The 81,460-nt window shown below is 61.4% G+C and carries 69 protein-coding genes and 1 tRNA gene; 34 read left to right on the forward strand and 36 right to left on the reverse strand.

Annotated elements, in window-relative coordinates:
• Positions 1 to 240: 240 nt before the first annotated feature.
• Positions 241 to 3,648, forward strand: a complete 3,408-nt coding sequence (locus tag DEH80_RS05430) for a PAS domain-containing hybrid sensor histidine kinase/response regulator (RefSeq protein WP_109719458.1) — start codon at positions 241 to 243, stop codon at positions 3,646 to 3,648.
• Between the two features lie 40 nt (positions 3,649 to 3,688).
• Here DEH80_RS05430 and DEH80_RS05435 read toward each other — a convergent pair whose 3' ends face one another.
• The 5 genes from DEH80_RS05435 to gtfA all read right to left on the reverse strand — a co-directional run bounded on the left by DEH80_RS05435 (position 3,689) and on the right by gtfA (position 10,934).
• Positions 3,689 to 4,393 carry a response regulator gene (locus tag DEH80_RS05435; protein ID WP_243412755.1) on the reverse strand — a complete coding sequence of 235 codons (705 nt, stop codon included), beginning with the start codon at positions 4,391 to 4,393 and terminating at the stop codon, positions 3,689 to 3,691.
• A 5-nt stretch (positions 4,394 to 4,398) separates the two neighbouring features.
• Entirely contained in the window at positions 4,399 to 6,348 is a 1,950-nt protein-coding gene (gene acs / locus DEH80_RS05440) for an acetate--CoA ligase (RefSeq protein WP_109719459.1), read from the reverse strand.
• Between the two features lie 120 nt (positions 6,349 to 6,468).
• Positions 6,469 to 7,668 carry a DcaP family trimeric outer membrane transporter gene (locus tag DEH80_RS05445; protein WP_109719460.1) on the reverse strand — a complete coding sequence of 400 codons (1,200 nt, stop codon included), beginning with the start codon at positions 7,666 to 7,668 and terminating at the stop codon, positions 6,469 to 6,471.
• 165 nt (positions 7,669 to 7,833) lie between these two features.
• The gene (locus tag DEH80_RS05450) at positions 7,834 to 9,354 is read right to left on the reverse strand and encodes a fumarate hydratase (RefSeq protein ID WP_109719461.1); all 1,521 of its coding nucleotides are present in this window, start codon (positions 9,352 to 9,354) and stop codon (positions 7,834 to 7,836) included.
• Between the two features lie 140 nt (positions 9,355 to 9,494).
• Positions 9,495 to 10,934, reverse strand: coding sequence for a sucrose phosphorylase (gene gtfA, locus DEH80_RS05455; RefSeq protein WP_109719462.1), 1,440 nt, complete (start codon positions 10,932 to 10,934; stop codon positions 9,495 to 9,497).
• A 173-nt stretch (positions 10,935 to 11,107) separates the two neighbouring features.
• On the opposite strand from gtfA, the gene DEH80_RS05460 reads away from it, so the two are divergent.
• On the forward strand, positions 11,108 to 11,401 hold the full coding sequence (locus DEH80_RS05460) for a hypothetical protein (RefSeq protein ID WP_109719463.1): 294 nt from the start codon (positions 11,108 to 11,110) through the stop codon (positions 11,399 to 11,401).
• Positions 11,402 to 11,680: 279 nt separating this feature from the next.
• On the opposite strand, the gene DEH80_RS05465 is transcribed toward DEH80_RS05460, so the two are convergent.
• Positions 11,681 to 12,799, reverse strand: a complete 1,119-nt coding sequence (locus DEH80_RS05465; RefSeq protein WP_133249127.1) for a hypothetical protein — start codon at positions 12,797 to 12,799, stop codon at positions 11,681 to 11,683.
• A 40-nt stretch (positions 12,800 to 12,839) separates the two neighbouring features.
• Positions 12,840 to 13,139, reverse strand: a complete 300-nt coding sequence (locus DEH80_RS05470) for a hypothetical protein (RefSeq protein WP_109719465.1) — start codon at positions 13,137 to 13,139, stop codon at positions 12,840 to 12,842.
• Positions 13,140 to 13,316: 177 nt separating this feature from the next.
• Between DEH80_RS05470 and DEH80_RS05475 the strand changes: the two genes are divergently transcribed.
• Entirely contained in the window at positions 13,317 to 14,342 is a 1,026-nt protein-coding gene (locus DEH80_RS05475; RefSeq protein WP_109719466.1) for a quinone-dependent dihydroorotate dehydrogenase, read from the forward strand.
• A 117-nt stretch (positions 14,343 to 14,459) separates the two neighbouring features.
• Positions 14,460 to 15,641: an OmpA family protein gene (locus DEH80_RS05480; protein ID WP_109719467.1), complete on the forward strand. Its 1,182-nt coding sequence runs from the start codon at positions 14,460 to 14,462 to the stop codon at positions 15,639 to 15,641.
• A gap of 73 nt (positions 15,642 to 15,714) precedes the next feature.
• On the opposite strand, the gene sthA is transcribed toward DEH80_RS05480, so the two are convergent.
• Positions 15,715 to 17,115 (reverse strand): Si-specific NAD(P)(+) transhydrogenase, encoded by a 1,401-nt coding sequence (gene sthA / locus DEH80_RS05485; protein WP_109719468.1) that lies wholly within the window; start codon positions 17,113 to 17,115, stop codon positions 15,715 to 15,717.
• A 140-nt stretch (positions 17,116 to 17,255) separates the two neighbouring features.
• Here sthA and bcsD point away from each other — a divergent pair, with 140 nt between their 5' ends.
• The 7 genes from bcsD to DEH80_RS05520 are packed head-to-tail and all read left to right on the forward strand — an operon-like array spanning position 17,256 to position 30,097.
• Positions 17,256 to 17,738 carry a cellulose biosynthesis protein BcsD gene (bcsD, locus tag DEH80_RS05490; protein WP_109719469.1) on the forward strand — a complete coding sequence of 161 codons (483 nt, stop codon included), beginning with the start codon at positions 17,256 to 17,258 and terminating at the stop codon, positions 17,736 to 17,738.
• A gap of 24 nt (positions 17,739 to 17,762) precedes the next feature.
• Positions 17,763 to 18,779, forward strand: coding sequence for a hypothetical protein (locus DEH80_RS05495; protein WP_109719470.1), 1,017 nt, complete (start codon positions 17,763 to 17,765; stop codon positions 18,777 to 18,779).
• A gap of 49 nt (positions 18,780 to 18,828) precedes the next feature.
• Complete coding sequence (gene bcsQ, locus DEH80_RS05500; RefSeq protein ID WP_165831308.1) at positions 18,829 to 19,614, forward strand: cellulose biosynthesis protein BcsQ; 786 nt, start codon at positions 18,829 to 18,831, stop codon at positions 19,612 to 19,614.
• Positions 19,615 to 19,646: 32 nt separating this feature from the next.
• A complete protein-coding gene (gene bcsA, locus DEH80_RS05505) occupies positions 19,647 to 24,095 on the forward strand; it encodes a UDP-forming cellulose synthase catalytic subunit (RefSeq protein ID WP_207774484.1) in 4,449 nt (1,482 codons plus the stop codon).
• Positions 24,079 to 25,254, forward strand: coding sequence for a cellulose synthase complex periplasmic endoglucanase BcsZ (gene bcsZ / locus DEH80_RS05510; RefSeq protein WP_109719538.1), 1,176 nt, complete (start codon positions 24,079 to 24,081; stop codon positions 25,252 to 25,254). The genes bcsA and bcsZ overlap by 17 nt, the downstream gene beginning before the upstream one ends.
• Complete coding sequence (locus DEH80_RS05515) at positions 25,227 to 29,516, forward strand: cellulose biosynthesis protein BcsC (RefSeq protein ID WP_109719473.1); 4,290 nt, start codon at positions 25,227 to 25,229, stop codon at positions 29,514 to 29,516. The genes bcsZ and DEH80_RS05515 overlap by 28 nt, the downstream gene beginning before the upstream one ends.
• Positions 29,513 to 30,097 carry a tetratricopeptide repeat protein gene (locus DEH80_RS05520; protein WP_165831309.1) on the forward strand — a complete coding sequence of 195 codons (585 nt, stop codon included), beginning with the start codon at positions 29,513 to 29,515 and terminating at the stop codon, positions 30,095 to 30,097. Before DEH80_RS05515 ends, DEH80_RS05520 begins: the two co-directional genes overlap by 4 nt.
• 54 nt (positions 30,098 to 30,151) lie before the next feature.
• Here the strand turns inward: DEH80_RS05520 and DEH80_RS05525 are convergent, their stop codons facing one another.
• The 12 genes from DEH80_RS05525 to gspG form a co-directional block, all read right to left on the reverse strand.
• Positions 30,152 to 30,919 carry a ParA family protein gene (locus DEH80_RS05525; RefSeq protein ID WP_109719475.1) on the reverse strand — a complete coding sequence of 256 codons (768 nt, stop codon included), beginning with the start codon at positions 30,917 to 30,919 and terminating at the stop codon, positions 30,152 to 30,154.
• A gap of 137 nt (positions 30,920 to 31,056) precedes the next feature.
• Entirely contained in the window at positions 31,057 to 33,783 is a 2,727-nt protein-coding gene (gene acnA, locus DEH80_RS05530; RefSeq protein ID WP_109719476.1) for an aconitate hydratase AcnA, read from the reverse strand.
• A gap of 52 nt (positions 33,784 to 33,835) precedes the next feature.
• Positions 33,836 to 34,909 carry a tRNA 2-thiouridine(34) synthase MnmA gene (gene mnmA / locus DEH80_RS05535; protein ID WP_109719477.1) on the reverse strand — a complete coding sequence of 358 codons (1,074 nt, stop codon included), beginning with the start codon at positions 34,907 to 34,909 and terminating at the stop codon, positions 33,836 to 33,838.
• On the reverse strand, positions 34,906 to 35,370 hold the full coding sequence (locus DEH80_RS05540; protein ID WP_109719478.1) for an NUDIX hydrolase: 465 nt from the start codon (positions 35,368 to 35,370) through the stop codon (positions 34,906 to 34,908). The genes mnmA and DEH80_RS05540 overlap by 4 nt, the downstream gene beginning before the upstream one ends.
• A complete protein-coding gene (locus DEH80_RS05545; protein WP_109719479.1) occupies positions 35,367 to 36,119 on the reverse strand; it encodes a type II secretion system protein N in 753 nt (250 codons plus the stop codon). The genes DEH80_RS05540 and DEH80_RS05545 overlap by 4 nt, the downstream gene beginning before the upstream one ends.
• A complete protein-coding gene (locus tag DEH80_RS05550) occupies positions 36,116 to 36,619 on the reverse strand; it encodes a type II secretion system protein M (protein WP_109719480.1) in 504 nt (167 codons plus the stop codon). Before DEH80_RS05550 ends, DEH80_RS05545 begins: the two co-directional genes overlap by 4 nt.
• Positions 36,616 to 37,818 carry a type II secretion system protein GspL gene (gspL, locus tag DEH80_RS05555; protein ID WP_109719481.1) on the reverse strand — a complete coding sequence of 401 codons (1,203 nt, stop codon included), beginning with the start codon at positions 37,816 to 37,818 and terminating at the stop codon, positions 36,616 to 36,618. The genes DEH80_RS05550 and gspL overlap by 4 nt, the downstream gene beginning before the upstream one ends.
• A gap of 75 nt (positions 37,819 to 37,893) precedes the next feature.
• Positions 37,894 to 38,829 carry a type II secretion system minor pseudopilin GspK gene (gspK, locus tag DEH80_RS05560; protein WP_109719482.1) on the reverse strand — a complete coding sequence of 312 codons (936 nt, stop codon included), beginning with the start codon at positions 38,827 to 38,829 and terminating at the stop codon, positions 37,894 to 37,896.
• Positions 38,826 to 39,458, reverse strand: a complete 633-nt coding sequence (gene gspJ, locus DEH80_RS05565; protein WP_109719483.1) for a type II secretion system minor pseudopilin GspJ — start codon at positions 39,456 to 39,458, stop codon at positions 38,826 to 38,828. The genes gspK and gspJ overlap by 4 nt, the downstream gene beginning before the upstream one ends.
• Positions 39,455 to 39,811 (reverse strand): type II secretion system minor pseudopilin GspI, encoded by a 357-nt coding sequence (gene gspI / locus DEH80_RS05570; protein WP_109719484.1) that lies wholly within the window; start codon positions 39,809 to 39,811, stop codon positions 39,455 to 39,457. Before gspI ends, gspJ begins: the two co-directional genes overlap by 4 nt.
• Positions 39,801 to 40,370, reverse strand: coding sequence for a type II secretion system minor pseudopilin GspH (gene gspH, locus DEH80_RS05575; RefSeq protein ID WP_109719485.1), 570 nt, complete (start codon positions 40,368 to 40,370; stop codon positions 39,801 to 39,803). Before gspH ends, gspI begins: the two co-directional genes overlap by 11 nt.
• Before the next feature lie 8 nt (positions 40,371 to 40,378).
• Positions 40,379 to 40,825, reverse strand: coding sequence for a type II secretion system major pseudopilin GspG (gene gspG / locus DEH80_RS05580; protein ID WP_109719486.1), 447 nt, complete (start codon positions 40,823 to 40,825; stop codon positions 40,379 to 40,381).
• A 27-nt stretch (positions 40,826 to 40,852) separates the two neighbouring features.
• Here gspG and rrtA point away from each other — a divergent pair, with 27 nt between their 5' ends.
• From rrtA to DEH80_RS05635, 11 genes are all read left to right on the forward strand, one after another.
• Complete coding sequence (rrtA, locus tag DEH80_RS05585) at positions 40,853 to 41,488, forward strand: rhombosortase (protein ID WP_165831310.1); 636 nt, start codon at positions 40,853 to 40,855, stop codon at positions 41,486 to 41,488.
• A 63-nt stretch (positions 41,489 to 41,551) separates the two neighbouring features.
• Entirely contained in the window at positions 41,552 to 42,466 is a 915-nt protein-coding gene (fabD, locus tag DEH80_RS05590; RefSeq protein ID WP_438938287.1) for an ACP S-malonyltransferase, read from the forward strand.
• A gap of 14 nt (positions 42,467 to 42,480) precedes the next feature.
• The gene (fabG, locus tag DEH80_RS05595; RefSeq protein ID WP_109719489.1) at positions 42,481 to 43,239 is read left to right on the forward strand and encodes a 3-oxoacyl-ACP reductase FabG; all 759 of its coding nucleotides are present in this window, start codon (positions 42,481 to 42,483) and stop codon (positions 43,237 to 43,239) included.
• A gap of 114 nt (positions 43,240 to 43,353) precedes the next feature.
• Complete coding sequence (gene acpP, locus DEH80_RS05600) at positions 43,354 to 43,599, forward strand: acyl carrier protein (RefSeq protein WP_109719490.1); 246 nt, start codon at positions 43,354 to 43,356, stop codon at positions 43,597 to 43,599.
• Positions 43,600 to 43,660: 61 nt separating this feature from the next.
• Positions 43,661 to 44,899: a beta-ketoacyl-ACP synthase II gene (gene fabF / locus DEH80_RS05605; RefSeq protein WP_109719491.1), complete on the forward strand. Its 1,239-nt coding sequence runs from the start codon at positions 43,661 to 43,663 to the stop codon at positions 44,897 to 44,899.
• Between the two features lie 24 nt (positions 44,900 to 44,923).
• Positions 44,924 to 46,264 (forward strand): aminodeoxychorismate synthase component I, encoded by a 1,341-nt coding sequence (locus tag DEH80_RS05610; protein ID WP_109719539.1) that lies wholly within the window; start codon positions 44,924 to 44,926, stop codon positions 46,262 to 46,264.
• Complete coding sequence (locus DEH80_RS05615; RefSeq protein WP_109719492.1) at positions 46,261 to 47,154, forward strand: aminotransferase class IV; 894 nt, start codon at positions 46,261 to 46,263, stop codon at positions 47,152 to 47,154. The genes DEH80_RS05610 and DEH80_RS05615 overlap by 4 nt, the downstream gene beginning before the upstream one ends.
• Positions 47,151 to 48,158, forward strand: a complete 1,008-nt coding sequence (gene mltG / locus DEH80_RS05620) for an endolytic transglycosylase MltG (protein WP_109719493.1) — start codon at positions 47,151 to 47,153, stop codon at positions 48,156 to 48,158. Before DEH80_RS05615 ends, mltG begins: the two co-directional genes overlap by 4 nt.
• Positions 48,158 to 48,784, forward strand: a complete 627-nt coding sequence (gene tmk, locus DEH80_RS05625) for a dTMP kinase (protein ID WP_109719494.1) — start codon at positions 48,158 to 48,160, stop codon at positions 48,782 to 48,784. Before mltG ends, tmk begins: the two co-directional genes overlap by 1 nt.
• On the forward strand, positions 48,774 to 49,739 hold the full coding sequence (locus DEH80_RS05630; RefSeq protein ID WP_109719495.1) for a DNA polymerase III subunit delta': 966 nt from the start codon (positions 48,774 to 48,776) through the stop codon (positions 49,737 to 49,739). The genes tmk and DEH80_RS05630 overlap by 11 nt, the downstream gene beginning before the upstream one ends.
• Positions 49,740 to 49,758: 19 nt before the next feature.
• Positions 49,759 to 50,112 carry a PilZ domain-containing protein gene (locus DEH80_RS05635; protein ID WP_109719496.1) on the forward strand — a complete coding sequence of 118 codons (354 nt, stop codon included), beginning with the start codon at positions 49,759 to 49,761 and terminating at the stop codon, positions 50,110 to 50,112.
• Positions 50,113 to 50,156: 44 nt separating this feature from the next.
• Here the strand turns inward: DEH80_RS05635 and DEH80_RS05640 are convergent, their stop codons facing one another.
• Positions 50,157 to 51,212, reverse strand: coding sequence for a cyclic nucleotide-binding domain-containing protein (locus DEH80_RS05640; RefSeq protein WP_109719497.1), 1,056 nt, complete (start codon positions 51,210 to 51,212; stop codon positions 50,157 to 50,159).
• A 280-nt stretch (positions 51,213 to 51,492) separates the two neighbouring features.
• On the opposite strand from DEH80_RS05640, the gene DEH80_RS05645 reads away from it, so the two are divergent.
• Both DEH80_RS05645 and DEH80_RS05650 read left to right on the forward strand, forming a co-directional pair.
• Entirely contained in the window at positions 51,493 to 52,626 is a 1,134-nt protein-coding gene (locus tag DEH80_RS05645) for a GGDEF domain-containing protein (protein ID WP_165831311.1), read from the forward strand.
• Positions 52,627 to 52,935: 309 nt separating this feature from the next.
• On the forward strand, positions 52,936 to 53,247 hold the full coding sequence (locus tag DEH80_RS05650; protein ID WP_109719499.1) for an H-NS histone family protein: 312 nt from the start codon (positions 52,936 to 52,938) through the stop codon (positions 53,245 to 53,247).
• A 208-nt stretch (positions 53,248 to 53,455) separates the two neighbouring features.
• Here the strand turns inward: DEH80_RS05650 and DEH80_RS05655 are convergent.
• From DEH80_RS05655 to DEH80_RS05705, 11 genes are all read right to left on the reverse strand, one after another.
• Positions 53,456 to 53,540, reverse strand: a tRNA-Leu gene (locus tag DEH80_RS05655).
• Positions 53,541 to 53,588: 48 nt separating this feature from the next.
• Complete coding sequence (gene secG, locus DEH80_RS17735) at positions 53,589 to 53,933, reverse strand: preprotein translocase subunit SecG (protein ID WP_109719500.1); 345 nt, start codon at positions 53,931 to 53,933, stop codon at positions 53,589 to 53,591.
• Between the two features lie 15 nt (positions 53,934 to 53,948).
• A complete protein-coding gene (gene tpiA / locus DEH80_RS05665) occupies positions 53,949 to 54,704 on the reverse strand; it encodes a triose-phosphate isomerase (protein ID WP_109719501.1) in 756 nt (251 codons plus the stop codon).
• A gap of 54 nt (positions 54,705 to 54,758) precedes the next feature.
• Entirely contained in the window at positions 54,759 to 56,111 is a 1,353-nt protein-coding gene (gene glmM, locus DEH80_RS05670; protein ID WP_109719502.1) for a phosphoglucosamine mutase, read from the reverse strand.
• Positions 56,108 to 56,917, reverse strand: a complete 810-nt coding sequence (gene folP / locus DEH80_RS05675; protein WP_243412757.1) for a dihydropteroate synthase — start codon at positions 56,915 to 56,917, stop codon at positions 56,108 to 56,110. Before folP ends, glmM begins: the two co-directional genes overlap by 4 nt.
• A 61-nt stretch (positions 56,918 to 56,978) precedes the next feature.
• Positions 56,979 to 58,919 carry an ATP-dependent zinc metalloprotease FtsH gene (gene ftsH, locus DEH80_RS05680; RefSeq protein WP_109719503.1) on the reverse strand — a complete coding sequence of 647 codons (1,941 nt, stop codon included), beginning with the start codon at positions 58,917 to 58,919 and terminating at the stop codon, positions 56,979 to 56,981.
• Positions 58,920 to 58,975: 56 nt separating this feature from the next.
• Positions 58,976 to 59,608, reverse strand: coding sequence for a 23S rRNA (uridine(2552)-2'-O)-methyltransferase RlmE (rlmE, locus tag DEH80_RS05685; protein WP_109719504.1), 633 nt, complete (start codon positions 59,606 to 59,608; stop codon positions 58,976 to 58,978).
• Between the two features lie 29 nt (positions 59,609 to 59,637).
• Positions 59,638 to 59,946, reverse strand: coding sequence for a YhbY family RNA-binding protein (locus tag DEH80_RS05690; protein ID WP_109719505.1), 309 nt, complete (start codon positions 59,944 to 59,946; stop codon positions 59,638 to 59,640).
• Complete coding sequence (gene greA / locus DEH80_RS05695) at positions 59,943 to 60,419, reverse strand: transcription elongation factor GreA (protein WP_109719541.1); 477 nt, start codon at positions 60,417 to 60,419, stop codon at positions 59,943 to 59,945. Before greA ends, DEH80_RS05690 begins: the two co-directional genes overlap by 4 nt.
• Before the next feature lie 139 nt (positions 60,420 to 60,558).
• Positions 60,559 to 62,124, reverse strand: coding sequence for a protein adenylyltransferase SelO (locus tag DEH80_RS05700; RefSeq protein ID WP_109719506.1), 1,566 nt, complete (start codon positions 62,122 to 62,124; stop codon positions 60,559 to 60,561).
• A gap of 118 nt (positions 62,125 to 62,242) precedes the next feature.
• Positions 62,243 to 63,100, reverse strand: coding sequence for a metal-dependent hydrolase (locus tag DEH80_RS05705; protein WP_165831312.1), 858 nt, complete (start codon positions 63,098 to 63,100; stop codon positions 62,243 to 62,245).
• Positions 63,101 to 63,309: 209 nt separating this feature from the next.
• On the opposite strand from DEH80_RS05705, the gene DEH80_RS05710 reads away from it, so the two are divergent.
• Positions 63,310 to 64,533, forward strand: a complete 1,224-nt coding sequence (locus DEH80_RS05710; protein WP_109719508.1) for a GGDEF domain-containing protein — start codon at positions 63,310 to 63,312, stop codon at positions 64,531 to 64,533.
• Here DEH80_RS05710 and DEH80_RS05715 read toward each other — a convergent pair.
• A complete protein-coding gene (locus DEH80_RS05715) occupies positions 64,509 to 65,423 on the reverse strand; it encodes a bile acid:sodium symporter family protein (protein WP_109719509.1) in 915 nt (304 codons plus the stop codon). The genes DEH80_RS05710 and DEH80_RS05715 overlap by 25 nt on opposite strands.
• Before the next feature lie 143 nt (positions 65,424 to 65,566).
• Between DEH80_RS05715 and DEH80_RS05720 the strand changes: the two genes are divergently transcribed.
• The gene (locus DEH80_RS05720) at positions 65,567 to 65,863 is read left to right on the forward strand and encodes a YcgL domain-containing protein (protein ID WP_243412758.1); all 297 of its coding nucleotides are present in this window, start codon (positions 65,567 to 65,569) and stop codon (positions 65,861 to 65,863) included.
• Here DEH80_RS05720 and DEH80_RS05725 read toward each other — a convergent pair.
• Positions 65,848 to 68,880 carry a hypothetical protein gene (locus DEH80_RS05725; protein ID WP_109719511.1) on the reverse strand — a complete coding sequence of 1,011 codons (3,033 nt, stop codon included), beginning with the start codon at positions 68,878 to 68,880 and terminating at the stop codon, positions 65,848 to 65,850. The genes DEH80_RS05720 and DEH80_RS05725 overlap by 16 nt on opposite strands.
• A 330-nt stretch (positions 68,881 to 69,210) precedes the next feature.
• Here DEH80_RS05725 and DEH80_RS05730 point away from each other — a divergent pair, with 330 nt between their 5' ends.
• On the forward strand, positions 69,211 to 71,805 hold the full coding sequence (locus tag DEH80_RS05730) for a M4 family metallopeptidase (RefSeq protein ID WP_165831313.1): 2,595 nt from the start codon (positions 69,211 to 69,213) through the stop codon (positions 71,803 to 71,805).
• A gap of 47 nt (positions 71,806 to 71,852) precedes the next feature.
• Here DEH80_RS05730 and DEH80_RS05735 read toward each other — a convergent pair whose 3' ends face one another.
• Entirely contained in the window at positions 71,853 to 72,419 is a 567-nt protein-coding gene (locus tag DEH80_RS05735) for a DUF2946 family protein (RefSeq protein ID WP_165831314.1), read from the reverse strand.
• Between the two features lie 191 nt (positions 72,420 to 72,610).
• Between DEH80_RS05735 and DEH80_RS17420 the strand changes: the two genes are divergently transcribed.
• The 7 genes from DEH80_RS17420 (at position 72,611) to DEH80_RS05765 (ending at position 80,366) form a co-directional block, all read left to right on the forward strand.
• Entirely contained in the window at positions 72,611 to 72,913 is a 303-nt protein-coding gene (locus DEH80_RS17420; RefSeq protein ID WP_207774487.1) for a hypothetical protein, read from the forward strand.
• Positions 72,914 to 72,964: 51 nt separating this feature from the next.
• Positions 72,965 to 73,687: a hypothetical protein gene (locus DEH80_RS05740; protein ID WP_207774488.1), complete on the forward strand. Its 723-nt coding sequence runs from the start codon at positions 72,965 to 72,967 to the stop codon at positions 73,685 to 73,687.
• 225 nt (positions 73,688 to 73,912) lie between these two features.
• Positions 73,913 to 75,487, forward strand: a complete 1,575-nt coding sequence (locus DEH80_RS05745) for a BCCT family transporter (protein WP_109719514.1) — start codon at positions 73,913 to 73,915, stop codon at positions 75,485 to 75,487.
• A gap of 176 nt (positions 75,488 to 75,663) precedes the next feature.
• Positions 75,664 to 76,524 (forward strand): hypothetical protein, encoded by an 861-nt coding sequence (locus tag DEH80_RS05750; RefSeq protein WP_109719515.1) that lies wholly within the window; start codon positions 75,664 to 75,666, stop codon positions 76,522 to 76,524.
• Positions 76,521 to 77,369, forward strand: a complete 849-nt coding sequence (locus DEH80_RS05755) for an HAD-IIB family hydrolase (RefSeq protein ID WP_165831315.1) — start codon at positions 76,521 to 76,523, stop codon at positions 77,367 to 77,369. The genes DEH80_RS05750 and DEH80_RS05755 overlap by 4 nt, the downstream gene beginning before the upstream one ends.
• Positions 77,366 to 78,592, forward strand: a complete 1,227-nt coding sequence (locus DEH80_RS05760; RefSeq protein WP_109719517.1) for a glycosyltransferase family protein — start codon at positions 77,366 to 77,368, stop codon at positions 78,590 to 78,592. The genes DEH80_RS05755 and DEH80_RS05760 overlap by 4 nt, the downstream gene beginning before the upstream one ends.
• A complete protein-coding gene (locus tag DEH80_RS05765; protein WP_109719518.1) occupies positions 78,576 to 80,366 on the forward strand; it encodes a sugar phosphorylase in 1,791 nt (596 codons plus the stop codon). The genes DEH80_RS05760 and DEH80_RS05765 overlap by 17 nt, the downstream gene beginning before the upstream one ends.
• Here DEH80_RS05765 and DEH80_RS05770 read toward each other — a convergent pair.
• Positions 80,343 to 81,248, reverse strand: coding sequence for a cation diffusion facilitator family transporter (locus DEH80_RS05770; protein WP_109719519.1), 906 nt, complete (start codon positions 81,246 to 81,248; stop codon positions 80,343 to 80,345). The genes DEH80_RS05765 and DEH80_RS05770 overlap by 24 nt on opposite strands.
• Positions 81,249 to 81,460 lie beyond the last annotated feature (212 nt).

An 81,460-nucleotide genomic window follows, 5' to 3' on the forward strand; every position in this document is an offset into this window, starting at 1 on the left:
CGCTCCCCACGCGGGTGACGGAACCTGTTCGACTCTAGGGAGACTGGCCGGGGTGTCCTAGCTCGACTTTAGTCGTAAATCGATGGCCGATGGCCCGTGTGCGGACGGGATAATTCAAGTAAATACAAAGGGCTAAGGCGATCATTGGCCGGCCCGCGACTTTGGTCGAATGTGATCGGCGCATCCCGTGGTGTCAGTCCGTGACCAGCGGGACCGCACAGGGCGGGGAGACCCTCAAGAATGAACGGACCACTAATCGGCCTGAGTCTGGCAGCGTACATGACGCTGTTGTTCGTGGTGGCCTGGCAGGGCGACCGACGGCCGGGCGGGGAGGGGCGCGCACAGGCGGTCACCCAGGCCTTGTCACTGGCCGTTTACTGCACCACCTGGACGTTCTTCGGCGCGGTCGGCACGGCCAGTCTCAGTGGCTGGCTTTATCTGCCCATTTATCTCGGTCCGGCGCTGGTTTATGTACTGGGCTGGAAACTCATCCGTCGCATTGCCGAAATCAGCCGCAGCAACAATCTCACGTCCATCGCGGACTTTCTGGCGGCGCGGTTTGGACACAATGCCGCGCTTGGGGCCCTGGCCACCGGGCTTTGCCTTTGCGCCACACTGCCGTATATCGCCCTCCAACTCCGGGCCGTTGAGTCGACATTCCAAGTTCTGGCGCCGACCACCACCGCCGGTGGCCTGGAGACGGCGTTCGGCATTGCCGCCGTCATGCTCGTGTTCTCGCTCATGTTCGGCGCAAGGCATCTGACACGCGGAGAGAAGCACCCGGGCGTGGTCCGTGTCATCGCCCTTGAGTCGCTGCTCAAACTGGCGGCGTTAATTGCCGTGGCGTGGTTTGCGCTCACTCAGGTCCTCGACGGACCCTTCGGTCTGTGGACTGAACTGGCCGATGCGTCGCAGGGCCACGCCTTAAGCCAGATCGAGCTGGGCGCAGAGTTCTGGACCTACACGCTGCTCTCGGCCTGCGCCATCGTTCTGCTCCCGCGGCAGTTCCACATCGCCATGGTCGAACATTCGACCGAGCGTGGTGTTCGCACCGCACGTTGGCTGTTTCCGTTGTACTTAGTGTTGCTCAGCCTGGCGGTGCTCCCGATCTCCGTTGCCGGCGACAACGAGCTCGCGGCGCAGGGCCATGATCCGGATCGCTATGTCCTGCTGCTGCCACTGGCTGCGGGTGAAGATGGTCTGGCGTTGCTGGCCTACCTGGGCGGGGTCGCGGCGGCCACCGGTATGGTCATCGTCTCTGCGCTGGCGATGAGCATCATGATCAGCAACGAGTGGGTGCTGCCTTGGTTACTACGCTCGGGTCAGAACGTTCGCACCCGGCGCCTGGATGCGCTGATTCTCAACATTCGCCGCAGTGTGATTGGCTTGGTGATCCTCGGCGCCTATGGCTTTCATTTGCTGGCGACCGATACGCGAAGCCTGGCCGGGCTGGGCTTGCTGGCGTTTGTGGCCGTCGCCCAGCTCGCTCCTGCCTTTGTTTTAGGGCTGCTCTGGCGGGGGACATCGGCGCGTGGTGCCATCGTCGGGATTAGCGTGGGCTTCTTGATTTGGGGTGTCTGGCTGGCTCTGCCCACCATGGCGCCTGGCGTGTTGCTGGCGGCCCCCAACGCGGCGACGCTGGGGTGGGGGTCGGTGACCGTGACCACCTGGCTGTCGCTCATCGCCAATAGCGGATTGCTGGTCTCGGTGTCGGTACTCAGCCGGCGCTCGATTGTTGAACAGGCGCAAGCCAACCGCTTCTGTCGTCGCGAGTTCATGGTGCCGGCCAGCCAGCCGGTCCAGCGCCAGGCCCGTGTGCAGGACATTTTGTTCCTGCTCGATCGTTTTGTTGGCGAGGTGCGGACCTCGCTGGTCGTTCGTCAGGTCGAAAAAGCCACCGGGCAGCAGCTTTCGCCGATGGGGCGGGCCTCAGCAGAACTCATGCAGGCCGCCGAGCGCCAATTGGCAGGCGCGGTGGGCACAACATCTGCGCGCATGGTGCTGGATAGCGCGCTGCAGGATGTGGAGCTGTCCATCGAGGAGGTTGCGACCATACTCGACGGGACACGGGAGGATCTTCGTCTCAGCCGGCGTTTGCTGCGCGCCACACTCGATAACGTCAACCACGGGGTGAGCGTCATCGACAGCGACTTGCGCATCGCCGCATGGAACCAACGCTACCTGGACCTGTTCCAGTATCCGCCAGGCCTGATTACAGTGGGCCGGCCGCTGGCCGACATCATCCGTTACAACGCCGAGCGTGGTCTCTGTGGCCCGGGTGACCCTGAGGCCCATGTGCATAAGCGATTGGAGCATATTCGTGCCGGTACGCCCCACCGTTACGAGCGGACACGGCCCGACGGTACGGTGATTGAAATGCAGGGTAAGCAACTGCCGGGTGGTGGCTACGTCACCAGTTTTGCCGACATCACCGATCACAAGCGGGTCCAGCAGGAGCTGCAGGCGGCCAATGAAAATCTGGAGGCCATCGTCCAGGAGCGTACGCGCGCCTTGCAGCTGGCCAAGCAGGCGGCCGAGCGGGCCAATCGCAGCAAGACGCAGTTTCTTGCAGCAGCAAGCCATGATTTGATGCAGCCGATTAGCGCGGCGCGCTTGTTCGCCGCCTCCTTGTTGGAGCAGGCCGATGGCCAGCAGGTCCAGGTGGCTGCCCAGCGGATTGCCTCGGCGCTGGATGGGGCTGAGGCGGTGCTCAGTGACCTTTCCGAGATCAATCGACTGGATGCGCGGCGGGTACCGGTGCGTCATGAAACCGTCGATTTGCAGGTCGAGTTGGGGGCGCTCGTCGAGGAATGTCGGCCGATAGCCCGGGCGCGCGGCATCGAACTACGCGATCACATCGCGCCCGTCCACGTGCGTACCGATCGCCTGCATCTGCGCCGGATTGTCCAGAACTACCTGTCCAATGCGCTGCGATACACCAGCCGGGGTGGTGTGCTGATCGGAACCCGTCGGGTGGGAGGTGGATTGCGTGTGGCGGTTTACGACACGGGCCCGGGCATTCCCGTGGAGCGGCAGGAAGAGATTTATCAGGAGTTCCAGCGACTGCCGATCGAGGATGCCCAGGCCGGCCAGGGCTTGGGTCTGGGTTTGGCCATCGTCCAGCGCATGGCCCGATTGCTGGGGCATGCGATTGGCTTACGCTCCGAGCCGGGGCGTGGCTCGTGCTTCTGGATAGATCTACCGCCGGCCACCTCCCGGCCGAAGGCGTCCGCCCCGACCGCCCCAGAGGCGACGTCACAAACCGAACTCACCGGCACCCAGGTGCTTTGCCTGGATAACGACCCCCGGGTGCTCGAAGGCCTGTCAGTCTTGCTCCGCGGCTGGGGCGCGACCACTCGCTGTGCCGGCGACCCGGATCAGGCCCGTACGGTGATGACGGGGCCGCCGGACCTCGCCATTGTGGATTATCGCCTCGATGACGGAGTGCTCGGGCACGAGGTGTTACAGGCGCTACGTCGTGACTGGGCTCGGGACGTGCCAGCCATACTCATCACCGCAGATCGCAACCATGAGGTCCGTCAGGCCGCCGTCCAGGCGGGCATGGTTCTACTCCACAAGCCGGTCAAACCCGCCACGCTGCGGGGGGCCATTCGCCAGGCCCGGGCTTTGGGTCGGCGCGCGCCCTGAGTGCGTGGCTGCAACCGGATTGGCGTGCCGGCGGCGCCGGTTACCTCGGTGCGGCCGATGACGGGGTTTGATCCATCGTCGTTTCCGGGTCTGCCACATCCAGCTGCCGTGCCGCGATGACAGCTGCGGTCCGGTTACTCACCTTGAGCTTGCGCAGAATGGCGGTGACGTGCGCCTTGACGGTCGCCTCTGTCACATCCATCTCAAATGCAATCTGCTTGTTCAGCAAGCCATCGGCCAGCCGTGTCAATACGCGAAACTGCTGCGGAGTCAGGCTGGCGATGCGGTCCGCCAGCTCCTGGTCGGTGGTTTCCGCGGGGGAACGCTGATCCGGACCGAGGTCGGGAAACGCGGTGTCGCCGTTGAGAACCCGCTGGATGGAATGGGAGATGGCCTGCGGAGAGGCGGACTTCGGAATGTAACCGACGGCGCCGAGACGTTCTGCGCGCCGGATGACATCGGGTTCTGTGATCGCCGAGACAATCACGATCGGCAGGCTAGGGTGATTACCTCGTAGGAAAGCGAGGGTAGAAAACCCGTAGGCGCCAGGCATGCGCAGGTCCAGCGTGCAGAGATCGGCATCGGGTGCAGTACCCACCGCCGCCTGCACGGCCTGTGCAGACTCGGCTTCGATGATGGTCGCGTCATCCAGCACCTGCTCAACCGCCCCGCGCAGCGCGGAGCGGAAGAGCGGGTGGTCATCGGCGACGATGACGGTGGCGGTTTCCGATCGGATTTCGGCCACGGTGTCTAGCCGGTTATCCCTTCGTGTCCGGCGATGAGCTGATCGACGACTTCGGGGTCTGCCAACGTGGAGGTGTCGCCCAGGTTGTCGTAACTGTCCTCAGCAATTTTGCGCAGGATACGGCGCATGATTTTTCCAGACCGGGTTTTGGGCAGACCGGGTGCCCACTGCAGCAGGTCCGGTGTGGCAATGGGGCCTATTTCCTTGCGCACCCATTGTTTGAGTTCTGCGGCCAGCGCATCGGTCTCGTTGACGCCTGCGGCCGTGGTCACGTACACGTAAATCCCCTGGCCCTTGACGTCATGGGGATAGCCGACGACGGCGGCCTCTGCCACGGCCTCATGCGCCACCAGCGCCGATTCGATCTCGGCCGTGCCGAGGCGATGCCCGGAAATATTCAGCACATCATCGACGCGGCCGGTGATCCAGTAGTAACCATCGGCATCGCGACGCGCGCCGTCGCCGGTAAAATAACGACCGGGATAGGTCGAAAAATAGGTCTGGACAAAGCGCTCATGGTCACCAAACACCGTGCGCATCTGGCCGGGCCATGAATCCAAAATCACCAAGTTGCCCTCGGTGGCTCCCTCCTTGATCTGCCCCTGCTCGTCGACCAGTGCGGGCTGGATACCGAAGAATGGCTTGGTGGCCGAACCAGGTTTGAGCGCGCGGGCGCCGGGGAGGGGACTGATCAGGATGCCTCCGGTCTCGGTCTGCCACCACGTGTCCACAATGGGGCAACGCTGCTCACCGACAACTCGGTGATACCACTCCCAGGCTTCGGGGTTGATCGGCTCGCCCACACTGCCCAGCAACCGCAGGCTCTTGCGTGAACTCCGCTTCACCGGTTCGTCGCCTTCCCGCATCAGCGCCCGAATGGCCGTGGGAGCGGTGTAGACGATGTTCAGCTGATGCTTATCAACCACCTCCCAGAGGCGGCCGGCATCCGGGTAAGTTGGGACGCCTTCAAACATGGTGGTGATGGCGCCATTGGCCAGCGGGCCATAGACGATGTAGCTGTGCCCGGTGACCCAGCCGACATCGGCCGCACACCAGTAGCGGTCCCCATCGTGGTAGTCGAAGACATACTGATGGGTCAGCGAGGCGTACACGATGTACCCACCCGAGGTGTGCAGTACACCCTTGGGCCGGCCGGTCGATCCGGAGGTGTAGAGAATGAACAGCGGATCTTCCGCATTCATGACGGCAGGCGGGCAGTCGGCCGACGCGGCTTCCATGGCCTCGTGGTACCAACGATCACGTGCGTTCCACTGAATGTCGCCGCCGGTTCGGCGCACGACCAGTACCTGTTCGACATGCTGGGCACCTGGTCGCTCCAGTGCTGCATCGACATTCGTCTTCAAAGCAATGGTGCGCCCGCCGCGATACCCCTCGTCGGCGGTGATTACGAAGCGAGAACGGCCATCTTCGATCCGGCCAGCCAAGGCATCCGGGGAAAAGCCGGCAAAGACCACCGAATGCACCGCGCCGATGCGTGCGCAGGCCAGCATGGCGTAGGCCGCTTCCGGAATCATCGGCATGTAGAGCGTGACCACATCGCCTTTGCCCACGCCCATCGCCTTGAGCACATTGCCCAGCCGACTGACCTGCTCATGGAGTTCGCGGTACGTGATTTCCTTGGACTCGTCCGGCGAATCGCCTTCCCAGATGATGGCGGTTTGATCCGCCTTGTCCGCTAGGTGGCGGTCCACGCAGTTTGCGCAGACATTGAGCTGGCCATCTTCGTACCATCGGATGTGCACGTCATCCGGGCCGAAACTGACATCCTTAATCTGAGTGGGGGCTTTGATCCAGTCGATGCGCTTGGCCTGCTCGGCCCAATAGCCTGTGTTATCACGGATGGACTCGGCGTATTCGGCGTCGTATCGGGCCTCATCGACCAAGCATTGACCCGTCCAGCTGTCCGGAACGGGGTAGAGGGCTTCGTCTGCCACGGCTTGTCTCCTGCGCTTGTTCTTCGGATGGGTCCAAGCAGACGCCGGATTGCTCCGACGCCTGCTTCGGCTGTCTCTATTGGACAGTGATCAAGGCGCTAAGCCTATTCGACTTTGGCCTTAGAACGCATATTTCGCCGAGAACTGAAGTCGGTCCATGGCACCTTCAGCGCCGCTGGCCATCTCGCGCTCTGCGTGCATCAGCTCGACGCCGGTAGTCAGGGATGATGTCACCGAATGCAACAGATTCACGTGTATGGAGGAGGCCGACTCGACATCGCCGTCGCCATCGAAGGCACCGAACACGAAGGAGCTGCGTGTCTTGGGCGTCCAGAAATGCCGATAGGCCACGAAGGCTGCGGAGCTGTCGATGGCCTCCAGATCACCTTGAGCATCGACCTGGGCATCAAAGTTCGCCAGCACACCCAGATAGCGACCCAGCCCGGAGCCGGTGGTGGCCATGAACTTAATGTCATCTCGACCCACCGCGAACTTGCCGGAAACACTGATTCCGCCGCCGATAACCGAGTCATCCACACCGCCGGGGTCCTGCGATTCAATGGATCGCAGCAGACCGGCCACAACCAGCGGGCCAGCCTGCCAGCGGAGGGAGAGGTCCGGCACACTGTTGTCATCTGTGGTCGTGTCGCCTGCTGCGATGCGGCTTTCGGGATTCTCCAGTGCGATCTGGAAGCGCCCCTTGGTATAGCGAATCATCGGCTGACGAATGAAGACCGTGCTCTCCGTCGGGCCGATGAAATCAAGAGTCTCGGGCAGGGCGCCGACGTTCTGAAAGGTCGACCAAGCCTGGCCAAAGAGCCAGTTTCCGTAGGTGAAGAACGCCTGTCTCAGCCGCGGCTGGTAGGAGTTGCTAATGGTTTCGTTGCCGGCGTCACTGTTCTGAAAGTCGACTTCGAGGTGGGTCTTTATGGTCTGACCATTGTCCAGCGGGGTCGAGGTGCCAACGACGAGGCGGCTCTGCTTGGCATGCATGTCGTACAGCGTCAGGCCACCCGAGCCATCATCCAGCGGAACACTGCGCGGGCCGGCGTAGTAGTCACGGCCCAGTGGTTCCAGCGAGGCCGCCGGGCGCGCCTCGTAGTCGGTCATCATGGCGTCCAGCTTGATGTAGCCCTTGATGGCGACGGTAGTCTTGCCGACGGTCATGCTTCGATGCGGTGGCGCTTTGTGCGCTGGTGCCGCATCAGGCGGTAACAGTGCGGGGCCGCTGGGTGTTGTCTGTGCGAGCGCGGGGCCGGCGCCGAGCATGAGCAGCGGCACAATGGCTCCGTGCAGGGCCGATAGACGCAATACGGACATGGGGTCTCCTCCTGTTATTGGTGTCCGCGATCATTGGCCTGCTGATCGGTAGCGTCTATTGGCCTTTAGTCGAGTTTTCCGTGGCCTTCGACCAAGGTCGAATCGTCGGCCCCAAAACGACACGGCCCCCGGTGAACGGGGGCCGTGCAAAGCGTATTCGGGCGATTAGCCGGAGCGCTTGAGATCCTCGATACGGATCTTCCATTCCGCCGGTCCGGTTTCATGGACCGATTCGCCGGTGCTGTCGACGGCAACCGTCACCGGCATGTCCTTGACCTCGAACTCGTAGATCGCCTCCATGCCCAGGTCCTCGAAGGCCACAACTCGGGAGCCGACGATCGCCTTGGACACCAGATAGGCTGCGCCGCCCACGGCCATGAGATAAACGGACTGATGCCGTTTAATGGCCTCGCGGGCCACCGGTCCGCGCTCGGCCTTGCCGACCATGCCTAGCAGGCCCGTCTGTTCCAGGATGTCGTTCGTGAACTTGTCCATCCGCGTGGCCGTGGTCGGGCCCGCCGGGCCGACGACCTCATCGCGCACCGGATCGACGGGGCCGACGTAGTAGATGAAACGCCCTTTGAGATCCAGCCCTTCGGGCAGGCCTTCACCAGACTCGAGCAAGCTTGTCAGACGTTTGTGGGCCGCATCGCGGCCGGTCAACATTTTGCCGTTGAGCAACAGGGTTTCGCCTGGCTTCCAGCTGCGCACGTCGTCTGCGGTGACCGTGTCCAGGTCGACACGACGTGAGCTGCCGCCACCTTCTCGGCTGACCACCGGCCAGTCATCGAGCGACGGCGGGGTTTGGAGTGCAGGGCCGGACCCGTCGAGGACGAAGTGGGCATGGCGGGTGGCTGCGCAGTTCGGAATCATGGCCACCGGCAGGTTGGCCGCATGGGTGGGGTAGTCGCGGATCTTGACGTCCAGCACGGTCGTCAGCCCGCCCAGGCCCTGGGCCCCGATCCCCAAATCGTTGACCGCATCCATGATCTCCAGCCGCAGCTCTTCGGCGCGTGTCTGCGGGCCACGTTCACGCAGCGCCTGGATATCCACCGGGTCCATCAGCGACTCCTTGGCCATGACCATGGCTTTCTCTGCCGTGCCGCCGATACCGAGGCCCAGCATTCCAGGTGGACACCAACCCGCGCCCATGGTGGGGACGGTCTTGACCACCCAGTCGACGATGGAGTCCGAGGGGTTGAGCATGACGAACTTGCTCTTGGCCTCCGAGCCGCCACCCTTGGCTGCGACCTGTACATCCACCGTATCGCCAGGGACGATCTCCATGTGGATGACCGCAGGCGTGTTATCCCGGGTGTTCTGCCGTTTGCCCGCCGGGTCGGCCAGAATCGAGGCGCGCAGCACGTTATCGGGATGCTGGTAGGCGCGTCGCACGCCCGCATTAATCATGTCGGTTAGCGACAGTTCGGCATCCCACTGCACGTCCATCCCGACCTTGATGAACACGGTGACGATCCCGGTGTCCTGACAAATCGGACGCTTGCCCTCGGCGCACATGCGCGAGTTGATGAGGATTTGGGCCATGGCGTCCTTGGCCGCGGGATTTTCCTCACGCTCGTAGGCTGCGTGCACCGCCTGAATGAAATCCAGCGGGTGGTAGTAGGAAATGAACTGCAGTGCGTCGGCGACGCTGTCTATGAGGTCGTCCTGACGGATGACGGTCATGCGGTACTCCCCGGTGGTCGAATCGATACGGCCGGGGATTGTAGGCGATTTAAGCGCGGGTGCCGGCTTGCGACCTGCCGACACCCTTTGGCCAGGCCTGGGAAACTCCCCAGGGAAGCACCGAATCAGTCCATGCTTCGCTAGCAGGTCATGTTCAGCTTAATCCGTGTCTTCGGATTGAAGTACTTAATCGTCGCCTTCTTGAAGTTCGTGTCCACGAACAGGTTGCAGTAGTACTCACCCTTGCGCCATGCCATGGAGACACTGCTGTCGTTGCTGTAGTTGAGTTCGAAGCGACCGTCGAAGGCTGGGTAGGTATTGCGAAACTCCATGAGCTTCAACAGGCGTTTGACCACCGGTTGCTCGACCGCCTCGTTGACCTGCTCCCGGCTGTAGAACTGCCGGTTAATATCGCGCAGCTCCCCGGTTGTTTCCATCAATTCGTCGTCATTAATGCCTGCGAGCAGCCCCACGTAGTACACCTGCGGAATGCCCGGTGCGAAAAACTGGATGGCACGGGCGCAGATGTAAGCGTCGTCATTCTGCTTGAGGGCGTCGTAAAACGTGCAGGTCAGCTGGTAGATCGCCCCCACGCTGTGCACATTGGCGGCGGAGCGGCGCAGGATGGGGTCGGCCGAGCGATCCTGAACGTTGTCCACCATCGCCTGAATCTTGTCCTTGGGCAGAATGCCCTCGACATCGGGGATGCAGATCCCGTCGTGGGTATCCAGCACGGTGCACTGGTTGCGCGGACAGACCCGCAGCCAGTTCTTCAGGTATTCGGTGTTGTTGTCCAACAGCGTGTAAAGAAGCAGCGGGGGCAGGGCAAATCCATAGGCCCACATGCCGCGATTGGCGATGGCGAACTGGTAGCTGGAATGGTCGTGGACCTCGGGCAACACCTCGGCATTGTGTTCACGGGCCACATTGTTGATCCACTCGAGAATCTCGTAAACCCGGGGCTCCACCAGAAAGCAGCTGGTTCCAATGATCTTGGTGGTGTAGCCGAAGGCGTCCAGCCGGAACAGCTTGACTCCGCGCTCGGTGAGGAACTGGATGTACTCCTCCATCAGCGCGTATGTCTTTTCGGACTTGTAATTCAGGTCGATCTGATGCTCGGTGAAGGTGCACCAGACTTGGCCTTCCGTGCCATCGGCGAACTGCACGTCCCGGAAGGGTTCTTTCTCTTTCCGGATGTGAATCTTGGCCATGTCATCCGGTGTGATCTCACCCATCTCATGAATATGGACGAATAAATCCGCGTACTCGGACTTGTAACCCTTGGCGATGAAGTCCTTGAACTCTTCGGATTCATCCGAGATGTGGTTCAGCGTGAGGTCCAGGCACAGGTCGTATTTGGCGGAGATACGCTCCACATCGTCCCAGTCGCCGTAGTTCGGATCCACGAGCTTGTGCGTTAGCGGAGAGAACCCGCCGTCGGCATTCGAGGGGTAGATCGGCAGGATATGCACGCCGCCAACCGCCTTCGAGAAATGTTGTTCCAGGATGTCGTAGAGGTCCCCGAGGTTGTCCCCCATGCGATTGGGGTAAGCAATGAGCTGAACCTGGTTCTTGAGCATCGACGATGTCCTTGTGGCCGAGTATCACATGTAGTCGATGAAGCCAGCATGTCGCAAGAGCCGCTACAGGGCGTCTGAACGCACTGACCTCATGGACGCGGTGTTCACGACTCTACCTGCGCTGGCATCCGGTTGCGAACCCCGATGGCCGGCTGTGGGGCTATACTCGGCGTATGAACGCAGATCGAAACCGGTTACGTGCGATCACCCTGGGGCTGACCGTTGCCCTGCTGGCTGGCGGCCCGGTGTCCGCTCGCCAGGATGGGCGATTCGAAGGCAATGAGTATTTCGGTGATGCCGGGGAAGGGTTCTTCGGCGATCCATCATCGGGGTATCACGGCATGCCGTTGCTCGAACCGGACATTCCGCCGCGTGCGTACCGGGTGGCCAAACCCGGCGACACCGCATACCTGAAGCTGGAGCCGGCGCGCATCATCGAGTTTGATCCGCGCATGTACGGCGATTAGGGCGAGGGTGGCCAGGGAAGCGCTGACTGATTCGCACCACCAAGACGGAGCCGGTTTTCCCGCGAACCCAGGCGGAGAGAGTGCCGCTTGGTCATTCCAAGTCAGCGAACGACAACGCAGGATCGCGGGAAAACCGGCCCGTTCCGTCAGGATTGCGCCTGCAAACAGGCCAGGCTGCGTTGCTCGTCGCTCATTTGGAATGACCAAACCTTGTTCCTCGCGCCTTGCCTGGCCTGTTTGCAGGCAGCAACTTGGCGGTTCGAATCAGTCAGCGCTTCCCTAGCGACCTCGTATAAACACGGGGCCTTCCAGCTTGCGCATCATCTGGCGTCCGTCACGGTCGGTCAGCGCTTTATCGATGATGACCACGTAGCGGCCGACCGACAGGGGCTGTGACTGCACCAGCGCCGGGTTGCGTGCGCTGCTCCATTCTATTTCAACGACTTGGCCGTTGTCATCCAAGACTCGCACGTGGTCCGCGACGGCCTCCAGCGAGGCAGGTGGTGCCGTGAACAGCAGGGCAAGCCCCGCGTTATCGGCCTGTGCTTCGCCGGCAAAGCGCAGAGACAGGACTTGTTCACCCACCGCGGCTGTCGGCCACCAAGGCTTGAGGTCGACCGCCGAGGGCTGTGGTTTGGCCTCGGGGGCGGCTGGTCTCGAGGCGGTGGTGGGTTTGGGGGGAGCCGGTTTGGACGCCGTGGACTGCGGGTCTGGGCGGGGCGCCAATTGCGGCTTGGGCCGATCCGGTTTCGGGGCAGCCGGCTTCGGATCAACCGGGGCAACAGGCGTCGCCTGGCTTGTCGTTGCTGCTGACTCGGCCGCGGGCACAGCAGCATCAGATGCCACGTCCCCATTGTCTGCGGCTCCCTCAGATTCGGCCTGCTGCTCAGCGGCGGCGACGGCCAGCGGGTCGGCAGCCTGCTGGGTCAGCGAGTCCACATAGGCCATCAATTCATCGGTGGCGACCTCGGCTGCGACCTCACGGGCGATGCGCTGGGCGACGCGCTTGGCTTCCCGCGCCGCCAATTGTTCGGTACCGCTAAGCTCAGACAGGGCCGGCGCTTCTGCAAGGCGCAGGGTCGCGGCCGTGCTGACGTCACCGGTCCGCTGGGCGATCTCCTGGCGCGCCACCTGGCCTGCGATCTCACGTGCGGTCATCGCAGCGACACGCTCGGCTTCTTCTCGGCCAATGCGCACGGCATCGGCCGCACTGAACGTGTCGGCCTGTTGTTGAGCCGAGAACAGGGAACCAGAATCGCCACGCACGCGCTTGACCGTGGCCGAATCGAACAGGAAGACGTCGACCGCGAGAAAGACCACGACGGCGACAATAACAACGGCGATCAGGGTCAACAGGGCACCCAGTGCCCCGCCGCGCATGCGATGGGAATCAGTCATAAAACTCGATAAAAAAGTAAGCGCGCCGTGCGCGCTGGGGCTAGAGCTGGTCTGCAACTTCCGAACGTGCCACGTCTGCCGCAGTCTGTTGGGCAGCGGCGAGGGCGACCGAACGTGCGACGCGACGAAGCTGGGTCTCGGCTGACGAGACCTCGGATTCAGGCGCGGGGCTGGCCGTGAGCGATGCCGGTCCGGTCGAACCGAAAACCTCTTCGGCCGTCGCGCCCTGCGTCTCGGTGGCCTGTTCACTGCGGTCGACCAGCGCGTTCAGTGCGAACACCGTGCCAAATGTTACGCCGACGACGACCAGAAACATGATCACAGTTTGGATGCGTAGCATGAGTAATCCCCCAGTGGATATGCTGTCGTTATTGTGGCGCAGACTGTGCAGGATTGCGCGTCTTGCCGTCAATGCAGCGGCCCGACGACGCGCGGCCAGCCCCGCGAATATGACGTGGAGTGGCTGCGCAGGGCCTGAGCGCCTATTCTGCCGCGCGAAATTGATCGGTCACTGCTTATGTACGCCCTGGCGCGTCCCCTGTTGTTCACCCTTGACGCCGAGTTGGCGCATCACCTGACGCTGGCGACCCTTTCGAGGGCTCCCGGGCTCGCAGGGTTGTTTCCCTGCGCCGAAGAAGATCCTTGTGAAGTCATGGGCCTGCAGCTTCGAAACCGTGTGGGGCTTGCAGCGGGTCTCGATAAGAACGCGGCCTGTATACCTGCCTGGGCACGTTTGGGGTTTGGTTTGATCGAGGTGGGGACGGTGACGCCTCGACCCCAGGCGGGGAATCCCAAGCCTCGGATGTTTCGACTTCCGGAACACCAGGCCATCATCAATCGCCTCGGGTTTAATAACGGCGGTCTAGACCGTGTTCTCGAAAACGTGCGCCAGAGCGACCGCGGGGCAGCACGGCTGGGTATTAATCTGGGCAAAAACGCCGATACCCCGGCGGATCAGGCGTTGGCGGATTATCAGCAAGGCATGGAAGCGGCCTATTCGCTGGCTGATTATCTCACCGTGAATATCTCCTCTCCCAACACCAAGGGCTTGCGTGACTTGCAGGCCGGCGATGCGCTGACCGGGCTGCTCGACGGGCTGGCCCAGTGTCGTTCTCGGCTGGCCGATGTCAGTGGCCGCAAGGTGCCGGTGGCGCTGAAGATTGCACCGGATGTCACCGATGAGCAGGTCCGTAGCATGGCTGATGCGGTCATTCGGTACGGATTCGATGGGATCATCGCGACCAATACCACCATCGATCGAGCAGCGGTTGCAGAGCATCGTTATGCGCAACAGGCCGGAGGATTGAGCGGGGCGCCCGTCCGGGATGTCGCGACGCGGGTTCTCCGCGTACTGAAAGACCATGTGGGCAATGCCTGTGCGCTGATCGGCGTTGGTGGGGTCCTGGAACCCGAAGACGCCGTGGCCAAGCTTGCGGCGGGGGCCGATCTGGTTCAGATCTACACCGGCCTGATCTATCGCGGCCCTCGACTGGTTGGTGAGTGCGTGGACGCCATGCGTGCATTTGGCGGGTCACGCAACTGAAATCCAACCGACGCATGATAATCTGCTGCGTATGGCCGTGACGGCACCGACAATCCCGGGGAGTCTAGGGGTAAGGGTGTCGAAGCCATCTGATTCACCACACTCAAGGAAGACCCCATGAACCGTATGCTGTTTGCATCGGCATTTGCCGGTGCCTGCCTCGCTGGCCCTGCCGCCGCCGTCTCACCCGACGATGCACGCATCCCCTACGTCGGTGCCGCCGGCGAGTTTGTTTCGGTGGATTCCACGCGCGCCAATGATGATGGTGTGGGGGCGCGGCTGCGGCTGGGCTTTCCGCTGAAGAATCCGGCCAGTGCGCTGGAGGTCAGCCTGTATAGCAACTCACTGGAGCGTGATCTCGACGGCGAGAACGATTACCAATTTGGTCTGTTCGTCGATTATGTCCACGATCTCAGTGCCTATGTCGGTGATCTGCCGGTCAAACCATTCGTGCTGGCGGGTCTTGGTCTGGCTGAAGACGACATTCTCGCCAACAACGACATCCATCCGGCCATCAATGCAGGCGGTGGTGTCCTGGTGCCCTTGGTTCGCAACATCGCCTTGCGCGCTGAGGCCCGTTACATGGCTCAGTTCAACAGCGAACACTACGCGGATGAAAATCTGCTGAACGACCTGCGATTCAATGTCGGCGTGCAGATTCCGCTGTCATGGCATTTCGGTCAGACCGCGTCCGCGCCAGAGAAGAAGGAATGCGAGCTCACGGTGATCGACCCACAAACCGGGCGCACCGATTGTGTCGTCGACACGGATCAGGATGGCGTCATCGATCAAAAGGATGTGTGTCCAGGCACTCCGCTGGGCACCGTCGTCAACGCCAGTGGTTGTCCGCTCGCACAGAAGAAGGACACGGATGGTGACGGTGTGACCGATACCTTTGATCGCTGTCCTGACAGCGCCCCCGGCGCCAAGGTTGATGATCAGGGCTGCGAAGAGCAGGAGGTGGTCGTGCTTCGCGGCGTGACGTTTGAAACGGATTCGGCAGTCTTAACCGCCAACGCCAAGATTGTCCTGAAGCGCCAGGCTGAGAAGCTCAAGACGCAGCGGGCAGCGCTGGTCGAGGTCGCTGGCCATACCGATTCCCGCGGAGCAGCCGAGTACAACACGGAACTCTCCCAGGCGCGCGCGCAGTCCGTCGTCGACTTCCTGGTCGCCGAAGGCGTGCAGGCATCGCGGCTGACGGCGCGTGGCTACGGCGAGTTTGAGCCGGTGGCCAGCAACGAGACGGAAGAGGGGCGTGAACTCAATCGTCGGGTCGAGTTGCGCACCATCGCAGAATGATGCGCTGAGCTGACGGTACACGCCACAAAAAAGCCCCGGTTTTCCGGGGCTTTTTTGATGGTTGCGTGCTGGCTTACACCAACCGGTTCATCCCGTTCAGTGCCGCAACCCGATAGGCTTCGGCCATGGTCGGGTAGTTGAATGTGGTGTCGATGAAGTGCTGCAGCTGGCGTTCGCCGCCCCTGGCCATGACCGTCTGACCAATATGGACAATCTCGGACGCGGCTTCGCCGAAGCAATGGATGCCGAGTATCTCCAGCGTCTCGGCATGAAAAATGAGCTTGAGCATGCCCACTTCCTCTCGCACCATCTGCGCGCGTGCCAAATGCTTGAAGAATGCATGACCGATCTCGTAAGGCACGCCCGTCTCGGCCAGTTCTCGCTCCGTCTTGCCCACTGAGCTGATCTCGGGAATCGTGTAAATCCCCGTCGGCATGAGGTCAAAGCGGAGCGATCGCGCCTCGCCGGCCACGATGTGTGCGGCAGCAAAGCGACCCTGGTCGTAGGCACTGGAAGCCAGCGCCGGAAACCCGATGACATCGCCGACCGCATAAATCGACGGCACTTCAGTCTGATGATGCTCGTTGACCTTGAGTTGACCGCGGCCATCGGCTTCCAGCCCGACCGCTGCCAGATTGAGCGAATCCGTGTTTCCCGTGCGGCCATTGGCCCACAGTAGGTAATCGGATTTGATCCGCCGCCCTGATTCCAGGTGCAACACCACATCATGGTCGCGGGGTTCGACACGCGCCATCTTTTCGTTGTGGCGGATGGTGACCCCGCGGTCACGCAGGTGGTAGGACAGCGCTTCGGTGATCTCATCGTCCATATAGGAGAGCAGTCGTGACTGGGTATTGACCAGGTTCACGCGGATGCCGAGGTGGCTGAAGATCGATGCATATTCGCTGCCGATGACGCCTGCGCCATAAATCGTGATCGATCGCGGATGTTCCTCGCATTGAAGAATCGTATCGCTGTCACGAATGCGTGGATGCGAGAAATCCAGTTCCGGCGGGCGGTAGGGTCGCGACCCTGTCGACAGAATGATCGCGTCGGCTGTCAGGGTTTGCGCCTGCGCGCCGGGGGCCGTGACTTCGACGGAATTCGGGCCGGTGAGCCTGGCCGTGCCCTCGATCAGCGGCACGTGATTTCGCTCGTAATACGCGCGGCGCAGGCTGGTCTGCCGCGCGATGACGCTGTCGGCGGTCCGCAAGATCTCGGGGTAGGTGAGGTGCAGGTGCTTGCGAAACTCCTGGTAGAGCGGCTCCCGCCGAATTTCGGAATACCGTCGTGCGGCGTGGCGTAGCGCCTTGCTCGGGATGGTGCCCCAATGGGTGCAGCCCCCACCCACATCGACATAGCGTTCGATGACGGCGACGGACCGCCGGTTCTTGGCGGCCATCATGGCGGCGCCTTCGCCGCCGGGTCCGCTGCCTATGACGATGACATCGTAGTGGGGATTGCGCTTCGCCAAGATCGGGTGCCCTGAGCTTTAAACCTGCGCTAAATCATAGCACTGCAAGGACTTTTTATTCCTGGGTTCACGATTTATTCACCTGTACTGTGTGTTATAAAAGCCTCGTAAATCATTGATCTCGTGTACGAGGATTCTGCATGTCGAACAGCTTCGGCAGCCATCTGGCCTATTTCTCCGAGCAACAGTGCGGGCGGCAGTGGCGAGCCTTTCTCGGTGCTCTGGCGGAAGAACTTGCCGAGCAGATGTCGGACGACGAAATTCAGTCCTTCATGTACGTGCTTGGCCGCCGGATGGGTGAGTCGGTACAACCTGCCGAAGCCAGCACCCTGGAAGAGATGGAAGCTGCGGCTAACGCGATCTGGGCAGATTGGAACTGGGGCCTGGTCCGATTCAAGGATGTTCAAACCAGCCTTGAGATCATCCACGACTGCGCGCCATTTCGCGCGGCCTTTGGCGCTGCGGGGATCTCCTGGTCGGGGGCCCTGCTCGAGGGCATCTACAGCCGTTGGTTTGAAGCCTTCGGAGCCGGAGATGATCTGGTGCTGCGCCAGATCGAGATCGAAGAAGGAGAGGTCGATAGCTACCGCTACCGCCTTGCGCACCGCTCGTTGTTCGGTTGAGGTTCACCACTCAGGAATGGATGCATGAGTAACAAGGGCGAAGACGTCAAGCACTTATTCGCGCACTTGGGCCTGGATCCGTCGACCTATCGCGACATCAAAGGCGACGAGGCATCCGCCAACGCGCAGAAGCCGAGCAGGCGGAAAAGCCGGGCGAAGAAAAAGCCGGTCGACCCTGCTGTTGCGCCGGAAGACATGCCGCCGCCTCCACGGGTCCAGCGTGCCGAGGAGCGGCCGGATGTACCGCCGCCCGGCGCGCCCGAGGCCCCCGAAATCTCCGCGCCCCCTGAACCCGAAGAGGTGGTCGAGCAGACCCAAGACCCTGTAGAGGCAGCGACTGACCCCGCCGAGGAGCTGGTTGAAACCGATGCCGAGCCATCGGACACCGAGGAGCCGGTGTTCATGGATGCAGGCGATGATGAGATCGAAGTCAGCCCGGATCGCTGGGCGCTGCTGGCACAGTTGGGCGATCAGAATTTTCCCGTCGCCGATATTCCGGACGCCCCGGTAGAACTCGGCGCTTGGTCACGGGAGTCTGATCCCGACCAGGAGGCCGATACTGATCGGCTTAAGCGGGCGGGTAGCCTATCCGCCTTGTTGCGAGGGTCCGAGCGGGTGGTCGAGTCGGTCAAACGCTCCGTGTCCTCGGCAGAATTGCCGGATGAAGCCCCGACGCCGGTGCCGGCGGACGATGATGCATCAGACCCTGCGCCGATTGAGGCCGTCGAAGCGGCGACCGAGGCCGAGCCCTCTGATGCCGCGCCGGCCCAGCGCAAACAGGAGACTGAGATGGCTCAATCCAGGGATGATGCCGGACCGGGTCGTCAGACTCCGGTTCAGGATGCAGCGAAGCGCCCGAGTAGTGGGGCGATCGCCAAGCTAATGGGACGCCTGGGGCAGCCACCGGCACCGCGGCGACATGAGGGAGCAAAGCTGAAGCTGCGATATGAACGCCGAGAAGCGCCCGTGGTGGCAGAGAATCAGATGGATCAGCGCCTTCCTTCGGTTTTTGGGCGTCTGGAAAAGTCCCGAGTCGACTAAGTCGGCTACGGAACCCGAACCGCTACCGGAACAAGGATTGCAGGGGAACATGCTGGGGAAGTCGAGCAAACGGTCCAAGCGAATCGCAATCGTGTCTCCCAAAGGTGGGGTCGGTAAAACAACCGTCACCGCGAACCTGTCCGAGGCCTTGGTCGGACGAGGACGCCGGGTTTGCGCGGTCGATCTCGATGCCCAGAACGCACTGCAGTTTCACCTGTCGGCTGATCCGGTGAAGCCGGAGGGTCTGGCATCCGCGACGCTGCGATCCGAACCCTGGTCCGAAACGCTCCGCAAGGGTGTTGAGGGGCTGCGGTTCCTGCCGTTCGGCTTCTTGAGCGAAAAGCACCGTGAGCAGTTCGAGCAGACCGTCGTCGACGGCCCGGCCTGGCTGGCCGATGGTTTGTCGACGGTGGATCACAAGCAGACGGATTACACCGTGTTCGATACGCCCCCGGGTCCATCCGAATTCCAGCGGGCCGCCGTAGAGATGGCCGATCTGGTCATCGTCGTGGTCTTGCCCGATGCCGCATCGTTTATCACGGTCCCGACCGTCGAACGGACCATCGAGAGTTACGCCGGCCAAAAGGCCAATGAGTTCGCCGGTCTTTATTTTCTGCTGAATCGCATGAACGAGGGCCGGGTGTTATGTCGCGATGTTCGAGCGATGCTGGCCGATCGTCTGGGGGATCGATTGGTGCCCGAAACCATCCGGTTCGATGCGGCAGCTGAGGAGGCGCTGGCCGCGCAGCAGACCGTTATGGCCTACGAGCCGGATGGTCGAGCAGCCACGGATTTCGACGGTTTGGCCGCGTGGGTGGAGCAAACGCTGAAATGAGGGGCAACTCCCAGGAAATGGGTCAACCGACAATGACCCCGGAGGCCGACTGGAGACGCTCTGACGGCCTGATGCGTTATGTCGACAAACTGGCCAACCTGCCGGTGCTTGATTCCCGGCTGGCGCTTCTTCTTGCTGTGGTCATCGCCGCCGGGCCCGTGTGGCTCATCATCACCACACCGGTCGGGCTGCTGTGGCAGGCCGTGTTCGCCATCGGCTCGTTTGCGCTTTGTTCCTGGTTGCGGCGCTATGAGGGGCACCTGATCTCCATCTGCCTGATGATGATCTCGCTGCTGACCTCGTTCCGGTATTTCTATTGGCGGGTGACCGAAACCATTGGTTTCGGAGTGCCAGGCGTCACCTATGTCGACCTGTTCTTCGCCATTGGTCTGATTCTGGCCGAGTTCTACGCCGTGCTGGTGCTCATCCTGGGGTATTTCCAGGTGCTGTGGCCGCTGCACCGCCGGCCGTATCCTCTGCCGGAGGATACGGAGGAATGGCCCACGGTCGACGTGTTTATCCCGACCTATAACGAGCCATTGGACGTGGTCAGGCCCACCGTGCTCGCGGCCATGCAAATGGACTGGCCCGAGGACAAGATGAACGTCTACGTCCTGGATGACGGGTGTCGGGAAGAGTTCGGTGCATTCTGCCGGGAGGTGGGCGTCACGCACTTGCCGCGCAAGGAATCGACGCACGCAAAAGCCGGCAACATCAACAAGGCGCTGACCAAGACCTCTGGTGATCTGATCACCATCTTTGATTGCGACCATATCCCGACGCGCTCCTTCCTGCAGGTCTCGGTCGGTTGGTTCCTCAAAGATCCGCGGATGGCGCTGGTCCAGCTACCTCACCATTTTTTCTCGCCCGACCCCTTTGAGCGCAATCTCGGCACCTTCAAGCAAGTGCCGAACGAGGGTGAGTTGTTCTATGGCCTGTTACAGGACGGCAACGATTTCTGGGACGCCAAGTTTTTCTGCGGTTCCTGCGCCGTATTGCGGCGTGAAGCGCTAGAGGAAGTCGGCGGCGTGGCCGTCGAGACCGTGACCGAAGATGCACATACCGCACTCAAGATGCATCGACGTGGCTGGCGTTCGGCGTATATCAACGTGGCGCAGGCAGCAGGGCTGGCGACGGAGTCCTTGTCGGCTCATATCGGCCAGCGAATCCGCTGGGCGCGTGGCATGGCCCAGATTTTCCGTACCGACAATCCGTTCCTGAAACGAGGGCTGCGGTTCGGCCAACGGCTTTGCTACGCCAACGCCATGCTGCACTTCTTCTACGGACTGCCGCGCATCGTGTTTCTTTCGGCACCGCTGTCCTATCTGCTGTTTGACGCCAAGATCATTCAGGCCCAGGCCCTGATGATCGCGGCCTACGCGCTGCCGCATTTGCTGATCGCGAACATGACCAACTCGCGATTACAGGGGCCGTTCAGGCATTCATTCTGGGCTGAGGTCTACGAGACCGTGCTGGCCTCTTACATCACCGCGCCGACGCTGCTGGCCATCATCAATCCCAAGCTGGGATCGTTCAATGTGACGGCCAAGGGTGGCATCGTCGAGCATGAGTATTTCGACCAGAAGATGGCGATTCCCTACCTCATTCTCGTGGCGGCGAACCTCGGGGGCGTGATTATCGGTTTCGGTCGGCTGTTCTTCTGGAGCACGCACGAGATCGATACCGTCATCCTGAACATGAGTTGGTCGGTTTATAACCTGATCATCATTGGTGCCGCACTCGCCGTCGCCTGGGAGAGCAAACAGGTGAGGCGCACGATCCGTGTTGAGTCGGATCTTGAGGCCGAAGTCACGCTGCCAGACGGCACCACGCTGTCGGCGCGTACCCTGGATCTTTCCGAAGGGGGATGCGCTGTTCGACTGGAACGTCCGACCCAGCTGCCCATGGGGAGTGAGGTCTCGGTGCAGGTGTTGCCGTCAACATCGGATGTTGCCTGGGATTGTCATGTCACCCGTTCGGTGGGTGACACGTTAAGCGTGAAGTTTGAAGCGCTCGACATTGAACAGGAGAAGCACTTGCTTCACTGTATTTTTGGGCGGGCCGATGCATGGGTGACCTGGGCCCAGAATCGTGATGTGGATCATCCAGGCAGAGCATTCTTAGAAGTGTTGTCGTTCGGCTACTACGGGGTTTATCGCGTGATCGAAATGTACTTGGGTCGGTTCTGGTCCGGACTGCGGGGAGGTGCCACCCGGATGGTACGTCGACTGACGGCGACGGGTGCGTTGCTTGCGCTGACCACCTCATTGGTGGCCTTGGCACCGATGGAGGCCGAAGCGCAGGCCCAGCAGACCAAGCGCAACAGCACGTTGCCGACGGTAACGCGAACCCTGGATTTACAGGAACTCAGCGGCATCCAGGATTCGATACGCCTGCGCGGGATTCAGGGAGAGATCTCCCTGCCGGTATCCGTCCGTGACGATGAGGTCATCACCCAGGCGCAGATGACGTTGCGCTATGCGCATTCTCCGTCACTGGTGTTCGAGCTTTCGCACATCAACGTCTTCGTCAATACCGAGCTGGTTACAACGATTCCGCTCAGCGAGGAAACGGCCAGTGGTGGCGAACACACCTTTAATATCGATCCGCGCCTGTTTGTCCGCTACAACGAAATACTGCTGCAGTTCATCGGCCACTACACCTATGACTGCGAAGACCCGGCCCATACTTCGCTTTGGGCCAATATCAGCAAGAACAGCAGCCTCAAGCTGACCACCCAGCCACTGTTGTTGGCCAATGAGTTGAATCTGCTGCCTCAGCCGTTCTTCGATCGCAGGGACCAGAGCACCCTGGAATTGCCGTTTGTGTTTGCCTCGGAGCCCAGCATCGAGGAGATGAAGGCTGCCGGCATTGTGGCGTCCTGGTTCGGTGCCCAGGCGGCTTATCGCGGGGCCAAGTTCCCGGTGGTCGTTAACGGCGAATTGCCGGAAGGGCACGCCGTGGTGATTGGCGGGGCCGGCGCACGGGTCGGCGGCTATACCTTGCCGAGCAATGGCACGTCGACGGTTTCAATGGTCGACAATCCGCGGAATAACACGTCCAAGTTGCTGGTGGTTTCGGGGTCCTCACCCGAGGGAATGATTACAGCGGCCAAGGCGTTGAGCCTGGGTGCCGAGGCGCTAGCGGGTGAGACCGCTGTCATCCGCAATCTGGAAGAACCGAGCCCTCGTGATCCCTACGATGCACCTCGCTGGGTGCCGACCGACCGGCCGGTGTTGTTCAGCGAGTTGGTCAGCAGTCGGGATCTCGAGGTCCGGGGGTTGTACCCCGACCTCATTCGGGTGAATTTCCATGTGCCGCCCGACCTGTACGCCTGGGAGAGCGACGGCGTGCCGATGGAGCTTAAGTACCGCTACACGCCGACCATCGGGCCGAAGTCCACGTTGAACGTAAATATCAACAACGAATTCGTGGATGCGATCCCTCTGGCCAGCGATAACGACTCCAATGCTGCGGGTGGTGTGAAGCGCAGAATCCAGATTCCGTTCCTCAGTGAACTGGATTCGGTGAACGAGACCAAGGTCAATATTCCCTATTTCAAGATCACGGGGAGCAACCAGCTTCAGTTCCACTATTTCTTCGAACGCCAAAAGCAGGATCGCTGTAAGGACGTGGTGCTCGACAATCTACGCGGGGTCGTTGATCCCGGCTCCAAGATTGATTTCAGCGGCTTCCCGCATTACACGGCATTGCCCGAACTGTCCCTGTTTGCCAACGGCGGGTATCCCTACAGCCGGCTGGCGGATATGTCCGAAACCGCCATCGCCTTGCCCAGCCAGCTGGGTACCAGCGAGATCGCCACTTACCTCGCGTTAATGGGGCATCTGGGCAATTCCACCGGATACCCCGCCACGCGAATCACGCTGACACAGGGCGCTGATGCCGGTGCCATCGAGGACAAGAATGTGATCGTGCTCGGGGCGGCCGGCAATCAGCCGCTGCTGGAGCAGTGGGCGGACGATATGCCGCTGAGTCTGGTTGGTGGAACGGCACGCCTCCGCGTCATCGGGCCCATTGAACGCTTGCTCGGACGTTGGAGGGGCTACGATCTCGAGGCCGCCGTTGATCATGCCGGTCAGGTCTTGCTAGAGGCGGGGGACGCCCTGGGCGCGATGATGAGCTTTGAATCCCCTGTGAGCTCCGAGAAAACCGTGGTCGTGCTGACGGCGGGTCTGGATGAACGACTGCTGGAGGTGGCGAATCTGTTGCTGGACCCCGGCGATCGCCAGTTCCTGCAGGGCGACCTGGTGTTGCTCAACGGGTCTGAGATCAATCACTACCGACTGGGTACGCAATACAAGGTCGGCCGACTGCCACTGTTCATGGCGTTGAAGCATTGGTTCTCGACCAAGCCGCTGGGCATGCTCATTCTGATGCTGATTATTGCGCTCATCATTGCGGCCGTGCTGTATCGAACGCTCCGCCGCATGGCGATTGCAAGGCATGAAGGCAAGCGATAGATCAGTCAGCAGGGGCGGAGTCCGGCATCTCACCGGGCTCTGCCTAGCAGGAATCGGCTGCCTCTTACTGGCGGGCTGTGAGCTGATCAACCCTTCCTGGTCACGCTGGGAGGCTTTCAAGACCCATTTCATCCAGCACGACGGGCGTGTCATCGACCGCACCGACGGCGCTCGATCCACGTCTGAAGGTCAGGCGTACGGACTGTTCTTTGCCCTTGTGGCCAACGAGCCGGACACCTTCGCCTCCATTCTCTCCTGGACCACGCATAACTTGGCGCAGGGGAGCTTGACCGAGCACCTGCCGGCCTGGCTCTGGGGCCAGCGTGACGACGGTAGCTGGGGGGTCATCGACGCCAATCCCGCGACCGATGCGGATTTGTGGATTGCCTATACGCTGCTCGAGGCCGCACGGTTATGGGACATTCCGCAGTACACGATTATTGCGGATAAGTTGCTGGCGCAGGTCGTCCAGGACAATCTCGTTCGTGCGGACGACGGGTTGACGCTGTTGCTACCGGCCCCGGAAGGGTTCGACCTGGACGAACGCGGTTTCCGGCTGAATCCCAGCTATTTCCCCGAATTCCAGTTTCGTTATTTCGACCATCACCAACCCAGTGGACCCTGGGACACGCTCATCCAAAACCATTCGGCGCTGGTTATCAGCCTTGCGCAGGCTGCGGGGTTGGCGCCCGATTGGTTGGTCTACGGCCCGGACGGCATTGCCTTTCCGGACGGGACCGAGCCACAGGGTAGTTACGACGCCATCCGGGTGTATCTCTGGGCTGGACTGACCCCCAACTCGGACACCTTGGATGCCGTGCATGGCATGCGGGACTTGCTGCAGGGGAGGCCCCGGCCGCCGGAGCGCGTCGATGTGCTCTCCGGTGATGTGCTGGCAGAGGGTTCGCCTGTTGGATTCAGCGCGGCTTTGTTGCCTTATCTCAATGCTTTGGGGGATGATAAGCTCTTAGAAGCACAGCAATTATTGATACAGGCAGCTGATCGCGGGGGGCTGCTCGGCGATGTGCCTGCATACTACGATCACGTATTGTCATTGTTCGGGGAAGGCCAGTTGGACGGCTGGTACCGTTTCGATGAAACGGGTCGAATCATTCCGAATTGGGAGCGTTCATGCTGGTTGATTTTCGGGGACTGCTAACTGCGGCGGTACTGGCCGTGGCCTGCGTGGCCCCGCTTCATGCACAGACCGCTGCCGAGACCAGGGTGGCCGAGCAGGCGCGCTACTGGGAGAACCGCGGACGCTTCGATCTGGCCCGCGAAGCCTGGCAGAAACTGCTCCAGTCCGACCCGCAGAATCCAGCTGCATTGTCCGGCCTCGGTGCGATGGAGGCCCGGGCGGGGCGTCCGGGTGTTGCCCAGCAGTACCTGGATCAGCTCATGCAGGCCCATCCCGATGATCCCGGTGTACGTGAGTTGCGGGCTGCCATCGCGCAGAGCGCCATTGATCAGCAGCAGCTGGATCGTGCGCGTCAACTTGCACAGAACGGTGAGTACGACCAATCGGTTCAGGCCTATCGACAGGCCTTTGGTGATGTCGCACCGGACGGCCGTCTGGCATTGGAGTACTACCAGACACTGGCGGGTGCCACGAACGGATGGGGTGAGGCCCGCTCCGGCCTGGCCGAGTTGGCCAAGACCTATCCCGATCAACCGATTTACAAGCTTGCGTTGGCGCAGCATCTGACCTATCGCGAGGAAACGCGCCGGCAGGGGATTAGCGACCTCGCTCAGCTCGTCGACAATGCGGTCGTGGCGGAACAGGCCCGTTCGGCCTGGCGACAGGCTCTGATCTGGCTATCGCCCAAGGCCGGAGATGAGCGCTACTACCGCGCGTACCTGAATCGCTTTGGCCAGGATGCGGAACTGTCCCGACGGCTTGCGTCCTTGAACCGCCCGGCCGAGGAAACGGAAGAAGACCTGGTGGCACAGGCCTACCGCAACCTGAATGCCGGTGACCTGAATCTGGCCTATACCGAATTCCAGGAAGTCCTGCGCGCCGAGCCGAATAACCCTGATGCCCTGGGTGGTATTGGGATCATCTTGTTAAGACAAGAGCAGTTTGCCAGTGCGGTGGACTACCTGGAGCGTGCGCGAGCCGCTGATACCAAACGTGGGCAGCGCTGGTCCGAGGCTCTGGATAGCGCGCGTTTCTGGACCGTGGTGCGACAGGCCGAATCCGCCCGGGCTGCCGGCGAGTCGGAGCGCGCAATCCAGCTGTATGAACGTGCAACGGCAGATCGCCCGAATGAGCTGAGTGTTCGCAGCTCGCTCGGCGATTTATATGCCGAGGTCGGCTATCTTGACCGGGCCGATGCCGCGTTTCGCGCGATCCTGTCGGTTCAGCCGAACAACGTGAATGCGCTGCGCGGCCTCATCGGCGTGCTGACGCAGCAGGGTCGCATGCGCGAGGCCTTGGCTTTAGCTGAACGCGTGCCGCAGGAACAACGGGGAGAACTGGGGAATCTGGCCACACTGAAGGCGCAGTACCTGCGTGACCAAGCCAGCGAGGCCAGCAGTGCGAAGAACTTTGCTGAGGCAGAGCGGCTGCTCAAGGAAGCGCTCATTCTTGACCCGCAGTCGCCCTGGGTTCGACTCGATCTGGCCCGTTTATACCAGCGCCAGGGCAGAACACGCGAAGCCAATACGCTGATTGATGGCCTGCTGGATTCCAATCCGCGGATGGCCGAGGCGCTGTACGTCAAAGCCCTGCTGGTGAGTGAGAATCAGCGGTGGTACGAAGGCCTGCAGCTGCTCGAACAAGTCCCGCTGCAATCCCGCACGGACTACATGAACAATCTGCAACGTCGCCTATGGGTGCGTTATCAAAGCGAGCGCGCAGCCGTGTTTGCCCGCCTCGGCCGGCCGGAGCAGGCGGCTCAGATTCTCCGGCAAATCGAACCGCTGGTGGGTGAATCCCCCGAATTGCTTGGGGCGCTGGCCACGGCTTTGGCGGAAATCGGCGAAGAGGGTGAGGCCTTACGCTACATGCGCATGGCCTTATCGCGGCAGGCGGTCCCCGATCCGGGTACCCGGCTGCAGTACGCCTCCTTGCTGCTTAAATTGCGCCAGGACGCCGAGTTCGAGGTCCAGATCGAGGATCTACAGAACGAGCCCAATCTCACGCCGCAGCAGCGCCAAGATCTGGCAAATCTGCAGGTCGCACACCGGCTGCGTCAGGCGGACATGATTCGTGAAGAGGGCGATCTCGCGCTGGCCTACGAGTATCTGCATCCGTTGCTGCAGGTGAATCCCAACGATCCGCGTCTGCTCATGGCGCTTGCCCGTCTTTATAGCGATGCGGAAGAGTACGACCGCACGCTGGAGATCTACGATCGGGTGCTGCGCATCGACCCATCGAGCATCGATGCCTACAAAGGCGCGATCGCGGCTTCGATCTCTTTGCAGCAATATGATCGCGCCGAGGCGATGCTGGCGCAGGCCCTTGAGCGCGAGCCGGGGAATGCACGGCTTTATGCGCTGGCTGGCAGACTGGCCCGTATTCAAGGGCAGGACGGCCGCGCGCTGGAATATTTCCGCCAAGCCTTGGCGCTGGACGCCGAGAATAATCGCGGGGACCTGGGCGGCACGGATAGCTGGCGGCATGCACCCACGCTTTATCTGATCGATCCTGAGCGTGCCCAGCTGGGCCAACGCGGTGGAGCGGACCTGGCCTTGGACACCCGGCTTAAGGACGATCGTGCGCTTGTGGATGGCGACGCCGCTCTGCGGGTGCAGAAAACCGGCGGACTGGGTGCGACGAACAGCGGGTTCGAGGCTGTTGCAGTGGGAATGCCCGCGCAAGGGCGACCGGGCGAGCCCAGAGACTCACCGGCGGGCCTCTCGGCGAATCGGTTTGATGCGACGCTCACGCCGCAGACTGATACCCGAAGTCCCGAGACATTTCGCAGCTATCCGATTCGCCCTCAAGCCCCCTACGAGGGCGAAGTCATTTATGAGTCGACGCCGTACACGCTCGATGAATCTTTAACGGCCCCGGCGCCGGTTGCGCAACCCTATGGCACGGCACCCGTCACCTCGGTTCCATCGCCAGTAAGAAGCGGCCCTACCTACCAGTCGGTCCCGGCACCTCCGGCCACTCAGCGCCCCCCGGTCATCTACGAATACCCAGCCCGCGAGCCGCTGCGCCCCGCACCGGCGCTTCAAACGCGTCAGCGGCCACGGCTTGTTGCCACCGATCCGCGGGATGACATTCTTCGCGAAATCTCCGAAATACGCGCACAACGTAGTGCCTACGGTGCGGGCGGTCTGAGCTTGCGCACGCGCGATGGACAGCCCGGACTCGATGAATTGACCGATTTGGAACTGCCGGTCGAGTTCAGTTTTGCGCCCGCAGCGGGCCGCGTACGGTTGCGCGCGGTGCCGGTTTTCCTGGACGCAGGAAATCTGGATGGCCGTGAACTGGCGTTCTTCGGTGCGCTGCCATTGGTTGAGGGCGTCGTCGCGGGTGACCGTAACGACCTGCGGTTCTCGCAGGATGATGCCGGCGTTGCGGTGGGTCTGGTTTACGATGTCGCCAACCTTCGCCTGGACGTCGGATCGACCCCGATCGGTTTCAGAGAGGAGGATCTTCAAGGCGGTCTCCGCTGGGCACCGCGGACCGGCGATCTGGTCTGGCAGCTCGATTTGTCACGGCGTTCGGTTTCGGACAGCCTGCTGTCTTATGCCGGCGCATTTGATCCGGCATTGGGCGTGAATTGGGGCGGCGTCATGCGAACGGGCGGGCGGCTGGACCTGGCCTACGATGGCGGGCCTAACGGGCTCTACACCAACGCGGCCTACTACGTACTGGAAGGCAACAACGTTCTCGACAACACCCAGTTCGAAATCGGCGCGGGCTTCTACAGCCGAGCGATCGACCGTGATGACATGCGGGTAACCTGGGGAATTAATGCCACCTCGTTCTTTTACGAACACAACATCCGGTATTTCACCTTCGGACATGGGGGCTATTTCAGTCCGCAGTTCTATCTCAGCTTGGGTGTTCCTGTTGAGTGGTTGGGGCGACAAGACCGCTGGTCGTACCGCATATCTGGGGCCTTGGGCATCCAGTCCTTCCGAGAGGATGATGCCGCTTATTTCCCGACCAGCGACGCCTTGCAGTCGGCGTTGGTCGAGTTTCAGCAGAACGAACCCACGCTGCCCGTTGAGTCTCGCTATGAAGGCCAAAGCGTCACGGGCCTGGGGTTCAACCTCAGTGGCGAAATGGAGTACATGCTGGCACCGCAGGTGTCGATTGGTGCGACCATTGGGTTTGACAATGCACGTGACTACGAACAGTTCAACGGAATGGGCTTTCTGCGATACTGGTTCCGCCCGCAGGCGCAAGTTCCATTACCTCCAAGCCGGATTGCACCGGACTGGGTAGGAGATCCTTCGTGAAAACACCGATGAAACAACACCGCTTGCTGGCATTTATGCTCATAGCGGCCGGGGGCACGGCTCAGGCAGCCGCGGATATGCTGCCGGGTCAGAATCCATTTGCTCGCAGCAGCACCAGCCAACCGTCATCGATGCAGGTCGCCCAGCGAGCCGAGGCCGCGTATGGACCGCAGACCTTCCATTCGCTGGGACGTCGCAACATGGCCGAGGGCGATGTGGCGACCGCAGAGCGTCGGTTTGCCGAAGCGTTGGAGATCAATCCGTTTGATCCTGTGGCGCTGAACAACCTGGCCGCTGCAAAGGCGGAGCAGGGGGATTACCACACTGCCTTGGAGCTCTTGGAGCGCGCCGAGCGCCTGGCTCCGCAGAGTGCCGATATCGCCGCCAATCTGGCCAGATTACGTGGCTGGGTCAACTATTACGCGGGAAATGAATTGCATCCGGCAGCCCGTATCGCGGTGCCGCAGGCACGGATGACCGAAGGCTTGCCGCCGCCGCCCCCAGCGCTTTGGGAGCCCACCCGTACCCAGCCCCGGATCGTCCTACCGCCGGGTGAACGCTACGAAGGACAGGTTCGATAGATAAAAAAACCGGGCGATGGCCCGGTTTTTTTGTGTCGCTAGCTAGCTAGGCACCTAACCGTGGTCAAGCTCCTCGAACAATGCGGTGAATTGCTCGGTGATTTTGTGCTTGGGCTCCAAGGCAATCAACGGCTTGCCCTGCTCATGCGATTCTCTCACCTTCACTGATGGGCCGAGCCGGGTTGAAAGCACGGGCAGGCCCTCGTCGACGAGGTCTTGCACGATGCGCTGCGGTAGTTTGGCGCGATGCTGAAACTGGTTGGCGACGATTCCATCGACTTCCAGCTCTTCATTGTGATCGGCGCGTAGTTCAGCAATGTTGTCCAGCAAGACATATAGCGCCTGGCGAGCGAAGTCGTCGCAATCGAATGGGATGAGCACACGGTCCGCAGCAATTAGCGCTGAGCGACTGTAGAAGTTCAGAGCCGGTGGGGTGTCGATATAAACCGCATCAAAACCCTTGAGTTTGTCCAAGGCCTGGCGCAGCTTGTAGATTTTCTGGCGTGACTCCAGTTTCGGCTGCAGGTGCTCCAGCGCCGGGTCGCCGGGTAGCACATAAAGGCCGTTGGTCTGGGTGGCGACCAAGAATGGGTCCAACCCACGCGATTGAAGACTGAACGACAAGGTCCCTTCGAAGAAGTCACCAATCGTGCCCTCGCCACTAGCCGCGGCGTCTCCGAGCAGGTACTGGGTCGCATTGCACTGGGAATCAAGATCCAGCACCAGCGTGCGTAATCCACGACTGGCGGCAATGGCCGCCAGGTTGCAGACAATGGTTGTCTTGCCAACGCCGCCTTTCTGGTTGAAGACCACTCGTCTCATTTCAGTCTCGATCCTTGATTAAACCCGGCGTAGCCGGATGATCCAACAGCCATGCCACGTCGCTGATGACTTGTGGCGAATGTACAGAAAAAGGCCCCGCCGTGGCGGGGCCGGTAGAAATAGGGGGCGGGCCCCGATCAGGCAGCTGCTGCGAGCTCGCGCAGCACGTAGTGGAGAATGCCGCCGTTGCGGTAGTAATCCCACTCCTTAGGCGTGTCGATGCGGACTTTCGCCTCGAAGGTTTTTTCCTCGCCATCGTCTGACGTGGCCTTGACGGTGACGAACTTGGCGCCTTCTTCCAAACCTTCGATCTCGAAGGTTTCTTTGCCCGACAGCCCCAGGGACTCGATGTCATCGCCGTCCTTGAAGCACAGCGGAAGGACGCCGAAGCCCACCAGATTGGAGCGATGAATACGCTCAAAACTCTGTGCGATCACGGCCTTAACGCCCAGCAGCTGGGTTCCCTTGGCGGCCCAGTCGCGGGACGAGCCCGTGCCGTACTCCTTGCCGGCCAGCACCACCAGCGGCGTACCGTTGTCTTGGTACTTCATCGCCGCATCGTAAATCGTCATTTCTTCGTCATCCGGCTGGAAGCGTGTCCAACCGCCCTCGGTGCCGGGGGCCAGCTGGTTACGTAGCCGGATGTTGGCAAAGGTGCCCCGCATCATCACTTCATGGTTGCCACGGCGCGAACCGTAGCTGTTGAAGTCCACCGGCTTGACACCTTTGCTCTGCAGGTACTGACCGGCTGGGGAATCAGCCGCAATGTTGCCGGCCGGAGAAATGTGGTCGGTGGTGATGGAATCACCGAGTAGGGCCAGGCAGCGTGCGCCCCGGATGGGTTTAATGTCTTCCGGCTCCGGGTCCATATCGACGAAGTAGGGCGGGTTCTGGACATAGGTCGAATCGTCCTGCCAATCGAAACGATTCCCTTCCGGGGTCTCCATGCCCTTCCACCGGGCATCACCTTCGAAGACCGAGCCGTAACTGCTCTTGAACATCTCGGACGACAGCGACGTGCCGATGAGTTCCTGAATCTCTTTTTGACTGGGCCAGACATCCTTGAGAAAGACGTCGTTGCCATCGGCGTCCTGACCAATCGGCCGCTCGACCAATGAATCGACGACGCTGCCGGCCAGTGCGTAGGCGACAACCAGCGGGGGCGACGCGAGAAAATTCATTCGCACGTCGGCGTGTACCCGGCCCTCGAAGTTGCGATTGCCTGAGAGCACCGACGTGGCGACCAGGTCGTGTTCGTTGATCGCCTTGGAGATTTCGTCCGGCAGGGGGCCGGAGTTACCGATACAGGTCGTGCACCCGTAGCCGACCACATGGAACCCGAGGGCTTCCAGGTCATCCATTAAGCCGGCCTTGATCAGGTAGTCCGTCACGACCTTGGAGCCGGGCGCTAGCGAGGTCTTGACCCAGGGTTTGACGGTCAACCCCTTGGCCCGTGCATTGCGCGCCAGCAACCCTGCTGCGATCAGCACAGCCGGATTCGAGGTATTGGTGCAAGAGGTGATGGCGGCGATGACCACCGAGCCGTCCTTGAGCGTGAACTCCTGACCGTTGTAGCTGACAGTGGCTTCGCCGAGCTTGGTGTCCGAGCCCACCGCGACGCCGCCACCGCCTTCACTTTCCAGCCGAGCCACTTCGCCGCTCTTGGCTTCGCGTTCATCCACGAACTTGCCGACTTCCTTCTGGTACAGCGTCGCCATGTCCTTGAGCAACACGCGATCCTGCGGCCGCTTGGGCCCAGCCAGGCTGGGTTGGACAGTGGACATGTCGAGTTCCAGCACATCCGTGTATTCCGGATCCGGCTCGCCATCGATGCGCCACATGCCCTGTTCCTTGGCATAGGCTTCGACGCGGGCAATTTGCTCGGCGTCGCGGCCGGTGAGTTCCAGGTACCGAATCGTCTCGCCGTCCACCGGAAAGATTCCGCAGGTGGCACCGTATTCTGGCGCCATGTTGGCGATGGTGGCGCGATCGGCCAGCGGCAACTCGGCCAGGCCGTCTCCGAAGAACTCCACGAACTTTCCGACCACGCCTTTCGCGCGCAGCATCTCGGTCACGGTCAGCACAAGGTCGGTGGCCGTTGTGCCCTCAGGCAGCTTGCCACTCAATTTGAAGCCGACCACCTGCGGAATCAGCATGGTAATGGGCTGACCAAGCATCGCGGCTTCGGCTTCAATGCCACCGACACCCCAGCCCAGCACGCCGACACCGTTGATCATTGTGGTGTGGGAGTCCGTTCCGACGACGGTGTCCGGGTAGGCCACCCCGTCGCGATCAAAGATTACGCGAGCCAGATACTCCAGATTGACCTGGTGCACGATGCCCGTATCGGGCGGGACAACCTTGAAATTGGAAAACGCACCCTGTCCCCAGCGCAGGAAGGCATAGCGTTCCTTGTTTCGATCGAATTCGATCTTGGCATTCAGGTCCAGCGCGTCGTCCGAGGCAAAGTGGTCGACCATCACCGAGTGGTCAATGACCAGTTCGGCCGGCGACAAGGGATTGATCTTGTCCGGGTCGCCGCCCAGCGCCTGCATGGCATCACGCATCGCAGCCAGATCCACGATTGCGGGCACGCCTGTGAAGTCCTGAAGAATGACGCGGGATGGGGTGAAGGCGATTTCCTGCGTCTGCTCCGCCTTGGCGTCCCACTGGGCTACCGCTTTGATGTCCTCAGCCGTGACATCTTTTCCGTTTTCGTTGCGAAGCAGGTTCTCCAGAAGAATTTTCATGGAGTAGGGCAGGCGGGAGACCTGATAATCATTCTCCAGCGCACTGAGCCGATACATGGTGTACGACTGGCTGCCGACTTCTAGCGTGCCGCGGGCGGAAAAGCTGTCACTCATGGAGTTCTCCTAGGAACTTGTGTGAACCGGGGCTGTTGCGTTCGGCCAGAGATTATAACGCTTCGTTAACCTCGATGACGGCGCCGCCCAGGCAGCGCGGACCATCGTAGAAGACGATGTACTGCCCCGGGGCGATGGCCCAGGGTGGTTGGTCGAACTGCACATGCAGCCGTGACGGAGTATCAGGCAACGATGCGACCTGACAGTTCATTAACGGCTGGCGGTGCCGAATTCTGGCCTGCAGGCGCGTGGGTAGCACAGGCGCCTCGCCAATCCAGTTCACGTCGGCAGCGATTAGTACTTTGCCGGACAGCACCGGGTGTTCGCGGTCTTGTGTGACCAGCAGGGTTCGGTTATCCGGTTGCTTGCCGCAAACAAACCAGGGCGACTCGCTGGCCCCTTTGACACCACCGATACCCAGCCCTTTGCGTTGTCCAATCGTAAAGCGCCACAGTCCACGATGCTCTCCGATCTGCCGACCTGATTCATCACAGATGGGGCCTGGCTGATCGTCAAGGTGGCCGGCGAGAAAGTCAGCGAAATTGCGCTCGCCGATGAAACAAATGCCCGTCGAGTCCTTGCGGTCGTGGTTGGGTAGGCCGATGGATGCGGCGATCGCCCGCACCTCTGATTTGGGCAGATCGGCCAATGGAAACACGACCTGCTGCAGTTGCTCGGAGCGGACCAGCGCCAGGAAGTAGGTCTGGTCCTTGTTCTCGTCTACCGCACGGTAGAGCAGGCCGTTGCGCGTGGCCGCATAGTGCCCCGTGGCCACTGCGTCTGCGCCCAGGCGCAAGGCATGCTCACGAAACGGGGCGAACTTGATTTCCCGGTTGCAGAGCAGATCAGGATTCGGCGTTCGCCCGGCGGCATATTCATCCAGAAAATGCTGGAACACCCGGTCGAGGTACGCCTGAGAAAAGTCAGCACGATGCAGCACGATGCCCAGGTGATCAGCCACGGCCTGGGCAGCCTTGAAGTCGTCGGCAGCCTGGCAATAGCCGGTCTCATCCTCGGCCCAGTTGAACATGAACAGGCCTTCGACGGTGTGGCCTGCCTGTATCAGGCGATGCGCTGCCACCGCGGAATCCACGCCACCGGATAATCCGACAATCACCAGGCTCATGGCTGGAGATGGTGAAGCACATCCAGGGGGTGGCGCGCGCCGGCCAGCCAGTCATCAATGCATTGCAACACCATCGGACTGCGAAGCCGGGCCGCGTTGGCGGCGATCTCATCCCGGCTGGCCCAGTGGGCCCGAACAATGCCCTCGTCCAATGCCTGGTCCGGATGGTGCTGTCGGACCTCACCGGCGAATGTGACCCGAAGAAAGGTTTCAGCGGCACCGTCGTTGGGCGCGTCAGGACGGGTCCAGACATACAGCCCGACAACGGAGGTCAACCGCACATCGACGGCGGCTTCTTCCCGGGTTTCACGAACGGCAGCTTGGAGCAGGGTTTCGTTGGGTTCCCAGTGTCCTGCGGGTTGGTTCCAGCGCAGGCCGTGCCGGGTCTGCTCTTCCACGAGCAGGAATCGCCCGCCATCCTCAATGACCGTTGCAACCGTGACGTGGGGGTGCCAGCTCACCACTGACCTTGCTGTCTCAACCGGAACCAGCCTTGGGCGTCGGGGCGACCCAAGGACCCGCTGATGAGGTTGCCAAGCACGGGGTCGGCCGTGCTCCGCAGTTTGAGCCGGCCCTCCAGGTTGTATCGGCGGCTGGCGGGGTCGACGCGCACCGTCCCCTCCAGTGCGACCGGTCCGCCGGTATCCGACAATGTCCCTACGACGGCGGCTTCTTCCAGCGCGAAACGGGCTTCGAAGTCGCCGAGCGCGTAGTTCTTGGGCCCGAACGCCCAGGCCAGGTCGCGGACGGTCACCATGGCATCCACCGCCGAAAGGGCCGAGGGCGTAAAGACCAGTTCGCGAACATCCAGAGCCGCGCCACCGCCAATGCCAATGCCGTCTAACTCGGCCAGACCAAGCAGATCAACAAGATTGAATCGGCCCTGCACCGCGCTCATGCGCACGCGTCCCCAGGGCGTGGCCGACACCACTGCTGTCACCGGACCGCGAGCCACATCTGCGGTCACCGTCCCGGCCACCTGTAGCAGTAACAACCGCAGGGGCTGCCATTGCCATGTCAGGTCGGTGGCCACGGCCTGTTGCTGGTACGCCAGCGTGTCGACGCGCGCGTGAACCAATGTGCCGTCCAGGCCATGCACGGTGACTGGTGATTGGTCGGGCGCGAACCAGCCATAAACCGTGCGGACCGGCAAGAAGATCACCAAGCCGATGAGCAGCGCGACAACGAACGCAATGGTTGCACGAATCATGGCCGCACCAGCCCGAGGCGCGCTTCAACGAGTCCGGGTTTGCTCTGCCTGCCGACATCGGCCGAATCGACTTCGAGACCATGTTGCGTCTCGATCTGGTGTAACCAGCGGACGGCCTGGTTGAATTCGACCCCCTCCAACCAGACGCGAACACGGTTGTCACCCTCTGGCTGCACGCGGCGGATGCCAGACCCCAACCCGGCCGCTTTGCCGGTCTGGTCAACTACCGCCAACATCGAACGATTCCGATTCGCGGTAGCAGACCGGTTCGCGCTGCCTGCGCTACGTGCGAGCGGAGCGGCGGCCGCCAGTTCCATGGCCAGGTTTTGTTCCGCCTGAATTTGGTTGCTCAACTGCGCACGCCCCAAGGCCAGAGGCTCCCAGACCAAGAGGTAGTAAAGCAGGGCCAAGACCACAGCGGCAGCGCCCACAACCAGACGGCGCTCACGTGGCTCCAGCGCCAGATAGCGGGCGCGGATCTGCTCCAGTGCCGGACTCATGCGCCACCCCGCGGGCTGAGCCGCAGTCGGACCTTAACGCCATCTGTTCCAGCATTGGCCGATAACACTTCAAGCTCCACCGCGGTCTGCTGGGCGAACTGCTCTCGTAGCCGCTCCAGGGCTTGCAAGTCCTCGCCCTCCAGCCCGATGAACAGCTGGCCGTCGCGATACTGGAGTTCCGTCATGGCAAAACTGCTGCTGTCTGCAAACGCCTGTTGTGTCTGATCCAGCAGGAACAGGAATCCCTGCGCGTCGTTCGGATTGTTGAGCTGCCGCAGCTGCTGTTCGAGCTGGGTCCGGACATCGACAATGCGCTGTTCAGCAGGAAACAGTTGCTGGAACTGGGCGATGTTGTCCGCTTCAAGCGCTTGCAATGTCTGGCGCTTTTGTACGAGATCAACGGCCTGGTAGCCGGTCGCCAGCAGCACCAGGATGCCGCCGATGACAGCGGCTGGCAGCCAGGGGCGCCACCATTGCGATTGTTCAGCTTGCGGCCGAAAAGCGCCCTGGAGCAGATTCAGCGCCCCATGGCCGGCGTGCGCCCATTGAGCCAGCTGCTCGATCCCGTCGCGTACCTGGTGTCGAGTGGCATCCGCCGGCAGGCCGGCGGGGGCATCTAAACCGTCTGCAAGCCAGACTTCCGCCGCTTCTGGGTGGTCCAGCTGCTCCAACGCAATCGCGAGCAACTCGGTGTCCATGGCCAGCGCCTGCCCGTCGGTTTTGAGCAGGCCGCGCTGCGTTTCCAGCCACAGCGCAGTTGATATCCCGGCTTCCAGCGGGAGTAGCTGCGCATCAAGGTAGGCCGCCTCGACCGTGGCAGCACAGTGCTCGAAGGGGGCCAGATAGGCCTCCAGGCGGTCTGCCCGAATGGCCGCGACATGATGTCCGCCCTGGGTCGTCTTGCCGCCCAATGCGAAATGCATGGTATCGACGTCGTCCGCCAGCTGCTCCTCGAGCGCGAAGGGCAGGGCCTGCATCAGACGCGCCCGCTGGCGGACGGGCAAATCCACAGTCGTGATCACAGCATCTTCTGCTGGCAAGAGCAGCACGACGCGGTCATCAGCCGCAGCTTCGCCGAGCAATGTGGCGAGGCTGGCGCGCTCAACGCGGCCGAATTCGCCGGACGGCTGCCGGACAACAGATGTTGCAGGGACGTCCGGACCTGGCTGGGTCAGGCGAATGAACAGGGTACGTCGCACAGGTTAGTTCTGAATGCTGTCAGGTAATGCGGAGGCTGGCTCACGTCGCGTCGGCTGTCGCCGTCTTGTCGGGGCTCAGAATGTATCCCGGCTCTGATAGACGACACGCGCCTGGCCCTGCGCGCTGCGGAAGATCAAACTGTACAGTCTCACCCGACCTCTGCCAATTGTCGCTTCGCCGTGGACCAGGAAGTAGCGGCTGGAAACCGAGAGCCCCTGGCGATCAACAGCGGGCCCCAGCAAGGCATCGTTGGTGATGGGGTCGAGTGACTCGGCGGGTTGCTCCGCGCGATTCTCCACGAAGGCTGCAATGTCTCCTGGGGATGGGTTGGCGCTTAGGGCCAGGAGAAGCGCAGGCGGCGCGGTATTGATATTGATCGTCGTTTCTTCGGGCAATGCCGTCACCAACGGCTCCAGTGCGGCATAGAGGGCGGGCGTGACTCCGTCGACCAAACGGAGTTCCGACACGCTGGCAAACGGCCTGTTGGCCGCACGGTAGGGCGGTGTTTTGGACAGGTATATTCCGTCTTCTGCGCCGCCGGGAAACCGCGGCTCGACATCCGGATCGATCCAGTCCTGAATGGCTGCGACCAGTTGCTCGGGGTCTGGTGTCGGGCTGCCCGATTCCAGGCTCAGACCCAGGATGAGGCGCTGAAAAATCTCGCTGTAAATCGGATCGGTGCTGGCGAGGTTGTTCAGGTTGAAGCGACCTTGAAGATCGACCATGCCGCCCGTCACCACGCCGTTATCGACCGGCAAGTAGTCCACAGGCGTGGCCCAGAATTCGCCGAGATGATCGACCTCACCTTGTTCCCGATCTTTCTCCAGCAAGGTGGTCGCCCAATCCGCCACGCCCCGGGCCACCCACCATGCCTGCTCGGAGTGCTTGAGGGCCTCTGTCCTGTGGAAGGCGATATTCTGGCGATAGGCCAGCGATGCTGCTGCGATGCTGGCCAGCGCCATAACAAAAATGGCGGTCAGGACCGCGACGCCTTGCTGCGACCGCTTCATGTCGCGGACTCTGCCGAGGTAATGCGATAGAGCGCGCGCAGTTCACCCCAGCGACGAGTCTCTATCTGTAATTCGATGACACGGGGCGGGGGCGCCGTGAGCGCAGGCGCTCCGGTTGTGGGGTCAGGGATGGGCCATTGATCTTCCCAGTCTGATCCTGCTCCGAGAAATCGCCAGTTCAGGTCGATGACATCGTCCAGCAGGATGGTCTTGGTGATGGCGGTGTCCTGCACGCGATCCAGGGTCGCCCAGGCATAGCGAACCAGCGCTTCGTCCTCCAGGCCGTAGGCCACGCGCTCCAGGTGACTGATCTGCAATTTCATTGGGTTGCGTCGACCACCTCGTGTGAATTCGAGACGCTGAAACTCGTCGAGCAGTACCGCAGGTCGGGGGTCACCAAAATCATCTCGAATAGGCCGAGCCCGAATTTGTTCAATGTCCTGCTCCAAGCGGAACAAGGCCATTTGAAGCTGACGGGTATCTTCTAAGGAGTCTTCGATGTCGGCCCGTGCGTTGAGCACCGTCATCAGCCCGCCGTAGGCCATGGCAGAAAAAATCACGAAGATGGCAATCGCCACCATGAGTTCCAGCAGCGTGAAACCCCGTTGGAGTTTGCCCTGGGGCGTCATGGCTTGGGCAGGAATCCGGACAGTGCCGCCGCCTGGCGGCCCTGCGCATAGGTGGCCACATCCAGACGGCGCACGTTTTCGTCCGCGGTTTCACTCACCGTGGCCTCCCAGGTCCAGTCCTGACCGGCAACTTCCACATCACCATCGGAATCACCGGTATCCGGCCATTCGTCGCGGACCTGGAATTCGATCAGTACATTGCGGGCGATCAGCGTGCCGATTGTCACGTCGCGAAAACGACCGGCATTGTTGATGGTGGCCGAAGTCGAGACCAGCACGGCAGCCAATGCAATTCCGACCATGGCCACGGCGACAAGCACCTCGAGCAGGGTGAACCCACGGCTAGTACGCATGCTCAACCCGCTGGGTTTCGACCTGGCCCGTCAGGTCGGTTTCGACTCGGTACGCAATGTCGGAGTCGGGAAGGACCACGGTGAGCTCGAACGGGGTCATTTCACCGGTGGACAGGAACAGTACATCGGGTTCGAGAGCCTCCGGTGCGTCCTCGTCATCCTCGGTTTGTTGATCGGGGGTGGGCAGGGAAAACCGGTTCTCCCGATCCAGTGAAACCGCCAGGCGTAGTTCGAGGGGTTCCTGTAGCTGACGTTGCCGCAAAGGTCCGTCGGCCGGTGCCCAGCCACGATCCGTTAGCACTAGAAACGCATATTCGCGCTGCGCCACGGCCAGGCCATAGTCTTCACCGAAGATGATGGCGCGTTCTCCGGCCAGCCGGATCAGTTCGGCCATCCGCCGCGCTTCGAGTTCGACCTGATCACTGCGGCCGCGGCCGCTGACAGACAGCGCGGCAAGCGTGACGATGATGCCGATGATGAAGATCACCACGATCAGCTCGATGAGCGTGAACCCACGGCAACGGGCCGCGGCGGGCGAAGGGCCGCGGTAAGGCGACATTCGAGTCGTTATCCGCCAGTCTGCCAGTTGCCGATATCGGCATTGGCGCCGTCACCACCCGGGCGACCGTCCGCGCCGAGACTGTAGACGTCGATATCCGACTTCGAGCCCGGCGAAAGGTAAAGGTAGTCGTTCCCCCAAGGATCCTTGGGCACGCTACGCAGGTAACCGCCTTCCTTCCAGTTGCGGGCCGGCGGCTCGCCACTGGGCTGTCGCACCAGGGCCTCCAAGCCTTGCTGCGTGCTGGGGTAGTGGTAGTTATCCAGGCGATACATGTCCAATGCCGCCTCGATTGCTCGCACGTCCTGTCGTGCCTTGGCTGCCCGCGCCTTGTCAGGATTGTCCATAATGCGCGGCACTGCGACGGCCGCGAGTATCCCGAGTATGACCACGACGACCATGACTTCGATCAAGGTGAAGCCGGACTGTCGCGTAAGACGCTGATTGGAACGCATGTTAAACCGTCAAGACTGGAAGAAAACGTGGTCGCGATCATAGCAAACCAGGGTGGGTTGAAGCGGCAGGAATGGCTGTTTCCCGCGCTGCTGGGCCTCGTGATTCTGGCGCTGGCCTGTCTGGGCGAATGGGGACGCGAGTGGCTGCGATTCGATCATGCTGCAGTCGCCCAGGGGCAGTGGTGGCGGATCTGGACGGGACATCTCGTCCATGCGAGCTGGTACCACCTGTTACTCAACGGAACGGGTTTGGTCATTCTGGTGTTGCTCTGTCCTGAGACGATTCGCCTGTCGTGGTGGATGCTTCGTTTCCTGCTCATGGCGGTTATGACCAGTGCAGGCCTGTACTGGTTTGGTGAGGGGATGCAGTGGTACGTTGGTTTGTCAGGGCTCATGCACGGATTTTTCTTGCTGGGCCTGCGACAACCGGCCCTGCGCGGTGACTGGATTGCGGTGGCCTGCCTGGTCTACCTGGTGGGCAAGCTGCTGTGGGAAGAGTTCATCGGCATCACGGTGTCCAACGAAGCCGCCATCGGCGTGCCGGTTGCCACGCGTTCTCACTTGTTCGGGGCTTTGGCCGCGCTGCCATTAATGTGGGCCGAATGGCGCTGGCCGAATGCCGCCGAAGCACCGGCCGCGGATGCAGCGTCTGGTAGCGACTAGATCAAGAGCAAAACAGACCAAGAACAACAGAACTGAACGGAGTCGAGATTGAGCAAGACAATCATGCTGTTCCCCGGGCAGGGGTCGCAAAGCGTCGGGATGTTGGATGCCTTCATCGACGCCTCGTCGGTGGTCCGCCAGACGCTGGACGAGGCAGACGAGGCGTTGGGGTATGCGCTGTCGGCCTTGATTCGACAAGGTCCGTCCGACGAGTTGGATCGCACGGAACACACCCAGCCGGCCATGCTGGCGGCCGATGTCGCACTGTATCGGCACTGGACAGAAGCCGGTGGCGCGCAGCCGGTGGCGGTTGCCGGTCATAGCTTGGGTGAATACGCAGCCCTGGTCGCCGCCAACGTCTTAAGCTTTGCGGATGCGCTGCGCTTGTCGCGTGTTCGTGCCCAGGCCATGCAGGCGGCGGTGAAAGAAGGTGAGGGCGCCATGGCGGCGGTGGTGGGATTGGAGGACGCCGCAGTCCAGGTCCTATGCGACCAGTACGCAGAGGACGATGTGCTGGAACCCGTAAACTTCAACGCGCCTGGGCAGGTTGTTATCGCCGGTCACGCCAGCGCGGTGGCGCGCGCCAGTGAACACGCCAAGGCCCATGGGGCCCGTATGGTGGTCAAATTGCCGGTCAGCGTGCCGTCGCATTGCCGACTGATGGGACCAGCGGCCGATCGACTGCGGGAGGCGCTGGATGCGCTGGCCCTTGCCGAGCCCACGTGTCCGGTGATCCAGAATGTCTCCGCGGCGCCCGCCGATAACCTGCAGGTGCTCCGTGAACAATTGATCGAACAGGTCCGCGCCCCCGTGCGCTGGGTTGAAACCATCGAGTACCTGGCGGGCATGGGCGACGTGCGTTTCCTGGAATGCGGCCCAGGCAAAGTGTTAACGGGTTTAATGCGACGGATTAACCGCGCTTTGCCGGCCACGAGTTTGGCCACACCCGAGGCCATGCAACAGGCTCTGACCGCCTAAAACGGAGTGACTCCATGACCGAGAACACATCAAGTCAGCCGCTGGCCGGCCAGGTCGCACTGGTGACCGGTGCATCCAGAGGTATCGGTGCGGCAATTGCCCGCAAGTTGGGCGAGCAGGGCGCCGAAGTCATCGGTACGGCGACCAGTGCCGCCGGCGCAGGCCGCATCGGTGAGGCCCTGGCTCAGTACGGGGGGCGTGGCGCTGAACTCGATGTCACGGATGCAGCGGCCTGCGACGCCCTGATCAAGCAGGTGGCGGCCGAATCTGGCGCTGTTCAGCTACTGATCAACAATGCGGGTATCACGCGTGACAACATCTTCCTGCGGATGAAGGACGAGGATGTCATGGACGTGCTACAGGCCAATCTTGTGGGCGCCATTCGCCTGTCTCGCCTGGTGCTGCGCGGCATGATGAAAGCGCGAGCCGGGCGCATCGTGAACATCGGATCCGTCGTGGGTTCAACGGGCAACGCCGGCCAGGTGAACTATGCCGCGAGTAAGGCCGGCCTGCTGGGTGCCACGCGTTCGCTGGCGGCGGAGATCGGTTCGCGAAACATTACCGTTAATGCAGTGGCTCCCGGGTTTATTGCCACGGATATGACAGACGTGCTCGATGAAGGCACGCGTGAGTCACTGCTAGGCAGCATTCCGCTTGGCCGTCTCGGCGCGCCGGAGGAGATCGCCGAGGCGGTGGCATTTCTCTGTGGTCCGGGCGCGGGCTACATCACGGGTACGACCTTGCACGTCAATGGTGGGATGTTCATGGCGTGAGCCGCGATGCGACCCTGGGGCGAGGCAGGCTAGCCGCGCCTCCCGGGTTCCCATACAATGGCGCGCCCCGGCGTGAGGACGCCGAGTTACCGTATTTTTGAGGAGTTAGTTCGGATGAGCGGAATGGAAGATCGGGTCAAGAAAATCATCGCCGAGCAGCTGAGCGTCTCGGAAGAGCAGATCACACCCGAGGCCTCGTTCGTCGACGACCTGGGGGCTGACTCCCTGGATACCGTCGAACTCGTGATGGCTCTGGAAGAAGAATTCGAAATCGATATCCCGGACGAAGAAGCCGAGAAGATCGTCACCTTCCAGCACGTCATTGAATACATCAAGGCGAATGCCCCCGACGCGAGCTAATCAGCTCGCGTTTTCTTTGGCGCTGCCGCGCCACACCTAATCTGTCTAGCAGACTGTTTCCATGAAGCAACGTGTCGTTGTCACTGGAATGGGCGTCATCTCGCCCGTGGGCTCAACGCTGAGCGATGCGTGGTCTCGCGTCGTCGAGGGGCGGTCGGGGATTCGGACCATCGAATCCTATGACGTGAGTCAGTATCCGACCCGTTTTGCAGGTCTGGTAGACGGGTTCGATGCCGACGCCTACCTCGGGGCGCGCGAACAGCGACGGACCGATGCCTTCGTGCATTACGGCATTGCGGCCGCCAAACAGGCGGTGGAACATGCCGGCCTGGACATTGCCGCCAATGCGGACCGCATCGGCGTGAATATCGGATCCGGTATTGGCGGCATCGGCACCATTGAGCAGAACGCGGTCCTGCTGGAAAAGACCGGATCCACAAAGAAGATTTCGCCATTCTTCGTTCCGTCTTCCATCATCAACATGGTGTCGGGCTACGTGTCCATCATGCTGGGTGCGCGTGGTCCCAATCTGGCCACGGTTTCGGCCTGCGCGACTTCGGCGCATAGCATCGGCCTGGGCGCACGGATGATTGCTCACGGCGATGCCGACGTCATGATTGTCGGTGGCGCGGAAGCGGGATCCAGCCCGATGGGGCTGGCCGGGTTCTGTGCGGCACGTGCGATGTCGACGCGAAATGAGGCGCCGACCGAAGCCAGCCGGCCCTGGGATCGTGACCGTGACGGCTTCGTGCTGGCCGATGGTGCCGCTGTGCTCGTCATCGAATCCGAAGCCCATGCGAAAGCACGCGGCGCCGAGATCCTGGGCGAGCTTGCAGGGTTCGGCATGAGCGGCGACGCCTACCACGTCACGCAACCCGCGGACGATGGCAATGGCGCGGCTCGGGCCATGCAAGCGTCGCTGGCGGATGCCGGTGTGCGGCCAGAACAAGTGGGCTATATCAATGCCCACGCCACCTCCACCAAAGTGGGAGATGTGGCAGAAACGCAGGCCATCAAAGCCGTGTTCGGCGATCACGCCAGCAGCCTGCCGGTGAGTTCCACTAAATCCGTGACGGGACATCTGCTGGGCGCAGCCGGGGGCATCGAGGCAGTGTTCTCGGTTTTGGCGATGCGCGATGGCGTATTGCCACCGACGATTAATTTGCATGACCCCGACGATGGTTGCGATCTTGATTACGTGCCCAACGAGGCGCGCGAGGTATCGGTGGATTGCGTGTTGTCCAACTCTTTCGGGTTCGGGGGGACGAATGCGTCACTGGTGTTCCGCCGGTACGTCTGATCCCGATTCTTGAAACCCCAGTCGATTCGAATCCCCTGGGATTCGCCCTGCTCATTTCTTGATCTGCACGCATCGGCTCCGGCGTTCTTTCCGGGGCTGCTGGAGAGTGTGGTGCAGGGCACGCCTAACGCCCGCTTCGATGTCTTGTTCGCGGCACCGTCCACGATGATCGAATCGCAAACGGGGCAGCACGCGAACTCGGCTGGATTTCTCGAATCCCTGGATGCCGCTGTCGCAGCGGAACGTCAGGACCCGTCGCCGGCGAGTAACGATCTGCCGTTCATATCGGGTTGGCTGCTCTACCTCGGCTACGAGTTATTGGCTGAATGCGAGCCCCGCGTGCCGGTCTCGACAGACCCGGCCAAACTGCCACAAGCCTGCGCCATCCGTTGTCATGGTGCGCTCATCCGCGAGCATACGAGCGGGCAGGTCTGGATCGTGGCAGAGTCTCAGGCTGTCGCTGACCAGATTCGGGAACGGCTGAGGAATTGCTCCGAGCACAGCCTGCACCAGCCAGCACTGATCTCGGCCGAGGCGGAAGATCCGGGTCGGCTGAAGCACTCACTGGAACGCATCCGCGAGTACATCTTGGCCGGCGACGTGTTCCAGGTGAATCTCTCACGCGGCTGGCACGCTCGTTATGCGGTCGACCTGGACCCTGTCACCACGTACCGTCGCCTGCGCGACAGCAACCCCAGCCCCTTCGCCGGCCTATTCCGGCGCGCGGACTGGGCGGTGATTAGTTCCTCGCCCGAGCGTCTGGTCAAGGTCCAGGACGGCTGGGTGGAAACCCGGCCCATCGCCGGGACACGGCGCCGTGGTGTCAACGAGGCCAACGACGAGGCCTTGCTCGCCGAATTGATCGGGCACCCGAAAGAGCGGGCCGAACACGTCATGCTCATCGATCTGGAGCGTAACGACCTCGGTCGGCTGTGCGAACCGGGGAGCGTGGAAGTGGACGACTTAATGGTGCTGGAAAGCTACGCCCATGTGCACCACATCGTCTCCAACGTGCGTGGCCGTATTCGTGCCGACGTCAGTCCGGGTGATGTGATTGCAGCGACCTTTCCCGGCGGGACCATCACCGGCTGCCCCAAGGTTCGGTGCATGGAGATCATCCAGGAACTCGAACCTGCGGGGCGGGGCGCTTATACCGGCGCGCTGGGCTATCTCGGTGTCGACGGTCGTCTTGATCTGAATATTCTGATTCGGACCCTCGTGACTCGCGGGGTCGAGGCCTGGTTTCGCGCGGGAGCCGGCATCGTTGCCGATTCCGAGCCGGATGCGGAGTTGCTGGAAATGCAGGCCAAGGCGCGTGGATTGTTGCCGGCCTTGGGCCTTGATAGCGAATTCGGTCGACCATGAACCGACATTGGGTGGATGGCGTTGCCGACGCTGGCATCCCGGCCGATGACCGGGGGTTGTTGTACGGCGATGGCGTGTTTCGTACCGGGCTTGTGTGGGATGGCCAAGTCCACCAATTTGCACTGCAACGTCAGGTGTTACTGACGGACGCGGCGGCGCTGGGTCTGGAGGTCGACGTCTCGGGTCTGACGCGGGAAATGGAACATGCCGCAAAGCAGTGCGGCCGTGGCGTGCTGCGCATCACCCTGAGTCGGTTGCAAACGGAGCGAGGCTACGGTCCTCGCTGGCCAGCACCGTGCCGGCGCATCATGTCCGTGGCCCCGTTACCGGCACGCCCCGCGCATTGGTGGGGGCGGGGCGTGCATGCGGGCCTGCTGTCGATGGACTCGGCGGGGCCAGCGTCGCTATCGCCCCACAAGCATTTGAATCGCTTGCCCCAGGTGTTGGCACAGCGCGCGCTCACCCCTGATTCCGGGCTGCAGGAGGTCTTGATGACCGATCCAGACGGCCGCGTGCGTTGCGGCAGTATGAGCAATCTCTTTCTCAAGAAAGTCGATGCATCTGGGCCAGCTTGGATCACGCCTGCAGACGGAAGCTTGATGGGTGTTTCCCGGCGATCGGTCGCGTCGGCCATGCAACGTCTTGGATTCAGCTTGGAGGAACAAGCCGTGAGCATGGACGATTTGCAAGCAGCTGAAGAAGGTTTTCTGGCCAATTCACTCATCGGCATCTGGCCGTTACAACGAATCACGCAGACCGGAGCCCAACCAGAGTCTGATACGGCGCTCACGGACTGGGAGGCTCCCGGTGTACAGACCCGGGCGGTCATGGCCGAGCTGGACCACCCACTCGTAACAGACATGCTCGCTGCCTATGGAGATTCGACATGATTCGTGGATTGGCCGGTCTGTTGCTACTGGGGCTGGTCTTGCTGGCAGCCGCGTACTGGGATGCATCAACACAGCTTCGCGCACCGCTGTCGATTTCCGAACCCACGCGTGTCGAGTTCGAGCCTGGCTCCAGCCTGTCTCGACTCATCGGCCGTCTGGAACGCGATGGCCTGCTCGGTACAGCACGCACCGGCCTGTACCTGCGAATCTACGCTCGGGTGACGGATTCGGCACGCAATCTACACGCGGGGGAATACGCCTTGGAGCCCGGGCTGACTCCGCTCGGCTTGCTGCAGCTGCTGGCCTCCGGCGCCGTCGTAGAACACAGCTTTACCATTATTGAAGGCTGGAGTACCCGGGAACTGCTGATCGCGTTGCGCGCGGAGTCCACGCTGACATGGGACCTGGGCGAGAAGCTACCCGCCACCGAGACCTTACTCAGCCAACTCGATCTAGGGGCAGGGCATGCCGAGGGCAGGTTCTTGCCGGAAACCTACCGCTATGCGCGAGGTGCCAACGCGAGTCATCTGCTGATTCGCGCATATCGGGCGATGGAACAGGCGCTGGCACAGGCATGGGCGCAGCGCATCCCCGATCTACCTTTCGACAGTGCCGAAGAAGCCTTGATTCTGGCCTCCATCGTCGAGAAAGAGACCGGTGTTGCGAGTGAGCGACGCACCATTGCCGGCGTCTTTACGCGTCGCCTGCGCAAGAACATGCGACTGCAAACTGACCCCACGGTGATTTATGGCATCGGACCGTCGTTCGACGGCGATATTCGCTACCGAGATCTTCGCCGCGACACGCCGTACAACACGTATACCCGGGGTGGTTTGCCACCGACGCCGATCTGCAACCCGGGCGTGGCGGCACTACAGGCTGCCGTGAATCCCGAGCCGGGCACGGCGCTGTACTTCGTCTCGAAGGGTGACGGGTCACACGTGTTTTCCGATACGCTGGCAGAACACAATGCAGCGGTCAGGCGATATCAATTGAGGCGGTGATGACGCGGGGACGGTTTATCGTATTCGATGGAGTCGAAGGCAGCGGCAAGAGCACGCAAATGCCTCGTGTCGCGCGCTGGATTCGAGACCGGCACGGTGAACCGGTCACAACGCGGGAACCGGGTGGCACAGCGCTGGCCGAAGAGATCCGCCGTGTTGCCCTGGAAGATCACGACGAACCGCTGCCGAAGACGGCAGAGTTGCTGCTGATGTTTGCCGCCCGCAGCGTGCATTTGAACAATCGGATTTGGCCGGCCCTGCAAGCGGGTCACTGGGTGCTATGCGACCGGTTCGTTGATGCAAGCTTTGCCTATCAGGGTGCGGGGCAAGGCTTGCCCAGTCATGACATCGAACAGCTTGAGACCATGGTCGTCGGCACGCAGCAGCCAGACTGCGTCTTTCTTTTTGACCTGCCCGTGGAAGTGCTGGTCCAACGCGTCGCACAACGCGGTAATGCTGACCGGTTTGATCGCGCGGAGACTGATTTCCACGCGCGGGTCCGGACGATGTATCTGGAACGCGCACAGCGCCGACCCGAACGCTATGCAATTATTGATGCCACAGCATCGGTTGAATCGATGACCCGAACCATCTGCGACGAGCTGGAGCGCCGCTTTGCTGGCTGATCAAAGCCTGCCGCCATGGCAGACCGAACGCTACGCACAGTTGGCAAAGCGGCTAGCTGTCGGCCGCTTTCCCACCGGCCTGCTACTGACCGGGCCTGCAGGGGTGGGCAAGCAAGCATTGGCCAACGCACTGGTTCGTGCGGCGTTTTGCGTCGATCGATCCGCTGAGGCACAGGCCTGTGGCCGCTGCATCGGTTGCCAACAATTCAACGCCGGCAGCCACCCCGACTTTGTGCTCTGTGTCCCTGAAGAGGGCAAGCAGTCGATCACCGTGGATGCGATCCGCGAATTCGGCCGCAAGTTGTATCTCACACCACAGACCGCCGCAGGTCGCCTAGGCTACATTCCACAGGCGGATTTGTTGAACGTCAACGCGGCCAATGCCTTATTGAAAACGCTGGAGGAGCCGCCGGCCTCGGCGCATCTGCTGCTGGTGTCCGATCGGCCTGCCACCTTGCCGGCGACCATTCGCAGTCGCTGCGAACAGGTGAGGGCGGTGGTCAACGATGCGGAGCGGGTCGACGTCTGGTTCGATGAAGTCTGTCCGGACCTGTCACCGGCGCTACGGCGTCGGTTTCGGCATGCGCCTCTCCAAGCCATGCAGGCCAGCGAGTTAACCCGGCAGGAGTCCACCATCCGTCAGCAGCTCGATGCCATCTGGTCACAGCAGCGGGATCCCATCCTGGCGGCAGGGGCACTTGATGATGAGTTACTCACCGCCGTGGGGCCCAGTCTTTTTCGACTGATTGCAGAACGGTTGCGAAGCGTCGCCTCGCAATCCCTACCCAGCGATGTACGGCTGGGCTTGCAGCGATTAGCCGATGCCAATGCGTCAGCGCTACACTTGAACCAGACGAGTCAGGCCAACCTGCGCATGCTGGTCGAAACGCAGCTCATCGAGTGGGCGCGAATGGGCCGGCTGATGAGCCGCATGAACCTGAACGACAGCGTTTGAGTATGGAGACCCAATCCGCATGAGTGCACGACCCGGTGGCCAGCCTGGCATCCTGACGCTGTCCATCAAGGACAAAGCGGCGCTATACATCGCCTACATGCCCTTCATCAAGAACGGCGGATTATTTATCCCGACCACCAAGGACTACGCCTTGGGCGATGAAGTGTTTATTTTGTTGACGCTGTCGGAATCCAATGAACGCCTGCCCGTGGCCGGCAAGGTCATTTGGATCACGCCCAGCGGGGCGGCCAATAAGCGTCAGCAGGGGATTGGCGTGCAGTTCAGCGATCAGGATGGTGGCCAGACCCAGCGGAAGATCGAAACCTACCTGGCTGGTGCGTTATCCAGCGACCGGCCGACCAGCACGATGTAAGCAGGGCGACGCTCAGCTTCTGGCGTATGACTGCGGCTGGGCCTTCAGGCGGTGGTATCGCTCAATGCTTGGCTGTCCAGGACCTGAACATTGAATCCCTTTTGCGTCATGATGAAGGCCGCAACCGAGCTGCGGCGCCCTGAATCGCAATACACGATGTAGGGCAGCTCGGCACTTAACGCGCTCAGCTTCATTCGGAGCAGATAAAGCGGCAGATTACGTGCACCCGGAATACTCTTGAGCTTGAATTCCGAGGGCAGCCGCACGTCGATGATGACCGCTGACTCTTCAGCGACCAGCCGATCGGCTTCGTCCTGGCTGATCTGTCGCGTCATGGACCGATGCAGCAAACTGCGGAAATCTTCCTTCGACAAGCGCAGCAATGCGCCATCCGACATCATCGTGACGGTCGCGTTTCGGCTGGTGTCCGCGATGAGCGCTTCTTCGCCAAAGCTTGCCCCCGGACCCAATTCCGCCAGTTTGATGGGCTTGGGATGTGTGGTTGATTCCCGTGTCACCATGCAGTGGCCGGAATCAATCACATAGAAGTAATCGCCGACATCGCCTTGCTTAACGACGACATCATTGGCCTTGAAGTTCACAGTTTCCAGCCGCATGAACAAGGTCTGCAGGTTGCCGGGTGGGATCATCTGAAATGTCGGCAACTGCAGCAGCCGGGTCATCCAGTCATCGCTTTCCGTAGGCGACGGACCGCCGGTGAGTTCGGTGACCTCGAATGAGCCGGTTTGATCCCAGGTCAACAGCACGTCCAACAGGCTGTTGTCGATGCCAATCACGGTGACGGCATCCAGGCAGCGTGCGGAGACGCTGCGGGGCGTCTGGTGCGCAATCCGGTGCTTGGCCGCATCACTGTCGGCCGCAATGGTTTTGATCTGCTTGCCAGCTTCATCCTCGAGTGCAATCTCGCCATCGACCAGGTAGAGGCACTCGGTATTCGGATCGCCGGCGCGGAACAGATAGTCGCCAGCTTTCACGGTGCGGGGTGCCAGCTTCCTGTAGAGATCTCGCTGATTCTCAGGCCGCAATCCATTGATCGGCGTCAGCGCGGCAAATGCGTCGAATGACAACGCCTCGGACATTCAGTGTCTCCAGAACCCGGATGATGAGCAGGACAGACGATAGCACGCGTGGACCTATCACTACGCTGAACGACAGGTCTATAACTGCGCATAATGTATATTATGTAAAGTTACGTCTAGGCTCATAAACAACTCTTTGCTGACACGGTAACGCTTCAGCTCGCCAATCCGACTTATGGGGTCAAGCTGGGCCCCGCCGCCCCTCACTCAATCTATCGACTGGGCGGCCGATACGCATGTCCAAGCGCATGTGCGCACGAGGACTAGAACGAGAACACGCGTGTCGACAAACAACCAACAGGTTAGCGAACAAGGGATGCGGATGCGCCGCATGCTGCTGGGCCACACCGTCTATGCGGCGACCTTGGGTCTGGTTTGCTGCCTGACCTGGATTGGCGAGCTCAGTCCCCAGAGCCTGGCCATCTACTCGACCTTGCTGATCGCGACGACGTTGTCGTTCATGCTCATGATTCGTCTAGGTTGGAATCTGCGGTTTAAGGACCCCAGCCTAACGACATGGGCGATTCTCCTTCCCTCGCTTTATGCCACCTGGGTGTTGTTTCAATTAGACGATGCCGTGCATCGTGCGCCGCTCTTATTCATGGGTGTGGTGGGTCTGTTGTTCGGAGCATTTGTTAACCGTCCCAAAACCATGGCGTGGATTGCGGTTGCTCTGGTGCTGTATTACGCGGCCGTCATCGGCGCATTGCAGCTGTTTGCCCCGCAACGCATCACCTGGAGTGAAGAATTGCTGTTGTTCGTGGCTTACGCGGCAACCCAGGCTCAGATCGTGCTCGTGAGCCTTTATATTGCCGGATTGCGGAGCCGACTCGTCCGCAAGAACAAGGCATTGAAAGAAGCCTCACAACGGCTTGAAGAGCTTGCGACGCGTGACGCGCTGACCGGACTACCCAATCGGCGCGCTTGTTTTGAGCAGCTCGATCACGAGCGGTCACGGACCAAGGCGATGGTGACCGGCGGTGCCTGTAAATCATTATGCATCGCGCTGCTCGATGTCGATCATTTCAAGCGGATTAACGACTGCTTTGGTCACGGCGTCGGGGACGATGCGCTCATACAGATTGGTCGTGCGGTTCGCGCAGTACTTAGAAAACAGGATTTCTTCGGGCGCTACGGCGGCGAAGAATTCGTGCTGACACTCCCGATGACACCATCGGACACCGCGCTGGACTTATTGGAGTCGGTACGCCATGCAATTGCCATGATCGACTTGGAGCACAATGGCCAGATCGTGGATCTTAGCGCCTCGTTGGGCGCTGCGATTCATGCGCCCGGCGAAGCCATTGAAAAGACGCTGACGCGTGCCGACGCCGCTCTATACGAAGCAAAAAACCTCGGCCGTAACCGCGTTTGCTTGGCTCCTGAGCTTCGACCGCACGCGCAAGCCGTTTAACAACATAAGCTGCGAGCGCCATTCATTCTTGCGTGGTCCGCAACGACGGAATCCTGTTTTTCTGTCCCCGGCTGTTTGGACTTGGACGCTCAATCTCGTGATACTGTCGAGCCGCCGTCAGGGCATTGCCCTGACCGCCCCACCCGGCTTGGCCGTATGTAATCACCCGATTACATCGTCTCAAGCTCAGGGCCAATGGCGACGTGAATTTATGGCGGACTCGCATTCATCTCTTTGCAATATCCAGTGATTTGATTATGATTCGCCCGCGGTTTTAAATCGTTTCTAATTCCGGAGTAAAGGGAAATAATGAAAAAGAGCGAAGAGCTTCAACAAAAGATTCGCGAACTGGAACAGCAGGCAGAAGAAGCACGCAAGGAAGAGCTTAGCGAGGCGATTGCCCAGATCCGTCAGATCATGACCGAAAACGGAATCACCATGGCCGATCTGGATGGACGTCGCTCGGGCCGCAAGTCGCGCGGCAGCGGCACAGGCAGCAAGCGTCCGCCGAAGTTCCGCGACCCGGTGACCGGCAATACCTGGGCAGGTGTGGGTCGCGCGCCCAAATGGATTGTCGAAGCTGAAGCGGCGGGCAAGTCGCGGGAAGACTTCCGCATCTGACTGCTCGCGATGGGGTGGGCCGTAGGCGATCAGCCTGCCCTGCCCGTCACGAACGCGGATACAAAAAAGCCGAGGCACAAGCCTCGGCTTTTTTTGAGGCCGTCTTACAGACGACCTAGGGAAGCACTGATTTATTCGCTCCGCCTGGGCTCGCGCGAAAACCGGCTCCGTCTTGGCAGCGCGAACAAATCAGTGCTTTCCTAGTTGTTGGTGCCGACGCCCGGAGTCGAACCGGGACACCTTTCGGTACTACCCCCTCAAGATAGCGCGTCTACCAATTCCGCCACGTCGGCTAAACAAGGCGGCGAATTGTAGTGAGACGCCGCCAAAAAAGGAACCCGTTACTCGGGAATTTCCTCGACCGTCTCCGGTGTTTCTTCCGGAAGCGTCTGCGGTACGGCGTCATCCGTAGCAGCTGGCTGCTGAACACGGTCGACCACACTGCTGGATTCATGCCGTTGGCTGACCAGATACGCCAGTGAAAGACTCACCGCAAAGAACAGGGCAGCGGATACGGCCGTGGCTCGAGACAGAAAGTTCGCCGAGCCTCGCGATCCGAAAACCGTCCCCGAGGCGCCGCTACCGAATGCCGCGCCGGCTTCGGCGCCCTTGCCCTGCTGAAGAAACACGAGCGCGATAATGCCCAGTGCCAAGATGACCTGGACCACAACTAAGACTGTGTACATGGTTGGAAACGGTAGTCAGGATGCAGCAGCAGCGATGGCCAGAAAGTCTTCCGACTTGAGCGAGGCTCCGCCGATCAAGCCGCCATCTACATCTGGTTGAGCAAACAGTTCCGGCGCATTGCCGGGCTTAACGCTGCCTCCGTACAAAATTGGAAGCACGCCCGCAATTGTAGCATTGTGCGCAGCAACCTGTTGGCGCAGGAATGCATGGGCCGCCTGTGCCTGATCGGGCGACGCAGTCTTGCCCGTCCCGATCGCCCAGACCGGCTCGTAGGCCACAATGGCATCCTGAAGGGCATCGACCCCATGCATGCGCACGACCGCTTCTAGCTGTGCCTTGAGCACCGATTCCATCTGACCCTGCTCACGCTCCTCCAGCGTCTCACCGACACAGAGGATCGGCACCAATCCGGCGTCACGCGCCAGCCCGAACTTGGTGGCCACCTGCTCGTTGGATTCACCATAAAGGCTGCGCCGCTCCGAATGGCCGACGATCACGTGCCAGCAGCCGATGTCACGCAGCATGGTGCCGCTGACCTCACCCGTGAAGGCACCGCTATCCGGCTGATCCGCCAGGTTCTGTCCCCCGACGTGGACGTCGGAGTCGCCCAAGGCGCGCACCACCGCATCCAGGTAGGGGTATGGGGGACAAACAATCAATTTGGCCTTGGATTCGCTGGCGCCAGCTGCGATGGCTTCGGCCAAATTTTCAGCCATGCCCAAATTGCCGTGCATCTTCCAATTGCCGGCGACAATGGTGGGTCGTGTCATATCGGTACCTGTGAAGTTTGTTCCAGTCTGTCAAAAGTCGTTGGAGCGCGGGACTTAACCCGCGCTGGCCTGGCGAACCGCATCTGCAATGGATTCCGCATGTTGCTTAACCTGTGCGCCGTCCTCGCCTTCCACCATCACCCGGATGACGGGCTCGGTTCCGGAGGGGCGCAGCAAGACGCGGCCGGCGGTCCCAAGGGCTTGCTCGACGGCCTGCTTGGCGGCTTGAACGGCCGGGTCAGCCATGATTGCAGCCGCATCACCGGCGTCCAGGCGCACGTTGACCAGCAGTTGCGGGTAGAGATGAAGCGGTTCGATCAGTTCTTCGAGCGACCGGCCTGAATTCATGATCACGGCCAGTGCCTGCAAGGCGGTGACAATCCCGTCGCCAGTGCTTGTGCGGTCCAGGCAGATCACGTGACCCGAAGACTCGCCGCCAATGAGCCCGTCATGGGCCACCAACTGCTCCATGACGTACCGGTCCCCAACCTTGGCGCGGATGAAATCGATCCCTTGCTGGTTCAGGGCCTGCTCGACGCCAAGATTGGTCATCAGCGTGCCAACAACGGGGCCACGTAACTTCTTCCGCGCCTTGCGAGACGAGGCGATCACATAGACCAACTGATCACCATCGACCACCTGCCCGCTCCGGGTCACCATCATGCAGCGGTCGCCATCTCCGTCGAAGGCGATGCCAAGATCAAGTTGTTGCTCTTGCACCGTGCGTTGCAGCAATGCCAGGTCGGTGGCTCCACAGCCTTGATTGATGTTGAAGCCGTCGGGCCGCACGGCAAGCTCGGTGACCTGGGCGCCAAGCTCGCGCAATACGTCGCCTGCAACGTGGTATGTGGCCCCGTTCCCGCAATCGACGGCGACTCGCAGGCCATGCAGCGCCGCGGGCGAACGGTAGGTGCTCTTGCAGAACTCAACGTACCGCCCCCCGGCATCGACAATGCGCCGAGCGCGCCCCACCGCCTCAGGCGCCACGCAGGTCATGGGTTGGTCCAGCGCGGCTTCGATGGCCAGTTCGTCGGCATCCGGCAGCTTGCGCCCATTGGCGCCGAACAGTTTGATGCCGTTGTCGTAGTGCGGATTATGCGACGCGCTGACCACGACGCCGACCTGGGCGCGAAAGGTACTCGTGAGATAAGCAATCGCCGGTGTGGGCATCGGGCCGACGAGCAGGACATCGATGCCCGCCGAGGCGAAGCCGGCTTCCAGTGCAGATTCAAAGAGATACCCGGACAACCTCGTGTCTTTTCCGATCACGACCTTGCTGCGGCCCGAGGTGTGACGTAGGTGCTCACCTACGGCCCATCCGAGTCGAAGCATGAAGTCTGGGGTCATGGCACCTTGGCCCACGCGTCCGCGGATGCCATCGGTTCCGAAGTAGCGACGATTGCTCATTGCTTGGGTGCCAAAGCATTCGCGACGCGAATGGCCTGGGCTGTCTCCTTCACATCGTGGGTGCGGATGATGCGCGCACCGGACTGAATGGCCAGGACCGCCGCCACGGCTCCACCCAGTACGCGGCCGGTGGGTTCGGGCTCGTCGAGCAATTCGCCGAGCATCCGCTTTCGCGAAACACCGACCAAAATCGGATAGCCCAGCGCAACAAGTGACGGAAGTGCCTGAAACAGCGCCGTATTATGCGACAGCGTCTTGCCAAAACCGAAACCGGGGTCGAGCATCAAGTGCTCTCGCGGCAGGCCAGCCTCCAGACAAGCTAGTGCACGGCCCTGTAGGAAGTCGGTGACTTCGGTGACGACATCACGATAAACCGGAGCCTGCTGCATGGTCCCAGGCTGACCCTTCATGTGCATGAGACACACGGGGACGCCCAATTCGACCGCGGTCTTCAGTGCTTCCGGCGCCTGCAGGGCTTCAACATCATTAATCCAGTGTGCGCCCGCCGCCACGGCGGCGCGCATGACCGCCGGCTTCCGCGTGTCGACGGAAAGCGTCACATCGAAACGGGCGGACAAGGCTTCAATCACCGGCACGACGCGGTCGAGCTCTTCCTCAACCTGCACCGGAGCCGCGCCCGGCCGGGTGGATTCACCGCCGATATCAAGCACGTCGGCGCCCGCTTCAACCAGGGCAGCCGCCTGGTCAACCGCGGCTGGCACCGAATTGAATTGCCCCCCGTCCGAGAACGAATCCGGGGTGATATTCAGCACGCCCATGATGGATGCTGGTTTGTTCGGCATCATGTTCCCCAATGACAAGCGGCGCCCTGAAGGCGCCGCTGTCGTACATTTCCGGAAGCTCGAATCAATGCTGCTCGGCAGGGCCACCCACACCCGACTCCGGCGCCGGCCGGGCTTTGCCCGATTCGGCACTGGAAGCCCCCGCGCCACCGGACGGTAGATCCGAATCAGGATCCTGCCAGTTGGACGGTGGGCCTGGCTCGCGCCCTGCCATGATGTCGGCGATCTGATCGCTATCGATGGTCTCGTATTTCATCAGCGCCGCCGCCATCGCATGCAGTTCATCCATGTGATCCAAGAGAATCTGCTTGGCCCGACCGTAGTTGCTATCGATGACCTGCCGGATTTCGCTGTCGATGGCATGTGCCGTTTCATCTGACACGTTCTTCTGCTGCGTCACCGAACGGCCGAGGAACACTTCACCATCGTCCTCCGAATACGTCAGCGGCCCCATCTTCTCGGACAGCCCCCACTTCGTGACCATATTGCGCGCAATTTCCGTCGCCCGCTCGATGTCATTGGACGCCCCGGTGGTGACCCGGTCCAAGCCGAAGATCAACTCTTCAGCCAACCGACCGCCGAACAGCGAGCAGATCTGTGAATTCAGATACTGCTTGGTGTAGCTGTAGCGATCGTCTTCAGGCAGGAACATGGTGACGCCCAGGGCACGCCCTCTCGGAATGATCGTGACCTTGTACACCGGGTCGTGCTCGGGGACCGTCAATCCGACGATGGCGTGGCCTGCCTCGTGGTAGGCGGTGAGTTTCTTGTCCTCATCCGACATGACCATGGATTTGCGCTCGGCGCCCATCATGATCTTGTCCTTGGCCTTTTCGAAGTCGTCATGATCGACCAGCTTCTTGTCAGCCCGGGCGGCGAACAGCGCGGCCTCGTTAACCAGGTTGGCCAGATCTGCGCCGGAGAACCCGGGCGTCGCCCGTGCAATCACGCCAGGCTTGACGTTCGCGGCCAGCGGCACCGTGCGCATATGCACTTTGAGAATCTGCTCACGACCACGAACATCGGGCAGCGGCACCACCACCTGACGATCGAACCGGCCAGGGCGCAGCAGCGCGGGATCCAGCACATCAGGGCGGTTGGTTGCGGCAATGACGATCACACCCTCGCTGCCTTCGAAGCCGTCCATCTCGACCAGCAGCTGGTTCAAGGTCTGTTCGCGCTCGTCGTGGCCGCCACCCAGACCGGCCCCACGCTGACGGCCAACCGCATCGATTTCATCGATGAAAATAATGCAGGGTGAATGCTTCTTCGCTTGCTCGAACATGTCGCGAACACGCGAGGCGCCGACACCGACGAACATCTCGACGAAGTCGGAGCCGGAGATCGTGAAGAAGGGCACACCCGCCTCACCTGCGATGGCCTTGGCCAGAAGCGTTTTACCGGTACCGGGCGACCCCACCATCAGCACGCCGCGGGGAATCTTGCCGCCCAGGCGCTGGAACTTGGTCGGGTCGCGCAGAAAATCGACCAATTCGACGACTTCGTTCTTGGCCTCCTCGCAGCCGGCCACATCGCTGAAGGTGATCTTTACCTGATCGGCCGACAGCATCCGCGCCTTGCTCTTGCCGAAACTCATGGCGCCGCGACCACCCCCGCCACCCTGCATTTGGCGCATGAAATAAATCCAGACGCCAATGAGCAGCAGAATCGGGAACGAGGAAATGAACAGCTGCATCAGGAAGGACTGGCGCTCAGGCGGCTTGCCCTCGATGACCACATCCTTGTCACGCAGGGTGCCGATCAGCGGCCCGTTATCCGTCTCCGGATTAAAGGCCTCAAACTGCTGCCCGCTAGATAACTGCCCGTAGATGGTCTGGCCCTGCAGCGTGACGGAGCTGACCGCTCCCTGCTCCACCTTGTCCAGGAATTCGGAATACTGCAGCGGCGTGCGTGACGAGCTGCTCTGCTGAAAGCTGGAAAATACGCTCATCAGCACGACGGCGATAACCACCCAAAGCAGCAGATTCTTAGCTAAATCGTTCAAGTTCAGACCTCACATCGCATCGGAAGACAACAGGTTCGATGCGTTACAAACGGACCCTAGCCCAGGCGGAAGTTTCTCGCCACCACGTACACCTCGCGGCTGCGTGCGCGCGAGGCGGCCGGCTTACGGACAGAAACCTTTTTAAAGCGTTCCCGAACCTGCGCCAACCAGGCGTCGAATCCTTCTCCCTGAAAAGCCTTGGCCACAAAATCGCCACCGGAAACCAGTTGGCGGTCACAAAAATCCAGAGCCAGCTCCACCAGACCGGTGGCACGCGCCTGATCGGCCGATGCGATGCCACTGATGTTGGGGGCCATATCGGATAAGACAAGATCAACCCGTTGACCGTTCAACGCCGTCTCCAACGCCGACAGTCCTTCATCGGACTCGAAGTCCGATTGGATGAGCACGCTGCCCGGCAGCGGATCGATGGGCAGCAGGTCGATGCCGATGACCGTCGACTTCGACCCGCAGCGTTTCACGCAATACTGCGTCCAGCCACCCGGCGCCGCCCCGAGATCCACGATCCGTTGACCGGGACGGAGCAGGCGGTCCCGCTGGTCCAGCTCTTCCAGCTTGAAAACCGCACGCGAGCGCCATCCCTCAGTGCGTGCTCGCTGCACGTACTGATCCGACTCATGTTCGGAGAGCCAGCGTCGACTGGACGCAGAACGGCGTTTTTGGCCCATAACGAATCGCCTACGCGCAGTGCGAAAGCCTAGGCGCGGCGCAGTTGCTCACGAAAGCGAGCACGATCCTTGTTTTCGCGATACAAGACGGCAACATGGCCAATTTGCTGCACATGGGCTGCGCCCAGAGCCTCGCAAAGCTGCTCGGCCATCGCCTTGCGATCCGCTGCGTCAGACGCCACCAGCTTAAATTTCACCAGTTCATGATGGGCCAATGCCTGCTCGGCCTCGGCGGTGAACTCAGGTGTCAGGCCGCGCGCACCGGTTTGCAGCACCACATTCAGATGATGGGCGGCCGCGCGCAGCACTTGTCGCTGAGGCGACGTCAAGGACTTCACTGGTAGCGAACCTCGACGATTTCCAGCTCACGCGTCCCGCCGGGCACGACCACGTCAACCACCTCGCCCTCTTCCTTGCCGATGAGTGCACGGGCGATGGGCGACTGGACGGAAATCAGACCTTGTTTAATGTCGGCTTCATCCTCGCCGACGATCTGGTAGGTCACCTCATCACCAGAATTGGCGTCGGCCAGATCCACGGTGGCACCAAAAATCACCTTGCCATTGGCATTGGCCTTGGTCGGATCGATGATCTGTGAATTCGACAGCTTGGCTTCGATCTCGGCAATCCGCCCCTCGATGAAGCTCTGCTGCTCGCGGGCCGCATGGTATTCGGCGTTTTCCTTCAAGTCGCCGTGTTCCCGAGCTTCGGCAATGGCCTTGATCACAGCCGGCCGACGTACTGACTTCAGCTCCTTCAGTTCGTCGCGAAGCTTCTCGGCGCCGCGGGCCGTCAATGGAATGCGTGTCACGCCTCCAGTCATAAACAAAATCCTTCAGGTTCGAGAAAACCGCCCGGATGGGCAGCCCGCAAGGTTCGCTGATCACCCAGACAAGATCAAGCGGGATCGCATCAACCCCAGCGCGTGGTGACCTCCCATGCCCGCATGATCAGGAGCTGCAGGACAGTGCGGCGCAGCCCGGCCGATGCCGCGCCCAGTCGGGGCGTCTGGCCGCATACCGCGCAGCCCCAGGTTGCGCTGAGTAGGGTTGGGACAAAACGGCGCAAAGCCGTTCCAGCTCGCTTAGGTCACCCTGCTCCGCCGCTTCGATGGCCTGCTGTGCCAGATAGTTTCTGGGCACATAAAGCGGGTTCACCGCATTCATGGCCTCCCGCCGCTGCTCCGACGGATGCCTGCCAATCCGCGCTTGATAGCGGGCCAGCCAAGCGAGCAGCGCGTCACCGACGGGGCCGCGTAAATCATCAGCTCGGTAGTACGCCGGTTCAAACAGCGCGCGCAATGAATCCGGCGCGCCCTCGGCGGGCACTTCGGCCAGGCAACGAAAGAACAGGCAGTAGTCGGTTTCGGTCTGCTGCATGAGCTTGAACAAATCACTGAGCAAGGCTTCGTCCTCGGCCCCTTCTAATGCGGCCAGTCCAAGCTTGTCCGCGTACATCTGCCGTGCCGATGCCTCGTAGACTTGCGCATACCGCTCGAGACCCGCCTCCAGGGCTTCGGTGTTGTCGACCAGCGGAGCCAACGCGCCACCGAATCGGGACAGATTCCACTGCGCGATACTCGGCTGTCTCCCAAAGCAGTACCGACGCATCTGGGCATCGGTGGTGTTCGGGGTCCAGTTCGGCTCATAGGGTTCGAGCCAACCATACGGCCCGTAGTCGATGGTCAGACCATGGATCGACAGGTTGTCGGTGTTCATCACGCCGTGAACAAACCCGACCCGGGTCCATTCGACCACCAGCGCTGCGGTTCTCCGGCAAACAGCATCGAACCACTGGCTCACGGCCTCCGGTGACTGCGGGTCAATCGTGGGTTCATGCTCTGAAATCGTGTACTGCACCATGCGCCGCAGCAGATCGTGGTCACCCCGTGCAGCGGGTAGTTCGTAGCTACCCAGTCGCAAGAACGAAGGCGCCACCCGACAGACAATGGCCCCCGGCTCGGGCGCAGGATGGCCGTCATAGAACATGTCACGTACAACCTGCTCCCCGGTGGCGACAAGCGACAGGGCGCGAGTGGTCGGTACGCCTAGCGCATGCATGGCTTCGCTGCAGATGAACTCTCGGAGTGAAGAACGCAGCACCGCACGACCGTCAGCGCCGCGTGAGTATGGCGTGGGCCCCGCGCCTTTGAGTTGGAACTCGTGGATGCGGCCGGACCGATCAATAAACTCGCCCAGCGTGATGGCCCGCCCGTCACCCAGCTGCCCGGCCCAGTGCCCGAACTGATGGCCACCGTAACAATTGGCGTATGGACGCGTTCCTGGCCAGCGGCGGTTGCCGGCCAGCACATCAAGCCAGGATGAGTCCGTGGTATCGGGTCGGGCCAGGCCAAAATCTTTAGCCAGAGCATCGGACCACGCCAGCAGGCTTGGCGCCCGAACCGGTGTCGGTTCGACCAACGAGTAGGCGGCGTGTTCGACGACACGTGGATGGTGACCACCGGTGGCATCGCCAGGCAGGGCGTCTAGATAGCGGTGGACCAAGGCGGGGGTCATGCAAGCTCTCGTCTGGATTGGGCATGGGACCCAGTGTCGGGCCGTCACCCCATCAGACATGCGGCGCAGTCGGCGAGTTTCAAGCCTCCGTCAGTCACCGGCAACCCGGCAACGGCGCTCAGGCCGCCCGGGCCACCACCTCGCCGGCTTCGATGGCGTCGCCGCTCCGTTCGTAGGCCTCACGCCAGGCTGCGTAGCTCTCCAGCTGTCCCTGCTGCCAGGGGTGGAAGCCAGGTTTGAAGTACGCCAGGTAGTGACCCAATAGTCCGCTGAACACGCCACGCGGGCCGTACAGCCACCAAAGTCCCTTGAGCCAGGCACGCCCCCGCCGCGGTAGCGCATCGACTTTGAACATATGGCGCATGATCAAGAAGGTGTGCAATGGAAACGTGATGCTGACTTGCAGCATGGCCAATACACGCGTCAGGTATCCGCCCCGAGCCACGGTCTTGTAGACATCGAATGCGACGGCCTTGTGCTCGATTTCCTCGACGGCATGCCAGGCATACATCGCTCGGATGCGTGGATCGGCATCCTTCAGGAGTCCCTTGGCGAAGAACCCATGCGCCATCAAGGCGGTTAAGTGCTCAGCGGCGGCCGTCTGCGCCAATGTGTAACGCCGCGACATGCGCTTGCGGAAGACATTGAATAAAAAGTGGTGCTCTTCCTGGAGGATGTGATCAACAGCCACACCCTGCGCCTTGATGCGTTGATTGAACTGGCTATGCACCATGCCGTGCTGGCCTTCCTGATAAATGAAGTCCTTCACTTGGTGCTGAAGATCGGGGTCGGTGATCTGGTCACGAAAATCGCGGACGCAAGCGATGAAAAAGCGCTCACCCTCGGGGAATAGCAAACTCATGGCATCAAAGAACCGCGACTTAAACGCATCGCCCCCAAACCAGTAGCGTGGGAGGTCGTCGTCCTCCAGACCAAAGTCCGGGCCCTTGCGTGGAACAATTCTATGTTCGGTCATCGTTGTCGTCTCCTCGGCGCACGACATGGGCGCGCCTTTGAGTCTCGAGCATACCGACGCGTCGATGGGCTGCGATTGGTAGGAGTACCACCGATTGGTTCAGGTTTCGGTCAATCCTGCCGATTTCAGTGGCAAGATGAACGTGTCCGCCCCGCCTGGAAGACAGACGCATTTTCACACCGAGATCACAGACTGTTGCACGGCATCCGGTGACCCTGCCCACCGGATCGGTCGGGGTGCAGGCCAGAGCGCTTGCCATCCGACAGGCCCTGGACCATCCCCGTCCGTGGTTGCACTTCCCCGCGTCGTTGGAAACCGCCTTTCGCCACTGGTACGTCAACGGTATCCGAGGCGCCAGAATCCTCTTGGCCATCGTGGTGATCGCACTGCTGGTGATCAATTCACTTAGCGAATGGCTGATCATGCGGCCCGATGCGCGTTTTCTTCCCGGCGCCCACTTCATTCAGTGGGGCATCGAATTTCCAGTGATCGTGCTGGCCCTGGTGATCCACCTCAGTCATCGGCTCCGATGGCTCTGGGACCCTGCGCTGATCTTGGCGGGGTTTGTCATCGCCTTGGGTGTGGAGGCCCAGCGTGTCCTGGGACTGACCGAAGGCTTCGAATTGCCCGCACTGTTTGCACCCGTGGCGATCGTCTCCGGGGCCATTAGTGCCCGGCTGCGGTTCTGGCAGGCACTGCCAGCGGGTGTCGTCTTCATCCTGGCCTGGTCGGCCATTGAAATCATCCATATCGGCTCGATTCCGCAGGCGGCCAATGAGCTGTTCGTCGGATTTGTGGCGCTATCGGGCACGTTGGTGGGGCTTTACGGGCAGGAGTACCAGGCGCGTCGCGCCTGGCTGCAACAGGAATGGAACCGGCTCATGGCCGAGACCGATGCCATGACCCTCATGCCCAATCGACGTGTGCTGACGCGGCTGGGCAGCACGCTGCGTGCACGCGCCCGCAGTGACCCGCAGGCGATCGCGCTCGCGGTGATCGATATCGATCACTTCAAACGCTACAACGACCAACTGGGTCATGACGCTGGAGATGACTGTATTCGCCGTGTGGGGCGTGCGCTGGCCACACAGGCACATCGCGAGCTAGATCTGGTTTGTCGCCTGGGGGGCGAAGAGTTTGTCGTTGTGTGGCATGGGCGTCGCGCCGAGACCTTGTTTACCGATGCGGAGCGCTGCAGGCAGACGGTGCGCGATCTCGCAATCCCGCACCCCGATGGTGGCGATCGACCGGTGACGGTCTCTGTGGGTGCGGTCTGTATTCCGGCATCCGTGGACCCAGATCTGGACGCGCTGTATCGCTGCGCGGATGCCGAGCTGTACATCGCCAAGCGGGCTGGGCGTGATCGCTGCTCGGTACGCCATCTGCAGGTCAGTGGCCCGGAGACGATTCAGGCGCCGGCCGCCGTCCCATAACGCCTCCAAAGGCTGGCCAATGTCAGGCCCGAGATCAGGTGCCAGACACCCCACCATGCCGCAATCATGGCCATGCCCCCCAAACCGGCGAAATGATTGAAACAAAGGACCAGGCCGAACCCTGAGTTCTGGATGCCGGTTTCAAATGCCACCGCACGCGACTCCGCTTCGCTCAGCCGAACCTGCCGTGCCAGCCAATAGCCGATGCCGAGTCCCAGCGCGTTGACGGTGGCCACGATCCAGAAGGCCACGCCGATGTGCTCGACAAATGCGCTCCAGTTCCCCACCAGCCCCAGTACGATGAAGCCGGCGAGCATGAGCATCGAGGCCATTCGCATTGGCCGTTTGAGCCGCTGCGCCACGCTGGGGTAGCGGCCTGCCAGCCCCATACCCAGCACAGTCGGAATCACGAGGACGACCAGCACCGTTAGCAATATGTCGGCCGGTGACAGCGGCAGCGCCTTCAGCAGGACTTGCGTCGGTGGGTAAAGCCCCGCCCAGAACATGAAATTCAACGGCGTCATCACAATCGACGCTAAGGTCGATAGCCCCGACATGCTTACGGACAACGCGGCGTGCCCGCCGCTCATGGCCGTCAGAAAATTCGACACGTTGCCTCCGGGACAGGCAGAGACCAGCATCAGTCCCAGTGCGATCGACGGGTGGGGGCGCAGAAGCAGGATGCAGCCCCAGGCGATGGCCGGTAGCAACAAAAACTGGCAGAACAGCCCTGCCAGGACGGCTTGTGGACGCCGGGTGACGGATCGAAAGTCCTGCCAACGTATGTCCAGCGCCACGCCGAACAGGATCACGGCAATGATGCCGTTAAGAACCGCCAACGCGGTTGGGCTGAAACTCAGTTGTATTTGATCGATCCCGCTTGCGTCCACGCAATCTCCCCCGCCCCAGGCACTGTTGGAGATCGCGTCCGGGACACGGCCGCTTCTCCGGTCGCTCGTCGGGGCATCCTGCCCGCCTGGCTGCGACGGAACAAGCTGCGGGGCACTTGCTCCCGGTGACGCCCTTGGCCACCATGCGCGCCCGTTACTCGTCGCTCAACAGGCCCAGGATGAAGTGCATCGTGCTACGCAGCCGTCGTCATGACGAACTTTATGTTTTCGTTCCGGAGGACACCGAGATCACTGAGCTGCCTGAGTCCTTGCGTCAGCTCACCGGCCCGCTGGATGAAGCGATGCGCCTGACGCTCACGCCGGACCGCAAGCTCGCGCGGTCCGACGTGACAGCCGTGCTGGCCGGGCTGAAGGAACAGGGCTACTACGTGCAAATGCCCCCCAACCCGATCCAGCCCCGCCTCTACCGCGGCGACTGACGCCGGCGCCGAAGCAGCGTTAGACCCAGCAGCGCCATCAGTCCGCTACCCAGCGCACCGCCTGCACCCGCTGGCGCAGAGGGAGACGGCACCACCGGTGGATTCCCGGCATCGTCGAAGCTATAACTCCAGATATGGCGGCCGAAGGTCGACGCGAACACCCGGTTCGGGTCCGCCGGGTCCTGGACGATTTGGGTCACCACCACATTGGGCAGGCTGTCACCACCGAGCACCGACCACTCGGAGCCATCCGTGTCCGAGGAAATAAACGTCCCCAGGTCGGTCCCGATCAGCAGTTGACCTGCCCGCAGCAGCACGGTGTTGGTGTGGACCTCTGGCAGGTTGCCTGAAATGTTGACGAAGCTTTCGCCGCCATCGGTGGACTTGAAGACATTGCCCGTACCGATATTCGGGTTGGTGTCGAGATAAGAGCCCGGCGGCACCCACTCGCGACCGGCGTAGCCACCCAGGGTCACGTAAATGGTCTGCGGATCGGCCGGATCCTGCTCGATCGCGGTGATGTAGCGGTTAGGCAGCCCCTCGGCCGCGGTGAAATGCCAGCCATCCGAGGTGCCGGGATTCGGCGGCAGGTCGCCATTGACATTGGTCGCAATGCCATTGCCGAAGCCCAGGTCCCATCGACCCAGAATGTCGCATACGCCACAGAAGCCCACGTAGGCGTTGCCATCGCGCAAATGAATTGTGGACATTTGCCGCAGCCCGCCGGTCTCGGAGTTGCCGAGGTCAAAGACCTCATCCCAGTTCCCCGTTTCCCGCCCGGTCAGCGTCTGCACAATGTTCGAGCCGCCGGTCATCACGTGCTCGGCATTGGTCTCATCCATGGTGAACCAGTTGGCGAACATGGGATTGGAGACGCCCGCACCCGCACCCGAGAAGCTGAGCCCGCCGTCAACGGTGACATTCAAACCGCCGTTCTGCGTGGTCAAATAGGCGTAATGACTGTCGTCCGGATCAACCGCGGCGTAAAACCCGTCGCCACCCAGTGTCTGGAACATCTCCCGGGTGTCACCGTCGATGAAACCAGAACCGTTGTCCTGCAGGCCAAAGTACACGCGGCCGTCTTTGGCCACGGCCAGACCATAGGGCAGCAAGGTGTAGAAGCCCTCGTTGTGTCCGCGGGCCCAGCCATCGTTGTCCAGCTCTTCCCCTGCGCCGACACACTGTCGATACACGCCGCCATCGTTACCGGCGAAAAAGCAGACACCCCCGTCAGGTGTGCCGGTTTCATCCGTGGTTGGAATCCAGATGCCGTCGTGCTGGTCAGGGTGCGTGGTCGTGCCCGGCAGCGGTGACGTGTTGGTCGGACAGGTCGGAACCCCGGACAAGGCCAGTTGACAGGTGTCCCCGCGGAAGTACACGCCAATGACTTCGTAGTCCGAGGTGCCAGGCCCCTGCAGCACGCCATCCTGCGGGATGTTTGCGGTTGTCACCGACTGCCACACCTCTTCCAAGCCGAACATCAGCCGGGTGGGCACGCCGCCACCGAGGGCATCACTACGCGTGGGATCGGGTGAAATCCAGAGGTTGTACCAAGCTTGGACGCCGGGTCCGTTGATGGCTGCCAGCGCCGCCAGGCCGGAACCCGCCGCCGGGTTCAGAATTTCGGGGTCATCAGCCAGGCGCATCCAGCTATCGCCGAAATCAGTGGATGCGTAGATGCCGTTGAATGCCGTGCCATTAATCGAGCCGACACCCTCGCCGTTGCCCGGGTCCGGTGCGTCCAGCACGCCGATCCCGCCGTTAAAGAGCACCGCATCTTCAACAATGGCGTAAACGACGTTGTGATCCTGGTCCGGGCCGGTTGCCTGGCCCAGTTCCACCCGACCGATGCGTTCCTGTGTGGTGAAGCCGACCGGTGACAGTCCGTCGCCCGATACGTCCAGCTTGACGAAGCTATCCGGGTCGCCTGAATCCGAGCGATACAACCCGTTACCTGGCGAATGAATCGTGCCGTCCGGGAAGGTCAGCAATCCCGCGCGGTAACCGACGGCGGCTAACACCACGCCCCCGGCCTCGTCGGTGAGCCCGCCGGGTGTCTTGACGACAACATCGGTGACAAAGTTTGCAAACTGACAGGGACCAAGCTCCGTCACGCCGGCGCATTCTGGCGACGTGGGCAAGTTCACGTTGACGAAGCTGCTGCCGGCGTCGAACGACTTGAACAAGCCCTTGGATGTGGCCACATAGACTTCGTCGGAGTCCGCTTCATTGACAGCGACCTCGAAACCAAGCGCGGCATCGGGTAGCCCGGTCGACTGATTCCAGGTTTGGCCGAGGTCATCCGACCAGAATCCGCCCAGGCCGACGTATGCGCTCCCGCCCATCGTGTGTTCACCCGTGATGACCACCAAGCGCGACGGGCGTGAGTCCTTGGCTGGGATGAACTCAATGGCACCGGTGCTCAAGGTCGGCAGGCCATCGCCAATTGGAACCCAGAAGTCACTGAGCTGGTCGACCGAGTCGGCCTCGCTCATCCAAATGCCACCGGTTCCCACGGCAGCAAACAATCGCTTGTTCTCCGAATCATAGGCGAAGCTATCGACCCGCCCCATGGACGTGCCGATGCCGAGACCGGATGTGCCGAAACGCTCGTCATCCGTGATGAGCGGACCCGTGCCGTACTCAATCCATTGACCATCGGCCCCAGCGACGGCCTTGTCGCCCAGCATCGCCTGCTTGCGCTCCACCGCACTCCGGAAAGCGCCCGGCGCAACAATCCCGACACCGGGAGACCGCGCCTGCTGTGCCTGCTGAACCTCGAGAAAAGGTTCGGGGTGCTTGTCGCTGAGGCAGGCCTGTTCCCCGTATTGGTCCCGCAGGGCCTGCGCTTGATCAGGACTCAGGTCTGGGCGAAATTCCCTGGCATAAGCCACGGGATCAGCCAGATGCATACCTGGTGGGCAAAGCGTGGCCTGCGCCGGATCGGCCAGGTCGTAGACGAACACGGCCGACGCCGCCACGGCACCGGCGGCCGCAATTCCAAAGAGTTTGTTCACTGGGGTTCCCCGAGCATTCCAAGATGGTCGATCGACGCTAGGCTAATCAACCTGCGTGCCAAGTGACGGCTTGTTCAACCGTCGACATCGTCAGGCGCTCGCCAATCGAGTTCACTCAGGTTAACTTAATTTTAAGCAAGCACTGAATGAAACCCTCCGCCGCGCGCCCGTCGGGCCCTGTGGGTCAACCGGATTCGGCCTGTTGAAAGGCGGCATTCAGCATTTTTTGTGACGGCATGCTTGTTGCTGGCCGTCCGGATTATCCCCACGACCTGATGTCATCCGTTCGAAGGTCCTTCTTCGATGGGATGGATGACCGGAAACAACCTCATGATGACGACACGACTCTTGGCGCCGGCATTGGCGGCCCTATCTCTGCTGGCCGCAACCGCCAGCGCCAGTCCCGACCGCGGTGTACGCCTGGCGCAGCTGCAGGCACAGGCCGGCGACGCGCTGACGGTGGTCCACCGCCCACATCAGCAATTCGCCCTGCTCCGCGCCGCTTCCGACCAGCCGCTCATCGCCTTAGATGCCAGCGCGCCGCCACTGGAGCGCGCATTGCAGGCGCTGGGCCAGTTCGGGGAGACGCTGGGCGTGCAGCGCGCCGATCAGGCGTTTGTTCTGAATCGCGTCAGCCACGACGCAGCAGGCGGCACGCATGTGCACCTGGATCAGGTCCATCGCGGCGTGCCCGTGTTTGCGGCACGCGTCGTTGTGCATCTAGATGATCGCGGTGCTCGCGGGATCAGCGGTGTCGTCATCGAGGGTTTAGAGGCGCTGAACACGGCACCGTATAAATCGGCGGCACAGGCTGAGTCCCGGGCGCTGGCCATGGCCCGGAAGCACCACTCTGGTGCAAACCCGGTTGTCGAATCAACGCGCCTCGTGTACTACCGCCATGGACTGCTGCGCGGCATTCCCGGGAGCAACCACCTCGCCTACGAGGTGAATGTGGTCGATGCCTACCGCCGGGCCGAAGACCCCGTGCGTGAGCAAATCATCGTCGACGCCAACTCCGGTGTGGTGCTGAACCGCATCGATCGCATTCACCGAACCCTGAATCGCGAAATCTACACCCCGACCTTGGACGTGCCGCCGGTGGTCACCGAGGGCAGCGCGCTGGCTCCGGCCGATCCTGAGTTTGCCGGTGACGTGACGGGCTCATCGCGGATTCCAGCCACGCCAACTGACAATCTCTACATTTTTGCCGGCGGCACCTACGCGCTCTACGACAACATGTTCGGTTATGCCGGTTATGACCATGGGGCGGTTGCGCCTGAAGAGCAGGTGCAGCGCAGCGTTTATCTGATTAATCAGAACTGCCCGAATGCGTACTGGGACGGCGTGTCGACCAACTACTGCCCCGGCTTCGATGCGGATGACATCGTCAGCCACGAGTGGAGTCACGGCTACACCGAGTACACCCATGGTTTGATTTATCAATACCAGTCCGGTGCCTTGAACGAGTCGTACTCCGATATCTACGGCGAGATGTACGACCTGATCAACGGCCTGGAGGGCCCGCTGGGCGCCACGCTGACAGAGGGTGAATACTTTGAGAACGGGGGCAGTCGTTGGGTACTCGGCGAGGACCTGAGCGAGGCCGCTGCCGGTCTCTTACTGCGCGATATGTGGGATCCGGACAACTTTGGCGCCAATGTCCCAATTCTGGGTATTCCGGTGCTGTCCACGCCCTCGCCCGGCAGCGTGATCACCTCTGAAAATTATTATTGCGCCACAGGCGATAACGGCGGCGTTCACACCAACTCGGGGGTTCCAAACCATGCCTTTGCGATGCTGGCTGATGGCAAGTCCTTCAACGGCGTTGATATTCCCGCCATCGGCATGATCAAGGCCGCGCATATCTACTTTCATGCCGCGACCCATTACCAGACGCCCAGCACCACGTTTCCCCAACATGCGGATGCGCTGGAGCAGTCCTGTGCGGATCTGACAGGAGTTCCGCTGAACGACTACTTTGGTGAGGTTTCGGGCGACATCATCACCGCAGCCGATTGCGACGCTGTGGCCGCGGCCATGCTAGCGGTCGAGATGCGTGAGGATCCCACCGAAAAATGCGGCTACTTGCCGGTCTTGGCGCCGGAGGCCGAAACTCCGGCAATTTGTGGTGAAGACGAAGTCGCGTCGGTGTCCTTTAGCGAAGACTTCGAGTCCGGCAGTCTGCCGGCGGACTGGGTGTTGACTAGCGTCGGCGCCACAGCAGATTGGCCCGACACCCACTGGGAGATTTCGGCCGATGTGCCTGGAGATCGCTCAGCCTACGCGGCTTTTGCGCTGGATTCGCTGGAGGGCAGTTGTGCGCCGGGTGGCGACATCTCGGGTCAGTTCTCCATGGACACCCCGGCCATCACCGTGAACGACACGGATACCCATTTCGAGTTCACGCACTTCGTTCAAACCGAAACGAGCTGGGACGGGGGCAATCTAATGGTCAGCGTAAACGGCAGCGCTTTCTCGGTCGTGGATGCTGCCGCATTCGTTCATAACCCCCATGGCGCACCGCTGAATGATGCGACCGTGGATGGCAACACCAATCCGAAGGCCGGTGAGGCGGCCTGGCACGGTTCCGATCAGGGATTTGCGACCGGTAGCTGGGGCACCACCATCGTTGACCTAACGCAGCTCGCCAGCGCCGGTGACACCGTGCAGTTTCGCTGGGACTTCGGTCAAGATGGCTGCAACGGGAACCTGGGTTGGTTTGTTGACGACGTCAAGGTACTCGGCTGTGTTGCTGATGTGGGCAACGGCTCGGGTGGGAGCAATGGCGGGTCCGGAGGTGGATCGGGTGGTGGTTCATCGCCTGACAGCGTATCCGGTGGCGGCAGCCTGACTGGAGGCGCCTCACTCGCCTTGTTGCTGATGGCGGGTGCACGCCTGCGACGCCGGCGTCGGCACATGAACTAGGCTGGCTTCTTTCCCGCCGAAGGCCGATCAGTCTGATCGGCCTTTTTTTATTCCTGAGGATGGCGCTGAAACCCCAGGGCGTCCGGTAGATGGCCGTGATCACAACGGACAACTGGCCGTTCCTGCCCGTGCCACATCAACTGGAGCGGGGTTTGAGCACCCGAGGGCAGCTCCAGTGCAGCGGCCAAGGCTGTGTCCAAATCCATCGACTCGCTAACCGCGACGCGATCAAGAAACCAGGTCAAATCCGCTCCGTCCAGCACGGCCGCACCCTGCCCCGTCTGCAGCACGACCGAGCCGTCGGCATCGAGGTGGGCGGACGCGATCGAATCCACCTGCTCGCCAGTGTGCAACTCCAGACCACCATCCGGCGTAGACCGGGCGATCAGCGGTGTGTACTCCAGTTCGACATAGCCGCGTTGAGGGCCATTCTGGAAGTACCAGGCACCGCGCTCGTCGGGCGCATAGTTCAGCCGCATCATGTCGATCAGCTTGGGCCGTTCGACCTGTTGCCCCTTGAGATACCAGCGGCCGCGGCGGTCCAGTCGAATCCACCCGTAGACATGCGGCACGTTGGGCCATTTCGCCAACGCCCGTTGAACCCACGCCTCCATCGTTAGCCAGCCTTCTGACTGGCAAGCCGACGCTGTTCGGTCTGCGGTTCGATTGGCATCGCTTCTTCCGATTAGATAGGGTGTAAGCATCTTGCACCATCAAGGGGCATGATCGTAACCCTTTGAAAACGCTGCCGCGTGTGCTTTCCACCTGTAGCGGGTGCCGAATAACAACACAGGGAGAGTGGCGAATGAAATATCAGGGACGAATGCTGGTTGCTGGACTGGCAACCATGGCCTGTGCACCCGTGGCAGCAGAGTCGACACTCGGCGCAGGTGTCTGGGCCAATTATCGCTACGTGGTCGATGATCCACGTGATGAGGACACCCTCGGCGACTTCGCTGACGAGGCATTGATTCTCTATGCCGATGGCCAGTCGGATGACAAAGACCAGCCTTGGAGTTACTCCGCTGAGCTTCGTATCGGCCCCGGTAGTTTCACGGATTCGGCCAATAACTCCACAGGCTCGACGTTCACGCTGCACAAGGCCTGAGTTGGTTTTGGCCTGAGCGATCATCACCGGCTGGTTGTCGGTAAAAGCCAAGTGCCTTTCGCCTGGAAGACCGTCAATTTCTGGCCTGGAGACGGTTTGCAGGCCGGTTACGGGGATCAGATGGACGTGGGCCTGAAATTGGAATCCACAACGCCTATCGCCTACCAACTGGCCTACTACCACGCCGATGACTGGGGCGAGACCAGCACCGATACGGTCGATGACAACGGACACTGGGGCTCCTCCACCACGTTCCGTAAGGTGCAGACACTGGTCGGCAATGTCGACCTGCCTCTGAGCTCTCAGCACACCCTCTCGCTATCAGCCCAGGCGGGCCGCTTGCAATCCCTGGTGCCGATGATGGAGCAGGCCGTCGATGGCGCCCACCATGCGGTGGCCCTCCACTACCATGGAGATTTCGACGCCTGGTATCTGAAGGCGGAAGTCATCCATGCCTCTCGGGACATGCCCGACAATTACCTGGCCAGCACGGCGGGTCTCGCCGAGGAAATCGTCAACCAGCGCGCCGGCTTCGAGTTGGGATACCGCAGCGGACAATGGTTCTGGTATCTCGATGCGCACGCTGCCATGCCCGATACCGATGGGTCCAATGCCGATACGGTCTACTCTTACAGCCCTGGGTTCAGCTATGACTATGGCCCTGGATGGATTTACGTCGAGTACCTGGGCCAGACCGGTTTTGTTGATCGCAATGGTCAGGTCGGCGAAGGCGATTTCGATGCCTTTTATGTGTCGATGGATTTCTACCTCTAGTGAGGAGTGAATCCATCACACCGGCAGATCAGGACCTTCTTTCTTGCAAGACCTGGCGGTGCAAGCACCGCCAGATCATTGCCGATTCTCAGCAGCAGGCACCCCGTTAGCTAGCATCAACCCCGGGTGTCCTTACCGATTTGTTCACGGCGGCATATTGCCGCTCGTTCTCGCCCTGGCAGGCGATAGCGTTCATCCCACCGCCCAGCGTCCGGAGGATTCGCGATGCCATCTGATACGACCTACGAGACCGACCACGATGTCGGTGAAAACAATGTTCAGTTTCTCGGCCTGGACATGCACAACCCGGTGTTTTTCGTCAGTGCCGTCCTGGTTGTGTTTTTCGTCGTCGGCACGATCATGTTTCCCGATCTTGCTTCGGCTGGCCTGAGCGGCGCCAAGGCATTCGCCATCAACCACTTTGACTGGTTGTTCATGGCCGGTGGCAATGTCTTCGTGCTGTTTTGTCTGGCGCTTATCGTGCTGCCGGTCGGCCGCATTCGCCTCGGCGGGGACAGCGCAAGGCCGGAGTTCTCCACACTCTCCTGGTTCGCGATGCTCTTCGCAGCCGGGATGGGCATTGGCCTGATGTTCTGGAGCGTGGCGGAGCCCCTCGCCTATTACACGGACTGGTACGGCACGCCGCTGGGTGTCGAACCCGAGACCAAGGCCGCCGTGAGCAAGGCGCTGGGTGCCACCATGTTCCACTGGGGGCTGCACCCCTGGGCGATTTACGCGCTGGTCGGGCTATCGCTGGCCTTTTTTGCCTACAACCACAAAATGCCGCTGACCATTCGCTCGGCGTTCTACCCGCTGCTGGGTGAACGGTGCTGGGGTTGGATGGGGCATGTGATCGATACGTTGGCCGTGCTGGCCACGATTTTCGGCCTGGCCACGTCGCTGGGCCTCGGCGCCAAGCAGGCGGCCAGCGGGTTGGCCTTTTTGTTCGATGTCCCGGCAACCCTGAATACCCAGATCGCCATCATCACCGGGGTGACCGCGGTCGCCGTGATCTCAGTGATTCGCGGGCTGGAGGGCGGCGTCAAACTGCTGAGCAACTTCAACATGACACTGGCCGTGCTGTTGCTGCTGTTCGTCATTCTTGTCGGTTCGGGCATCGGCATCGTCGGCGATGTCTTCCAAACCGCCGGAGCCTATGTCGCCAATATCATCCCCTTGTCGAACTGGGTCGGCCGTGAGGACGAGACCTGGTTCCATGGCTGGACCGTGTTCTATTGGGCCTGGTGGGTGTCCTGGTCGCCATTTGTCGGCATGTTCATCGCCCGGGTCTCTCGCGGTCGTACCGTCAGGGAGTTCGTGACGGCCGTGCTGCTCGTACCCACCGCGGTGACGATTCTCTGGATGGCGGCCTTTGGTGGTAACGGGCTGGAGCAGGCCATGTCCGGTCAGGGACAGCTGGCCAATGGGATCGAGTCCGTGTCCCTCACGCTGTTCCAAATGCTGGAGCAACTGCCCTGGACCCTGGTGACATCGTTCCTCGCCATCGTTCTGGTACTGGTGTTCTTTGTGACCTCTTCTGATTCCGGCTCACTGGTCATCGACAGCATCACCGCCGGCGGAAAACTGGATGCCCCGGTGGCCCAGCGGATTTTCTGGGCCGTAATGGAAGGCATGATTGCGGGCGCGTTGCTCTTTGGTGGTGGCAAGCAGGCACTCGATGCCTTGCAGGCCGGCGCCATCTCCACCGGCCTGCCGTTTGTGGTTCTGCTGCTCGTCATGTGTGTCAGTCTGTATATCGGTTTGCATCGCGAGCGTCGTCTCGCCAATAGCAAGCCGTAGCGAGTCCGGCGACCACCACGTCCGGGCGGCGTGGTGGTCGCTTCCCTGCTGGGCCGGGCTGCATCCAGGCAGATCGGGCCTCCGTGTCGTGGGGCTCCCGGCGCTGATATGCGGCTTCGGTGCAGAATGCAGGCAATCGCGCACCGATTTGGCTCGCGCCTTGCAGTGTAAATGCCGTGGAATCAGACATCGCCCAAACTGCACCTAGCTACGTCACGCCGAGTTATGAAGCGGCTGTGGACGAGCTCAGTTCGGCGATTGCACGGTGGCACCAGGCCGGCGCCACGGTGGTTGGCCTCAGCGGCGCACAAGGAACGGGCAAGTCCACGCTGTCATTGCACCTCATTGATGCGCTGGCCGATCGGCATGGTCTGCGTGCGTGCATGCTCAGCCTGGACGACCTTTATCTAACCCAGGCCGCTCGCCTGGGGCTGTCTCGCCGCATCCATCCGTTGTTTGCCACCCGCGGCGTACCGGGCACCCATGACCCATCCATGGGCCTGGCCGTGATTCGGACCCTGCTACAAGCACCGGCCTCGTCCGAGGTGGCCGTGCCCCGCTTTATCAAGGCGATCGACGACCGGGCACCGTTGGCGGAATGGCATCGGGTACAAGGCCCGGTGGATCTCGTATTGTTCGAAGGCTGGTGCCTGGGCATTGGGCCAGCGCCCGAGGATGAATCTTCCCGGCCGATGAATCAGCTGGAGGCGGAGGAAGACGCCGAGGGACGCTGGCGTTGTGCCATTGAAGCAGAACTCGAGAATGCCTATCGCGAACTCAATGAGCGCATCGACCGGCTGCTCTTTCTGCAAATCCCAGACTTCGATCTGGTCGCGCAGTGGCGCGGTGAACAGGAGCTGGCGAATGCACGCGAAGTCGAGGGTGCGCAGCCGATGTCTCAAGATGCGCTGAGTCGCTTCATTCAACACTATGAGCGGCTGACCCGACGCGCGTTGCGCACGCTACCCGACTGTTGCGATGCATTGCTGCAGCTGGGATCGGACCATCGCATCGAGCAAGTCGACATTCGCTCGTGACGCGAGCACGTCCGCCCGCCCTGGTATTCACCGATTTGGACGGCAGTCTGCTGGGCCATCACGATTACGCCGTTGAAGGCGCGATGCCCGGTCTGGATCATTGCAGGCGTCACCGGATTCCGGTGGTGCCCAATACCAGCAAAACGCGGGCGGAGGTCTTGCCGCTTCTGTCGCAGCTGTCGTTACCCTGGGCGGCGATCGTCGAGAACGGAAGCGCCATCGTCCTGCCAGAGGATTCAGCCTGGGCCGAATGCATCCCAGCCAACGAGCGCTGTCTTGGCATGGTCCGGGCGGAGATCCAGACACATCTGGCCGATCTGCGAGCCCAAACCGGGGCGCGTTGTCTGGCGTTCAGTGACATGCGACTCGCGCAGATCGTCGATCTCACCGGCCTGCCGGAAGCTGCTGCCCGGCTGGCGTCCATGCGGGAGTACTCCGAACCGCTGCATTGGCAGGACAGCGAGGCCGCACTGGAAGCATTTGCCCAGGCCGCTCGCGAACGGGGCTTGCAGTGCCTCCGCGGTGGCCGGTTTGTGCATCTGCTGGGCCAGACCGACAAGGGTTTGGCGGCTCGCCGGGTCATGGCCACCCTGGGCTGGTCCGACGTGACCATGATCGCTTTCGGCGATGCCCCGAATGACGCGGCCATGATGGCAGCGGCCGACATCGGTGTCTGGGTCAAGCCCCAGGGCGGCCCTTGCCCGGAAACCCGGGCCCGGCAGTACACGATTCATACCTCGCGTCCCGCACCCGATGGCTGGACCGAAGGCCTTATTGCGGCGCTGGCCGCATCTCACGGAGAAGACAGGGTGCCGCCGCCTGCCGCGGCGCCTGAAGCACTATGAGCGATTTCTTTCAGAACGGTGTCATCACGACGCTGCATCAACTCGGTCAGCGGCCCGTCGCGGATATTGAGTCCGAACTCCAGAACTTTGCCGAGACCCGCCCCCTGTCATTGGTGTTGCCCTGCTTGATTGATGAACTGTCGGGTCCTGCGCTGGAACACATTGTCACCGAACTCGCCGATGTGCCCTATCTAAGCCAGATTGTCATCGGCCTGGATGGCGCCAATGAATCTCAATATCGAGATGCCCGCCAGTTTTTCGCACGATTGCCACAGAGCACGCGGGTCATCTGGAATGATGGTCCGCGGCTGCGTGCCCTGGATCAGCAACTACGCGCCGAATTGCTGGCACCGGAAACACGGGGCAAAGGCTGCAACGTGTGGTATTCGCTGGGTTACATCCTCACCAATGGAGAAACCTATACCGGTGCGGTGGCGCTGCATGACTGCGACATCTTGGGTTATAACCGCAATATGTTGGCCCGCCTGCTGTATCCGGTCGCCAACAACAATTTCAGTTACGAATTCTGCAAGGGTTACTACGCGCGCGTGGGCCAGGAGCGGCTGAATGGGCGTGTCTGCCGACTGTTGCTGACGCCGCTGATCCGCACCCTGCGCAAGATCTTCGGGCCGCTGGAATACCTCGATTATCTGGACAGTTTTCGCTACGCCCTGGCCGGCGAATTCTCGCTACGCACCGGGGTGCTAACCGACCTGCGGATTCCGACCGACTGGGGGCTGGAGATCGGCGTGCTGTCCGAGATGTACCGGAACTACTCGACCAATCGGCTCTGCCAGATCGATATCGCCGAGCAGTACGACCACAAGCACAAGGCGCTGTCAGCCCATGATGACAGCGGCGGCCTGGCCAAGATGTCCATCGACATCATCAAGGCGATCTACCGCAAGCTCGCCACCAATGGCGTCGTCTTCACCACCGAAAGCTTCCGCTCGATCAAGGCCACCTATTACCGGGTGGCACTGGATTTTGTCAGCACCTATGCCGCAGATGCACGTGTCAACGGGCTGCAGTTCGACAATCACCGTGAGGAACAGGCGGTCGAGCTGTTCGCAAAGAACATCGTCAAGGCCGGCGAAATCTTCCTGAAGAATCCGATGGAAACCCCGTTCATCCCCAGCTGGAGTCGCGTACGGTCCGCCATGCCGGACGTGCTGGAGCAGCTGTACGATGCCGTCGAGGCCGACCATGACGACTACCGCTAACCGGCCGCCACAGTGGCGGCTGCGAGACCGCCTACACGATCATCTGCGTCTGCTGTACCCGGACCACAACACCGCTGAACTCATCGAGGCGGCCATTGCAGCCATGCGACTGGACCCGGAAGTGGCCACCCCACCCGGCCGTCGCAACCTATGGGACGAACGCGATGCAGTGGTGATTTCCTACGGGGACAGCATCCGCTCGCCGAACAACCCGCCGCTCGACTGCCTGGCGGACTTCATGGATCGGCACCTGAAGGACATTGTCTCTGCGGTCCATATCTTGCCGTTTTACCCCTGGACCTCGGACGATGGGTTTGCCGTCTCCGATTATGAGCGGGTCCATCCAGACCTTGGAGACTGGGAGGATATCCGCAGAATCAGCCAGCAGTTCCGTGTCATGGGCGACTGCGTCATCAACCATTGCTCGGCGGCTCATCCCTGGTTCACGAACTATCAGGCAGGTCTGAGTCCCGGTACCGGCTACTTTGTCGAAGCCAGTCCCGATGATGATCTCAGAGCCGTGGCGCGTCCGCGGACCAGCCCCCTGCTTCGCCCCGTGAACACCAAGGCAGGCCCGCGCCATGTGTGGTGCACCTTTGGACACGACCAGATCGATCTCAATTTCGCCAACCCGGCACTGATGTTCGAGGTCATCCGCCTCTTTCGTCATTACCTGGATCGCGGTGTTCGTGCCTTCCGGTTGGACGCGGTCGGGTATGTCTGGAAGACCGCAGGGACCAGCTGCCTCAACCTGCCCGAGGCCCACGAAGTCGTCAGGCTGCTGCGAACGTTGGTGGAGCACGCCTGTCCCGACGCATGGATCATCACCGAAACCAACGTCCCAGTTTTTGAAAACCTCGCCTACTTCGGCAACGCCAATGAGGCGCATCTCATTTACAATTTTTCGCTGCCGCCGCTGTTGCTGCATGCGCTTTGTACCGGCAATACCCGGCACCTGCGGGCCTGGATGATGAGCATGCCGCCGGCCCGTGATGGCACCACCTACTTCAACTTCCTAGCGTCTCACGACGGAATCGGCCTGCGTCCGGTGGAAGGCTTGCTGGATGATGCCGAACGAGATGCCATGGTGGCCGCCATGCAGCGCTTCGGCGGTCGAATCTCCTCGCGTACGGTTGCCGGCGGCAAGGAATCCCCTTACGAAATCAACATTGCATTATGGGATGCCTGCAGAGGCACGGTCGCTGGCGAAGATGCGTGGCAGCTGGAGCGGTTTATCTGCGCCCATGCCGTCATGCTGGCGCTGGAAGGGATTCCCGGCCTGTATATCCACAGCCTGCTTGGCACCGGCAATGATCACGCGGCTGTCGAACGCACCGGGCGTAACCGCAGCATCAATCGCGCGACCTGGATGGTTGACGAACTGGACGCCTGCCTGGCCGATCCGGACAGTTCGCATGCGCAGGTGTTCTCGCGTATGTCCAGGCTCTTACACCTGCGTCGACAGCAGCCCGCCTTCCACCCCAACGCAACCCAGTTCACCTTGCAGCTACAGGAGGGCCTGTTCGCATTCTGGCGCCAGAGTCGGGACCGGGAACAATGCGTGTTCTGCATTCACAACCTAACCCCCGAGCCGCAGCAGCTGGCACTGGCCGATCTGAACCTGATGCGCAACGAACCCTGGTATGAGTTGATCAGCGATCAACCACTCGGTGATGTCTGGCACAGCGTCGAAATGGCGCCCTACCAATGTCTGTGGATTACCAACCACCCAGGGGGCGTCGCAACCTCTCTAGCAGGGTCGACAGACGGCTGAAGCCGATCGAAGCTCCGGTTGCAAGGTCGGATGATCGATTCCGAAGCGCCGCTCCAGGCAGGTGGCGATCGCTGTCTGAATTGCTGGCCAGCGAGTGAGATCGTCCACCTCGACATGCGCCGACAATGCCGTGGTCGACGACGACAACGCCCATACATGCACATGGTGAATGCTGTGCACGGCCGGATCGCAAGCCTCCATGGCCTGCGTGATGTCGTCTAAATCCAAACCGTCTGGGACAGCCGCCATGACCACGTTGAGCGCGCTGAGCAATAGCCGGGTGGAGGACACCACGATCAGGGCGCAGACCAGCAGCGACAAGATCGGGTCGATGGGCATCCAGCTCGTCCCCAGGATGACCAAGCCTGCGACCACGGCGGCCAGTGATCCCAGTAAATCGCCCATGACATGCAACATCGCTCCACGCGTGTTGAGCGTTTGCTCCCCCCGATGCAGTAGCCAAGCCACGATGACGTTCACCAGCAAGCCCAGCAGGCCGATTCCGACCACGGTGATGGCGTCCACCGCGACGGGATCGTTCAGCCGCCGCAACGCCGCCACGGCGATCAAACCCACCACGGCGTACATGAACAACACATTGATCAATGCCCCGACCAGCTCGGCCCGTTTCAGCCCATAGCTATAGCGGCGGTTGGGCCCGACCCGGGAAAAACGCGCCGCCAGCGCCCCGATGCCCAGCGCCGAGGCGTCGGTCAGCATGTGCCCGGCATCGCCCATCAGGGCCAGTGAGGACGACCACCAGCCTGCCAATGCCTCAACCAGCGCAAATCCGGCTGTGATCAGCAGTCCGAGCCACAAGACCCGACCGCTGGTGGGCGCCGCAGTCTCGGCGTGTGAATGATCGTGATGAGCGTGCCCCATCTCTGTCTTATGCCGACGCCGCCGGGGAAGTTCAAGTTAGGGAAGCAGTGATCTATTCGCACCACCAAGTTGCTGCCTGCAAACAGGCCAGGCAAGGCGCGAGGAGCGAAGTTTGGTCATTCCAAATGAGCGACGAGCAACGCAGTCTGGCCTGTTTGCAGGCGCAATCCAGACGGAACGGGCCGGTTTTCCCGCGATCCTGCGTTGTCGTT

Source organism: Abyssibacter profundi (assembly GCF_003151135.1).
GTDB classification, from domain to species: Bacteria; Pseudomonadota; Gammaproteobacteria; order Nevskiales; family OUC007; genus Abyssibacter; species Abyssibacter profundi.

Excerpts from the sequence above, each read along its gene's own strand:
- bcsQ (WP_165831308.1), top strand. The coding sequence starts at position 18,829 with ATGCTGGGGAAGTCGAGCAAACGGTCCAAGCGAATCGCAATCGTGTCT.
- DEH80_RS05720 (WP_243412758.1), top strand. The coding sequence starts at position 65,567 with ATGCGCGCCCGTTACTCGTCGCTCAACAGGCCCAGGATGAAGTGCATC.
- mnmA (WP_109719477.1), bottom strand. The coding sequence starts at position 34,909 with ATGAGCCTGGTGATTGTCGGATTATCCGGTGGCGTGGATTCCGCGGTG.
- DEH80_RS05705 (WP_165831312.1), bottom strand. The coding sequence starts at position 63,100 with ATGACCGAACATAGAATTGTTCCACGCAAGGGCCCGGACTTTGGTCTG.
- gspH (WP_109719485.1), bottom strand. The coding sequence starts at position 40,370 with ATGTCGCCTTACCGCGGCCCTTCGCCCGCCGCGGCCCGTTGCCGTGGG.
- DEH80_RS05765 (WP_109719518.1), top strand. The coding sequence starts at position 78,576 with ATGACGACTACCGCTAACCGGCCGCCACAGTGGCGGCTGCGAGACCGC.
- DEH80_RS05735 (WP_165831314.1), bottom strand. The coding sequence starts at position 72,419 with ATGGAGGCGTGGGTTCAACGGGCGTTGGCGAAATGGCCCAACGTGCCG.
- acnA (WP_109719476.1), bottom strand. The coding sequence starts at position 33,783 with ATGAGTGACAGCTTTTCCGCCCGCGGCACGCTAGAAGTCGGCAGCCAG.
- DEH80_RS05550 (WP_109719480.1), bottom strand. The coding sequence starts at position 36,619 with ATGAGTCCGGCACTGGAGCAGATCCGCGCCCGCTATCTGGCGCTGGAG.
- DEH80_RS05650 (WP_109719499.1), top strand. The coding sequence starts at position 52,936 with ATGAAAAAGAGCGAAGAGCTTCAACAAAAGATTCGCGAACTGGAACAG.
- DEH80_RS05635 (WP_109719496.1), top strand. The coding sequence starts at position 49,759 with ATGAGTGCACGACCCGGTGGCCAGCCTGGCATCCTGACGCTGTCCATC.
- DEH80_RS05450 (WP_109719461.1), bottom strand. The coding sequence starts at position 9,354 with ATGACCGTCATCCGTCAGGACGACCTCATAGACAGCGTCGCCGACGCA.
- DEH80_RS05700 (WP_109719506.1), bottom strand. The coding sequence starts at position 62,124 with ATGACCCCCGCCTTGGTCCACCGCTATCTAGACGCCCTGCCTGGCGAT.
- bcsZ (WP_109719538.1), top strand. The coding sequence starts at position 24,079 with ATGAAGGCAAGCGATAGATCAGTCAGCAGGGGCGGAGTCCGGCATCTC.
- DEH80_RS05445 (WP_109719460.1), bottom strand. The coding sequence starts at position 7,668 with ATGTCCGTATTGCGTCTATCGGCCCTGCACGGAGCCATTGTGCCGCTG.
- DEH80_RS05460 (WP_109719463.1), top strand. The coding sequence starts at position 11,108 with ATGAACGCAGATCGAAACCGGTTACGTGCGATCACCCTGGGGCTGACC.
- DEH80_RS05495 (WP_109719470.1), top strand. The coding sequence starts at position 17,763 with ATGAGTAACAAGGGCGAAGACGTCAAGCACTTATTCGCGCACTTGGGC.
- bcsD (WP_109719469.1), top strand. The coding sequence starts at position 17,256 with ATGTCGAACAGCTTCGGCAGCCATCTGGCCTATTTCTCCGAGCAACAG.
- bcsA (WP_207774484.1), top strand. The coding sequence starts at position 19,647 with ATGACCCCGGAGGCCGACTGGAGACGCTCTGACGGCCTGATGCGTTAT.
- acpP (WP_109719490.1), top strand. The coding sequence starts at position 43,354 with ATGAGCGGAATGGAAGATCGGGTCAAGAAAATCATCGCCGAGCAGCTG.
- DEH80_RS05525 (WP_109719475.1), bottom strand. The coding sequence starts at position 30,919 with ATGAGACGAGTGGTCTTCAACCAGAAAGGCGGCGTTGGCAAGACAACC.
- glmM (WP_109719502.1), bottom strand. The coding sequence starts at position 56,111 with ATGAGCAATCGTCGCTACTTCGGAACCGATGGCATCCGCGGACGCGTG.
- tmk (WP_109719494.1), top strand. The coding sequence starts at position 48,158 with ATGACGCGGGGACGGTTTATCGTATTCGATGGAGTCGAAGGCAGCGGC.
- folP (WP_243412757.1), bottom strand. The coding sequence starts at position 56,917 with ATGATGCCGAACAAACCAGCATCCATCATGGGCGTGCTGAATATCACC.
- gspG (WP_109719486.1), bottom strand. The coding sequence starts at position 40,825 with ATGCGTTCCAATCAGCGTCTTACGCGACAGTCCGGCTTCACCTTGATC.
- gspI (WP_109719484.1), bottom strand. The coding sequence starts at position 39,811 with ATGCGTACTAGCCGTGGGTTCACCCTGCTCGAGGTGCTTGTCGCCGTG.
- DEH80_RS05430 (WP_109719458.1), top strand. The coding sequence starts at position 241 with ATGAACGGACCACTAATCGGCCTGAGTCTGGCAGCGTACATGACGCTG.
- DEH80_RS05640 (WP_109719497.1), bottom strand. The coding sequence starts at position 51,212 with ATGTCCGAGGCGTTGTCATTCGACGCATTTGCCGCGCTGACGCCGATC.
- DEH80_RS05470 (WP_109719465.1), bottom strand. The coding sequence starts at position 13,139 with ATGCTACGCATCCAAACTGTGATCATGTTTCTGGTCGTCGTCGGCGTA.
- fabD (WP_438938287.1), top strand. The coding sequence starts at position 41,552 with ATGCTGTTCCCCGGGCAGGGGTCGCAAAGCGTCGGGATGTTGGATGCC.
- DEH80_RS05760 (WP_109719517.1), top strand. The coding sequence starts at position 77,366 with ATGAGCGATTTCTTTCAGAACGGTGTCATCACGACGCTGCATCAACTC.
- fabG (WP_109719489.1), top strand. The coding sequence starts at position 42,481 with ATGACCGAGAACACATCAAGTCAGCCGCTGGCCGGCCAGGTCGCACTG.
- DEH80_RS05475 (WP_109719466.1), top strand. The coding sequence starts at position 13,317 with ATGTACGCCCTGGCGCGTCCCCTGTTGTTCACCCTTGACGCCGAGTTG.
- gspK (WP_109719482.1), bottom strand. The coding sequence starts at position 38,829 with ATGAAGCGGTCGCAGCAAGGCGTCGCGGTCCTGACCGCCATTTTTGTT.
- DEH80_RS05545 (WP_109719479.1), bottom strand. The coding sequence starts at position 36,119 with ATGATTCGTGCAACCATTGCGTTCGTTGTCGCGCTGCTCATCGGCTTG.
- DEH80_RS05770 (WP_109719519.1), bottom strand. The coding sequence starts at position 81,248 with ATGGGGCACGCTCATCACGATCATTCACACGCCGAGACTGCGGCGCCC.
- mltG (WP_109719493.1), top strand. The coding sequence starts at position 47,151 with ATGATTCGTGGATTGGCCGGTCTGTTGCTACTGGGGCTGGTCTTGCTG.
- tpiA (WP_109719501.1), bottom strand. The coding sequence starts at position 54,704 with ATGACACGACCCACCATTGTCGCCGGCAATTGGAAGATGCACGGCAAT.
- DEH80_RS05515 (WP_109719473.1), top strand. The coding sequence starts at position 25,227 with ATGCTGGTTGATTTTCGGGGACTGCTAACTGCGGCGGTACTGGCCGTG.
- rlmE (WP_109719504.1), bottom strand. The coding sequence starts at position 59,608 with ATGGGCCAAAAACGCCGTTCTGCGTCCAGTCGACGCTGGCTCTCCGAA.
- DEH80_RS05615 (WP_109719492.1), top strand. The coding sequence starts at position 46,261 with ATGAACCGACATTGGGTGGATGGCGTTGCCGACGCTGGCATCCCGGCC.
- DEH80_RS05745 (WP_109719514.1), top strand. The coding sequence starts at position 73,913 with ATGCCATCTGATACGACCTACGAGACCGACCACGATGTCGGTGAAAAC.
- DEH80_RS05480 (WP_109719467.1), top strand. The coding sequence starts at position 14,460 with ATGAACCGTATGCTGTTTGCATCGGCATTTGCCGGTGCCTGCCTCGCT.
- fabF (WP_109719491.1), top strand. The coding sequence starts at position 43,661 with ATGAAGCAACGTGTCGTTGTCACTGGAATGGGCGTCATCTCGCCCGTG.
- DEH80_RS05730 (WP_165831313.1), top strand. The coding sequence starts at position 69,211 with ATGATGACGACACGACTCTTGGCGCCGGCATTGGCGGCCCTATCTCTG.
- secG (WP_109719500.1), bottom strand. The coding sequence starts at position 53,933 with ATGTACACAGTCTTAGTTGTGGTCCAGGTCATCTTGGCACTGGGCATT.
- DEH80_RS05465 (WP_133249127.1), bottom strand. The coding sequence starts at position 12,799 with ATGACTGATTCCCATCGCATGCGCGGCGGGGCACTGGGTGCCCTGTTG.
- gtfA (WP_109719462.1), bottom strand. The coding sequence starts at position 10,934 with ATGCTCAAGAACCAGGTTCAGCTCATTGCTTACCCCAATCGCATGGGG.
- DEH80_RS17420 (WP_207774487.1), top strand. The coding sequence starts at position 72,611 with ATGAAATATCAGGGACGAATGCTGGTTGCTGGACTGGCAACCATGGCC.
- gspJ (WP_109719483.1), bottom strand. The coding sequence starts at position 39,458 with ATGACGCCCCAGGGCAAACTCCAACGGGGTTTCACGCTGCTGGAACTC.